Annotated in this window: 97 protein-coding genes, 7 tRNA genes, 2 pseudogenes and 1 riboswitch (1 of these 107 running past the window's edge); of the genes and pseudogenes, 50 read left to right on the forward strand and 56 right to left on the reverse strand. The window is 52.4% G+C overall.

The window, feature by feature from the left end; all coding sequences use genetic code 11:
* Positions 1-129: 129 nt before the first annotated feature.
* Positions 130-202: transfer RNA gene (locus tag IKB43_09035), tRNA-Thr, on the reverse strand.
* A gap of 118 nt (positions 203-320) precedes the next feature.
* On the opposite strand from IKB43_09035, the gene IKB43_09040 reads away from it, so the two are divergent.
* Positions 321-1,007 (forward strand): tetratricopeptide repeat protein, encoded by a 687-nt coding sequence (locus IKB43_09040; GenBank protein ID MBR2470276.1) that lies wholly within the window; start codon positions 321-323, stop codon positions 1,005-1,007.
* Between the two features lie 132 nt (positions 1,008-1,139).
* On the opposite strand, the gene gmk is transcribed toward IKB43_09040, so the two are convergent.
* The 3 genes from gmk to IKB43_09055 form a co-directional block, all read right to left on the reverse strand.
* Entirely contained in the window at positions 1,140-1,697 is a 558-nt protein-coding gene (gene gmk, locus IKB43_09045; protein MBR2470277.1) for a guanylate kinase, read from the reverse strand.
* Positions 1,694-2,605 (reverse strand): glycosyltransferase family 2 protein, encoded by a 912-nt coding sequence (locus IKB43_09050; GenBank protein ID MBR2470278.1) that lies wholly within the window; start codon positions 2,603-2,605, stop codon positions 1,694-1,696. The genes gmk and IKB43_09050 overlap by 4 nt, the downstream gene beginning before the upstream one ends.
* A gap of 108 nt (positions 2,606-2,713) precedes the next feature.
* Positions 2,714-5,362, reverse strand: a complete 2,649-nt coding sequence (locus tag IKB43_09055) for an NPCBM/NEW2 domain-containing protein (GenBank protein MBR2470279.1) — start codon at positions 5,360-5,362, stop codon at positions 2,714-2,716.
* Positions 5,363-5,452: 90 nt separating this feature from the next.
* Between IKB43_09055 and IKB43_09060 the strand changes: the two genes are divergently transcribed.
* On the forward strand, positions 5,453-7,525 hold the full coding sequence (locus IKB43_09060) for a transketolase (protein ID MBR2470280.1): 2,073 nt from the start codon (positions 5,453-5,455) through the stop codon (positions 7,523-7,525).
* Positions 7,526-7,614: 89 nt separating this feature from the next.
* On the opposite strand, the gene IKB43_09065 is transcribed toward IKB43_09060, so the two are convergent.
* On the reverse strand, positions 7,615-8,868 hold the full coding sequence (locus IKB43_09065) for an efflux RND transporter periplasmic adaptor subunit (protein MBR2470281.1): 1,254 nt from the start codon (positions 8,866-8,868) through the stop codon (positions 7,615-7,617).
* A 172-nt stretch (positions 8,869-9,040) separates the two neighbouring features.
* Here IKB43_09065 and IKB43_09070 point away from each other — a divergent pair, with 172 nt between their 5' ends.
* Both IKB43_09070 and IKB43_09075 read left to right on the forward strand, forming a co-directional pair.
* The gene (locus tag IKB43_09070; protein MBR2470282.1) at positions 9,041-9,961 is read left to right on the forward strand and encodes a cation transporter; all 921 of its coding nucleotides are present in this window, start codon (positions 9,041-9,043) and stop codon (positions 9,959-9,961) included.
* 100 nt (positions 9,962-10,061) lie between these two features.
* Positions 10,062-11,036, forward strand: coding sequence for a Gfo/Idh/MocA family oxidoreductase (locus tag IKB43_09075; protein MBR2470283.1), 975 nt, complete (start codon positions 10,062-10,064; stop codon positions 11,034-11,036).
* Between the two features lie 172 nt (positions 11,037-11,208).
* Here the strand turns inward: IKB43_09075 and IKB43_09080 are convergent, their stop codons facing one another.
* The 4 genes from IKB43_09080 to IKB43_09095 all read right to left on the reverse strand — a co-directional run bounded on the left by IKB43_09080 (position 11,209) and on the right by IKB43_09095 (position 14,423).
* Positions 11,209-12,156: a hypothetical protein gene (locus IKB43_09080; GenBank protein ID MBR2470284.1), complete on the reverse strand. Its 948-nt coding sequence runs from the start codon at positions 12,154-12,156 to the stop codon at positions 11,209-11,211.
* A 113-nt stretch (positions 12,157-12,269) separates the two neighbouring features.
* The gene (locus tag IKB43_09085) at positions 12,270-12,629 is read right to left on the reverse strand and encodes a hypothetical protein (GenBank protein ID MBR2470285.1); all 360 of its coding nucleotides are present in this window, start codon (positions 12,627-12,629) and stop codon (positions 12,270-12,272) included.
* Positions 12,630-12,873: 244 nt separating this feature from the next.
* The gene (locus IKB43_09090; GenBank protein ID MBR2470286.1) at positions 12,874-13,371 is read right to left on the reverse strand and encodes a hypothetical protein; all 498 of its coding nucleotides are present in this window, start codon (positions 13,369-13,371) and stop codon (positions 12,874-12,876) included.
* Between the two features lie 2 nt (positions 13,372-13,373).
* Entirely contained in the window at positions 13,374-14,423 is a 1,050-nt protein-coding gene (locus tag IKB43_09095; GenBank protein ID MBR2470287.1) for a serine protease, read from the reverse strand.
* A 597-nt stretch (positions 14,424-15,020) separates the two neighbouring features.
* On the opposite strand from IKB43_09095, the gene IKB43_09100 reads away from it, so the two are divergent.
* Entirely contained in the window at positions 15,021-16,385 is a 1,365-nt protein-coding gene (locus tag IKB43_09100; protein MBR2470288.1) for an ATP-binding protein, read from the forward strand.
* A 103-nt stretch (positions 16,386-16,488) separates the two neighbouring features.
* Here the strand turns inward: IKB43_09100 and IKB43_09105 are convergent, their stop codons facing one another.
* Positions 16,489-18,963 carry a glycogen/starch/alpha-glucan phosphorylase gene (locus IKB43_09105; protein MBR2470289.1) on the reverse strand — a complete coding sequence of 825 codons (2,475 nt, stop codon included), beginning with the start codon at positions 18,961-18,963 and terminating at the stop codon, positions 16,489-16,491.
* Positions 18,964-19,212: 249 nt separating this feature from the next.
* Between IKB43_09105 and IKB43_09110 the strand changes: the two genes are divergently transcribed.
* The 5 genes from IKB43_09110 (at position 19,213) to IKB43_09130 (ending at position 25,584) form a co-directional block, all read left to right on the forward strand.
* The gene (locus tag IKB43_09110; protein MBR2470290.1) at positions 19,213-20,196 is read left to right on the forward strand and encodes a histidine phosphatase family protein; all 984 of its coding nucleotides are present in this window, start codon (positions 19,213-19,215) and stop codon (positions 20,194-20,196) included.
* A gap of 9 nt (positions 20,197-20,205) precedes the next feature.
* A complete protein-coding gene (locus IKB43_09115; GenBank protein ID MBR2470291.1) occupies positions 20,206-20,931 on the forward strand; it encodes an NAD(P)H-binding protein in 726 nt (241 codons plus the stop codon).
* Positions 20,932-20,967: 36 nt separating this feature from the next.
* Positions 20,968-23,790, forward strand: coding sequence for a DNA polymerase I (polA, locus tag IKB43_09120; GenBank protein MBR2470292.1), 2,823 nt, complete (start codon positions 20,968-20,970; stop codon positions 23,788-23,790).
* Positions 23,791-24,030: 240 nt separating this feature from the next.
* Positions 24,031-24,678 (forward strand): hypothetical protein, encoded by a 648-nt coding sequence (locus IKB43_09125; protein MBR2470293.1) that lies wholly within the window; start codon positions 24,031-24,033, stop codon positions 24,676-24,678.
* A 129-nt stretch (positions 24,679-24,807) separates the two neighbouring features.
* Positions 24,808-25,584, forward strand: a complete 777-nt coding sequence (locus tag IKB43_09130; protein MBR2470294.1) for a hypothetical protein — start codon at positions 24,808-24,810, stop codon at positions 25,582-25,584.
* Positions 25,585-25,628: 44 nt separating this feature from the next.
* Here IKB43_09130 and IKB43_09135 read toward each other — a convergent pair whose 3' ends face one another.
* Complete coding sequence (locus IKB43_09135; protein ID MBR2470295.1) at positions 25,629-26,666, reverse strand: acyltransferase; 1,038 nt, start codon at positions 26,664-26,666, stop codon at positions 25,629-25,631.
* Positions 26,667-26,675: 9 nt separating this feature from the next.
* Positions 26,676-27,488: an alpha/beta hydrolase gene (locus tag IKB43_09140; GenBank protein ID MBR2470296.1), complete on the reverse strand. Its 813-nt coding sequence runs from the start codon at positions 27,486-27,488 to the stop codon at positions 26,676-26,678.
* Positions 27,489-27,634: 146 nt separating this feature from the next.
* Here IKB43_09140 and IKB43_09145 point away from each other — a divergent pair, with 146 nt between their 5' ends.
* A complete protein-coding gene (locus IKB43_09145) occupies positions 27,635-28,555 on the forward strand; it encodes an MBL fold metallo-hydrolase (GenBank protein MBR2470297.1) in 921 nt (306 codons plus the stop codon).
* 2 nt (positions 28,556-28,557) lie between these two features.
* Here the strand turns inward: IKB43_09145 and IKB43_09150 are convergent, their stop codons facing one another.
* From IKB43_09150 to IKB43_09175, 6 genes are all read right to left on the reverse strand, one after another.
* The gene (locus tag IKB43_09150) at positions 28,558-29,157 is read right to left on the reverse strand and encodes a hypothetical protein (GenBank protein MBR2470298.1); all 600 of its coding nucleotides are present in this window, start codon (positions 29,155-29,157) and stop codon (positions 28,558-28,560) included.
* Between the two features lie 153 nt (positions 29,158-29,310).
* Entirely contained in the window at positions 29,311-32,496 is a 3,186-nt protein-coding gene (locus IKB43_09155; GenBank protein MBR2470299.1) for an isoleucine--tRNA ligase, read from the reverse strand.
* Positions 32,497-33,076: 580 nt separating this feature from the next.
* Positions 33,077-35,257, reverse strand: coding sequence for a hypothetical protein (locus IKB43_09160; protein MBR2470300.1), 2,181 nt, complete (start codon positions 35,255-35,257; stop codon positions 33,077-33,079).
* Between the two features lie 550 nt (positions 35,258-35,807).
* Complete coding sequence (locus IKB43_09165) at positions 35,808-35,966, reverse strand: hypothetical protein (GenBank protein ID MBR2470301.1); 159 nt, start codon at positions 35,964-35,966, stop codon at positions 35,808-35,810.
* A 73-nt stretch (positions 35,967-36,039) separates the two neighbouring features.
* Positions 36,040-37,401: a LamG domain-containing protein gene (locus tag IKB43_09170; protein MBR2470302.1), complete on the reverse strand. Its 1,362-nt coding sequence runs from the start codon at positions 37,399-37,401 to the stop codon at positions 36,040-36,042.
* The gene (locus tag IKB43_09175) at positions 37,398-38,243 is read right to left on the reverse strand and encodes a TIGR02147 family protein (protein MBR2470303.1); all 846 of its coding nucleotides are present in this window, start codon (positions 38,241-38,243) and stop codon (positions 37,398-37,400) included. The genes IKB43_09170 and IKB43_09175 overlap by 4 nt, the downstream gene beginning before the upstream one ends.
* Before the next feature lie 218 nt (positions 38,244-38,461).
* On the opposite strand from IKB43_09175, the pseudogene IKB43_09180 reads away from it, so the two are divergent.
* Both IKB43_09180 and IKB43_09185 read left to right on the forward strand, forming a co-directional pair.
* Positions 38,462-40,573, forward strand: a pseudogene (locus tag IKB43_09180) (DUF4859 domain-containing protein).
* 568 nt (positions 40,574-41,141) lie between these two features.
* On the forward strand, positions 41,142-42,530 hold the full coding sequence (locus IKB43_09185) for a sugar porter family MFS transporter (GenBank protein MBR2470304.1): 1,389 nt from the start codon (positions 41,142-41,144) through the stop codon (positions 42,528-42,530).
* 11 nt (positions 42,531-42,541) lie between these two features.
* Here the strand turns inward: IKB43_09185 and IKB43_09190 are convergent, their stop codons facing one another.
* The gene (locus tag IKB43_09190; protein ID MBR2470305.1) at positions 42,542-43,786 is read right to left on the reverse strand and encodes a hypothetical protein; all 1,245 of its coding nucleotides are present in this window, start codon (positions 43,784-43,786) and stop codon (positions 42,542-42,544) included.
* Between the two features lie 34 nt (positions 43,787-43,820).
* Here IKB43_09190 and IKB43_09195 point away from each other — a divergent pair, with 34 nt between their 5' ends.
* From IKB43_09195 to IKB43_09235, 9 genes are all read left to right on the forward strand, one after another.
* Positions 43,821-44,609, forward strand: a complete 789-nt coding sequence (locus IKB43_09195) for a hypothetical protein (protein MBR2470306.1) — start codon at positions 43,821-43,823, stop codon at positions 44,607-44,609.
* Positions 44,610-44,615: 6 nt separating this feature from the next.
* Complete coding sequence (locus tag IKB43_09200) at positions 44,616-45,128, forward strand: hypothetical protein (protein ID MBR2470307.1); 513 nt, start codon at positions 44,616-44,618, stop codon at positions 45,126-45,128.
* On the forward strand, positions 45,125-45,874 hold the full coding sequence (locus IKB43_09205; protein ID MBR2470308.1) for a hypothetical protein: 750 nt from the start codon (positions 45,125-45,127) through the stop codon (positions 45,872-45,874). Before IKB43_09200 ends, IKB43_09205 begins: the two co-directional genes overlap by 4 nt.
* Before the next feature lie 53 nt (positions 45,875-45,927).
* Positions 45,928-46,011 (forward strand) — tRNA-Leu (locus IKB43_09210).
* Between the two features lie 182 nt (positions 46,012-46,193).
* Positions 46,194-46,760 (forward strand): GNAT family N-acetyltransferase, encoded by a 567-nt coding sequence (locus IKB43_09215; GenBank protein ID MBR2470309.1) that lies wholly within the window; start codon positions 46,194-46,196, stop codon positions 46,758-46,760.
* Between the two features lie 101 nt (positions 46,761-46,861).
* Positions 46,862-47,710 carry a TIGR02147 family protein gene (locus IKB43_09220; GenBank protein MBR2470310.1) on the forward strand — a complete coding sequence of 283 codons (849 nt, stop codon included), beginning with the start codon at positions 46,862-46,864 and terminating at the stop codon, positions 47,708-47,710.
* 32 nt (positions 47,711-47,742) lie between these two features.
* Positions 47,743-48,981, forward strand: a complete 1,239-nt coding sequence (locus IKB43_09225; protein ID MBR2470311.1) for a carbohydrate binding domain-containing protein — start codon at positions 47,743-47,745, stop codon at positions 48,979-48,981.
* Positions 48,982-49,124: 143 nt separating this feature from the next.
* Entirely contained in the window at positions 49,125-49,832 is a 708-nt protein-coding gene (locus IKB43_09230) for a ComF family protein (GenBank protein MBR2470312.1), read from the forward strand.
* A gap of 149 nt (positions 49,833-49,981) precedes the next feature.
* Positions 49,982-50,692: a hypothetical protein gene (locus IKB43_09235; GenBank protein ID MBR2470313.1), complete on the forward strand. Its 711-nt coding sequence runs from the start codon at positions 49,982-49,984 to the stop codon at positions 50,690-50,692.
* A gap of 114 nt (positions 50,693-50,806) precedes the next feature.
* Here IKB43_09235 and IKB43_09240 read toward each other — a convergent pair.
* Positions 50,807-50,887, reverse strand: a tRNA-Ser gene (locus IKB43_09240).
* Positions 50,888-50,951: 64 nt separating this feature from the next.
* Between IKB43_09240 and IKB43_09245 the strand changes: the two genes are divergently transcribed.
* The gene (locus IKB43_09245) at positions 50,952-52,064 is read left to right on the forward strand and encodes an HD domain-containing protein (GenBank protein MBR2470314.1); all 1,113 of its coding nucleotides are present in this window, start codon (positions 50,952-50,954) and stop codon (positions 52,062-52,064) included.
* A 63-nt stretch (positions 52,065-52,127) separates the two neighbouring features.
* On the opposite strand, the gene IKB43_09250 is transcribed toward IKB43_09245, so the two are convergent.
* A tRNA-Phe gene (locus IKB43_09250) sits at positions 52,128-52,200 on the reverse strand.
* A gap of 162 nt (positions 52,201-52,362) precedes the next feature.
* On the opposite strand from IKB43_09250, the gene IKB43_09255 reads away from it, so the two are divergent.
* From IKB43_09255 to IKB43_09275, 5 genes are all read left to right on the forward strand, one after another.
* On the forward strand, positions 52,363-54,777 hold the full coding sequence (locus tag IKB43_09255) for a CotH kinase family protein (GenBank protein MBR2470315.1): 2,415 nt from the start codon (positions 52,363-52,365) through the stop codon (positions 54,775-54,777).
* A gap of 21 nt (positions 54,778-54,798) precedes the next feature.
* On the forward strand, positions 54,799-55,497 hold the full coding sequence (locus IKB43_09260; GenBank protein ID MBR2470316.1) for a ubiquinone/menaquinone biosynthesis methyltransferase: 699 nt from the start codon (positions 54,799-54,801) through the stop codon (positions 55,495-55,497).
* Complete coding sequence (locus tag IKB43_09265) at positions 55,490-56,074, forward strand: UbiX family flavin prenyltransferase (GenBank protein MBR2470317.1); 585 nt, start codon at positions 55,490-55,492, stop codon at positions 56,072-56,074. The genes IKB43_09260 and IKB43_09265 overlap by 8 nt, the downstream gene beginning before the upstream one ends.
* A 106-nt stretch (positions 56,075-56,180) precedes the next feature.
* Positions 56,181-57,074, forward strand: a complete 894-nt coding sequence (ubiA, locus tag IKB43_09270; protein MBR2470318.1) for a putative 4-hydroxybenzoate polyprenyltransferase — start codon at positions 56,181-56,183, stop codon at positions 57,072-57,074.
* A complete protein-coding gene (locus tag IKB43_09275) occupies positions 57,061-57,288 on the forward strand; it encodes a hypothetical protein (GenBank protein MBR2470319.1) in 228 nt (75 codons plus the stop codon). Before ubiA ends, IKB43_09275 begins: the two co-directional genes overlap by 14 nt.
* Here IKB43_09275 and IKB43_09280 read toward each other — a convergent pair whose 3' ends face one another.
* The 4 genes and pseudogenes from IKB43_09280 to IKB43_09295 all read right to left on the reverse strand — a co-directional run bounded on the left by IKB43_09280 (position 57,289) and on the right by IKB43_09295 (position 59,653).
* Positions 57,289-58,167, reverse strand: coding sequence for a biotin--[acetyl-CoA-carboxylase] ligase (locus tag IKB43_09280; GenBank protein ID MBR2470320.1), 879 nt, complete (start codon positions 58,165-58,167; stop codon positions 57,289-57,291).
* Between the two features lie 40 nt (positions 58,168-58,207).
* A pseudogene (locus tag IKB43_09285) lies at positions 58,208-58,633 on the reverse strand (hypothetical protein).
* Positions 58,634-58,735: 102 nt separating this feature from the next.
* A complete protein-coding gene (locus IKB43_09290; protein MBR2470321.1) occupies positions 58,736-59,398 on the reverse strand; it encodes a DNA alkylation repair protein in 663 nt (220 codons plus the stop codon).
* Positions 59,399-59,580: 182 nt separating this feature from the next.
* A tRNA-Cys gene (locus tag IKB43_09295) sits at positions 59,581-59,653 on the reverse strand.
* Between the two features lie 74 nt (positions 59,654-59,727).
* Here IKB43_09295 and IKB43_09300 point away from each other — a divergent pair.
* Together IKB43_09300 and IKB43_09305 are read left to right on the forward strand one after the other, a co-directional pair.
* A complete protein-coding gene (locus IKB43_09300; protein ID MBR2470322.1) occupies positions 59,728-60,261 on the forward strand; it encodes a DUF374 domain-containing protein in 534 nt (177 codons plus the stop codon).
* Entirely contained in the window at positions 60,258-60,905 is a 648-nt protein-coding gene (locus IKB43_09305) for a 3'-5' exonuclease (protein MBR2470323.1), read from the forward strand. The genes IKB43_09300 and IKB43_09305 overlap by 4 nt, the downstream gene beginning before the upstream one ends.
* A 153-nt stretch (positions 60,906-61,058) precedes the next feature.
* Here the strand turns inward: IKB43_09305 and rpmB are convergent, their stop codons facing one another.
* The 5 genes from rpmB to IKB43_09330 are packed head-to-tail and all read right to left on the reverse strand — an operon-like array spanning position 61,059 to position 65,592.
* Entirely contained in the window at positions 61,059-61,280 is a 222-nt protein-coding gene (gene rpmB / locus IKB43_09310) for a 50S ribosomal protein L28 (protein ID MBR2470324.1), read from the reverse strand.
* Between the two features lie 56 nt (positions 61,281-61,336).
* Entirely contained in the window at positions 61,337-62,281 is a 945-nt protein-coding gene (gene ispH / locus IKB43_09315) for a 4-hydroxy-3-methylbut-2-enyl diphosphate reductase (GenBank protein ID MBR2470325.1), read from the reverse strand.
* Positions 62,282-62,285: 4 nt separating this feature from the next.
* Positions 62,286-63,473, reverse strand: a complete 1,188-nt coding sequence (locus IKB43_09320) for a 3-deoxy-D-manno-octulosonic acid transferase (protein ID MBR2470326.1) — start codon at positions 63,471-63,473, stop codon at positions 62,286-62,288.
* Positions 63,474-64,001, reverse strand: coding sequence for an ABC transporter permease (locus IKB43_09325; protein MBR2470327.1), 528 nt, complete (start codon positions 63,999-64,001; stop codon positions 63,474-63,476).
* Between the two features lie 22 nt (positions 64,002-64,023).
* Positions 64,024-65,592: an ABC transporter ATP-binding protein gene (locus IKB43_09330; protein MBR2470328.1), complete on the reverse strand. Its 1,569-nt coding sequence runs from the start codon at positions 65,590-65,592 to the stop codon at positions 64,024-64,026.
* Between the two features lie 78 nt (positions 65,593-65,670).
* Between IKB43_09330 and IKB43_09335 the strand changes: the two genes are divergently transcribed.
* Both IKB43_09335 and IKB43_09340 read left to right on the forward strand, forming a co-directional pair.
* Positions 65,671-65,743: transfer RNA gene (locus IKB43_09335), tRNA-Glu, on the forward strand.
* A 102-nt stretch (positions 65,744-65,845) separates the two neighbouring features.
* Positions 65,846-67,312, forward strand: coding sequence for an insulinase family protein (locus IKB43_09340; GenBank protein MBR2470329.1), 1,467 nt, complete (start codon positions 65,846-65,848; stop codon positions 67,310-67,312).
* Positions 67,313-67,417: 105 nt separating this feature from the next.
* Here the strand turns inward: IKB43_09340 and IKB43_09345 are convergent, their stop codons facing one another.
* The 3 genes from IKB43_09345 to IKB43_09355 all read right to left on the reverse strand — a co-directional run bounded on the left by IKB43_09345 (position 67,418) and on the right by IKB43_09355 (position 70,817).
* Positions 67,418-68,362, reverse strand: coding sequence for a family 16 glycosylhydrolase (locus tag IKB43_09345; GenBank protein ID MBR2470330.1), 945 nt, complete (start codon positions 68,360-68,362; stop codon positions 67,418-67,420).
* 175 nt (positions 68,363-68,537) lie between these two features.
* Positions 68,538-69,746, reverse strand: coding sequence for a type II secretion system F family protein (locus tag IKB43_09350; protein ID MBR2470331.1), 1,209 nt, complete (start codon positions 69,744-69,746; stop codon positions 68,538-68,540).
* A 3-nt stretch (positions 69,747-69,749) separates the two neighbouring features.
* Positions 69,750-70,817: a type IV pilus twitching motility protein PilT gene (locus tag IKB43_09355; protein MBR2470332.1), complete on the reverse strand. Its 1,068-nt coding sequence runs from the start codon at positions 70,815-70,817 to the stop codon at positions 69,750-69,752.
* Positions 70,818-70,868: 51 nt separating this feature from the next.
* On the opposite strand from IKB43_09355, the gene IKB43_09360 reads away from it, so the two are divergent.
* The gene (locus IKB43_09360; protein MBR2470333.1) at positions 70,869-71,384 is read left to right on the forward strand and encodes a TlpA family protein disulfide reductase; all 516 of its coding nucleotides are present in this window, start codon (positions 70,869-70,871) and stop codon (positions 71,382-71,384) included.
* A 61-nt stretch (positions 71,385-71,445) separates the two neighbouring features.
* On the opposite strand, the gene genX is transcribed toward IKB43_09360, so the two are convergent.
* Together genX and IKB43_09370 are read right to left on the reverse strand one after the other, a co-directional pair.
* Positions 71,446-72,396, reverse strand: a complete 951-nt coding sequence (gene genX / locus IKB43_09365) for an EF-P lysine aminoacylase GenX (GenBank protein ID MBR2470334.1) — start codon at positions 72,394-72,396, stop codon at positions 71,446-71,448.
* A 139-nt stretch (positions 72,397-72,535) separates the two neighbouring features.
* The gene (locus IKB43_09370) at positions 72,536-73,921 is read right to left on the reverse strand and encodes a hypothetical protein (protein ID MBR2470335.1); all 1,386 of its coding nucleotides are present in this window, start codon (positions 73,919-73,921) and stop codon (positions 72,536-72,538) included.
* 123 nt (positions 73,922-74,044) lie between these two features.
* Between IKB43_09370 and IKB43_09375 the strand changes: the two genes are divergently transcribed.
* From IKB43_09375 to dtd, 3 genes are read left to right on the forward strand one after another with little or no spacing between them, the layout of a single operon-like run.
* Positions 74,045-75,268: a cysteine desulfurase gene (locus IKB43_09375; GenBank protein ID MBR2470336.1), complete on the forward strand. Its 1,224-nt coding sequence runs from the start codon at positions 74,045-74,047 to the stop codon at positions 75,266-75,268.
* An 11-nt stretch (positions 75,269-75,279) separates the two neighbouring features.
* Complete coding sequence (locus IKB43_09380; protein MBR2470337.1) at positions 75,280-76,113, forward strand: tRNA threonylcarbamoyladenosine dehydratase; 834 nt, start codon at positions 75,280-75,282, stop codon at positions 76,111-76,113.
* Between the two features lies 1 nt (position 76,114).
* Positions 76,115-76,549: a D-tyrosyl-tRNA(Tyr) deacylase gene (dtd, locus tag IKB43_09385; protein MBR2470338.1), complete on the forward strand. Its 435-nt coding sequence runs from the start codon at positions 76,115-76,117 to the stop codon at positions 76,547-76,549.
* Positions 76,550-76,591: 42 nt separating this feature from the next.
* On the opposite strand, the gene thiC is transcribed toward dtd, so the two are convergent.
* A complete protein-coding gene (gene thiC / locus IKB43_09390) occupies positions 76,592-78,196 on the reverse strand; it encodes a phosphomethylpyrimidine synthase ThiC (protein MBR2470339.1) in 1,605 nt (534 codons plus the stop codon).
* Positions 78,193-78,288, reverse strand: a riboswitch (TPP riboswitch). It overlaps the preceding gene by 4 nt.
* 38 nt (positions 78,289-78,326) lie before the next feature.
* Between thiC and ybaK the strand changes: the two genes are divergently transcribed.
* The 3 genes from ybaK to pheA are packed head-to-tail and all read left to right on the forward strand — an operon-like array spanning position 78,327 to position 80,381.
* Complete coding sequence (ybaK, locus tag IKB43_09395; GenBank protein ID MBR2470340.1) at positions 78,327-78,827, forward strand: Cys-tRNA(Pro) deacylase; 501 nt, start codon at positions 78,327-78,329, stop codon at positions 78,825-78,827.
* A 21-nt stretch (positions 78,828-78,848) separates the two neighbouring features.
* Positions 78,849-79,493: a C40 family peptidase gene (locus IKB43_09400; GenBank protein MBR2470341.1), complete on the forward strand. Its 645-nt coding sequence runs from the start codon at positions 78,849-78,851 to the stop codon at positions 79,491-79,493.
* A 24-nt stretch (positions 79,494-79,517) separates the two neighbouring features.
* Positions 79,518-80,381, forward strand: a complete 864-nt coding sequence (gene pheA, locus IKB43_09405; GenBank protein ID MBR2470342.1) for a prephenate dehydratase — start codon at positions 79,518-79,520, stop codon at positions 80,379-80,381.
* A 155-nt stretch (positions 80,382-80,536) separates the two neighbouring features.
* Here pheA and IKB43_09410 read toward each other — a convergent pair whose 3' ends face one another.
* The 4 genes from IKB43_09410 to IKB43_09425 all read right to left on the reverse strand — a co-directional run bounded on the left by IKB43_09410 (position 80,537) and on the right by IKB43_09425 (position 86,985).
* Positions 80,537-82,861, reverse strand: coding sequence for an NADP-dependent malic enzyme (locus IKB43_09410; GenBank protein ID MBR2470343.1), 2,325 nt, complete (start codon positions 82,859-82,861; stop codon positions 80,537-80,539).
* Positions 82,862-82,987: 126 nt separating this feature from the next.
* Positions 82,988-83,734, reverse strand: a complete 747-nt coding sequence (locus IKB43_09415; GenBank protein ID MBR2470344.1) for a DNA alkylation repair protein — start codon at positions 83,732-83,734, stop codon at positions 82,988-82,990.
* 6 nt (positions 83,735-83,740) lie between these two features.
* Entirely contained in the window at positions 83,741-84,274 is a 534-nt protein-coding gene (locus IKB43_09420; GenBank protein MBR2470345.1) for a hypothetical protein, read from the reverse strand.
* 92 nt (positions 84,275-84,366) lie between these two features.
* Entirely contained in the window at positions 84,367-86,985 is a 2,619-nt protein-coding gene (locus IKB43_09425; GenBank protein ID MBR2470346.1) for a DUF3516 domain-containing protein, read from the reverse strand.
* 29 nt (positions 86,986-87,014) lie between these two features.
* On the opposite strand from IKB43_09425, the gene rfbA reads away from it, so the two are divergent.
* From rfbA to IKB43_09465, 8 genes are all read left to right on the forward strand, one after another.
* Entirely contained in the window at positions 87,015-87,902 is an 888-nt protein-coding gene (rfbA, locus tag IKB43_09430; GenBank protein MBR2470347.1) for a glucose-1-phosphate thymidylyltransferase RfbA, read from the forward strand.
* 2 nt (positions 87,903-87,904) lie between these two features.
* Positions 87,905-89,053 (forward strand): dTDP-glucose 4,6-dehydratase, encoded by a 1,149-nt coding sequence (locus IKB43_09435; protein ID MBR2470348.1) that lies wholly within the window; start codon positions 87,905-87,907, stop codon positions 89,051-89,053.
* A 67-nt stretch (positions 89,054-89,120) separates the two neighbouring features.
* Positions 89,121-89,684 carry a dTDP-4-dehydrorhamnose 3,5-epimerase gene (gene rfbC, locus IKB43_09440; protein MBR2470349.1) on the forward strand — a complete coding sequence of 188 codons (564 nt, stop codon included), beginning with the start codon at positions 89,121-89,123 and terminating at the stop codon, positions 89,682-89,684.
* A gap of 42 nt (positions 89,685-89,726) precedes the next feature.
* The gene (locus tag IKB43_09445; protein MBR2470350.1) at positions 89,727-90,173 is read left to right on the forward strand and encodes a low molecular weight phosphotyrosine protein phosphatase; all 447 of its coding nucleotides are present in this window, start codon (positions 89,727-89,729) and stop codon (positions 90,171-90,173) included.
* A gap of 13 nt (positions 90,174-90,186) precedes the next feature.
* Complete coding sequence (locus IKB43_09450) at positions 90,187-91,326, forward strand: polysaccharide biosynthesis/export family protein (protein MBR2470351.1); 1,140 nt, start codon at positions 90,187-90,189, stop codon at positions 91,324-91,326.
* Positions 91,327-91,338: 12 nt separating this feature from the next.
* Positions 91,339-92,718 carry a mannose-1-phosphate guanylyltransferase/mannose-6-phosphate isomerase gene (locus IKB43_09455; protein ID MBR2470352.1) on the forward strand — a complete coding sequence of 460 codons (1,380 nt, stop codon included), beginning with the start codon at positions 91,339-91,341 and terminating at the stop codon, positions 92,716-92,718.
* A 24-nt stretch (positions 92,719-92,742) separates the two neighbouring features.
* The gene (locus IKB43_09460; protein MBR2470353.1) at positions 92,743-93,330 is read left to right on the forward strand and encodes a porin family protein; all 588 of its coding nucleotides are present in this window, start codon (positions 92,743-92,745) and stop codon (positions 93,328-93,330) included.
* Between the two features lie 473 nt (positions 93,331-93,803).
* The gene (locus tag IKB43_09465) at positions 93,804-95,747 is read left to right on the forward strand and encodes a glycoside hydrolase family 3 C-terminal domain-containing protein (GenBank protein ID MBR2470354.1); all 1,944 of its coding nucleotides are present in this window, start codon (positions 93,804-93,806) and stop codon (positions 95,745-95,747) included.
* A 105-nt stretch (positions 95,748-95,852) separates the two neighbouring features.
* Here the strand turns inward: IKB43_09465 and pheS are convergent, their stop codons facing one another.
* Together pheS and IKB43_09475 are read right to left on the reverse strand one after the other, a co-directional pair.
* Entirely contained in the window at positions 95,853-96,875 is a 1,023-nt protein-coding gene (gene pheS, locus IKB43_09470) for a phenylalanine--tRNA ligase subunit alpha (protein MBR2470355.1), read from the reverse strand.
* 218 nt (positions 96,876-97,093) lie between these two features.
* Positions 97,094-97,633 carry a pyridoxamine 5'-phosphate oxidase family protein gene (locus tag IKB43_09475; GenBank protein MBR2470356.1) on the reverse strand — a complete coding sequence of 180 codons (540 nt, stop codon included), beginning with the start codon at positions 97,631-97,633 and terminating at the stop codon, positions 97,094-97,096.
* A gap of 423 nt (positions 97,634-98,056) precedes the next feature.
* Here IKB43_09475 and IKB43_09480 point away from each other — a divergent pair, with 423 nt between their 5' ends.
* Together IKB43_09480 and IKB43_09485 are read left to right on the forward strand one after the other, a co-directional pair.
* Entirely contained in the window at positions 98,057-98,872 is an 816-nt protein-coding gene (locus IKB43_09480) for a mechanosensitive ion channel family protein (protein ID MBR2470357.1), read from the forward strand.
* 30 nt (positions 98,873-98,902) lie between these two features.
* Positions 98,903-98,975 (forward strand) — tRNA-Arg (locus IKB43_09485).
* Positions 98,976-99,010: 35 nt separating this feature from the next.
* Here IKB43_09485 and IKB43_09490 read toward each other — a convergent pair.
* From IKB43_09490 to ispD, 14 genes are all read right to left on the reverse strand, one after another.
* Positions 99,011-100,447 (reverse strand): NADH-quinone oxidoreductase subunit N, encoded by a 1,437-nt coding sequence (locus IKB43_09490; protein ID MBR2470358.1) that lies wholly within the window; start codon positions 100,445-100,447, stop codon positions 99,011-99,013.
* Positions 100,448-100,564: 117 nt separating this feature from the next.
* Positions 100,565-102,079 (reverse strand): NADH-quinone oxidoreductase subunit M, encoded by a 1,515-nt coding sequence (locus IKB43_09495; protein MBR2470359.1) that lies wholly within the window; start codon positions 102,077-102,079, stop codon positions 100,565-100,567.
* Positions 102,080-102,085: 6 nt separating this feature from the next.
* Complete coding sequence (nuoL, locus tag IKB43_09500) at positions 102,086-104,041, reverse strand: NADH-quinone oxidoreductase subunit L (GenBank protein MBR2470360.1); 1,956 nt, start codon at positions 104,039-104,041, stop codon at positions 102,086-102,088.
* A complete protein-coding gene (gene nuoK, locus IKB43_09505) occupies positions 104,034-104,339 on the reverse strand; it encodes an NADH-quinone oxidoreductase subunit NuoK (GenBank protein MBR2470361.1) in 306 nt (101 codons plus the stop codon). The genes nuoL and nuoK overlap by 8 nt, the downstream gene beginning before the upstream one ends.
* Positions 104,336-104,929 (reverse strand): NADH-quinone oxidoreductase subunit J, encoded by a 594-nt coding sequence (locus IKB43_09510; protein MBR2470362.1) that lies wholly within the window; start codon positions 104,927-104,929, stop codon positions 104,336-104,338. Before IKB43_09510 ends, nuoK begins: the two co-directional genes overlap by 4 nt.
* Positions 104,929-105,402, reverse strand: a complete 474-nt coding sequence (locus IKB43_09515; protein MBR2470363.1) for a 4Fe-4S binding protein — start codon at positions 105,400-105,402, stop codon at positions 104,929-104,931. Before IKB43_09515 ends, IKB43_09510 begins: the two co-directional genes overlap by 1 nt.
* A 9-nt stretch (positions 105,403-105,411) precedes the next feature.
* Positions 105,412-106,533: an NADH-quinone oxidoreductase subunit H gene (locus IKB43_09520; protein MBR2470364.1), complete on the reverse strand. Its 1,122-nt coding sequence runs from the start codon at positions 106,531-106,533 to the stop codon at positions 105,412-105,414.
* A gap of 3 nt (positions 106,534-106,536) precedes the next feature.
* Positions 106,537-107,676, reverse strand: a complete 1,140-nt coding sequence (locus tag IKB43_09525) for an NADH-quinone oxidoreductase subunit D (GenBank protein ID MBR2470365.1) — start codon at positions 107,674-107,676, stop codon at positions 106,537-106,539.
* Positions 107,673-108,932: an NADH-quinone oxidoreductase subunit NuoB gene (gene nuoB / locus IKB43_09530; protein ID MBR2470366.1), complete on the reverse strand. Its 1,260-nt coding sequence runs from the start codon at positions 108,930-108,932 to the stop codon at positions 107,673-107,675. Before nuoB ends, IKB43_09525 begins: the two co-directional genes overlap by 4 nt.
* Positions 108,923-109,303 (reverse strand): NADH-quinone oxidoreductase subunit A, encoded by a 381-nt coding sequence (locus tag IKB43_09535; GenBank protein ID MBR2470367.1) that lies wholly within the window; start codon positions 109,301-109,303, stop codon positions 108,923-108,925. The genes nuoB and IKB43_09535 overlap by 10 nt, the downstream gene beginning before the upstream one ends.
* A 146-nt stretch (positions 109,304-109,449) precedes the next feature.
* Positions 109,450-110,037: a hypothetical protein gene (locus IKB43_09540; protein ID MBR2470368.1), complete on the reverse strand. Its 588-nt coding sequence runs from the start codon at positions 110,035-110,037 to the stop codon at positions 109,450-109,452.
* Complete coding sequence (locus IKB43_09545; protein ID MBR2470369.1) at positions 110,034-112,178, reverse strand: bifunctional (p)ppGpp synthetase/guanosine-3',5'-bis(diphosphate) 3'-pyrophosphohydrolase; 2,145 nt, start codon at positions 112,176-112,178, stop codon at positions 110,034-110,036. The genes IKB43_09540 and IKB43_09545 overlap by 4 nt, the downstream gene beginning before the upstream one ends.
* Before the next feature lie 100 nt (positions 112,179-112,278).
* Positions 112,279-112,938, reverse strand: a complete 660-nt coding sequence (locus tag IKB43_09550) for a PorT family protein (GenBank protein ID MBR2470370.1) — start codon at positions 112,936-112,938, stop codon at positions 112,279-112,281.
* A gap of 70 nt (positions 112,939-113,008) precedes the next feature.
* Positions 113,009-113,740 carry a 2-C-methyl-D-erythritol 4-phosphate cytidylyltransferase gene (ispD, locus tag IKB43_09555; protein ID MBR2470371.1) on the reverse strand — a complete coding sequence of 244 codons (732 nt, stop codon included), beginning with the start codon at positions 113,738-113,740 and terminating at the stop codon, positions 113,009-113,011.
* Positions 113,741-113,779: 39 nt separating this feature from the next.
* Here ispD and IKB43_09560 point away from each other — a divergent pair, with 39 nt between their 5' ends.
* Positions 113,780-115,343 carry the 5' portion of an NADP-dependent isocitrate dehydrogenase gene (locus IKB43_09560; protein ID MBR2470372.1) on the forward strand. 629 nt of this gene lie beyond the right edge of the window, so the window shows 1,564 of its 2,193 coding nt (coding positions 1-1,564); its start codon is at positions 113,780-113,782; its stop codon lies beyond the right edge, outside the window.

Here is a 115,343-nt window from a genome sequence, read left to right on the forward strand (position 1 = left end):
GAGGGGGAGGTATCCCCCTGGCTCGCACGCGCTTGCGCTTGTTGCTCACCACCCCCTCTTGCCGGAATCGCCCCGCAGGCAGCCTCGGGTATAAAAAATCCCGCTTTCTTTCAGAAAGCGGGACTTTCGAGCCACCCAGCAGATTTGAACTGCCGACCTGCTGATTACGAATCAGCTGCTCTACCAGCTGAGCTAGAGTGGCGTTGCGGGCTCAAAGATAGCAACAGGGCCTTTTTTTGTCAATATCGGGGCTGTTTCGGTTGGCAAGATTCCCGAATTTTTCTATGATTGCTCACAAAATTTCAAAATGGATGCATATTATGGCTAACGAAGCAAATGCGAACAACTCTGAAATCAAGGAATTTTTTGTCCATCACGGCACCAAGGTCGTGGTGGCCCTGGTGGTCATCCTCGTCGTAGTGGCGGGCGTGGTCCAGCTGAGGGATTCCCGCAAGGCCGCCTCCGCCGAACAGACGGAACTTTTGGGCGCGGGTATGACCATGCTCTACGCAAACGATAAGGACAACGCCCTGGCCGAATTCGAATCCAAGATTAACAGCCGTTCCCTGGAAGGCCTGGCTCTTGCCAAGGCATGCCTCTATGCGGGCAACATCAAGTACGAAAAGGGTGACCTGGACGGTGCCGCCGCCATGTTCCAGAAGTCTTTGGACAACGCCGGTTCTGTGGTGCTGGTCCGCTCTGCCGCCCTCCACGGTCTTGCCTCCGTGAAGATGGAAAAAGAAGACTACGCCGCTGCCGCCAACCTGCTGGAAAAGTATGTGAGCGAGTTCGGCAAGCGCACCGGCGACAAGGAAGACCGCTTCCAGAAAGAAGAACCTGTGGACGAGGCCCCCATGGTGGCCGACGCCATGTGGAAGCTTACGCTGGTCTATCAGCAGCAGGGTCTTGACGCCAAGGCCAAGAACACCGCCGAACGCCTGCTGGAAGTCTACGGCGACAACCAGAACTACGCCGACAAGGCCCAGAAGTTCCTGGCTTCCCTGTAGTTCCGAAACGGTTCATTCAGTGTAATTGTCATGCCCGCCACCGTGCGGGCATCTCCTTTATGACGCCCCCCAGGCAGAGTTCACTTGTCATCCTGAGCCACGTATGTGGCGAAGGATCCAGGCCCGAAGAATTTATTCCTTCAGTATGGCCCTGAGCTCGTCCGCCGCACGTTCCAGGTCGTCGTTCACGATGGTGTATTCGTACTTGCCCTTGGTCTTCGCGAACTCCATCTCTTTCTTGGCGTTGTGGAGTCGGGTCTGGATGACCTCTTCGGAATCGGTACCGCGACCCCGGAGCCTGCGTTCCAGTTCCTGTTCGCTGGGCGGCAAAATCAAGATGCCCGTGGCGTCGGGATAGACCTTGTCGAAGTTCACCTTGCCGAAAACGTCCAGGTCAAAGAGAACCCGCTTGCCCTGCTTGAGCATGTCTTCTACAAAACTCTTGGGCGTGCCGTAGTAGTTCCCGTGGACCAGGTTGTATTCCACCAGGGCGTCGTCCTTGATCATCTGTTCGAACTCTTCCTTGGTCTTGAAAAAGTAGTGGACCCCGTTCACTTCGCCCTCGCGGGGGGCGCGGGTGGTGGCGGAAATGGAATACACGATGTCGGGGAACTCCCCGATGACCTTGTCCTTCAGGGTGGTCTTGCCTGCGCCGCTGGCGGCGCTCATCACGAACAGCTTGGATTTCATTTTTTATCCTCAATATACAACGGTCTCTGCTTGACTTCGTCATAGATGCGGCCGATGTATTCGCCCAAGATTCCAATGGAAATGAGCTGCACTCCGGCAAAGAACACGATGGCCGTCATGAGGGATGCCCAGCCCGGCACTGTGGTGGCGGGGGAGAGGATTTTTTCCAGGATGGACCAGACGAAAACGCCGAAGGCAACGAGGGTGGCGAACAGTCCGATGTAGAAACTGACTTTCAGCGGGGCGGAACTGAATCCGGTGATGCCGTCCCCAGCTAGGTGGAGCATCTTACGCAGTGGGTATTTGGACGAACCGGCAGTACGTTCGGCCCGGTCGTACTTGACGCCGATCTTCTTGAAACCTACCCAGCACACCAGCCCGCGCAAGAAACGGCTCCGTTCCGGCAGGTTTTTCAGCTGATCGACAACGCAGCGGTCCATCAGGCGGAAATCCCCGGTGTCGGGAGGAATCTCGATGTTGGTGAGCTTGCCGATGAGCCTGTAGAAGCAGTAGGCGGAAAAACGCTTGAATATGGTCTCGCCCTTGCGTTTGTTACGTTGTGCGTAAACCACCTGGTAGCCTTCACGCCATTTCTCGAGCATCTCGTGGATGAGGGCGGGAGGGTCCTGCAGGTCTCCGTCGATAATCACTACCGCATCACCTTGGGCATGGTCCAGCCCGGCGCTGAAAGCGGCTTGGTGCCCGAAATTTCGGCTGAAGTTCACCAACTTGTTGGCGGACCCTGCAGGAATCAGCCCTTCCAGGATTTCCCGGGTGCGGTCCTTGGAACCGTCGTTCACGAAAATCAGTTCGTGCTCGATTTCCTTGAGTTCTTCTTCCAGAACCCGGTAGGTTTCGGCAACGATTTCTTCTTCGTTATAGACGGGGATGATGACGGACAGGAGCATACGAGTAATATAGTAATAAGAGTTACGCCCTGTGGGCTAGTTTCTAGTTACTAGAGATGCTGAAAAAACATTCTAGCGATTAATAACTTGGAACTGCGTCGAGGCCGCTTACGGTATCAGCACCGGATTCACGAAGTCCACGTGGCTGCAGTCGATGCTTCCCTTGGCCATCGTCTTGAGGGTGAGTTTCTGCACCCCTTCGATGTTTGCGGTCAGGGTGTGGAGACTCCCGGCCTTGAACACCGGCGTTTCGGCAAGCACGTTGCCGTCGCCCAGCACCTGTACGGACACGCCTTCGCTGCAGAGGGATTCATCGTCCAGGCCAACTCCCGCGCGGAAGGTCTTGAATGCGGCCGCAAGACCATAGACGGTCTCTGAGGCGGCGTGGGTGGCGATCCCGTTTTCAAAGACCTGTCCGTTGATAGTCAGGGGCTTGCCTTCGATGCTCTTGTTCACGCCTATGTTGCCCCATTCTTGCTTGTGGGATTCGGGCTGTAAATCTGTCAGCTTCTTGACACCGTTCCCTTCGTTGAAGAAGGTCTTGTTCACCTGGGCCAGGACCTTGTTTCCGTCCAGGACGATGTAGCGGAAGGTGTTGTAGCCGGGCTGCAACTTGTCGTAACCCACCAAGATGTTGTATTCTCCGGGAACGAAGACGGTATCCTTCAGTAGCACCCTGTCGTGCACAATCCGGAGAGCCCAGTTTTTGGGAGCGCCCCTCTGTTCCTTCAGCTTGAAATTCAGGAGTAGCGGGGATCCGCTTGGATTTATCGCAGCGCTGTCGCCTGTGGTTAAGGTGGCATTGTCATTTCCCCTTACGACCACACCTCTCGTAGGTTCGGAAACCTGGATGATGTTTGTGGGGTCGTAGTTCTTGCGTCCGTTGAACTTTGCAATCTGCACCCAGTAGTTGTTGGTGATCAATACGTTCTTGACCCCTTCCAGGTCCATTTCCCGTTCAAACACGTCGCAGGTGGTGGCAATACGGTGTTCCACCGCCTTCTTGTGGTAGGTCTGGCTATCCCAGCAGTCCAGGCCGCGGATGTAATAGACCTCGCCGTTGTACTTGTCCAGCAGTTCCTTAATCTTGCCGTCGTTCATCTGGCGGACCTTGTCGTAGTGGTAGGCGGATACGCCGTAGGCGATAAAGTGCCAGGGCCTGCCGTAGATGAACAGCTTGTTCGTGGGCTGCTGTTCGTTCAGCCATTTCCAGATTTCCTGCTCCTCGGTGGTCAGGTGGTTCCGGTTGTACATAACGTTACGGTTGAAGTCCGGCTTGTAATGGAAAGTCCAGCCCGCAAAGAGAAGCGTAAAGAGGAGTCCCAGTACCAGCACCGCCGAGGTCTGTTTTTTGGTCTTGGAATCGGTACCGAAATATTCAATCAGGTGGGCTACCGGCAGGGCCGCCAAAAAAGCCATGCTGGGAATCATCACCAGGCTGTAGCGCTGGTTGATTTCGATGCCGAAGTCGCCGGACACGTTTTCCAAAATCATGTAGGTCTGAATATGGTACAGGGCGAGGAATACGAGAACTTCCAGATAGAACTTGTTGCCCTTGCGGAAATCCATGACGGCGCGGTAAATCAGGTACAAAAGCCCTGCAAGGAACAGCCAGTTGAAATAGGTGAGGAAGGGATTCACCAGTTCGCCCTTGTCGTTCAGGGGTTTGGTCATGACTTTCCAGTTGTTCACCAGGTCCTCGAAAAAATGACCGTGGGCGGAAAATTCACCGCCCTGGAATCCGAATCCCTGGAAATAACTGATGGTGAGCAGTGCCGGTACCGAGAACAGGGAGAGGAGTACGAAAAAGACGGGAGCCTTGAAATCTTTCTTGTCCAGCATTTTTGGTAGGGCAAACAGGATAAAGGGCAGCAGGCAGAAAACCGTCTCTTGGCGGGTCTGGGCAAAGAAGGCGAGGGTGAGGGCGAGGAGCGCCCAGTGCCGGACAGTGTTGCGGTCAAAGGCCCAGCGGAACACCAGCAGGGAAAGGGCCGAAAGGAAAATGTACAGGGGTTCTACCGACATGGCACGGAATTGGAAAAGTACCGTAGGCTGTAGCGCCATGAGTAGGGCTGCAAAGAACGCCAGCAGGGGCTGCCTTGTCCAGGCCACGATGGCGAGGAACATCAAGAGGAAGGTGAGCGGTAGCATCAGCAGTTCGCCCTTGAAAATCCAGTGCAGGTCGTTTCCCAGCAGGGGCATGCCCAACGTGTAGAGGAACGCAAGTCCCTTGGTCTTGAAGCTGTTGCTCTTGTTGGTGCAGTTCAGCATGCCGTTCTCGAATTCGCCCTGGTTGCAAGTGCCGGATTGGTGATTGAGGTACATGTTCTGGGCCACCGACATGAACACGCTTTCGTCGCTCTGGACCCTGTGACGGGCCTCTATCTGGGTGCCGGCGAAGACGGCGATGGCGATGGCCGAAATCAGGGCGGCAAGGGCGATGGGCTTTTCGGGGAGGATTCCCTTCAGCCATTCACGAAAGTCCTTGTTCAGGGAGACAAACAGGGCGATGCCTGCCACCAGCTGCACCATAAAGAGGGGAAGGGGCAGGTTCAGGTCCAAAATGCGGATGGTGTCCTTGTGGCCCACGTTAGGGCCCAGGTAGATAAGGAAGGGAATGGCCAGGGCTATAACGAGCCCGATAATTCCCGCGGGGTGCAGTAAGTTCTTGAGTAGCAACGAAATAAAGTTTTTCATGTTGTTCGAAAAATTTCGGGGTTCTTTTTTTGAATTTACGCAAATATAATTTTTTCTCATATAGGGGCTCTGCGGCCCTAGAATACCTTGAGAAAAAGGCCCAAAAAAACTAGATTTGGGGCGCAAAAATTATACCCAAAGAGGCCCGTCGTGCAAGACTCATTAGTTACCAAAGCCGCAGACAATGTCCGTATCCTTTCCGCCGCCATGGTCCAAAAGGCCAAGTCCGGTCACCCGGGTGGCGCCATGGGAGCTGCCGACGCCATAACGCTTCTCTATTCCGAGTTCTTGCGCTTCGACCCCGACGATCCGAACTGGATGGCCCGCGACCGGTTCTTTATGGACCCCGGCCACATGAGCCCGCTCCTCTATTCCGAACTGGCCCTGGTGGGTCGGCTCACCATGGACGACATCAAGAATTTCCGCCAGCTGGGTTCCCGCACGCCGGGCCACCCCGAGGTAGATGTGGCTCTCGGTATCGAGAATTCTTCGGGCCCTCTCGGCATTGGTCACGGCATCGCCCTGGGTGCAGCCATTGCGGAACGCTTCATGGTGGAACGTTTCGGCTCTATCTTGGAACACAAGACGGTGTGCCTGGTTTCTGACGGTGGCCTCGAAGAGGAAATCGCTTACGGCGTGGGCCGTATCGCCGGCCACCTCAAGCTTTCTAATTTGATTTTCTTCTACGACGCGAACCAGGTGCAGTTGAGCTGCAAGACCGAAGAGGTCATGAGCCACGACTTTGTGGCCCAGTATGAATCCTGGGGATTCCGCGTTATCGAATGCGACGGCAGCAACATCGCCGAACTCCGCAAGGCCTTCACGGCGGCTTGGGCAGAGAAGGAGCGCCCGGTGCTCGTTTACGGCCACACCACTATGGCCAAGGGCGCCGTTGCCGAAGATGGCCGTAGCTACGAGGGCGAGGTCAGCACTCACGGCCAGCCTCTGAATGCTGCCGGAGCATCTACCGAAGCCACCGTTAAGAACCTGGGTGGCAACCCCGAAGATCCGTTCCAGATTTTCGACGACGTGAAGGCCGGCTTCGAAGCTCGTAAGCAGGAACTTCGCGGTATCGCCGCCGAATGGAAAAAGCAGAAGGCCGAATGGGACAAGGCTAACGCTGAAAAGTCCGCCACTCTGAACGAATGGCTCTCGGGCAAGGCTCCCAAGTTGGACCTTTCCAAGCTTCCCATTAAGGAAGGCGTGGCTACCCGCGTTACCAGCGGTACGGTGCTGGGCTACCTGGCCGAAAATTACCACAACATCATTTGCAGTTCCGCAGACCTTTCCAACTCCGACAACACCCAGGCCTTCCTCAACAAGACGGGTATTTTCCGCCCGAACGATTTCAAGGGGGCCTTTGTGCAGGTGGGCGTGGCGGAACTGACCATGGGCGCCATCTGTAACGGTATCGCCCTGCATGGCGGGCTCTACCCGATTTGTGCCACCTTCTTTGTGTTCAGCGACTTCATGAAGCCTGCCATCCGTATGGCGGCTCTCATGGGACTCCCCGTGAAGTACGTGTTTACTCACGACAGTTTCCGCGTGGGCGAAGACGGCCCCACGCACCAGCCTATAGAGCACGAAACTCAAATCCGCCTGCTGGAAGACCTCAAGAAAGAAAATGGCAAGTCCGAGATGCTGGTGCTCCGTCCGGCAGATGCCTTCGAGACTCTGGCGGCTTGGGAAATGGCTTTTGAGAACAACGACAGCCCCACGGCTCTCATTCTGACCCGTCAGGTGGTGAAGAGCCTCCCCGGCGAAAATCGCTACGAAGCCGCCAAGGCCTGCCGTAAGGGTGCCTACATTGTAAGCGACAACACCGCCGCCGGCGAAAAGCCGGATCTGACCCTGGTGGCCAACGGCTCCGACGTGCTGCTGGAACACGAAGCCGCCGAAGTCCTCCGCGGCGAAGGCAAGAAGGTCCGCGTGGTTTCCATGATTAGCCCGGCCCTGTTCCTCTCCCAGCCCAAGGATTTCCGCGACAAGATTTTGGTGCCCTGGACTCCGGTGTTTGCCCTGAGCAGCGGCCTCCCGGTGCTGTTCGACCGTGTGGTGGGCGGCTTCGGCAAGGCTTGCGGTCTGGAACGCTTTGGCGCTTCCGCTCCGGCCGGCGTGCTGGAGAAGGAATTCGGCTACGTGCCCGAGGCCGTGGTCAAGGCCGCCAAGGAATACCTGGCAGAATTCGCCCAGAACGTGGCAGATTTTAAGGCTAAGAACTAAAGGCTACTCTTGTCATGCCCGCCTTGAGCGGGCATCTCCATTACATCGGTTCGGCGATTCCTGGTCAAGCCAGGAATGACAATGAGCGATTACTTTTTCTTTTTGCCCGGCGGGCTTGGCATAAAGGGGCTGCCCCCGCTTTTTTCGGAGGGGCCGACGGCACGGGCTTCTTGACTCACGACTACGGAATCGCCCAGCTCTAGGCCTGCAAGGATTTGCACGTTCACGCCGTCGTTAAGGCCGGTGGTGACGGGGTGGGGAACCAGTTTGCCGTTCAGGTTTATCCAGACTTTGTCGCCGTCCTGTTTGGGCGGGCGGTTTGTCCCTTTCTTTGCGCCTTTTTGCGAGGCTCCTGGGAATCCGCCTGCGGCCGCGTCTGGCGGGGGCGGCAGTCCTTCGGGCTTTGCAAAGGCGGTGCCGCCAGCAGGGTTGAACTTCAGGGCCTTTACCGGAATGGTGAGGGCGTTTTTCACTTCTTTGGTGACGATGGTGCAGGTGGCCGTCATGCCGGGTAGAAGCTTGAGTTTCGGGTTCTTGGCGTTGATGACCACCGTGTAGGTGACCACGTTGCTTGTGGTGGTGGGGCTCAGGCGGACTTCTTGCACCTTGCCCGTAAAGGTTTCGTTCTGGAAGGCATCTACGGTGAAGGTGACCTTCTGGCCTTTTTTCACCGAGCCGATGTCCGCTTCATCTACGTCGGCCATGACCTCCATCTGCTTCAGGTCTTTTGCGATGACGAACAGGGTGGGCGTGCTCATGGAGGCGGCTACGGTCTGGCCTACATCTACGGCCCGCTTCAGCACCACGCCGTCGATGGGACTCTTGATGGTGGCGTAGCTCAGGTTCAGCTTGGCCTGGGCCACGTCGTTTTGGCTGCGCTCCAGGGCGTACTTGGCGGCGTTCATGTTGTATTCGGCCTGCTCCAGGTCAACGGCGCTGGCGCTGTTGGACTGAGACAGTGCCAAAATTCTCTGGTAGGTGTTGGCCTTGTACTGGTAGTCGATTTCGGCGGAATGGAGGGCGATTTCTGCCTGGTTCAAGGTGGACTGCAATTTGGACTTGTCCAGTTCCGCGATGACCTGGCCTTTTTTGACTTTGGAATTGAAGTCCACGAAAATTTCGGCGATGTCGCCTGAAACCTGGGTGCCCACTTCCACCTGGTCCACGGGCTCCAGGGTGCCGGTGGCGGAGATGACTGTGGAAAGGGTCAGCTTGGTCACGGGGGCGCTGACAGGGACGCCTACTTCGCTTGCCGCAGAATTTCTGAAGAAAAAGAACTTCACGCCTACGGCAATGGCCGCAAGCACAAGGAGAACGACGAGTATCTTCAGCAGTTTCTTCATGGGTCGGTTGCAAAAATAAAAAGTATTCTCGTTACTAACACAAACTTTGATGCCCCGGAACCGCAATCCGTTGCATTTTTTATATTACCACCTACCATTGAAGCGTCTTGTCTCCAGCAAACCTAAAGCCTACAACCTACAACTTCTAACCCCTAGATCCTAGCCCCTAACCATGACCCGTATCGTAAAAAAAGATGACAGTGCCGAAGTCCGCCGCGTGACGTGGGTGGGGCTTGGCTGGAACGCTGCTTTGACGGTGCTCAAGTTCCTGGCCGGTTTTTTCGGCGGGTCCCAGGCCCTGGTGGCAGACGCCATCCACAGTGCCTCTGACTTTGTGACGGACATCGCGGTTATCGTGGGGAGCCATTTCTGGAATTTGCCTCCCGATGCGGAACACCCTTACGGACATAGGCGTTTCGAAACTCTCGTGACCCTGGGCATCGGGCTTTCGGTGGCCGCCGTGGGCGTGGGGCTCGGTTACAAGGCGGTCCAGACCCTTTTGCAGGGGGAGGGTTCGCACCCCGAAACCGTGGTGGCGGTGATGGCGCTGGCCTCCATTGTCATCAAGGAAATTCTCTTCCGTTATACCCGTGCCGAAGGTCGCAAGATTCGAAGCCAGGCCCTGGAAGCAAACGCCTGGCACCACCGTAGCGATGCCTTCAGTTCTATCCCGGTGCTTATCGCGGTGGTCATTTTGCTGGTGTTTCCGCAACTCTGGTTTGCCGATGCGGTGGGCGCCTTGATCGTGGCCTTCTTTGTGCTGCGTTCGGCCTACGAGATTGCTTCTCCGGGGGCAAGGCAGCTGGTGGACCAGGGGGCAAGCGAACAGGTGGCCAAGAAACTTCTGGAAATCGCCCTCGGGCATTCGAAGGTGATGAGCGTCCACGGGTTCCGCACCCGCTATGTAGGCAGCGACCTGCATGTGGACCTGCATATCGTGGTGGATGCCCAGATGAGCCTGCTGGAGGCTCACGACGTGGCCGAAGAGGTGGAGCAGCTGCTGATCCAGGCCGACGAGAACGTGGTGGACGCCCTGGTGCACGTGGACCCCTACGACCCCGCCCGCGCAGGCAAATCGGAAGAGATGGAATAGCAAAAGTTTAACAGCACGGGCTTAACGTCAAACGGCATATATCAACGTCATGGGTTCAACGTCATTCCGGGCTTGACCCGGAATCTAGAAGAGAAAGAAATTGAAGAACGAATATAAGGCATTCCTTGTAGGCAACGGAACTATGGGCGGCCGCCATCGTGGCCGTTTCGAGGCTTGCGGTGTCAATTTTGTGGCTGTGGCTGACACTCAAGCCGAATTTGATGGAATTGCAGATAAATTAAATCTTGAAAACGCGGTCGAGGCGGGGGTGGATTTCGCTGTCGTGGCATCCCCGGCCACAACCCACTACCGCTACGCAAAATTCTTTCTGGAGAGGCGAATCCCCGTCTTTGTGGAAAAGCCTCTGGCCACTACCACCGAACAGGCCCAAGAACTGGTGGACATGGCTACGGCGTCGGGGACTACCCTGTTTGTGGCCCAGTCGGAGTGCTTCAACCCCATCTTCCTGAACTTCCGCAAGCACTTTTTGGCGGAACTGAACGAGAGACGTGCTGATGGCGGGGCCGGCTTTGCGGCGGGAGGAATCGCCGCGATGGACGGGCACGGCTGCGATAAGGCTGGTAATGAACCGTGCCGGGGCGTGCATCTGGAATTTAGGCGCGAACACCGGTACTCCAGCCGCTGTCGCGATGTAAGCGTGATGCTGGACTTGCTTGTTCACGACCTGAGCATGTTCCTTACCATGTTTCCCTATGGCGATGTCCGTGTTGAAAGCAGGAATGAATCGCCCGACGGAAACTACGCCCAGGCGAAACTGAAGGTGGTGAGCGGGCCTTTCGCCGGAGCCTCTGCGGATTTTGTCGTTGACCGTGAAAGTGCTACGGATCTTCGAAACATCACGGTGAATTTTGCCCGGAATGGCGAATTGCCGTCATCGAACTATACGGTAAGCCTTGCCCGGTACACGCCGGAAGGCGAAATCGCCCACGTGCCCGATTCCCTGGACAACGAACACCGGTTCTTCTTGAAATTGCTGGCTGGTGCCTGCGGGGAGTGGGGCAGGCGTGCCGCCCAGAACGCCGCGGATTGCGTTAGACTGTGCTGTGGGGTGTGATTTTTTTGATTGAGTGAAAGGGGAAAGGCTTCCCCTCGCTTCAGCCCCGCCCCACCCTTAGTGTCAAGCCCGCGTAGGCGGGCTTCTCCTTTTTACACCCACCCAGGCGGGGCTTCCGCTACCCCTTCTAGCGGGCTTCAGACGCCAGCCCGCAACTCCTGGCTTACATTTTTTATGGTATTAGATCTTTTATTTTAACACTAGTTTTGACTCGTTTGTATGTTCGTTTTTGCTTTCCCTTGTCTGGTCCTTTTTTGATAGTGTCCAAACGGACTGCCTCAAAAACGCCAAGAAAACGAACTTCATCTATTCCAAAATTATTTCGGACATGCATGAACACAATTCTTTTCATGCCTTTTTCGTTCCATGGTCCATCTGGAATGTTTTTGGTATTACATTTTTCCATATCCTTTGGAATTTCTTCTATGATGGTTCTATCTTCGTTTAATATGTTTTTCCAGCCATTTCTTGTTATCACGGCCCCATCATCTAATTGTATTGCCAAATACGGACACCATAACATGTAAGAATTGTTTAGTTTGACGAAGCCTCTGCCAAGATTTTCAACAGAATGACCAACGATGTTGTATATTTCTGTTATTCCCTTATATGTAATGCAGTCATTTAAATCAAATACACCTTTTGAAATAGTTTCCTCTTTTCGTGTTTCTTCGTCCTTCCAGGATAATTTATTTTTCTTTTCGTATTCTTCAATTAGTTTCTTGATTTTTTTGACCTCGTTGTTAATCTGTGCGTCTATATTTTCAATTGTTTTTAAGGTCTTTTCATCTTTACCAATTTTTATTCTGCCTATTTTACAATTAACCGCATCTAGAATATCGTTTGCTCTATTGGCATCTAATTCCTGATTTGATTGTTTTTCATGCACCGGCTCATCAACTTCTATACCATAATTTAATTGAGGAAAATAAAGATCCAATAAATAATATTTCTTATTATCCGAATCAGGATAATTTGGATTTTTTACATATTTTTGCGTTTCTGGAATTAGCTCCAGATTAGCAATCCTAGCATATATTGCGTTGATTACGAAATTCTCGTATTTTTTCCCATTTGTTCGTTGATTGAGCATTAAAGCCAAATATTCAAGTTTGTCCATTTTGAGACTCCTTTACCAAATAGACTGAAGTTCGTTTTGAGGCTAATATCTTAAAAGAATATAGGTTGATTTTTTAGAAAAAGCAGTACTAGAGAATTTTTAACGAAAAAAATTTATTTGTTTTCACATAGTATTTCATAAGCAAACATATTGTAACTGTATGTGGCAATAAATCCATTTTCATAATTACCTGCGTCATCATATTCGTGCGTTGATCGAATGAATAATTTGTCACCCTCTTCAAACATACACTCTGCAATGACGTCAAATGAATTTATGTCAAATTCGTTTTTTCTGATCTGGGTTGTACATCTTTTTTGAACTATGTTCTTGTTTTTCGGATGAACATAATTTCCATTCAAAAATTTTTTGTGTAACTTTCCTGTTGCCGTATTGTAGATATTGACGCCACAATCTTCGGCTGCAAATAGGTTGATACTCAACAGTAAAAATGAAATAATTATTCTTTTCATTATTTTTCCTCGCTGTTCTATTGAATTTTCGTTGTCTAATGAAATAATCGCATATGTGCTGACTTTTGTTGGATCGATTAATTATTTTCGTGGAAACCTTTTTGAGTGTTTTAATCCAATTATTATTGCGATAATGGCTATTATACCTGCTATCATCATTATTAAACTTTCATCACTAAATAATACAGATTCCTGTTTTTCAGTGTTCACTGTGGGTGTATTAGGCGTCTTTGTCGATGATGTGTTATTGTGAGTTTTGCGGAGAATCAATGCTAAAGTTTATGTTATAATATTCGATAATTCTGAGAGAATCAACTCTTTGGAGTTGATTGTTGTTTTTCAAAAACTCTTCGTATTTTTTAAAAGATTCTTCAAATACGGAGTCAATGGCATAAGCATTCCTATGTCTATAGAAAGATTCTTCGTTTAAGAATTCTTCGTAAATAAGTTTCCTGTTGCGTATTCTTGAGTTCTCGTATCGATTATTTTCTAAGGAATCGTCGTTTAATGAATTGTTTCTTTGATAGAGATACCCCACTCTAGCCGTTCCATATGCAGGGTACCAATTATGCGCTCTTGATGCTTTTTCCGCCCCCTTAAAAGTTTTTTCAATCAATTTTGTAGGTATTCTGGCCGCAAAAGCGTCAATAGACATAGAACAAAATAGTGCCGTAGTAATAATAACCATTAATTGTCTATATGTCATATTTTTTCCTTTGTTTGCGAAAACATTCTTCTCCAAAATTACTGTCTTATATATTCTTCCATATCTTTTTCATCTACAGAATGAATAAAGTACGTGCAATCTTTAGGCTCGGCTTTTCCGTTGTTTTCTATTTTCAACACATCAAGAACGGCTCCTAGGAAATTGCTTTTTATGGCGTAATTCACATTTTGAGATGTAACATCTTTAGATGGTCTTAGAGAAGCAACTATAATGCCGATAACTTTATCGCCTCTGATTAAAGGCCCCCCTGAATTGCCCGGTTGGATGGCAGCGTCTATTTGATACGATTTTACATCGTCCCTCAACCCTTTCCTCGAAGAAATTATTCCCTTTGTGGCCTTCAAACTTTGTCCTTGGACGCTTGTTTGTGGATATCCGTACGCAACCACATCTTCTCCGATGTCATAAATTTTTCGGTCAATAGCGCAAGCCGTTAATTTCTTTGTTGACCGAAGAATTGCCAAATCAAGGGCGACATCTTGATAAATGACCTCAAGATCTATAAAGTTTGTATCAAGCTCATCTTTTAAGGCATAAAGAAACTCGTTACCGTTAACTACATGCTGATTAGTGACAATAATGTTTGAATTAATAGCAAACCCACTTCCTGTTCCTGAATTGGATGTTCCGATATAATCAAAGAATAATTGAGAATCGTACATTCTTGTGACGGATGCGTATTCATCTCCAAATTCTACGATAACGGATGCACGAGTAGTGTCGTTTGCATAATACCCCTTATAAACAAGAATTTTTTCGTTGTTTTGGTCCATTCTTTCGGATTTATTCGTAATAATCAAGGAATATGTTCGCGGATTGTTCTTTTTGTTGTACAAAACTTCCATATTCAGGTTTTTATCCGTTACTTGAACGTTTATTTTTCCAGACAAACCCGTGAAACGACCGTCTGTATAACTATAAGCGCGGGCCGAATAATAGAAGACTCCCGCGTCTTTAAAAAACAATGTTTTTACAGATGGATTCGGTGAAGTTGTATTGTTTGATGGAACGGCCCACAGGAATTGTGTGCAAATTAAGCACAACAGCGCAAGAGTTGTTTTCTTCATTCCCTGATCCTTTCTGCCAAAGGCAGTCTGCGAGCAGCGGTCTCGTTCTGAAAGCCGAATGAGATTGCTTCACCCCTATTCAGGGTTCGCAATGACAAGATGCCATATCTTTTCTTGGAAAACAAAAAAAGGTATGGTGTCGCTCGGCTTTTGTTGTGAAGGCTCTGGTAAACCTGCCGCTCAGAAGCACAACGGTAAGCGTAAACTCACCGTGGGCATACGCCCAACGACCCACACCCGATCGGTGTGAGTGTTCGTCTTCACCCTGAACGGCTACGTACTTGTGTACAGACCAAAGTTTACCAGACTTTTCACAACGGGAACAAGAGTACTACTCTAATTCAATATGTCACTAGAAATATATATAAAGAAAATGGAAAGGGGATACCCCGAAAATGGCAAAAAAACAGGATTATGGGAGATTCCGGGTCAAGCCCGCAACGCCTGGCCTGCAAAAAACACGCGAAATTTGCGATTATTCTGCGCTTTTGGTAATATTTGTAATGTTTGTACTTTGCGTTTTTGGGAAAAATCTAAATCTTGATACATTGCGTTTTTGGCAAAATTTTAGTATATTGCATAAATGGAGGCATCCAGATGATTACCTTTGAACGCAAGATTTACCAAAAACTGCTGCAATGGAAAGCGGAATCACAGGGTAACGAAGCGCTTCTCATAGAAGGGGCCCGTCGAGTCGGTAAAAGCACCGTCGTGGAAACTTTCGCACAAAGAGAATACAAATCCTACATTCTCATCGATTTTAACGATTGCGAAGTATCTGTCAAGAAGGCTTTCGACAAGTTGAACGACCTGAACAATTTCTTCGCGGTTCTCTCCTACACATACGGAGTGACGCTTTATCCGCGGAATTCTTTAATCATTTTTGATGAAGTGCAAAAATTCCCAAAGGCTCGCCAAAGCATCAAGAAACTTGTCAAAGACGGTCGGTTTGATTATATAGAAACAGGATCACTCATTTCAATAAACGAAAATGTAAAGGATATAACCATTCCTTCGGAAGAGACGTCCATCCAGATGTTTCCGATGGATTTTGAGGAGTTTTGCACAGCCTTTGGAAAATCAAACATTTGTGAATACATACGGCAATGCTTTTTTGACAGTAAGCCGTTGGAACAGGGTCTGCACGACGACGCCATGCAGTTATTTAAGTTGTATATGCTTATCGGCGGGATGCCACAATCCATTGCGGAATATCTGGAACACTCCTTCAGTTTTGAATATAGTGACCGACGCAAGCGAAGTATAATTAGTCTATACAAGAAGGATATTCAGAAAATCAAAGGGGCCTACCGATCCAAGGTTCTTTCAACCTTTGAACAGATTCCGGCTTTTCTCTCCAAACACGAAAAGCGAGTGACTTTGTCAAAAATCAAGAATGGAATTAATACCAAGAACACATACGAGAATACCTTTATGTGGCTTGGCAATTCCATGATAACAAACAACTGTCTCAGATGTTCCGACCCAAATGTGGGCATGGCTTTGAACAGCGATGATTCTGCAATTAAGTGTTATATGGGCGATACCGGACTCCTTTTTTCGCTCGCTTTTAACGAAAATACAATCACAAACGAGCAACTCTACAAGCAGATTATGAATGACAAGCTTGCGATAAACAAGGAAATGCTTTATGAAAATGCGATTGCACAGATGCTTGTGGCTAACGGGCATAAGCTGTATTTTTACACACGTTATAATCCAATTTTGCATAGGAACGACTTGGAAATAGATTTCCTGCTGAGTGATATGGGATCTGCGGGGGGCAAAGTTGTCCCCGTTGAAGTCAAGTCGTCCAAGAATTACACTACGACTTCATTGACCGATTTCAATCGCCTTTACAAAAAGAGAATTGCCAAGTCGTTCATTATCCACCCGAAAAAATATTCCATAAAAGAAGACGGAACAATTTGCATCCCTCCCTATATGACTATCTGCTTGTAAAAACGGTTTCTCTGGAGAAGTTCTTTATATAAAAAAATCCCGCGAACCATCGCGGGACTTTGTGTAAAGGAGATCCCCGCCTTTGCGGGGATGACAATTAGGATTACAGCTTGATGCTGCAGGGCTTGGCGTTCCAGATTTCTTCGGCGTACTGCTTGATGGTACGGTCGGAACTGAACTTGCCCATGCGAGCCACGTTGAGGATAGCCTTCTCGGCCCAGGCCTTCTTGTTCTGGTATTCCTTTGCCACCTTGGCCTGCATATCTACGTAGCTGCGGAAGTCGGCGCAGAGCATGTAGGGGTCGTGAGTCAGGAGTTTGTCTGCAATGTGCTTGAACAGTTCCGGACGGTCGGGGCTGAAGAAGCCAGAACCGATCAGGTCGATAACGCGGCGCAGGTCGTCGTCCTTCTCGTAGAAGTCGCGGGGGCGGTAACCCTTGGCCAGCAAGTCGGTCACTTCTTCAACGGTGAGGCCGAAGATGAAGATGTTTTCGTCGCCTACTTCTTCCTTCATTTCCACGTTGGCGCCGTCCAGCGTACCGATGGTGAGTGCGCCGTTCAAGGCGAACTTCATGTTTCCGGTACCCGAGGCTTCGGTGCCCGCGGTAGAAATCTGTTCGGAAAGGTCTGCTGCCGGAATGATCTTCTCGGCGAAGGACACGCGGTAGTTTTCCAGGAACACCATCTTCAGCTTGCCCTTGCAGACCGGGTCGGCGTCGATGATGGCGGCCACGGCGTTGGCAAGGCGGATAATCTGCTTGGCCATCCAGTAACCGGGAGCGGACTTACCGCCGATCATGATGGTGCGGGGCATGATTTCCTTGCCGTCCTTCAGCTGGATATACAGGTGGATGGCATGCAAGATGTTCAGGAGCTGGCGCTTGTATTCGTGAATGCGCTTCACCTGTACGTCAAAGAACGTGTTGGTATCCACGTCCACGCCCTGAGTTTCCTTCAGGTACTTGGCCAGGCGTTCCTTATTCTGCTTCTTGACCGCCATGAATTCCTTCTGGAAGGCGGCGTCCTTGGCGAACTTTTCCAGCTTCTTCAGGTCATCCAGGTCCTTCACCCAGCTGTCACCGATCTTCTTGGTGATGAGTTCGGACATGGCGGGGTTGGCCTTGCGGACCCAGCGACGCGGCGTCACGCCGTTGGTCTTGTTGTTGAACTTTTCGGGCCACAGTTCGTAGAAGTCCTTGAAGAGGGTGGTCTTCAGCAGGTCGCTGTGGAGGGCGGCCACGCCGTTCACGGCAAAGGAACCCACGATGGAGAGGTAGGCCATGCGGACCATCTTGCAGCCGCCTTCTTCGATAAGGCTCATGCGGGCAAGGCGGTCGTTGTCGCCGGGCCACTTCATGCTGACCATGCGGAGGAACCGGGCGTTGATTTCGTAGATGATCTGCAGGTGGCGGGGCAGCAGGTTCTCGAACAGGCTGACGGGCCACTTTTCCAGAGCTTCCGGCATCAGGGTGTGGTTCGTGTAGGCGAAGGTGTGGGTCACAATGTCCCAGGCCTCGTCCCATTCCAGACCTTCGATGTCCAGAAGGATACGCATCATTTCGGCAATGGAAATTGCCGGGTGGGTGTCGTTCAGCTGGATCGCCACCTTCTCGGGGAACTTCTTCCAGTCATTCTTGTGGAGCTTCTTGAAACGCTTGATGATATCCTGCAGGGAGGCGGAGCACAGGAAGTACTGCTGCTTCAGGCGCAGTTCCTTGCCGTTCATGGAGGAATCGTTGGGGTACAGCACCTTGGAGATGGTCTCGGAAAGTTCCATGTCCTGCACGGCGGCGATGTAGTCGCCGTTGTTGAAGTAGCTGAGACCGAAGTCGTCCGTCGATTTGGCGCTCCAGAGACGCAGGTTGTTCACGGTGTTGTTCTTGTAGCCCGGAATCGGAGTGTCGTACGGCAGGGCCAGCACGTAGTCCTTGGTTTCCCAGCGGTTGCGGAGCTTGCCGTTTTCGTCGGTCCAGCTCACCACGTAACCGTAGAAGGGCACCTTGATGGCGTTGGCCGGGCGGGCGATTTCCCAGGGGTTCGGCAGGCGCAGCCAGTTGTCGGGCTGTTCTTCCTGTTCGCCGTTCACGATCTTCTGGCTGAACATACCGTATTCGTAGCGGATGCCCATACCGGTGGCGGGCAATTCCAGAGTGGCCATAGAATCCAGGAAGCAGGCGGCCAAGCGGCCGAGACCGCCGTTACCGAGACCCGCGTCCACTTCCTGCTCGCGGAGTTCTTCCAGGGTCATGCCCAGTTCGTCCAGGGCTTCTACTACGGCCTGTTCCACATCCAGGTTCAGCACGGAGTTGCCGAGGGTACGGCCAATCAAGAATTCCAGGGACAGGTAATAGACGCGCTTCACGTCCTTCTCGTAATAAGTCTCCTGGGTCTTGATCCAGCGGTCCACCAGACGGTCGCGCACGGCGTAAGCCACGGCCAGGAACTTCTCATGGTCGGTGACGGTGTCCATGCTGCGGGCCAGCGTGTGGTTGATATGGTCGGTGAACGCCTTGCGGAAGGATTCCGCGTCGGTTCCGAGAACCGGGGCTTCTACAGCCTTCTTAGATGCTTTTGCCATAAAATTAAGCCTATGGTTTTAGGGTTGAAAATTCACGAGGGAAAATTTAGAAATCTTTGCCTGGATATGGGCGGGCCCCGCTTCGCGGGTCGGGCCCTTGCGCTATAAAAAGGCCTGATGTTCGCCCTGCTCACCGGCCTTTTTTGCGTTCAAAAGGGGCACATGCCCCTTTCGAATGGCACAGCCACTTCACGCCCTCCCGCAAATGCAAGAAAAAATTAAATTAAGGAAAATAAACGCGAGGAAATTATGGACTGGAGCAAAAATACAATCAAGTTTTTAAGTGCTGCCTGCATTGCCGTTTTTTTAATTTCGGCCACTGCCTGCGGAGACGATTCTTCAAGCGGATCTCCCGCAGACCCGAATACAGAACAGACTTCTGGATCTTCTTCGGGAACAGAATCGGGTGACGGGGCAGGAACCGAGCAATCTTCCACAAGCGAAGCGTTGATATCTGCCACCATTACCACAGAAAGGTCTCTGCCCGTGGTTGCCGACAGCAATGGGTTTTTCGACGTAGCCGATATCTACAAGGCCGCTCCGTCTAGTTATAAGATAGCCTTCGTGCTGCGCCATGCGGAACGTGAATCGGGCCTTGGGCAAGAATCTCCCTTGACCGAAGTAGGGGTGCAGCAGGCGATTGATCTTGGAAAAAAACTTGCAGGTGGTGATGAGTCGTTCTATTATGCTTCTACAGACTTTATCCGCACTCGCGAAACGTGTAATAATATCGCCAAGGGTCGCGGTGAAACAGGTAGTGTCACGGAAACCCAGGCCGATTTGCTGAACGGAAGCTATTTCTTGACCGTTTCTTCGGACAGTTTGGACGCCTTTGCGTTGAAGAAGGGTGGTGGCTGGAAAATAATTTCAGCATATGCATATGGCGAGGATTATTACGCCGAGCAGATGAAGCCTCTTTTCTATGACTTTTTTGAGCGAGGAAACCAATTCATCATGGAGAATATCGTTGCCAATATGAATCAGTGGAAAAGAGTCAGCGTCCTTGTGACACATGATATCCTGATTGAGCCTCTGGTAGTCTATGCCAGTAACAGAACTGTAGATGTGAATTACTATAAGAGCCGTCGTTGGGTAAACTACATGACTGGAATTGCCGTAGTTCTTAACGGGAATAGTCAGGTGGAACTGTACCCTGTTCGGGGTACGGAAATCGGCTTCATGATGCAGGGCCAGACGACGTCTGTTTCCACCGATTCGACGGACGTAAAATAGAATCAAAATATGAAAGTCGCATTGCTTGGTTCTACCGGTCTTGTGGGGAAAAATGTCTTGAGCCTGCTTGCAAGGCTTCCGCAGGTGGTACATGTCTATTGCCCGGTGCGAACGGTGCCGGACTTACAAGCCCTTGGAATTACTCGGGGGGAATCCAAGATACACTTTGAAATGGTGGATTTTGAACAAGTAAGCGGAACCTACCGCCAGGTCCTTATGGCGGGGTTTCTCGGTTGCGATGCGGTAATATGCTGCCTTGGCACGACTAAAAAGCAGGCGGGCAGCAAAGTTGCACAAGAAAAAGTGGATGTTCGGCTTCCTCTTTCGCTGGCGGCCATTGCAAAAAGTGCAGGAGTCAAGAATTTTCTGTGCGTCAGCGCCCAGGGGGCAGACAGCCATTCGCCTTTTTTTTACAACCGTCTCAAGGGCATGCTGGAAGAAGGCCTTACCATGATGAATTTCGAGACGCTTACCCTGGTGCGGCCCTCCCTGCTTTTAGGCAAGCACAAGGACAGACGCTTCGGTGAAGAACTTCTGCAAAAGACCATCGGTGCCCATCCGGAATGGATCCCGGCCTATGTGCGGCCTGTTCACGCCGAAACCGTAGCTGCCCATCTGGTAGCATCCCTCTTGAAACCGCCTACGGACCATATCTGCGCCACCGACTGCGTCAAGGGCAAGCGAATCATCTACAACCGCATACTCGCCCAGACGAAAGTGGCCGAACTTTTTTAATTTCACATTCCACACTCCACATTTCACATTTTTTTCATGTCCGAAAAAACTTTACTGCTCCTTGATTCTTACGCGCTTGCGTTCCGCATGTTTTACGCCTATAGCCAGAACCCGCTGGTGAACAGCAAGGGCGAAGACGTCTCCATGATGCACGGCTACTGGGGAGCGGTACTCCGTATTCTGGCAAAGCACAAGCCAACCCATTTTGCCATCGCTCGGGACGTGGCCCACACCAAGACATTCAGGCACGATCTTTACCCGGACTACAAGGCCAATCGCGGGCCCATGCCCGAAGAAATGGCCGCCCAGATGCCTCTTTTAGGAGAGAGCATGGAGGCCAGCGGAATCCCGCTGCTTTCGGAGCCCGGCTACGAGGCCGACGACGTGATGGCCAGCGTGGCTACCGCTGCGGTGGAGGCAGGCTTTGACCATGTGGTGATTCTTTCCAAGGACAAGGACATGTCCCAGATCGTGTCCGACAAGATTCACCTGTTCCATTTGACCAAGGGTGCCGACGGCATAGACTTTGGCCCTGACCAGGTGGTGGAAAAATACGGCCTCCCGCCGGAAAAGATTCGGGATTATCTGGCGCTCATGGGGGACGCCAGCGATAACGTCCCGGGAGTTCCGAAGGTTGGCCCCAAGACTGCCATACAGCTGCTGAACGATTTCGGCGATATGGACAACCTGTACGCCAATCTGGACAAGGTGACCAAGAAGGGACTTCACGACAATCTGGAGCAGAATAGGGAAAAGGCGTTTTTGAGCCGAGAACTGGTGACGCTCCAGACCAAGCGGGCCTTTAGCGGGAGCCTTTCTGCCCTGGAATACAACGGAATCCATGTGGACACCCTGGCGGAGATTTTCAAGGAACACGAAATCAACAGCCTGCTTCGCTTGCTGGAAAAAGTTCCCGGCAAGGCGGGGTTCGTGCACGATGGCGACAATCAGCAGGGCGAGTTTCCGGAGGGCGACCGCATCGCTGCTGTCGATGACGTTCTCCCCACCTACATTTGCGTTGATTCCGCCGAAAAGTTCCAACAGATGATGGCTGAATTTGCGGCGGCTACAGAAATCGGCGTGGATACGGAAACCGACGGTCTGGATTCTATGGCCTGCAATCTGGTGGGGCTGTGCCTTGCCGCCGCAAGCGAAGATGGCTCTGTTCCCAAGGGCTACTACGTTCCCCTTGCCCATACCGACGACATCGGGTTCCCCGTAGGCAATTTCGATAGTGCTGCCGTAAAGGAATGGTTCCTGGCCTTTTGGGATGAATCTTGCGAGGTCGTTGACGGCAAGCATCGCCGCACTTTCGTTTTTCATAACGCAAAGTTCGACTTGCATGTGCTTTCCCGAGCTTTTGGACTTTCCATTCCGCAAATTACTGCGGCTAAGATAGTAGATACCCTCATTGCCGCCTGGATGCTTTCGCCGGGTCAGACGGGCCTCGGGCTGGACAACCAGGTGATGCAGCGCCTGAACCACGAGATGATTCCCATAGAAAATCTCATCGGGCGTGGCAAGAGCCAGATTCCTTTCAACCGCGTTCCTGTGAAGGATGCCGCCGAATACGGCGCCGAAGATGCGGTCTATACGCTCCGCCTCTGGAGGCCTCTGCTGCAAGAGCTCCAGAAGATGGACTACGAGAAGTTTTTCTACAGCCAGGAAATGCCCCTGCTGAAGGTGCTGTACCAGATGGAGGGCGTTGGGGCCTACGTGGATACGGCGGTCCTCAAGAATCTGGAAGTGGAACTTGCCGGTCGTATTGAAAAACTGGAAAAAGAAATCTGCGACATGGCGGGGCTGGAATTCAACATCGGTAGCCCAAAACAGCTGGGCGAGGTGCTGTTCGATACCTTGGGACTCCCCGAAATCAAGAAACGCAGCACCGACGCCGCCGTGCTGGAGGAACTTTCCGTCAGTGCACCGCACCCCATCGTTTTTGCCATCATAGAGTACCGCGAACTCAAGAAGATGCAGAGCACCTACGTATCAGTGCTCCCGACGCTGGTGAACCCGAGGACAAAGCGGATTCACACCAGCTTTATCCAGTGGGGGACGGCTACGGGTCGCCTTTCCAGCCGAGATCCCAACTTGCAGAACATTCCGGTCCGTAGCGATTTGGGCAAAAAGATACGTGCCGCATTCGTTCCCGAGAACCCGGACAATGTCATCTTGGCTGTGGACTACTCTCAGATTGAGCTCCGCATGTTGGCCCACCTGAGCGGCGACCCCGCCCTTATCGAAAGCTACAAGGAAGGAATCGACATTCACGCCCGCACGGCCGCCGCCATCTACGGAGTAGAATTGGACGCCGTCACCGCAGACATGCGTCGCGACGCCAAGGTGGTGAACTTCGGCATCCTCTACGGCATGACGGCTTTCCGCCTGTCTCGGGACTTGAAAATCCCCATGGCCCAGGCCAGGGATTTTATCACCGGGTATTTCGGCATGTATCAGGGAGTGCAAAAGTTTATCGACGACACCAAGGCCTACGCCCACAAGAACGGCTATGTGGAAACCCTTTCGGGCCGCCGCCGCTACATCGCGGGCATTGACAGTTCCGACCGCATGGAAAGCCAGATGGCGGAACGCATGGCGGTAAACACCCCGGTGCAGGGTAGTGCCGCAGACCTCATCAAGATTGCAATGATCCGCATTCAGGAGCGTATCAACCGGGAAAATCTCCCCCTGAAGATGATGCTCCAGGTCCACGACGAACTGGTTTTCGAGTGCCCCAAGGACCGTCTGGAAGAACTTTCTGCCATGGTGAAGGCCGAAATGGAAGGGGCCATGGAACTGAGGGTGCCCCTGGTGGCAAGCGTCGGTTCTGGGGAAAATTGGCTTGAGGCTCACTAATGACCGTTCGCGCTAAGGTAGGGTGCTACTTCTCTGGTCGGCGCTCACTCTCGCCTTCGACGACTCGTTGATATGAGTCGCCTGCGGCTCACGGATGCCCGTTCGCGCTAAAGCATGGGGCTACTTCTCTGGTCGGCGCTCACTCTCGCCTTCGACGACTCGTTGATGCGAGTCGCCTGCGGCTCACGGATGCCCGTTCGCGCTAGAATGTTTTATATATTTCTAAAAAAAGGAGCGGTTATGCGACTTGGAAAATTTTTTGCCTTGCTTTTGATGGCACTGCCTGTTCTCGCTATTGTCGCTTGTGGCGAAACGGTTTCCTCTACCGACGCCAGTGCCAATGGCGGCCTTGACGCCGTTCCCGGATACCACCCCGGAAAGGTTTATTCTTCTAAGGCAGACCTAGTTTCCTCGTCGTCTCAAGCGCCTACGTCTGGTGCGGAAAGTTCCGCTACCGAGGGAAGCAGCACTTCTGAGAATTCCAGTTCTTCCGAAGAAACTTCCAGTTCCTCGGTGGACTTTTCCGAGTCCAACATCCAGGTAGACGAAAGTGGTGTTGCGGTCATTACGGAGGAATATTTGGATGACGTTGCCTCCGGCAAGGCGGCGGAACTCGACAACTCGTGGGACCTGTTGGAAAACCAAGGCGAAGACGTAGAAGGGTTCGTAGGGAGCAGAAGCTTGAAATTTACCGTGGACGACCTGGATTTTGCGCGGGGTCATTACTATTGCTTGACGGAATCCCAGGAATGGTTCGAAATCACCAAGGAAAAATTGCAGGAATCCAAGCTCCCGTTCCTGTGGGATGGTCCGGCATACGAGGCCAGGGCGGGCTTTACCCTGGATTTTGCCAATGTTTGCGAATCGATCTATATTGCAACAGAATAGATTGAATAAAAACGCCAAAATTTGTCGAATTTCGCCAAATTGTGTACAAATGTGTGAAATTATTCACATAGCTATTGCTATTTTGTTTATAAAAATATATGTTGTATAGACCCATTGTTCGGAGGTTCTATGCAATTGACAAAAATTCTGTTGCCAACTACAGCTCTGACTATAACCATTGGGCTTTTTGCCTGCTCTAGTTCGGTTTCTCCTTCGGAAGGCTCGGATGATGCAATTGCTTCCGAAGAAGACGGCCTGGAACCGTTTATTCCCGGCTTTGATCCGGGTAAGTATTCATCCAAGGCGGACGAACCCTCCAGTTCTGCTAGCGATGTAACTTCTAGCGAGTCCGAAGGACAGTCTGCTACTTCCGGTGAGGAATCTTCGGAATCCGGCGCAGAATCGGCCTCCTCTGGTGATGACAGCTCTGCGAGCAAGGGCGACGATTCTGCCTCTTCTGGAGATGGTAGTTCTGCAAGCAGGGATGATGAATCTTCGTCTTCTGAAGACGCTTCGTCTGCTTCGGCCGGAGAATCGACCATGGCTGACAATGGCGACATTACTGCTGGTAAGGATCTCATGGATGGCGTGGACGAAGGTACAAGTAACCAGCTGAATGAAAATGTTGCCGCCTGTGCCACGGCAGAAGGTTGTCCCGAAGGTTTTGAAGAATTAAATGGTGGCTTGGTTGTAGATAAGGATGGCTCTGGAAATTTGGATTTCAACTCCTTTGACGAAAACGACTACTATTGCTTCTCTGGAGAGGGGGAGTGGTTGAAGCTGGATCGTGCAAAGTTGGGAGAGTTTATTCCCCATTTTAAGAATGGTGCGGCATGGGGTAACCTGAGTCACTTTGAAATCCGCTTCGAAGACCTCTGCAGTGCGGTCTACATTATGCGGAAATAATAAACTTGTTTGAGAGAAAATGGAGGACCCTTCGGGGTCCTTTTTTATTCCCGCTTAATCACGTCCTTTTGGGCGGTCACATGGGGCATGAACCGCTTCATGAAGGGTATGATTCCCAAGTATAAAAGCATGGTGACCACGAAGACGAAGGCGAGTGAAACGCCTTTGGACCAGTGAATGTGAAATTCCCGCAGAATCTTGATAATGGCCCACTGTACCCAGCCGTGGGTCACGAGAATCATGATGGAATATCGCCCGAAATAAGACACCAGGGGAATCTTCTTGATGGCCTTGGACAAAAGGAGTATGCCCAGCGCTCCGGATAGTCCGCAAAGGTAAGTGCTCCAGAAGGGCAGCTGGAAATGGTTTTGTACATAGCTTACCGTGGAGTCCGACAGGAGGTACACCAGGCCAAAGCCCAGGAGGGCCAAGGGGATGTTCAGCTTGTCCAACTTGTTCGGCTTGAGAAGAGCCGTATAGCGGAAGGCAAAATGCCCGGCGCAGAAATAGGGGATGGCCGTCATGGCGGTGTCCATGAACATGGGCAGATTGATGCCTTTTCGCCCGAGAAAGAATCCCAGGCCGCCAACGGCCAATGACAGGGCCACAAGTCCCAAGTTGGAAAATTTTGGCGGAAGCTTCTTTGCCGCGAGGTAAATTCCGTAAAAAATCAGGTTGGTCCAGAAAAGCCCCAGCAGAAACCAGATGGGAAAATTCGGGAAATATCCCTGCCAAATGAAAGAATACCACACGCTACAGCCGGGGCTTGGCCGCAGGTGGAAGTGGGCGAGGATGAACGGCAAAATGCAGGAAGTGGTAATGAAAAAGAAGGTGAAGGGGATCAGCAGCTTGTTGACTTTCCGCAGGCAAAAATCGAAGAATCCGGCGTAGCTCTTGAAGAACAGCCCCGAAAGAAAAAAGTACAGGGGCATGCGGAAGGTGGAAAGGGGAAGTTTCAGCGGGTAGGTGTCCAGCCCCCAGGTGCTTGCCACATGGTGCCACACCACCAGCATGATGCAGAGGCCTTTGGCAAGGTCCACAAAGGCGTAGCGGGGCTTTTCGGTAGGTAGGGCAGAGGGCATTTGGTGCTTTTAGGGTGCGGACAAGAATTCGAGGATTTTGGTCTTGAATTCGGGCAGCTCGTCGAATACGGCGTGGCCGTAACCTTCGTACATCTGCAATTCGCAGGGGGTGCCGGCAGCCTTTAGCCTGTCGTAGATTTTTTGGGAGGCTTCGGGGGTGACCACCTGGTCCTTGCTTGCGGCAAGAATGAGGGTGGGGCACTTGATGTTTTCCAGTCCGTTACGGGTGTCCACAAAATCGCAGGCGTCGGAGAAAACGGCAAAGCGGTCCATCTCTTCGGCAGAGACATCCTTGTACATGACCTGGAGGGCCCTGCCGTAACGTTTGGCGAAAGGTTCCGAGAAGCAGTCCCGGATAAAGGCTTTCACTAGACCGTCGCCATCGTGGGCCCTGGCAAGCCTTGTCCATTCTCCGATTACCTTGAGTTGTTGGGGCTCAGCCTTGGAGGTGGAACAGCCGAGTACGAGTTTCCAGACCAGTTTCGGGTAATTTGCCGCCAAATGCTGGGCCACCATGCCTCCCTGGGACACTCCGTAAAGGGCTACGTCCTTGAGGCCGAGGGCACGCAGGGCAAGTGCCTGGTCCCGGGCCATGTCTTCTACGGAGTAGCCGGGGTTGGCGTCCTTTCGCCGGTCGAAAAAGTAAAGCGTGTAGCCTTCGGTGAACATCTTGAAGGGCACTTGCAGGGCGTCTGCAGATTTCATGACGCTCCTGATGGCAAGACCCGGAATGACCACCAGCGGGCGAGGGCCAGTTCCGAACTGGGCGTATTCCATTTCAAATCCGTCGGTGCAGACATTGTGTACAAGTTTATCACTCATACCCTAAAAGATAGATACATCTTTCACAAAAGGGGATGCTATTTCTTATTTTTTTGTCATCCCCGCGAACACTTTCGTCGTCATCCTCGCGACCTGTGGTGAGCGTAGTCGAACCAAGGCGAGGATCTTGTAAATAAGGAGTCTATATGAACAAGTTCTTTGCCATCCTCGGAACCATCTCGCTTTCGATGCTTGCCGCCGCCTGCAGCGACACCAAGACCGCCAAGGAAACTGCCGCACCAGCAAATACTGCTGTCGCGGAATCCGAGACGCCCGCTGCCGATGCTTCGGCTGGCTCAGCAACCGCCCCACAGGTCGAGGGCACCAAGACGATTACGCTTTCAACCGGTGCAAGCGTCACCTGGATTCAGGACAACGCGGGCAACAAGCTGAACCCGCGCAGCCTTTTTAGCGACGCCAGCGATTCCCTCTACAACAGCCTGAACATGCCCGACGGAATCCCGGCTAGCGTGAGCACGTTCCTCGTGAAGGTTGACGGCAAGTACATCTTGTTCGACGCAGGCCTCGGGGCTTTCGGCGGACAGCTCATGAACCGCCTTGCCGCTCTCGGCGTGAACCCCGACAGCATCGGGCTTGTCTACCTCACACATTTCCATGTGGACCACATCTCGGGCCTTGTCGCAAAGGATGATGCCGGCAACGACACGAAGGTTTTCAAGAACGCCGCCGTATATGCGGGCAAGGTGGAATATGACGCCTGGATGAACGACATCCCGAAAAACGACTTGCAAAAGAACATCATGGCGCTCTACAAGGATAGCCTTCACTTGTTCGCATTTGGCGACACGCTCCCCCACGGAGTGCTCGCGATGGACGCCATCGGGCATACGCCGGGCCATACCGCATTCCAGCTAGCAAACCTGCTTGTCGTCGGTGATTTGATGCACGGTTACGCCCTGCAGAAGGACCACCCCGAAATCAACTCCAACTACGACATGGACAAGCCGAAATCCGCCGAGAGCCGCAAGCGCATCATGCAATACGCAAGCGACAACAAACTCCTGATGGCCGGCATGCACCTGCCCCCTCCGGGATTTGCGGAATAATCCTAAATAGACATCGCTGCCATAAACAGCCGCGGCGATATACAGAACGAAAGCGTGAAGTAGAACTTCTGAGAATTTACCAAATACCCAAATTCATAATTCGCAAGCCATAGCGAAGGCATGCCGCCGATACGGATTGACGCTCCGTATTCAAAGCCGGTTTCCTTTTCCCAACCAATTTCGGGCCCTACGATAACAGAAAGATAAAGTCCCGTTTTCCATAGGTACCGCAAATTAGGCTGGAAAAAGCCCCCTTGTTGATGACCGTCGTAGTCGTAGATGAACCTAATCCGATTCATCCATATCAGCACGTGCGGAGGGCCCCATGTCCCATACACGGATTTCGGTCTTGCGGGTTCGTACAAGACGCTGGACCTGCCCAATACCACATCCACTCCAGCAGAAAAAATCCCCGGGCCAGTACCAACCGCGACGCCCCAAAGACTGGGAACAAATCCTTCCGGGAACATAAAGAAGTTCGGCTTCTTTTGGGAGTCGTACTCCACATAATCCGGGTCCTTTTCTTGCTCCAAATCTATTGCCAGGGAATACCCCGGCAAGGATAAGGCCAAAACGAGAATCAGATTCCAAACAAACTTCATGGTGTTATGAATATAAAAAAAGATCCCCGCCTGCGCGGGGATGACATTAGGGCGTCGAGAATGACATTCCTGTCAATTTAGCCTTGATGTTTCGCATCCAAGCCTCTGCGGTTCGGTCATGGGCAAGCAAGCTTGCCCGCGACTCTCGCCTTGCTAGGCCTTAACAGTCGTGAAGGCGAATGCCTCTCCATCAGCGTCGTTGGCTTCGAGGCCATCGGCTGCGGCAGCCCAGGCAATCTTCACAGTCTGAGTTTCGCCGGCGATATAAGCTTCATTCTCAGCCACGGCCTGCTTGAAGACTTCGCTTGCAGAGAACAGCGTCACTTCGATCTTGTCGGTGATGGCGTAGTTCTGGTCCTTACGGCGGTTCTGGATGCGGTTCACGAGTTCGCGGGCCACGCAGGCGCGGCGGAGTTCGTCCGTGATCTTGAGGTCCAGAGCCACGGTGAAGTGCTGGTTGGCTTCCACGGCCATGCCGTCGGCCACGATGCGGTTGAGCATGAGGCAGTCGGCACCGACTTCACCGAAGTCGAACTTGATGGTTTCGCCATTCTGCAGAGCCTTGATTTCATCGACGGTCAGCGAATTCAGCTTGGCAGAAATCACCTTCATATTCTTCGCGTAATCCGGGCCCTTCGCCTTGATGGCAAGGAAGTTCGGCTTTGCGGAGAGCTTCACGAGCTTCGTCTCATCTTCGAGGAACTTCATTTCGCGAACGTTGAGTTCTTCGAGGATCAAATCCTTCATGGTCTCGGCGACGTTCTTTTCTTCGGTGCCGTGAGCAACGACCGTCATGCTGGCAATCGGCATACGGTTCTTTACGTTATTCGTAGCGCGAATCACGCGGCCCATTTCGACCATACCACGCACCATGGCGATGCGTTCCACGAGCTTTTCGTCCATCAGGGACTTGTCGGCGCTGGGGAATTCGCAGAGGTGCACGCTCACCGGAGCATTGGCATCCACTTCGCGAACGAGAATCTGGTAGATTTCTTCGGCGAGGAGCGGGAGGAACGGAGCGAGAATCTTGGAGAAGTCCACCAAGACCTTGTACATGGTGGCGTAGGCGGCGTTCTTGTCGCCATCGTTTTCGCTCTTCCAGAAACGGCGACGGCTGCGGCGCACGTACCAGTTCGTGAGGTCATCTACCGCGGCAATCACGGCGGGCACCACGTTGTACAGGCGGTAAGCCTTCATTTCCACTTCGACCTTGGCAGCCAAATCCTGCAATGTTGCAAGCATCCAGCGGTCAAGTTCATTCTCGCTCTTGACTTCCTGACCCGGCTTCCAGTTCAACTGGCCCTTGGCGGCGTCGGCGTTGTGGTTAGACACAAAGAATGCCACGGCGTTCCAAAGCGGGAGCATCACCTGCTTCACGATGCCCTTCACGCCTTCTTCGCTAAAGCGCAGGTCTTCGGCCTTCAAGGCGGCAGAGTTGATCATGAACAAGCGAATGGCGTCGGCACCCGTGCGTTCGATGAGGTCGTTCGGGTCCGGATAGTTGCGCTTGGACTTACTCATCTTGGAGCCGTCCTCAGCCAAGATAATACCGTTCACAATCACGTTCTTGAATGCGGGCTTCTGGAACAGGGCGTTAGAAAGCACGGTCAGCGTGTAGAACCAACCACGAGTCTGGTCAAGGCCTTCGGCAATGAAGTCCGCCGGGAAGCTGCGTTCTACCAGTTCCTTGTTTTCGAACGGGTAATGGCGGCTGGCATACGGCATGGAGCCGGATTCAAACCAGCAGTCAAACACTTCGGGCGTGCGGCGGTAAACCTTGCCGTCCTTTTCAATCGTGAGCTTGTCAACAAAGTGCTTGTGCAAGTCGTCCAGCTTCACGCCGGTGAGCTGCTGCAGTTCTTCGATGGAGCCGACAGCAATCGTGTCGCCGTCGTCGCTGAGCCACACCGGAATCGGCGTACCCCAGAAACGGTTACGGGAAAGGTTCCAGTCGCGGGCGCCTTCGAGCCACTTGCCAAAGCGTCCGTTCTTGATGTGGTCCGGCACCCAGTTCACGGTCTGGTTGTTTTCGACCATCCATTCCTTCAGGGTCTTGGTGATACCGTCCTTGCTTGTGACAGGGGCGTCAATCTTCAGGAACCATGTCTTGAGGGCGCGGTAAATCAGAGGAACGCCGGTACGCCAGCAGTGCGGGTAGCTATGGACAATCACGTCCTGCTTGAACACGCGGCCCTGTTCCTTGAAGTAGCGGATAATTTCCTTGTCGGCTTCCTTCGCACCGAGGCCCTTCCACATCGGGACCTTGTCGGTGAACTTGCCTTCGGTATCCAGCGGGTCGAAAAGGCCGAGGTCGAGTTCAGCGCCCTTCTGGAAGTCTTCTTCACCGAAGGAAGGAGCGGTATGCACGGCGCCGGTACCGTCTTCGGTACTCACGTAGTCGGCGGGGTAAATCTTGTAGTGGCGGGACAGCTGGTCTGGCGTCACGAATGCATCGGAAATGCGGGAAAGCGGCTCGTAGTCCTTGCCCACGAGTTCGGAGCCCTTGCAGGTATCCACGATGTTCGGGTTCTTGAAGTAGGCGGCGGTGCGGCTTGCGGCAATCCAGTACTTCTTGCCGTCCTGCTCCACCAGGTTGTAGTCCATGTCCGGGCCCACAACGATGCAGAAGTTGGAGTACAGCGTCCACGGGGTCGTCGTCCACACGAGGATGCTCGTATCCTTGAACTTGGGCTCGCTCGAGTTGATCGGGAAAATCAGCGTGAGGGACGGGTCCTGACGGTCCTTATAGCCCTGGTTGGTTTCGAAGTTCGAAAGCGGAGTCGCGAGAGCCGGGCTGTACGGCTGGATGCGGTAGCCCTGGTAGATGAGGCCCTTGTCAAAGCACTGCTTGAACACCCACCACACAGATTCCATGAAGTTCTTATCCATGGTCTTGTAGCCCTTGTCGAAGTCCACCCAGCGGCCCATGCGGCGAACAGTCTTCTTCCATTCGCTGGTGTACTTGAGCACCTTGCCGCGGCAGGTTTCGTTGAACTTGTCGACACCGAGCTTCTGGATTTCGGCAACGCCCGCGAGACCGAGTTCGTTCTGGACGAGAGATTCAATCGGAAGGCCGTGGCAGTCCCAACCGAAACCGCGCGGAACCTTCTTGCCCTTCATAGTCCAGTAACGCGGAACGATATCCTTGATGGTACCGGCAAGCAAGTGACCGTAGTGCGGAAGACCCGTTGCAAACGGAGGGCCATCGTAGAAAGTGTACGGTTCAGTTTCCGGACGGGAGTCCAGCGACTTCTTGAACGATTCATCCTTATCCCACAGGGCGAGCACACGCTCTTCGATCTGCGGGAAGGTCTCTTCTTTCTTTACTTCACGAAACATAGTTTCCTCGGAACAGTGGAATGCAAGGTGTCATCCTGAGCGAAGCCCGTCAGGGCGTAGTCGAAGGATCCAGGCTAGCATTAACCACATGGACATTAAATTTTCGGCGGTAAATTTAGAAAATAGAGGAGGCTATGGCAAACTAGCCTATCTTAAACTGCAGGATTTCTTCGGCAGTCTGTTTATCGACAGTTTTTTCCGACATGCTCGGCATACTGCCCCTATTCCAGCAAGTTTTACTTGCCTTTCGGTGGATTTTTGTAAGGATTTGGAGGAGCCATGTACTGTTCCCTCACAACCCCATTGTAAGGACTTATCTACGGCAATCGCAAATAGATGACCGCCTACGCCACTATATTTAGGCTTTTCCACAAGATTCTTGTTATTCTATCTAAATACCAGTGAATTTTTTTGCGATTGTGGATGTATCACTTGGAACATATATCCATTGCAAGAAAGATTTTGATGATTCCAATAACGCCTGTTACACAATTGACACAGAATACATCTACAAAAAAATGTCTACTTGTGGCACCAATTTACGTCCTCAAAGAAAGTCTTCTTTCAACCACACGGTCCTCTAATCCTTTATGCAACGTATATTCAGAAATATATCAGGCAGGTTATACAGACGTTCTTTCGAAATGTATAGAGTACGATTAATCATGATGTAAACAAATTGGTTGTATTCATCTATTGTAGACGTCCAAAATCTGTTTCCAAATGGATAGACGGAGAATCCAAATTTATCGTTTCCACCGCCATCTCTCCAAAGTAATTTTGAACTAAGTGAGCGTCCGGCATGATTTCCTCCTGCATTCCATTGTCTTCCACCGGCCACAGATATCAATTTATTCCATTCCGATTCCGTTGGCAAATGCCATCCTTCCGGGCATATTCCTCGCAAAGGATGTTTCAAAAAGAGTTCTTGTTGTTTGCGGTTCTGATTCTGAAAATCCGCTTCTGATATATTCAATGCTGCAAAGCCGTTATAGAGCCTACCAAAAAGATTGCATACATTTTCATTGTTGTCAGTACATTTGCTGTTTTTTAATGCAGGCTCACTTCCGTAATAATTGAGATTTTCGGCCATCCAAACTTGGTCTCCAATTTGTACAGAACGATACACATGGTCATCTCTAAAATCTTTAAAGTAAGTGTAGTGGGGAATTATTTCCCCAGCTATGATTTTCCCAGGAGCAAATTGCAAATTTTTAGTATTTACTTCTGTTGTATTTTGCCATTCTTCATCAAAACAGACTGTAAGAGCATATTCAGTCAATTCATTTTCTTTAGTACATATTCCAACTTCTTTTTCTACAAGATAGGGTTTTCTCAGTAATTTCTTTTTTCGTTCACATACAAGTGTGGTAGAATCTGTTCCATTGAAATAGGATATCATCCAATTTGATTCTGCATCATTACAGAGGTCCTGACCGATGGAATCAAGCAACGCTGGTTCAGGATTTATTAATTTGCCTCTATGTTTATCACAAATAAACAAATCGGAATTAATTTTTTTCACCCAACTAAATTTAGGATTTTCACAAGATTTATGACTAGCCAATTCAAATTGGTCTAGACGACGATATTTACCTGTTTGTGCATTACACAGAAATGGAGTAGTCGCTGTTTCGCTGTATTTCAATCCAGTAGGTAGTTCCTTGATTTGAGCTGAGTCGCCTGTTGTACAGGTTAAATCCAAATAATGAGGATAATCGTTTAAAATCTGAGAACAAGAAAAAATATTGACCCCAAAATTTTCTTCAACATATTTATCTATAGCAGGAAACAATATGCAAGCTCCCTTCACATTTGAGAGCGGTATGTCACCATAGCTCGCATAATAATCCGTTATTTTTTTTGCAAGTTCTTTTTCTTCAATTTTTTCATATTTTTGAACAAATTTAACTTTTTCAATCCATACATCATCCATTTCAAACCATGGAGTCTTTTCTAGTTCGAGGCTGAATTTTCTTATTATATTTTCAAAAGGCTTTTGTGTTCTTTTCACCTTCATTTTCTTAGTAACATCTACTTCGATTTTTCCGGAAATACATTCTTTTTTCATATTCTTTGAGAATTCATCTAAATAAGAAAGACATTTCTTTTTTTTCTTGGCTGATCCGTCAAAAGAACAAATTATTGACTCACGAAAATAGCCCTTACTATGATGATACTGAGCGTCATTTTCTATAGAAGCCTTGATAACCGAGTATATTCCTTCCCACTTTTCGAGACACTCTTTCTTGGGCAACTTTTCCTTGACAACCGTATCAATTTCTGCAGTGATAGGGAATTCGACAAGACCCTTTTGGTCCAATTCTTTCAAATAGTTCAACTGGCTTTCCATATCTAACTTGCTTACGTATAAACTACACACGCTTATATTTTCTTTCGAGTTGCAGAAATTACCTTTGTAATGATCTATATCTTCCATAGAAGTTGATTTCATCCAATCAATACATGCGCTCACATCAAATTCCGATTTTCCAGAACAAATTTGAGCGATGTATTTATCTACAAATTCAGGAGAGCATTCAGAAGATTCATCCTTGCTACAATTATTGTATTTGTCTAGACCTAGTATCCATTTATACCCTGTTAACGGGCCACCATAAATAAATTCAGCATCTTTAATAGATAAGGATGCCGGCAAGTAAACTCCACGAACATTCATTTTTTGTTTTAAATTCTGCGCAGTCTTATAGTCGCCTTTATCAATGGCGTTTTTCAGGCCGGGATGAACTTCTGCTAGCACGTATGGCACTGATATGAACGCAAAGACAATTGCGAGCAGATGTCTGCATATTGCTATGGGCATATAAACTCCTTGGTTAATTTCGTTGGAGTTCCGCCCCTGCTAGACAAGGAACTTCGCCAAATTTTGTATGAATACAAAAAAGGCGCAGATCGTTGCGTTTACCTAGATGAGGCTGTGCATGCCTAATAGACGATAAACACAAACGACCCACGCCCCAAACGGGCTGTTGCCCTTGGTCTATACGACCAAAAACCGACCGAAAAGTCGGCACGACAAACTGAAGCATACCGTAAAAACGGCATACCTGCGTGAGCGTTCGTCCTGTTCCCGTCTATTTGAAATTTGCACATTTCATCTAGAGAACAAGAGCAAAAACTCTTTCACTCTCTAAAAATAACTTAAATATGGGCAAAACGCTCAGCAAATTTACAAAAATAGACGATTTTGTGAAGAAAACGGCTATTTTGAGCCAAATTGTAAAGCCTAAGGAGGATTTTGGGCGGGTGGGGGTAAGCGGGGCGTTGCGGGTGCGGCGTCTGAGCGCCCGCTAGAAGGGGTAGCGGAAAACGCTGCCAGGCGGTTGCAGCGAGGGGGAGCCTTCCCCCTTCCACATCGGGACCTTGTCGGTGAACTTGCCTTCGGTATCGAGCGGGTCGACAGGCTCACCGACATTGTAAGATCCCTGAGCTTGCCGAAGGGATTGCACAATCCATCGCCAACGCAACCTAACGTTAAATTTTCGGGCGTAAAGATAGAAAAAGGAGCGAAAAGCGTTCTTTCTAGGGCTTGCTTTTTTCGTATTTTGCCCTTATCCACTCGGGGCTGCGGGCGCGGGTTTCAATACTTACGCCGTCGATTACGCCATTCCAGGTCTCGGTCCTTATTTCGTTGCCGCCCACGCGGAATGGAACGCTCCGGTTCAGGTCATTTGGAACAAATTCCTGTGCATTGCCTACGGGCTTGCCGTTTACGAACATGCTCACCATGTGGTCCTTCGAAACGAGTACGAGGAACGCCCATTCTCCCACAGGGACGCTGCTTGAATCGCCGAAGAAAATGGCTTCGGGATAGTTGGGCATACTTTTCATTACGGTGAATGAACCGGTGTTCGACTCAAAATGCCACTGGAACCGCGACGTGGAATCGCTCCAGTAGGCGCGCTGGCAGAACAGGGCCTGGTGCTCTCCGTTTGGACCGTTCCATTTTGTCCACAGCGAAAGGGTGAAGTCTCCGCCAGTGGGGTTGAGGGTGTCCAGGTCTATATACTGCCCCGGTTCAAGCAGTACGCCATTGCCGCTTACGCCCTCTACATAATTTACACTGTCTGCAATTTTTCCGTTGTGGTCAAACACGTATTCGTCGCCGTTCATTTCGATGTCTATCGTGGTCCATCCGGTATTGGCCCCGCTTACGTCGTCGGCGTGGGAAGATGTGAATCCGTAGGTTTCCCCAAGCAGGTCAAGGTCTGGATTCCAAAGGTGTCCTCCGTAGTTCTCCAGTTGCGGAAGTACCAGCGTGTCGCCGGCGTCCTGTATCGAGAACGGGATGTAACCCGTCACCGAAACACTTTCTGAATAAATTAACGTTTCTTGTATGCCGGGTGGAATCGAATCGAAACGGAAGGATCCGTCTGCCTGCACTTCGGCCATGAGGCGTGTTCCGCCGATACGGACCAATCCAGACGTTGCACCAGAAATGCTTCCCCGGACAGCCTTGTTTGTGCCGATGCGGATTTCCTCTGTCTTTTGAGTTGGCGGGAGAGAAAGGCCCGAAAGTGCACCCGATTCGGCGTACAGGTAGAGCTCCGGCGTGGCCTGCTTGCCGATATGTTCATCGTCGGCGGGCATCTTGAATTCAAACTGGGCGTTGGAATCGGCAAAGGTTTCCAGGGAATCGACAATTTCAATGCCGTTGTCCCAATACAGCGCAAGCCGTGCGGCGGGCATTTTTTTGCCCTGCATGTTGACTACGGTTCCGCAGAATACTACCGAGTCTGGTTCCTGTGCAACAGAATTTCCGATATCGGTAACGCCGCCAGCCACATCGTTGCTGTTTGAACAAGCGAGGAGGACAAGGGGTGCAGCAAGGGTGGGCATCCACCCACGGCAAGGTTGTCTAAGCCAAACTATCAAACGATTCATCCTTCGTCCTCCTTCGTGAGCATCTTGCTCATCGGGAACGCCACAAGCATCATTTCGTAAATACGCTCCACGTTGGTGTCGTTGGACGCGCGGGCTATAATTTTTTTGCGGGCTTCCTCAAGAATTTCTACGGCGTAGTCATAGGAACTTTTGCTCATGGCAAGGGTCGTGAATGTAGCAAAGCGTTCGTCCTTGGGCATGGATTCCACTGCACCTATGGCGTGCTGTATGTACTCGTGTCGGATTTGCCGGAGTGCAATGGGTGGAATTTCTGCGGCGTCCAGCATTTGCGAAGTCAGTTCGTAGCGGTCGCCCTCTTTTTTCAAGAGTCCCCATTCCAGCAGGTTTTTCACCGCCTTGCGGGCTTCTTCTGTCGTTATTTGCGGCGTGAGCGACCGTGCCAGCACGCGGTAGTCTTCGTGCCAGTCCAGGTCAACGGCGAGTTCGCGTATGATAGGGTAGTACCACTTGCTAAAGTAAGCCTGCTCGCGGGTGGTGACATGGGTGAACTCGATCTGCTTGCGGATTTGCAGAATCTGTTTCCACGCCTGCTCCCGGATGTCCACCTGCTCTGCCTGGTTGTATTGCACCAGCGCCTCGAAGTATTCTTTTTGCAGGGGCTCGAAGTCCATGGCCTTCGAAATTTTCTCGATGGACTTGTGCGTAAGGTTGAATCGCCCGCGAATTACATTCAGGCAGTAAGAGGAACTGCTGAATCCGGCTTTTGCCGCAAAGAAACGGTGGGAAAACACGGAGCGCATTTTTTTCTGCTCTTCGAAATAATCCTGCATGAACTTGCGGAAATCGTCGTAGTCGAATAGATGTTCCAGTGCGATACTCACGCTCCAAAAGATATAAAATTTTTACACATAAATCAATAAATTTTGTAAATATTTAGTGTTTTTGATTTTAGTGTGTAATAAAAATTACACAAATGGAGGCGAAAATAGGTTTTTTACACGCTTTTAACACGGAATCTTTTTCTACAGGTGACAAAAAACTGGGATTTGGGGCAAAGGGATTCTATTTATTGCGCAGGACAATGTCAGGAGTGTTATTTATGCAGAAAAAAATGACAGGATGGATTATGCTGGCGGCACTTGTCGCCGGAATGGGAGCGGATGTATTTGCCGCCAATGGCGATGCTTACACATGGCCCGGCTACCGCAGCGACTTGGATTACGACACAAAATCGAATCTGGGCGACATTCAGCCGCCGACCAAGTTCAATAACAATTGTTCGGGCGTTACCGGAAAGAAGGCCGGTAAATGGTGGGCGTTTTATTGGGGCAAGGACCGCGACAGCCGCATTACTGACGTGACAATTGATTCAATTCTCAAGAAGTACGATACTGACTTTGAGTATTTGTACAATGGGATGGGCTGGGCGCCGGATGCCCAGGCGCAAGAAGGCCAATACAGTGCCGTTTACTACTATGGCTCGGGTACATGTGCCGGTGGAGCAAAGGAAGACACGACGGGCGGTTGGCAGACATGGGTTGCGGGCTACACGGCCGTGGCAGCCTCGTTCTATCCGCTGTACAGTTTCAATACGAGTTGCCCTTACCACGATCGTGTGGCGCAGATGGATGCGATGATTCACGAGGGAATACACTCGATGACGAACGGCTACCCCGGTGCAAAGGATGCGCACTGGTTTCAGGAAGCGGGTAACACATGGATTCAGCAGGATATGTTCAGTCACCGTGATGGCGTTTACAGCGGCATGGGGTTCCTGAATGCGGCGACGGTCATCGCTCCCTTCATGCCGATTGAAACATATTCGGGCTGGCTGATTGACGGCACGTTCGGTGGTCCGGGCGGTGGTGCCGATAATGGCGGTGTTACGGGCAAGAATCAGAGGTACCTCTTGGGTGGCTCGCAGTACAGCAACATTTTCCCCACCTTCATGGGAACTTGGCTGGGTACGGGATCTGTCCGCTGGATTTACGGGAATGCTTACGGCAAAACAAAGTACTTGCTCGAAACGTACGCCCTCGACAAGGGGCTCGGCGAAGCGGGCGTTCGTCGCCTGATTACAGAATTCCGCGCAAGGCTTGCACTCCTGGACATGAAGAAATGGTCAAACGAGATCAAGTCCCTGCTGAATAATAATTTTGGTAGCAATACCTACTGGGAACAGGATTATTGGGACAACAAGAACTACAGCTACACCTGGAAAATGACACCGTACCAGAGCGTGACCGCGAACGGCGATTACCTCGTCCCGAACCAGGACATTACTCCGGGCTGGTCGGGCGCGAACTATATCCCGCTCAAGGTGCAGAGCGGAGCCAAGCAGGTGAGTGTGAGCTTTTACCCGAACGGCAGCAATTCCAACAATACCAACATGAATTTTTTGATTTGCTATCGCGCCACCGATGGGACCCCCGTTTACAGCGAACCTATTACCGGTGAAGGCACGGCGACGCTTCGGCTTGACAAGGCTCCTTCTTCGACAGGCGGGACGCAGATGGTCTTTGCCGTGGTTGTGAATACCGACTTCCAATATACGGGCAATACGGAAATACGAAAAAAACACTATGACTACAAGTTGAAACTTGAAAGTGGCATCAGCGGTGCAGGTGATGCGTACACCAAGTATTACAACGACTTTAAGTTGGATTATGACTGGCCTGAAATTGGCGATAGCCCCACTCCCACGTCGAGCAGTTCTTCGGGAACGCCGGTATCCAGCAGTTCTTCCAGTGTGGTAACACCGGGCGGTTCCTCCAGCTCTGCGCAGCCCGCAAGTTCCAGTAGCGTCGTTATCGGCAGAGTCGATACATACAACGTGAAGGTGTCGCTCCCCATAGATGACAACTACACTCCCGTCACTGTAAACTTTGACGTGGCCGAGGTGGCCGCAAAGTTGGGGCTTTCCGCTTTGACTATTTCCCAGGCTACTTTCTTTGCCCAGGAATCCGACGGCACGGTTGTCACGAAATCCACGGCCAAGGAACCTGGACATTGGTTTGGCAAGGACGGTTCTGTGGTGGCATGGGGCGAAAAAGCCTATGTGTTTTCGGAGGCGGATGTTTCCAAGGGAACGCTTTCTATTGGGCATTACCCCAACCGCGTGAACAATGGCGAGACCTACAGTTTTACGCAGGGGCTTTCCTATAACGGGAAACAGGTGCTGTTTAGGGTTTCGGTGACGCTCACTAACGGCAAGGATGGTGCCGAGATTGTTGTGGAAGAGTCCAGCAGTTCTACTGCTTCGTCTTCAGCCGGGCTAGCGGCTTCGAGTTCGTCGAGCGGTGCAAATGTAAGTTCGTCAAGTGCCGTCACCAGCGGGATGGCGGTCCTTATGGATGGCTTGAACGGCCCGGCGAGGAACATGGGGGTTTCTTACCGGCACGGGATGATTATGGTGCAGTACTCGCTCCCCCAGAGGGACAACGTGAAAATCAGCCTGTTTACGGGTTATGGCGCCCTTGTGGCGCAAGAAATCACGGGCCGGTTGAATGCCGGAGTGCACACGTATTCCTTTGACTTGGCGGGGCTACCTGCGGGCATGTACATCGTAAAGGTTTCCTCCGGCAGTTACCGTGAGGCAAGACCGATTAGCATTACACGCTAAAGACTTTGCTATCGGGTCCCGAAATTATCCATGGGACACGGGGACCCGTATTATTCCAATTTGGAATATCATTTTTTGTAAAAATAATACTATCGTGTGACATTTCTGGCGCAAAGCGGGTATATTAGAGAAGATGGTTCAATTCAAGGGAGGCCTGATGTCCAACGCAAATCCGCAAATGAAACACATAGTGCTCATAACCCTGTCCGCCGCCATTGGCGGGTTTCTGTTCGGGTTTGACTCGTCCGTCATCAACGGGGCAAACGGGGCGTTAAAGGCACACTTTAACGCGACGGACTATGAACTGGCCTGGTCTGTCTCCCTGGCCCTTATTGGGGCTGCTATCGGTGCGTTTTTTGCCGGGCGGATTGCCGACGCCTTCGGCCGCGTGCGTTGTATGCTTTTTGCTTCAGACCTGTTCCTGTTGAGCGCAATCGGGTCGGGCATTCCTTTTGGCATCCCGGACTTTATTATGTGGCGTATCATCGGGGGGCTCGGTATTGGAATGGCAAGCATTATCGCACCGATCTACATTGCAGAAACTGCGCCAGCCCACTTGCGTGGACGCTTGGGCTCATTGCAACAGTTCGCTATCGTGATAGGAATTTTTGTAGCGCTCCTTTCGAACTACCTCATCGTACGCATTGCGGGTTCGGCAAACAATCCGATGTTCGGCCACATCAAGGCATGGCAGGTGATGTTCTGGGTCGAAATTATCCCGTCGGTAATTTACGGCTATGCCGCCTGGAAGCTCCCTGAATCGCCCCGTTACCTGATTCACAAAGGGCTTCTGGACGAAGCCAAGAAAGTCATTGCCAAGATCAATCCCGAAGGGGTTGACGAAGAGGTTGAAAAGATTCAGGGTTCCTTCAGCAATAAAAAGCCCGCCAAGTTCACCGATTTGTTGGAGGTCATTAACAAGAAGGAGCGGATCACTCCGGTTTTGTGGGCTGGCTTGGGCCTTGCTATTTTGCAGCAGCTGGTTGGCATCAACGTTATCTTCTACTACGGCACCATGCTCTGGCAGAGTGTGGGCTTTGGTGAAAGCGACGCGTTCCTCACCAGCGTGATTTCTAGCGCCATCAACTTGGTGATGACCGTTGCCGCCATTTTGCTTGTGGACAAGCTAGGCCGTAAACCCCTTCTGCTTATCGGTAGCGTTGGCATGGCGGTGACCTTGAGTACCCTTACGATTTGCTTTATGAGTAGCGGTGGCGCAGCCCTGTCTGATTCGGCTGCCTTTGTGGCCCTGATAGCGGCAAACCTCTACATCGCCTTCTTTGCGGCGACCTGGGGCCCTGTGATGTGGGTGATGCTGGGCGAAATGTTCAACAATCGTATCCGCACTATCGCCATCGCCATTTGCGGGTTGGCCCAGTGGTTTGCAAACTTCGTGGTCACCTGGACATTCCCCGTGCTCACGGGCGAAGACGGCTTTGGCGTTGGTCCCACCTACGGTATCTATTCGTTCTTTGCCATATTCAGCATCTTCTTCGTGGCAAAATTTATCAAGGAAACCAAGGGTAAACAGCTAGAAGATATGTAATTGCGAATTGATTAATGCAAGTGCATAATCACGGGCCGGTTCTTGCCGGCCTCTGTCTTATGGATGGTAAGCTTGCCCGTGCTGTCGTAGCTGAACTGTTCGCCGACGCGTTCGCCGTTTACGAAGGAGAGGCTATCTCGTAGGACGCCGCTTTTGTACCAGTTGCGTAAAATTCCGTTCCGCTTGCCCTCTTTCCAGAAGGCTTCGCTTGCAAGTTTCCCGCCTAGGCTGTCGGGGTAGAAACTCCGGCTTATGGCAATCTCGCCGTTTTCCCAGATTTCTTCGTAACGCAGGTCGTGCCCTTTCTTGTAGTACCACAGGGTGGCGCCCTTGACGGCGCGATCCAAGACGGCGCTACTGTCCAGGGTCCCGCCTGGAACGCCCGCCACAAAGGATGTCTCGGCGCAAATCATCCCGTAGTTGTATTCGCACTGGCCGTATCCGATTCCCGTCCCGTTCACGAACTCGCTTTCGATTACAAGGTGCAGGTGGCCGTCGTCCAGCCGCCAGACGGAATCCCTTGCTCCCATTTTCCAACGCTCCCGTCTGTAGGGGAGTAACCCGTCTTCGGAAGGAAGGTAGAATTCACGAGGGCCATCCAGCACGCCGTCCGTGTAGCCTTCTGTAACAAGCCAGGAATTCTTTTCGTCTGCGGCGTAGGTGATTTGCGGCCCGTTAAATACTCCGTATCGGCAGCTCGTGGAATGTCTTCGCTTTCCGTTCTCGTAATACTCCATGATGATTCCCGCACTGTCGCCACCATGGCAGCTGTTTTCTTCTTGGATCTTTCCGTTCTTGGACCATTTTTTCCACACGCCTACGGTGTCGCCCTTGTCGTTGTAATGTTCCTCGAAGGCCTTGTTGCCGTTGTAATGAAACCCTTCCCAGTCCCCTACGGGGTGGTCGTCTTTGTAATAACGGACCGCTTCCACTTTCTTGTCGCCGTAATAACTGGTCCATTTGCCTTCGCGTTTGCCCTTTTTGTACTGGCCAACCATCACAACGTTTCCAAGCCCGGTCCAGCGTTTGATTTCACCGTGGGGAACGTTGTCCTTGTAAGGGATCTCGAATTCCTTGATTCCGTTGTTGTACCACTCGTTCCGCTTCAGGATTTCGCCGTCGGGATACACCCATACGGAGGTTTTCTTGACCCCGTTGGCGTGTCGTTCCACCACCTGTTCTTCGGCTCTTTCTACGGTACAGCCGCAAAAGAAGGCGAAAACACAAAAAAAAGTGGCAAAATGGAGGAATCTCATGGCATTCAAGGTAGAAAAAAGGTAATTTCTTTTTGTGGAAGAATTGAAAAACAAGTCTATCAAGGAAACTTTCCGCTCCAAGCTGAAAACTCCCTGGGTATGGATGGTGGTGGCCCTGACGGTAGGGCTCACTATATTGTTTTCCCTTTCCCAGAAACCCCAGATGGTCCTTTATTCCCAGTACATCAAGTCCCTTTCGGACTTTCAGCTGCTGGACGCCAGGCTTTCAAAGGATATGGAACGAGCCCGTAGCGGTTACGGTCTGGACACCATGAGAATCTTGTCCGAGACCATGACCCTCAGGGAAATGGCGGTATCCTTCGCCCGCCAGATGGACGAGCTGCAGGGGTTCGGTTTTGAGCGACCGAGTTCTGCTTTGGTAAGCCGTTTCGAGCGGGAGGTCTTGGGCAAGGTTTCTACGGCCAGGCGTTATTTGACGGTCAGGACCCAGTGGCTGAGTTCCTGGCAGCAACTGTCTTATGTGGTAAACAGCCTGCCCGACAACCAGGAATACGTGGTCCGGGAACTTCTGGATTCTGCCAGAGCGGGGTTCCCGGTGGTGCGGCCCGAAGGTCTTGGACTTCCGGATAGTATTACGCCCCAGTTGGATATGCTTCTGAACATCAACGTGGATCTTTCTCATGCCTGGGCCCGCATCGACAACGATGCCGCCATGCTGAACAGCGAGGAACTCATACAATTTTTCCAGATGGAACGGCTAAACGAAATCGCCCTGAACGCAAAGATTCCCCTGGTCTTCTACTTCTTGACCTTGGTGCTTCTTTTAGCTACATTTTTCTTTATGTTCCGTTCCAAGCAATAGTTTTCGATGCCCAGATTTCGTTCAAGACGCTCTATCTATTTCAATTTTGCCTTGCTGTTCTTGTTGGCGGTGGTCTGGTGCGTGTCCTACGCGGGGCCTGTGTTGCAGAGCTTTTTCAAGGAAGAACACCTTTTTTATGGACAGGTCTCCTATGCCGCTATCCCGAGCGTCTTTGGAGGCAGCAACGTTCCGTTTTTGGACAAGACTTTCTTTAGGATAAACGGTGACGACAGCGCTACCTTTGTCCTGTACGCGTCAGAAGAAATGCTGGACGAAATGTCGGATTGGTTCAGCTTTGCCGCCATCAACGTGGGGGATGTTCCTCTGGAAATCAGTGCCGTTAGGCTGTCTGACAACCGCTATATCGTCAAGTCCTTGGCCTCGACCTACGGTGAACTGGACTGGGAAACGGTGTCGGAATACCAGCTGGTCAACTCCCTGATAGCCCTTGGAATCATTGGGGTCTGTTCTGTCGGTTTCCTGATATTCTTTATCCTCGCCATAAGAAACAAAAGATGAAACCTCTTTGGGTGCTGTTGCTTGCCGTATCCCTGGCCCTCGGGGCTAGTCGGGATCCCTTGACGGTTTCGGTTCTGCCGACAAAGGCTACCGGCACTGTGTTGCGGGTACCTGTTGGAATCTGGTGGCCTGAATACGATTCAAAGGCCAAGGCGTCGTTTCCTGGACATGCAGCGAAAAAGGATGTGGTGGTCTGGTTCCACGGCGGCATGACCAGCGGCAACTGTCAAAAGGGCTTGGTGGCGGGGGAGGCCTTTTCAGATATTTTCCTGGATGTGGTGGTGTTGAGCGCTTCGGCCTGCAAGGAAAACCATTGGGCGACGGAGGTTATGGTTTCTGCGGTGGATGCGGCCCTGGATTCCATTGCCAGGAGGCGGAGGGGATTTGTAGAAGAGGTCTCCCTTGTGGGCGTCTCTGACGGCTCTCTTGGGGTTCTGGTTTATTCTATGTACGGGAAACGCCGGGTGAAGAACCGGCTTTTGGTAAGTTCCTATGGCAAACTGTTGGGGGAGGCCCCCGCTGTTGCGGCATTTCCTAAGATGAACTCTGGAAGGTGGCGCTTTTTGCAGGGCGGTGCCGACAGGCTCTATCCTCCGTCGGAGACAATCCCCTGGATTCAGGATTTTTGCAGGAATGTGGGGGCGGACTGCGACCTGAGGTATGACCCCTCTGGGGAGCATGACTGGAGCTATTGGCAAGGCCACCACCTGGATTGGATTCGGGAAGCGTTCCCTTTCAAGAAATAATCGGGCTACCCCCTTGACAAAACGGGCTTTTTTTTCAAAATTTGGTGCACCACGCGGATGTGGTGGAACTGGTAGACACGCTAGATTCAGGTTCTAGTGCTCGCGAGGGCATGAAGGTTCAAGTCCTTTCATCCGCACTGAAGGCCCGCCGACTCGTTCGGCGGGTTTTTCTGTTTTCTTCATTCTGTTGATAACACCAGCATTGTCATGCCCGCGAAGGCGGGCATCTACTGGCGAGATCTGTGTATGGATCCTCGCCTACGCGAGGATGACGTTCCTTGAACTTCGAACCTCGAACCTGTTTCCTACATTTCAGCCCATGATTCTAGACGAAATTCCCGAAACGGAACTGCCTGGCGAGCGGGTTGTTCTTCGGGTGCTACACGAACCTGATGCGGCAGGTCTTTACCGCCTGATTGATGCTTCCCGCGAGCATCTCTCGCGGTTCCTGCCCTGGCCTCCTGATTGTAATTCCGTCGAAGACGTTATGGACCGTCTGGAAACCTGGGAGATGCAGGCCCAGATGGGTAACGGAGCCTGCTGGGGCGTTTTTGAGAAAACCGCCGGCGGGGATAGTCTTGCGGGCTGCATCTTTATCGGCTGGGTTCATCCAGAGCACCGCTCGGCCACTGTCAGTTACTGGCTTGGGCAGAACTTTACAGGTCGCGGCCTCGCGACGGAATCCCTGAACCTCCTGAGCAAGTTCTGCTTCGAAGCCTTGAAATTGAACCGCCTGGAAATTACGGCTTCTGTAGAAAATAAGGCAAGCATCGCTCTTGCCAAGCGGTGCGGCTTCAAGGAAGAAGGCGTTTCTAGGGACTTTGAATGCCTGCGTGGACAATTCCACGACCACCTGCGCCTGTCGAAACTTGCTTGTGATAACTAGCCCCTAGATCCTAGTCTCTAATTCCTAATCTGGTTACTTAGGTAAACGATATTTAACCATCGGATAGTGCCTTTGCCCCCCTAGACTTCTATTTTTAGGGTATGGAAAATGGAGAAAGTGTAAAATTGACAGAGCCCGATGTGCTGCAATACACGAATTTTCGCGTGTATCTTCGGGACTACTACGAATACAAGAAGAAGACCCAGCCGGCCTTCAGTTTGCGTTTTTTTGCCGAAAAAGCGGGACTTTCCAGTCACGCCCACCTGAAACTGACTATCGACGGCAAGAGAAACATTACCAAGAGTACGGTCACAAAGCTTATCCACGGTCTCGGACTTATTAAGCAGCGGGCCACTTACTTCGAGAACCTGGTGTTCTTTAACCAGGCCACCGACGACGAAGAAAAGAAGGTCTATTACGAGCAACTGGTCAAGGCTAGCCCCCATTCTAAGCTCCACAAGATGGACCAGGCCCAGCTCCGTATCTTTAGGGAATGGCACCATTCCGTCATTCTGGAAATGGTGTCCCTGAAGGGGTTCCGCCCTATTCCCGACTGGGTTTCCAAGCGTCTCGATGGCAAGGTGACTCCTGCCCAGGTGCAGGAATCCTTCAACCTCCTTCTGGAACTTGGCCTCCTGGTCAAGACGGCCAACGGATTTCGCCAGCGGGACCCTATGATCACTACCGATGACGAGGTCCAGGACCTGATGGTAAAGCAGTACCACCAGCAGATGTTGGAGATGTCTAGGGATAAGTTGTCCGAACTGGCAAGCCAGGACAGGGACTTTTCGGCCCTCACTTTCAGCATAAGGCGCAAAGATTTCCCCAATTTGAAAAAACAAATCCAACTAATGCGCAAAGAACTACTAGATTTTTCAGCCGATGCTGGAGAAGGAGACGACGTAGTTCAGGTTAATATCCAGCTGTTCCCCCTAACACGAGGAATGTAATGCGCTTTGCGGGGTTTAAATTTGGGGTTTTGATGGCTATGGCGGGTGTTGCCATGGCTTTTGTGGCTTGTTCTAGTGATGATAAGTCTGTGGCGGGTATCGAAATCGGGAACCCGTCCTTGGCCTTTACGGCAGATTTCTCTGTTGATTATTCCGAAATTTCCTCTAATTCTCTTGCTAAGGCGGCTGCCAAGGATGAACCTCTGCTGCTGGATTCCTTCGCCTTGGATTTCTTTGAGGTCCGCTCTTACTCCAGTTACTATGTGGCAGTAGACATCGATGTGGCAAAGGGCGTGCAGCTTTGGCCCGGTGAAGATCTTGCGGATTCTTCCTTGAAGGTTTCCTTTACTGACGCCGACCAGGTGGCAGAGCCTTTCAAGAATATACAATTGGAAGACAAGGGTTACTTGAAAGAGATGGGTGTTTCCTTTAGGCCGGCTAAAGGAATGTCCGACATCCGCGGAAGGTTGTTGATAAACGGCAACTATGTTCCCGTCCAGTATTCCCTCTCTTGGTTCGAACAGTTTGAATTACGGTATCACCACTCTCAGATAGAAAAGGTTTCGGACAGTGCTGCGAATTTGTCCGTAGTGTTCTATCCCCGCTATTTTGTAGATGGAATAGATTTCTCTACGGTCGAGGTTGCAGAGGATGGTGTTGTCTATCTTGATGAGGCGCGTAATGCTTCAATATGGGCGAAGCTGAACCAACAGTTCATCTCCAGCTTCAGACCGCTTCGATACGGATACACCGCTGTCGATGGTAATACTTCTGAGGATTATGTCCTGGACATTTGGGAAGGAATAATTGGTTCCTTGAGTGATAATACCATTACGAATGGGGATTTTTCCAAGGATTTTTATGGTTGGATTGTCTTTGACCAGTTCGACGGAAAATCCATTGCCTCTGTAAAAAAGGAAGGTAATGGAGAGCAGATTGCAAAAATCCAGGTGACTGAAGGTGGCAAGTATTCTTATAGTGTTCAACTCATTCAAGAAAATGTGGCTCTCCTTGCCGGCAAAAAGTACAAGTGCGTGTTTACCATCTGGTCCGATGTAGAGGGGCAAATTACCGCCAGAATCGGTGCCTACGATGATTACGAGACCATCGGCTTCCAGAAACATGTAGATGTGGGAACTTCGGGCAAGTCTGTAGAAATCGAATTTGTCCCGAAGGAGAGCACCCCCTTCGCCCGCTTTGAACTGAACCTTGGCGGTGAAGAACGGACCTTCTACATCAAGGCCGTAAAGATTTACCGCCTGCAAGAATAAAGCGTTTTTCTTTCGTCATGGCGGACTTGATCCGCCATCTTGCATTCGTTAGATTGTAAAATTTCAAAAATCTGAAGATTTTTAGGCATGTTTTCGGTGAAAAAAGCGTCTATACAAGTAGATGCTCTTTTTTGTGAGGAAATATGCTTGAATCCTGGTCCAATCTTGTTTTTGGAATGGAATGCCTTGGCTGTGGTTCTGCTTCGGAGAATCTTGACCCGTGGCTGTGCCCTGAATGCCGGAAGGCCCTTGTCGGGCTTTCAAAGGAGACTCGACATCCTTCGGACGATGTGGTCTGCCTGTTCCCTATGGAAGAATTGACCCGACGGTTAATACACCTGTTGAAATACCGGGGCATTCCCGGAATGGCGACATACCTGGTAAAGCACTCCTGCGTTATGCAGGGACGCTCTGAAAACTTGTTTCCGGAATTTGTGCGGCCGCTTTACTTTGTGCCGGTGCCACTCCATAGGGCCCGTTTTCGTGAACGGGGCTATAATCAGGCAGAAATGATAGCTCGTGCTTTGGCTACGTTGACGGGTGGTCAGGTATGTCGCTGGTTAAAGCGCAAGACATTTAGGGTGTCCCAGACAAAACTCTCCCAACAGGGACGGCAGCAAAATGTGGCAGGTGCCTTTGAACCGGCGCTTCCAAGAAAACTCCCTTCTTGTGGGACGGTAATCATTGTAGATGATGTTTATACCACTGGGGCGACTACGGGTGCGTGCCTTGATGCCTTAGGTAAGGATTTTCCCTTGAATACGAAGGTATGCACCCTGCTTTACGATATGCCCCTTAGCGCTACGATGGATTATGTGGCTGACCGAAGGGCCTTTTGGAAGGTGGATTAGTGATGAGTCTTGAGTTGTGAGTAATGAGTTGTGAGAACTGATAATATAAATGTATTGTTTTGATGAAAATAATGCATTTGACTTGATGAATTTTTGTGGGTATATTACAGGTGTAAACAAACAAGAATCTAATTCAAAGGAGGTTCATCATGAAAAAGACATTCTTTACTGCTGCTATTCTCGCTGCCGCTACCGCTTTTGCCGCCGATAACGTCCAGACTACAACACCCCAGCCTGTCGCCCAGCCGAAAGACAAGAGTTGGACACATTTCGTGGGTGCTGGTGTTACGGTTCCCGCCTCTAAGTACAATGTAGAGGGATCGGATTTCTCCCTGGTGAGCGCTGGGCTAAACCTCAGTTATATGGGAATCAGTAAGAGCGGCTTTGCGGTTCGTGCGGACTTGAGTTCTGGCGCTACGTTTACGGACGATGTCAAGTACAACGAAAAGGAAGATGCCGATGTTGGCACCTACGTTGCGGGCGAAGTCGGGCTTGGCTACGGGTTCGTGAATACACCGGACTGGACCGTTGCCGTTTTCGCAACAGTCGGTGTTGAAGGCTCCGTGTTTACGAGGGACACGGAAACCTACAAGCATCCGGACCTTGGAAAGGTGGACTGGACAAGATCTGTGACGCTTGGTGCCCTGACCCTTGGTGGCGACTTGGTTGTCCGTAAGGCTCTCGGCAATCATGTGGGCGTGTTCGCTTCTGTGGGCGGCCGTTGGGCACCTGTTGCAGTGTGGCTGCTTACTGACGAATATGACAACGACGATGTCAATCGCAAGGATACCTTCAAGTCCGACAAGAGCGATGGCGGATTCACGGTAGTGCCTACTGTAGGAGCCATGTGGAATTTTTAGGGATCGTGAGGTTCTCGTTTACGACCTACTATGAAAAGGAGGTTGAAAAAGAAAAGTGCCCTTATGTAAAATTAGCGAACAAAAGAAAAAACGCCCTCATGGGGCGTTTTTTTACGGAGGAAGAGGGACTCGAACCCCCAAGCCTGACGGCGGCGGTTTTCAAGACCGCTGACTTACCAATTAGCCTATTCCTCCAAAGGGCGGGTAAAGAATAAAAAACTACAGGGTCACTGTCAACACTTTTTCTATCTTTGGCGCCATGAAGGGAGAATGTGACGACAACTCTATGGAATCAGGTCGGATTCTAGATTTGCTGTTTTCGTACATGCCGAAGATTGCGGCAGAACGAAAAATGGACAATCTGTTGATTCTCATGGCCGATTTAGGCCGTTCCATGGTGTCTGCCGATCGCTGTTCCCTTTGGCTTATTGATAAAGATACCCGAGAACTCTGGACCAAGGTGGCTCACGGGGTGGACCAGCTCCGGATTCCTCTGGATGCAGGCTTCGTTGGATATTCCGTACGGACTGGGGAGCCTCTGCTGATAGAGGACGCTTACCAAGACCCCAGGTTTGACCGTCGCAGTGATGAAAAAACTCATTACCACACCACGTCCGTGCTGACCGTCCCTCTTTTTGATACGGAAGGAACTGTGATGGGGGCATTTCAGGCCATCAACAAGCAAGGAAACATGCCGGTGTTTTCTCGCCAAGATCTAGAACGCCTCATTCTTACCGCCGTCTATTCCGCAAAAACCGTAGAATCCGCCCGCCTGATTGCCGAGCAGGAGGCTACCCAGCGTGAAATTATCCATATCCTGGGTGAGGCGTCCGAGTACCGCAGTCAGGAGACGGGGGACCATATCCAGCGGGTGGCGGAAATATCTTACATTCTGGCCAAACACTATGGTCTTTCCGAAGAAGAGGCCGAACGCATCAGGCTTGCCGCTCCTATGCATGACTTGGGGAAAATTGGTATTCCCGATTCTGTGCTGAACAAGCCCGGCAAGCTTTCCGAGGTGGAATACGGGGTGATGAAGTCCCATTCCATCATTGGCGAAGAAATGCTCAAGACTTCAAAGAGGGAGCTTTTGCGGTTTGCCTCCGCCATTGCCGGTTCCCATCATGAACGCTGGGACGGCACGGGCTACCCCCGCGGGTTAAAGGGGGAAATGATTCCCCTGGCTGGTCGGATTTGTGCAGTGGCAGATGTGCTGGATGCCCTGTCCAGCCCCCGTTGTTACAAGGAACCCTGGCCCGAAGAACGGATTCGTGAGGAATTTAGGGCTCAGCGTGGAACGCAATTTCAGCCAGAGTTGGTGGATTTGCTTTTGGCCCATTGGGACGAATTTTACGGGCCTTACCGTCACTGATTGGCGGGTAATCATGAAATGTAAGAAAAAGAAAAGCTTCGGTCGTTAAACCGAAGCTTTTCGTGGTTCCGATTGGAATTGAACCAACGACACGCGGATTTTCAGTCCACTGCTCTACCAACTGAGCTACAGAACCAATTTGGTAGCCCAAAAATAGATGATAGTGTGCGTTTTGTCAAGGGTAAATAGAATATTACTAGCATTTTTTGGAAAAAACATATAAATTTAGGTAGTATATAGAGGACTTGCAATGCATATCTATAGTTGTATTTTCAAATTGTACCTAGCCGTACTTTGTATGGCGTGTTTCTTTGCTTGTTCCAATGGTGGAGGTGCGACCAAACCGATTGAAGAGGGCTCCGAAAATGGGGATACGGTGAATTCCGGTTCCTCGACTGCTCCAGGAGACAGTGCCGGTTATACTCGAGTGATTACAGAAACTGGGGATACCATTTACGTGAAGGATACGGTGACCGTGTATCCGGATACGTCCTTGCGCTGGATTGGCAATTCTGCAGTGGTTATTACCGAAATTGCGTCCCTCAACCTGGATTGGCTTGACATGGATGGAGACGATCCGTCTTGGGTAGAAGTTTATAATGCCGGTACAGTTTCTGCGAACCTCAAGGGCTGGGCTTTGGTAGAAAATCTGAAGGAGCCCAAGAAGTGGGTGATGGGTGACGAAGTGATTGCCGCCAAGTCATTCCGCACGATATTCTGTGACAAGAAGAATATTTCGTCTGTAGCTGGAATTGCTGACGGTAAGAATGCTGATGGTAAGATTTTGCGCAGTCGTCCCCACACCAATTGGAAGATGGACAAAAAGGGCGGAACGATTTACCTAGTTGATCCTAGTAATGGGATTCGTGATTCAGTCGCTTATCCTGAACTAGCCGGTGGCGTTAGCTGGGGAATTGTAGATGGAGGCGATTGGAAGTATTTTGGTACGCCGACTCCAGAACAACCGAATACAGAGGCTACGGCGTATGATGGTATGGCTCCGTCGGTAGATTTTAGTTCTATCAAGTCCGGTTTCTACAATGGCCCGGAAGTGACGATTAACCCGCCTAGTGTAGAAGCTGGCGTGACCCTTCGCTGTACCACGGACGGATCTGCGCCTACGGCATCTTCGGAAGAATTTAATTCCCCCAAAACGTTCTCCAAGAATACGCCGCTCCGTTGTTCTGCTTTCAAGAACGGAACCCTTACAAAGGAGGTTATTACCAAGACAATCTTTGTAGGTGAGACGGTAAAGATGCCTGTGGTGGCAGTCAGTGTAGATCCTGTATTCTTCCAGAAACATTATGTGCATGCTAGTACCGATGGTTGTGGCCCTAAGTGCGCTCCGACCGGATTGTTCGAAGATGTGGAACTGCCGGTGCATGTGGAATATTTCCCAAATGGCAGTAGCTCAGATGGCCCTGCATTTGGCGTGAATGCTGGCATTTCCTTAATGGGTAACTGGAGCCGCTTGGAGAATAAGAAATCTGTAGCCATCGTGATGCGTGAAGAATATGAGGATGGAAAAATCCACTACCCGTTATTTGAAACTCGCAAGGAGACCGCAAATACCTTTAGGGGCTTTAACTTGCGCAACAATGGTAACCGCTATGTGAGTGACTATTTGGAAGACGCCATGGCGGGAGCTTTGCTTGAAGGAACAAACGTAGATTATCAAAGAAGTCGCCAGGTGGTTGTGTATTACAATGGCAAGTACTATGGAATCCATGATATGCGCGAACGTGAAAACAAGCACTTTGTGGAAACTAACTACGGTATAGATGCCAACTCAGTAGAAATTATTAAACATTTGGGACATGATATTTCCAGCAACATGGGCTCTACAAGTAATTGGACGGACTTGTTGGATTTGGTAAACAAGAACGATGCTGTTTCGGATGCCGATTATGCTACCGTAAAGACCATGATGGATGTGGGCAGCTTTGCAGAATACATGGCTTTTGAAATTTATATGCACAATGGAGACTGGCCGGGAAACAACGTGCGCGCTTGGCGTAGCCCTGACCAACCATACAAGTTTATGGTATATGATTTGGATCATGGAATGGATTGGAGCTGGACTGCTTGTGGAGAGTTCTCTACAAATGAGCAAGCGACTGGAACCAATATGTTCAATTGGATTGCTTCTGGCGGATGCAAACATGAGACTGATAATAGAAGTTTTGCTAGTATTTTCAATCACCTAATCAAGAATGCTAACTTTAAGCGTCTGTTCATTAATCGCTCTGCAATCTTGTTCCAGAACTATGTGAATTCGAACAGGGTCAAGGCAACTTTGGAGGCTATGGCACAAACATTGAATAGTGACGAGACTACGAGAGACCTTGACGAAATGGAACGTAGGGATTACTATAACGCCTGTGGGGACAAGTTCAGTATTTCTGGGTCTTGTATGAAAACTTGGGCGACAAATCGCGATGGTACGGTGATTAGTGATTACAAGCAAAAGTTCGGCTTGGGCGACATGATTACCGTGAACATCAATGCTTCGGGCGGATCGGTGCTAGTGGACGGAATGAAACTGCCTTCCTCATCTTATGCGGGACAGTTCTTTTCTGGCAATGCAATTGAATTGACTGCAGTACCTGCTGCAGGAGGCATGTTTACGGGTTGGAGTGACGGCGTCACGGACAATCCGCGTATTGTGACGCCTGCGGCGGGTGCCACCTACACCGCCAACTTTAGTAAGTAGTAGTTTTTCTACATTTGCCGTGTGATTAGCCCCGTTCGTAAAATGTTCGACGGCATTGCCGGTCGTTATGATTTCTTGAACCACTTCCTGAGTTGTGGCCAAGATATCCTGTGGCGTCGCTATTGCTGTCGTCAGTTGAAAAAATACGGAGCTGGTCGTCGGTTGCTTGATCTCTGCGGTGGCACGGGCGACTTTGCGGTAACATTTGAAAAGTTCAATGGCCGGCCAGATGTGGCCGTACTTGGAGACTTTTCCTTTGGCATGTTGAAAGGAGTGTCGGGTAAAAAGACTGTGGCGATTCCTGTGCAACTGGACGCTATGCGGATTCCTTTTGCGGATGAATCCTTTGATGTGGTTTTGAATGGCTTTGGAATGCGCAATGTCCCCGACGCCCGTGGGGCATTGCAAGAGAGCTTTCGTGTTCTTGCGCCTGGGGGCTACCTGTGCGTACTGGAATTCTTTGCACCACAAAATCCGTTCAATCGGTTCTTTTATGGGGTTCTGGCTCCGATTTTTATCCCGCTGTTTGGAGCCTTCTTTAGTGGTAAGAAAGAGGCATACGAGTACCTGGTAAATTCTATCAAGCGTTTCTTGCCTGTGAAGGACTTTTGCCGTATGGCTGAAGAATGCGGATTCCAGGTGGCGAAGGTGAAGAGTTTCAACGGAGGAATCTCTTACGGGGTTTTCTTGAAAAAACCTCTGGAGGCTTTCCGTGGCTAGATTTATCCTTGGGGTAACTGGGGCCAGCGGGGCAATTTATGCGACCCGCACGGCCATGTATTTGAAAAAGTTTGGTCACGAAGTATCACTTATTGTGACAAAACCTGGACGCGACGTGGTGGAATACGAAGGACTGGGCGCCCTTTTTGACTATGCCGACCGGGTGTTCAATGTGGACGATTTTTTTGCGGAATGTGCCAGCGGAAGTGCCGATTACTCTGGTATGGCGGTGGTGCCTTGCTCCATGGGTACCTTGGGCCGTATTGCGGCAGGAACTTCCGACAACCTGCTGGTGCGCAGTGCTGATGTCTGTCTCAAGGAGCGCAGGGCGCTGGTGATTGTTCCTCGGGAAATGCCCTACAACTTGATACACCTGGAGAATATGGAACGGGTGACCCGTGCAGGAGCCGTTGTAATTCCGGCTTCGCCGCAGTTTTACAGCAGGCCGACCTCCATTGAGGAACTTGTGGACACTGTGGTGGCAAAAATCCTGAAGCATTTGGGGGCGGGTTCGGCTGTGGACTGTGCCGGGATTGTGAAACCATGGGAATCTCCGCACACCCACTTGTCATCCTGAGCCCCGTAGGGGCGATATACAAGACTTGGGGCTTTAGCCCCATAGTCGCGTTAGGTTCGAAGGAGCAGGATCCAGTCCCAAGTCTTGAATAAGCGATAAATGATTTATGTTAAAGAAAATTCTAGAGTTCGGTCACTTGGTGCGCTTTAGCCATTCGCTATTTGCGATGCCCTTTGCCATAGGTTCCATGTGGGTCGCGGCTCGGGGTTTCCGCGGCATGGATGCCGCAGAGGCGGTCAAGATTGTAGCGTTGATTGTGGGCTGTATGGTGACCGCCCGCAACAGCGCCATGAGCTTTAACCGCATAGCCGACGCCGATATCGATGCCAAGAACCCGCGTACCGCAGGGCGCCACTTGCCTGCAGGGCGTCTCAGCAAGGCGTCGGTTATTGCCTTTCTGGCCGTAAACGGCGTACTGTTCGTTTTATTTGCGGCACTCTTGCAACCTCTCGCCGGCCTGCTGGCTTTGCCCGTTTGGTTGTTGTTGTTGTCCTATTCTTACTGGAAACGTTTTAGCTGGCTTTGCCACTGGTTTTTGGGCTTTGCTATCGGAATGAGCCCCTTGGGAGCCTGGATAGCCATCCGGGGCGAGTTTGCCGTGTTCCCGATTTTTCTCCTGGTGATTCTGATGTTGTGGATGGGCGGTTTCGACATTATCTACGCTACCCAGGACGAAGAAATTGACCGAGAGATGGGCCTCCATTCGGTGCCGGCCCGGTTCGGCCGCAAGCGTGCCCTGCAGATAGCTTTCTGGAGTCATGTGGCCATGCTCGCCCTATGCGTTTTCTTTGGCGTGTTTTGGAGTATGGGAGCCCCTTGGTGGGTGGTGACGGGCCTAATGACCGCGGCAATCCTCTATATCCATTTGTTCCGAAAGTCCGATGACCTGGATGCCATGAATAGGGATTTCTTTTTGGCCAACGTGGCTATCAGCGTGTTGGTGATGGTCGGACTTATTGTGTGGATTTGCATGGGAGGTAACGTCGATGCCCTTTATTAAACGCCCCGACGGAAAGTTTAGCACCGAAGATAAAATCAAGATGTTTCAGCAGATGGGTTCTGTAAGTGCCGTTATTGCCTTGGTGTTGATAGTCCTGATTGAAACGGGTATTGCCGGCGAACAGAAGCCCCTGGCCGAAATGGGCCTTACCGCCATGATTGTGGTGCTGGCAGTTTCCCTCGGCGGAAGCCTTTACTTTAAGCGGAAACTGTAGTTATATTTCCAGATCTGCACTGTACACCGTTTCGACGGTTCCGTCGTCGCATTGAAACCGTAGGCTGCCGTCATCGTTCATGTCGATGATGCGGCCTTTTTTTCTTTGCGCACCCGCGCCGTTTTCACGATTCTGGTCGGTGCAGCGGTTATTTACGACGATAGTGCCTTGAGTTCCAATGAACTGGTCCATCTTGCGCCAGGCGGCGACCCAGGGGCGGATGCCGAATGCCTTGAATTGTCCGATGGCCCGTTCCAGATTTGCTACGAGCATTTGTAAGAGCTTTTCGCGGTTGATGTTTTGCCCGCATATATTCTTGAGCGTCGTAACAGCTCGACCCAGATGGGCGTAATCAGCGGGATCGCTGTTCACGTTGATGCCGACTCCCATGCTGACGGCTGGGATTGACGCGCTACTCGACTCCGCGGACTTGATATAAACTAATTCGGTGAGTATCCCGCAGAACTTGTGCTTGCCGCAGAGAACGTCGTTTGGCCACTTGACGGACACCTTGCCGATGTCCAGATTGCCACGTCCCTGTACGTTAGAATCGTCCTGCAGGTTTTTGAAAACTTCGGCAAAGGTAAGGGCCGCCACCTGGGTGATTTGAGGCGCTGAAGAAAGAGAAATCCCTTCTAGCGGAATCAGGATGTTGAAATAGAGGTTCCTGCCGGCGGGGGAGTCCCAGGTGCGTTCGTGCCTGCCTCGACCTGCGGTCTGCGTGTCGGCTACAATCAGAGTGCCGGGGGCGATTTCTCCTGCAGAGGCCATTGCCTTCATTAGGGAATGGGTGCTTTCAAGAGTTTCAAAAAGCAGGGCGGGCGCATTGCCAAAACCTGTGAGTTGCCAATCCGTGAATTTGCGTTCAGATATATACATGTTAGGCGTCAATTCCGAATTCTGAAATCCGAATTCCGAATCACTCCTCGTCCTCTTGCTGCTCCTGCAGTTCCTTCAGGGCTTCTTCGGGGAAGATGGCGAAGAATTCCCGCTTGCGGTCTTCGAACAGCTGCAGTATGCGTTCCTATTCGAACTGCTCGCGGTCGATGTTCTGCATAAAGAATTCGTCACGGGCGAAATCCCTGGTGGTCATCAGCTTCTTGATGTCTTCGGAAAGGTCTACCATGTCCCACAAGATATAGTAAGACCCTACATCTAGACTACCGAAAATGTCCACGTTGAGAAGTACCGTGTTGGCCTTGCTGGAATCCACCAGCTGGATGTTGGATTCACGCTTTTCCGGGCGGAAAATTTGCACGTCACTTACGGGCTTGGACAAGTCCTGAGCCCAGAGAGCCGACGCCACAAATAAAACGGCAAAAATGTGTGGAACCTTGAATTCCATACCTACAATATAAAATGAATTTTCCGAAAAAAGAACCGGATTTGGCGAAAAAAGGCGTTTGACGGAAATTTGTGCTTCCCGTCAACGCATTTTTGGCAGTTTTTAAATCATCCGCAAGATTTCTTGGGTGGTCTGTTCGGCGAAACTGTTGTCTTGTACAAAGCGGCGCACTTCGGTGGGGTTTATCCTGGCGTATTCGGACAGGGCCTTGCCGATGCCGTTACGGATGTAGTATTCGTCATCCTTGGCGCAGGTAAGGCAGAACTGCCGGAGCAGGGGCCAGTCGGTGCGGTCCTTGTACTGGATCTGGAAGATAATGGCGCTACGGCGAACCCAGATGTTCGGGTCCCGAATCCAGGAGGCGATCTTGGCGTGGAGCGCAGGCAAGCGCAGGGCCAGGTCTCCTAGGATGCAGGCGGCGATAGTGTCCACCGTGTCTTTCCAGGCGCGGGTCTTAATCAGTTTCTTTAAAAAGTTGAGGTGCTGCCCTCCTAGCATGCCCTTGTGCCTGAACAGGTAGTCGCAGGCGGCGTACTGGATTTCCCGATAGGGCTGAGCCCACATGTCCTCTATCCGGCTCACCAGCTCCGCATCGTTCTTGGGAGGGTTCTTGTCGAATATGGGGTATGTCACTTCCCGACGGGGGACCAGTTTCACTCCGAGGAAGTCGAATTGCTCACGGGCCTTTTTGGACATTTCGTGAGATTCTTCTTCGTTGGCGATGGAACGCAGTGCCAGAAGGATATCTTGAGTGAATCGTAACATTTGAACTCAAAAATAGTCCTAAAAAAATTTTTTTTCTAGGTCTTGACAAGCATTTTTTTTAACTTTTTTTTGGAATTTTGAAAAATTTTGCGAAAAAAAGACAAAAAACACCCTTGACAACGGAAAAAAGGGAACGCTTTTGCACGGCCCACAAAAAAAGACCCCCTTGCGGAGGTCTCGAGAGGCAACGATCAGACTCGAACTGATGAATAAGGCTTTTGCAGAGCCGCCCCTTACCAACTTGGGTACGTCGCCAATGTGAGGCCTAATATAGGTAATGAAACCCCTTTTTCCAAGGGCAAAGGGCTAAAAAAACTAATTTTTAGGCCATGTTTGACGGATTCAAGGCGAAAATGGGCTCTTTTTTGGTGAGCCTCTGGCTAAGGAGTCTCAGGGTTCGCCTGGAGACCCCCGAGGAGTTCGGTCCGGGCATTCTTGGAACTTGGCACAGGGATCTGCTTGCCAGCTGCGCCGCTTTCAAGGACATGGGGGTCCACGCTTTTGTTTCCCAGTCCAAGGATGGGGATTTCTTTAGCGCTACCGCCAAACGACTAGGGTATGTTGTCACAAGGGGGTCTGACAGCCACGGGGCCCTCAACGTGCGTCACCTGCTGGAATCTTTAAAGTCGGGACAGTTTGCAGGCATGGCTCTGGACGGCCCGCACGGCCCAGCAGGGATTGTAAAGCCTGGATCCCTTTGGCTGTCAAGGAAATCGGGACGGCCGTTGTGGGAAATCCAGGTGCAGTACGGCCGGCATTTCACCTTGCATACTTGGGACAGGTTTATAATTCCCTTGCCTATGTCAACAATTGTCGTGAGAATTAAGTATTTTTGTCATAAACAAGAGGAAAATGTACCGTGATTGCTTTAGCTCCAAAATTCGTGGCTTTTGACTTGGAAACGACGGGCCTTGATAACAAGAAAGACGAAATCATTGAAATCGGTGCCGTAAAATTCACTGTAGAAACCAAGAACGGCAAGGTGGTGCCCAAGCTGCTTTCCGAGTTTGAAACCTTCGTAAAGCCCAACATGCTGATCCCTGCCGAGGCTTCCAACGTGAACCACATCTATGACAAGGATGTGGAGAACGCGCCTCCTGTAGGCGAGTGCCTCAAGGGCTTTACGGCATTCTGTGGTCAGGGTTCTATCTTGATTGCCCACAATGCAAACTTCGATGCCAGTTTTTTGCGGGTGGCATACGCCAAGAATCCCCAGTTGGTACCGGGGAATCCGGTGATTGACAGTCTTGTTGTTTCAAGAACAATCCTGCCGGAGCTGGAAAACCATAAGCTGGGGTACATGGCGAACTTGTTCAAGCGACGTAACGAGATTGCCATGAGCATTGATTCCGAAAAGATGCACCGCGCCGTCTACGACTGCGAGATGCTTATGGAAGTTTTCGTGGCCATCCTCCGCCGCCGGTTCAAGGAAAAGGACTGGGAACTGGGGAATATCATGGCCAACATGGCCAAGTACAAGGGCACTCCGCAGTTTATTAATAAGTGATTAGGACTATGAGGTTTGAGGTCGGCTATCCTAACCCCGAGCCTCGCACCTCGTGCCTCCCAAACCCCTAAATCCTAGCCCCTAGTCTCTAAACAATACACAAAATACCGCCAAAGAGGACTTTGGCGGCTTTTCAGTTTTGTTTGGCGAGAATTAGATGCCGAGTTCCTGGGCAACAGCCTGGATACCGCACTTGCTGATAGTGCGGAGACCGGCAGCGCTCACGCGGAGGGTAACCCAACGATCTTCTTCGGGGATATAGAAGCGCTTCTTCTGGAGGTTGGGAAGCTGCTTCATCAACTTCTTACGGTTGGAGTGGGAAACCATGTTGCCCACGAGGCCGGCTTTTCCGGTGACTTCACAAATACGGCTCATAATAAAACTCCGTTGTTTTTTACGGACACCAATTTTAGTTAAATGTGGATGAATTGTCAAGACTGGGGTGCGTCTTGAAGTTCCTTTGGCAGGTTAAATTTGGTAGATTCCACCAATTTGACGAAATTTTCCACCTCTACGGGGGTGAATTTCGCCTTTATCCAGTCCACGACCTCCTGGACAAGGATTTCGGGGGCACTGGCACCACTGGAAAGCCCTACGGTCTCCACCCCCTGGAACCATTCCGGGTCCAGGTCGTGGACGGACTCGATCAGGTGGCTCTTGATGCCCTGTTCCAGCCCCAGTTCCATGAGTCGGGAAGAATTGGAGGAGTTCTTTGCCCCTACCACCAGGAGCAGTTCCACCTGGGAACACAGGTCCAAAACGGCGGCCTGACGGTTTCCGGTGGCGTAGCACAGGTCTCCGGCTTCGGGCCCGATGATGTTCGGAAATTTTTCTTTCAGCTTGGCGATAATCTTGCGGGTCTCGGCTACGGAGAGGGTGGTCTGGGTGATGTAGGCGATTTCCTTGCCGTCGTGGAAAGAGAGCTTTTCGATGTCTTCTTCGTTCCGGATGAGGGTGATGGCGCCTTCAGGGAGCTGCCCCAGGGTGCCTTCCACCTCGGCGTGTCCGGCATGCCCGATCAGGATAATGTGGCGCCCGGCGTTAAAATGGCGCTTGGCGCTGAAATGGACCTTGCGGACCAGGGGGCAGGTGGCGTCCACCACCTTCAGATGTCTGTTTTCGGCGTCCTGGTAGATGTGGTCCGCCACTCCGTGGGCCGAAAAGATGACTACGGAACCTTCGGGAACTTCGTCTACCTCATCAACGAAGATGACCCCCTTGGATTTTAGGGTTTCAACAACGTAGCGGTTGTGGACTATCTCGTGTCGCACGTAGATTGGGGAGCCGAATTTTTCCAGGGCCTTTTCCACCACGTGGATGGCCCGGTCAACACCGGCGCAGAATCCGCGAGGGGTGGCAAGAATCAGTTTCTTCATGTTTTTAGCCTTGTGCCTTGAGCAGGTCTTTCAAAAAATCTACAAGTTTCTGGTATGATTCCGTAATTTTCAGCCGTTCCCGTTCCAAGAAGGACTGGACCATCCGGATGTCGGCTTTGTTCCGGTCGGCAAAGCCTGCGGTGGTCTGGAGCTGAGTCAGCACTCCTTCGCGGACCAGGGTGCAGACGGTTTCCCTTTGCCCTCTGGAGTAAGGACCGACGCAGGTGGCCACGCCGTTCTGGAGAGGTTCCCAGAAGTCGTGGACCCCGAGGGTCAGGCTGAAGGAGCCTCCCACTACGGCAGACTTTGACATCTTCAAGATTTCCGGGACAAGCCCGAACTTGGTGACCAGGGCGACGGCGCCCTTTTGAACCAGGGGCCACTCCGTTACAATCAGTTCCTGTTCCAGAAGAGCCTTGCGGAAGGTTTCCACCTCTTCGAGCCTGCGGGGAACAAGCACTACGGATTCCTGGTGCTTGATGGAAGAAAGGATCATGCGGCTGAGGCTTGCCCATTCGGCAAAGTGCATGGACAGGAATGCCGTATCTACGGTGGGGTTCTCGGGGGCGGTGATTTCTTTGCCGGACTTGGCCCAAGAGAGCAGTTTCCAGTCCCCGCCGATAAAGGCCTTTGCAGGACAGGTTCCGTCGAAGGCAGACTGGATTCGGTTTGAATCGGCTCCGGTCTGCATGGCGGCGAACCCTACGGAACTGTAATCCAGGAAGGGCAGCGCCCTGTGGAACCTGCCGGAAACGATGGCTACGGAAGGCTTCAGCGAAAGCCGCCGCATGGCGGAGAGGTAGCCCGGCCAGAGTTCGTTTTCTCCCAGGATAAGACCGATAGGCTTTACCTTGGAGATGAACTTCGCCAGGGAGGAGGGCGTGTCGGCGGGGGCCAGGGCGGCTTCGATGTCCTTGCCCGAATTCTTTAGGAAATGGACAACTTCTGGCTTCTGCGTCGTGATGAGAATCTTTGGGCAGTTGGGCAGGTCCTGCTGCAGGAATCCGGCGAGGGAGAGGAGCATCCGGCATTCGCCGAGGCTTGCACCATGTAGCCAGAGGAACGGACCTTCGGGCCAGTCGCCGTCCAGCCTTTCTGAAATATGGAACCGGTTTTCGATGGCGGGGACCTTTGCGGTGGCGCCAGCCACAATTCCTGCCACTTCGCGGACTATGCTGAATGCGTTGAACATCTACGCTCCAAAGAAAACTTTTCTACTGTACAACAGGAAAATTAACAAAATGACCCATAGCCAGGTAGAAAAATCCGCCCGTAGGGTTTGGAAAAAAGTTCTAGGTTGCGCGGTTGCCACAAAATTTCGTGGATTTGGAAAAAACGCCCAGGTTTTTGCACTCCATTCTATCCATTTTTCTTGAAAGGTGGTTTTCAGGAACTGGTCTTCTGCCTTCGATAGGGCGAATTCTAGGGCGAAAAGGGTGGCAAAAAAAGGAATGGTCCAAAGGTCAAAACCAAGGTGAAAAATGATGGCTGCGCTGGCGATGAAACTGTTGGAAACGTAGAGCGGGTGCCGCATCAGGGAGTAAGCTCCGGTGGTGACTAGGGTGGGGGCAGCGTGGGTGTTTCCGCGGGTGTGTTCGCCGATGGTGCGCCTTGCAAAAATCCGGAGCAGGATGCCTACGGCAAGGAGGATTGCCGCTACTATGGTGGGCCCATATTTTAGAGGGGATGGGGGCACGACGATAAGTCCGAGACCTAGCACGCCCAGAATATAACCTCTCCACCTATAGAGACTTTTCATGGTCCAGGTCCACCAGCAGGAACTTACTTTCTAATGTTTCGGGAAGGCGGTCGTGGCTAGAAATCAGGAGCCACTTGCCCAGTTTTTCGCAGGCTTCCAGAAGCCTTTCCAGGATAGGAGCGCGGTCGTTCAGGGCGATGCCCGCCAGAGGTTCGTCCAGCAGTAAAATCTTGGAAGGGGAGGCTAACGCCCACAGCAGGGCCACCTTGGCCCGCTCTCCTCCGGAGAGGGACTCCTTGGAAAGCAACTTCTGGATTCGGGAGGCCTCTATGAAGTCGTGCAAAAGGGAAGAAGGGTCTCGTTCCAGCCTCTTTTTCAGGAGGTGTTTCGGCGGGAGCTCCAAATCCTGGGACATGAGGAAAATTCCGTCGGGACTTGCGCTTTCGGGGAGGCTCATTTCGCCTTGACTCCATTCTTCCAGATGGGCGATGAGCCGTAGTAGCGTAGTCTTGCCGGAACCGTTTTGCCCTTTCAGGAGCACAGGCTGTTTTGTGTTCCAACTGAGATTGAGGTTTCGATAGACCTGGGTTTCGGAACTTTCGCCGTCAAGACCTTTGTACGAAAAATCTCCCTGACAAACGGTAAGATTGTCTCCTCTGGCAGAGGGTGCGGGTGCTTTTTCGGGGATGGTCTCGAACTTGAAAAGGTAGGCGCAGGCGCTTGCCAGAGCGCGAAATTCCGGCAGGGCACGGGAACATTCCTTGACCGGCTTGTAGCTCAGGAGTACGGCGGAACAGAACAGGATGAGCCCTTTGCTGTCCATCCATCCCTGTGCAATAAGGATGGCGCAGAAAGCGAGGACGAGCACCATGGACAGAACCGAGACGGATTCCATTACCAGGGAAAGGCCGTTCTTGCGTATAGAAAAGCGCCTTGTATGTTCGCTGAGGTTTCGGGAGTCGCCCTGGAGTGTAGCCGAAAGAGCAGCCCTTTCTTGAGGGGCGCTCCAGGAGCGGAACAGTCGCCTGGTCATGTCGAAGTTGTTCCGGAATTTAGACTTTTCAAACAACAGGGATTCTTCTTCGGGACCCATGCGGTGGATTTTGCGCTGGAGGAGAGCTACCAGGGGCACGATAATCAAGAAAAGGAATAGGGTCAGGGGCCAGGAAATATAGAGCAGTACGGGAATGAAAACGAGGAGCTGCAAAATGGCCTGGGTCGCCTGGAAAAAGACGTTTCCGTTACTTTGGACGGTATGGATGGCGTCAAAGGCCATTTCTGTCTGGGTGTTGCCGTCTCGATTGTGGAAAAATCGGGGGGAGAGGTTTCGGAGTTTTCGGATAAACCAGCTCCGCAAGGTGGAACTGATGGAGAATATCCAGGTCTCGTTCTGCCGGACCTTGGCGAAGAGAAAAACAAGACGGAGTGCCGTCAATAGGACCATCAGGGTCACCCATTCGGTCAAGGTAAAGGTGGATTCCTGGGAAAGTAAATCCATGAAGGAGCGGATGCCCCACAGCAGGGCGCCATCGGCGGCACTGGAGGCAATGGCCAGCGGCAGGAACCGCAAAATGCCTTTCAAAAGGGATTTTTTGAGCCACTTTTTCAACATCTTCGTCGAAAATGTAAAAAATTTAGCCCCCCACCCTTTACAAAGAAATAAAGTTTCCTATATTTGGCCTTACTTGATGCCCCTATCGTCTAGTGGCCCAGGACTCGGGATTTTCATTCCCGCAACAGCGGTTCGAAACCGCTTGGGGGTATAAAAAAGATCAGCCGTTAGGTTGGTCTTTTTTTTATACCTAGTGGGTTGGTTCCTTTTTTTGTTCAATGATGGTTTTGATAAAAATTCTATAATTCCCATCATGATTTTCTCCCACAAGATTTTTTTACGCAGCTTGCTCGCCTTGGCCTTTGTGGCAGGGGCAGCTCATGCCGCAGTGAATATGCCGGTCCACAAGGAAGTGTTGGATAACGGCCTTACGGTCCTGTTGCACCCGAACTCTCAAGCTCCTACGGTGAGCTGCAGGCTCTTTTATGTGACGGGGTCCGTCCACGAAGTTCCGGGCAAGTCCGGACTTGCCCACATGTTGGAGCACGAGCTTTTCAAGGGCACGAACAAGGTGGGCATTACCGACAGCGTTGCCGATGCCCGGTTCATGGCGGTACAGGATTCTCTGCAGGCCTTGATTCGCTCGGCGAAAATGACGGCCGACACTGCTGCGGTCAAGAAGCTCACGGCGGAACACGATTCCGTGGTGAACGAACACCGCAAGATTTTCGTGAAGGATGAACTGTGGAGCGCCTACCAGGCTGCAGGCGGCACAGGACTCAACGCCTTCACCTCTGACCTGATGACGGCTTACATCGTGACGCTCCCCAAGGACAAAATCGAACTGTTCATGTGGCTGGAAGCGGACCGTATGCAGAACGCCGTACTGCGGGAGTTCTATTCGGAGCGTTCCGTGGTTCGCGAAGAACGTCGTATGCGTTACGACGACAAGCCTGCGGGTCGCTACATCGAGACGTTGAACTCTATGATTTACGAGGCGTTTCCTTACCGAGTGCCCACCATCGGCTGGCCTAGTGACATTGACAACTTGACTCGGGAAATGGCGGCGGAACACTACCGCAAGTATTACAAGCCCCGTAACGCCATTCTCGTGCTGGCGGGGGATTTGGACACGACGGCTACCATGGAAATGGTGAAGAAGTATTTCTCGAATATCCCTGCAGGGGAGGCGTTCCCGCCTCTCACCATCCGTGATCCGGAACAGGCCGGAGAAAAGCGTTTGGTGGTCAAGCGCCCCGACGCTCCCAACATGTACGACCTGGTTTTCAAGACGGCAGAAGTGGGCGACAAGAGCCTTTATGCTCTCGACATTATCGAAGGTGTACTGAACGGTCGTTCCGGCAGGCTTTACAGACGCCTGGTGGAGCAGGAAAAGCTGGCTGTCGGTATCCGCTCCAGTAACAGCCCCAACAAGTACGTTTCCGAATTCGGGGTTCATGTGAACCTGCGCCCCGATGCAGACGAAGCCAAGGTGGAGCAGATTGTCTGGGAAGAACTGGAAAAACTGAAGACCGAGCCTCTGAGTGCCCGCGACTTTGAAAAGGTCAAGAACCATTCCTATGCGGCCCTGGTCCGTAGTCTGACGGACATGGAGAACGTGGCCACAATGCTCGCCTGGTACGAAATGTACGGGGACTACAATATTTTCTTGAACTGGGCCGATGAACTTTCGAAGGTTACCGCCGCCGACGTTCAGGAAATTGCCCAGAAGACCTTTGTTCGGGAAAAATCCGTTTCGGGATTCTTGCTGAAAAAGTAACGCATCCTTTTTGCAGGAACGACAGGTCCCTGCCGCATTTCTGAAAAGCAAAACCCCGAGCACTTGCGTGCTCGGGGAACTTTTGGAGGAGCAAAATTTTGTGCGTTATTCTTTTTTGACTCGTGAAATCAGCAGTTTGCACTTGCCGTCTTCAACTACGATGTTGTTGGCCGAGAGCATGACATTTTCCATTTCCCAGTTGCCCTTGCTCCAGTGCTTTGTATCAAGTGCGTCACCGTCGAAATCGTCTTGCCAGGACTTGGTGAAAGTCTTTGTTTCTGTGTCGTAACTGTATACGCGGACATAGTCAATCTCTTGCGCTACGGGACCATCGGCCAGTTCAGCGCCTGTGAATTTTCCTGTCCAGGCGGCGCTTTTAGAAGCCCACAGGTTGAAACGGAGGGATTGCTGGAGGGTCATGAATTCCACTTGGCCTTTATCCATGCCAATGACATCACGACGGATTTCTACGCTGTCTATTTCCCAGGAAATATATTCGGGAGTCCACACGAAGGCGAACAGGTGGAAGTCTTCGGTAGAATTGAATCCGAAACCGGTCTTGTATTCCGAGGTGATTTTGGGGTTCTTCTTGTCTTCGTCCGGCAGACGGGTAATCAAGTTGGACTGCCACATTCCCGGGTTGGTTCCGAGGACTTCGATGTCGATTTCGTTCCACGGTTCGCTACCAAGCAGATAAGACGGATCGTAGTAGAGGAACATGGAACTTACGGAACCGGAGATGGAAACCATCTTCATGCGGGCCTCGAAGCGCCCGTAGGTGAACTGATCTTTGCCGGTGAGTTCTGCACCGTAATACTTGTAGTCGGCGAAGTCTTCGACTTCGGTGGCGGTGTTGTTTGGAATTGTATTTTCCACTTCTTTGCGGAAGGGTTCGAGTGGAGTGGAATCGGAACTGGGTGTTTCTTCCGATGCGGAGGATTCCACGGTCGGATCGGCACCTGGTTCTGTGGGATTACCACTGCTGCTATCGTCGGAGCATGCGGCAAACAGGCCTAGCGCAATAATTGGAAGAATGAATTTCGTTTTCATGGGATTACCTCTCTTTTTCCATAATATACAATCGTTTCAAGACCCTGGTTAGCACTCTGAATGTTGTTTTTACGAAACTGTATCGATTGTTTTTTTTTGAAAGGACAACATCCCAGACGATTTTATTGAAATAAAATCGTCTGGGAAATGAGATGCAGAGTTGTTTTTGGATCGATTAAGATGCGTTACTAACGGCATCGCCCATGCTGAACATCGGCATATACATGGCAACCAGCAGGCCACCGACGGCACCACCTAAGAATACGATGATCAATGGTTCCATCATGCCCACCACGGCATCCACGGCGGCATCCACTTCTTCGTCATAGAAGTCGGCAAGTTTCAAAAGCATGCCTCCCAGGTTACCGGTCTTTTCACCCACGCCAGTCATTTGTATAACCATAGGCGGGAAAATACCAACTTCAGTCATTGGCTCTGCAATGGATTTACCGCCTGCAATACCGATGGAAATCTTGTTGATAGACTTTTCCACTACCTTGTTGCTTACGGTGGAGGCCACCACCTTCAAGGAATCCATAATGGACACACCGGCGTTCAAAAGGGTTCCCAGGGTGCGGGCAAAGCTTGCCGTTGTGGATTTGATTTGGAGGTCTCCCAGTTTAGGTACCTTCAACATAAAGCCGTCCCAAGCAAACTTGATACTTGGAACCCTCATGGCCAATTTGAATCCGACAATAAAGATGATCAAGCCGATAATCATAAATGCAATGTTGTTCCGTATGAAATCGGATATGCCCATTACCACCAGGGTTGGCCCAGGCAGTTCTGCTCCCAATGATTCAAATTGCTCGGCAAAAGTCGGCACCACGAATGTCATAAGGGCTATCACCACTAAAATGCCGACGATGATGAGCATCACCGGGTAAGTCAAAGCTTTTTTCACCTTGCGCTTCAGGCGTTCCTGGTTTTCAAGAGTTTCGGCTAGACGGGCGAGAATGCCGTCCAAGATACCGCCGGCTTCGCCCGCAGCCACCATGTTGGTGTACAAGGGACCGAACACCTTTGGGTGCTGGGCTAAAGCGTCTGCCAAAGAGGAACCGCCGTTGATAGACTGGGTGACCTTGTGTATCACGTTTTTTAATTCAGGATTGTCGCATTGCTCTTCTAGTATAGTTAAGCACTGCAGCATAGGAAGGCCTGCCGAACTCATGGATGAGAACATTCGAGTGAACCTAGCGATGTCGGCGTGCTTGATTCCAGATCCGATTTTGATTTTAATTTCGGCGGGCTTCTTTTTTAGACTGGTAATCACCAGTCTGCGACGCATGAGCATGGACTCGGCTTCGGCTTTGTCCTTAGCCTCAAGAGTCCCTTGGAAAACATTGCCCTGGGTATTTTGGGCTTTGTATAGGAATTCTGCCATAGGTTACACACCTTCCTTCACGAACAGCTGTTCCAGCTGGTCGGGGCTTGGGGAACGGGAAAGGGCTTCGAAACGGTCCACCTTGCGGTTCTTTACCAGTTCGCAGAGACACATGTTCATGGTGTTCATGCCGAACTTCTGGCCGATTTCAATCATGGATTCAATCTGGTGTACCTTGTCTTCGCGAATTAGGGAACGGATACCGGGGGTCACGTTCATTATTTCGTAGGCCATGACGCGTCCGCCACCGATGCGGGGAACCAATGTCTGGCATATCACGCCCTGGAGCACAAAAGACAGCTGGGTGCGCACCGTTTGCTGCTCGCCTTTGGGAAAAGCGTCCACGATACGGTTGATGGTTTGCACGCAGGAGTTGGTGTGGAGTGTTGCGAAGGCCAAGTGGCCCGTTTCGGCAATGGTAAGGGCGGCACGGATGGTTTCAAGATCACGCATTTCGCCGATGAGCACCACGTCGGGGTCCTGACGGAGGGCCATCTTCAGTGCCTGGGAGAAACTGTTGGTGTCGCTGCCCACTTCGCGCTGGTTCACCATGCAACCCTGGTGCTTGTGCAAGAATTCGATAGGGTCTTCTACGGTGAGAATGTGGTCGTGACGTTCCTTGTTGATCTTGTCAATCATGGCAGCAAGGGTGGTGGACTTACCGGAACCAGTAGCACCGGTCACCAGTACCAGACCCGAAGGACGGGTGGTGAATTCGGCCAGGATTTTCGGGAGACCCAGTTCCTTGAATGTGCGGATATCAAGGGGGATAATACGGAGGGCGATGGCCACGCAGCCGCGCTGCAGGTAAGCATTGGCACGGAAACGGGCGAGGTTTGCAATACCGAAAGAGAAGTCACATTCCTTCTGCTGTTCGAAGGTCTTCTTCTGCATCTCGTTCATGAGACTGTAGGTCATGCGCATGGTCTCGTCCGGTTTCAGCTTGTCGGCCCCGATAGGGGTGAGTTTGCCGGAGATACGGAGTAGGGGAGGGGAACCTGCCGTGATATGCAAGTCGGAGGCTCCGCGTTTGACCATTTCAGAAAGAAGTTCTTGAATATTGTATGCCATATTCAAGAATATAACTAAAAAGGAGCGAAATTTCATAAATTCTACAGCATAATGCGTATTTCTACACTAAAATGGGCTTTGATTCCCCTTGTTTTGCTTGGGGGAATCTACTTGTACCGTACTGTTGCCCTGGAACGGTCTTTTCGGGAAATCCCCAAGACGGTAGTGAACTTTGAGGCTTTGAAGGCCGATGGTAGCCGGACGGATTACGCAAGGGAGAAAGGAGAGATGACCCTTATCGTTTTGAGTGCCAGCTGGTGTCCTGGTTGCCTCATGGAAATTCCCATGCTTCAGAAATTCCATCGGGAATATGGCCCTAGGGGACTAAAAATCCTGATGATAGACGAAGACGATAACCTCAAGACCATGGCTCGGTTCAAGAAGGCTAAGGAAATGCCCTGGACCGTGGTCCACTGGAACTACGACGCCATGAACGCTCTCGGGAATCCGGGAGTCATTCCCGTAAGCTACCTGGTAGATAAAGAGGACAATATTGACAAGGTGTTCGTGGGTGACGCAAGCGAGTCGGAGCTACGACGGCGGATCGAGAAGTTATTAGGGGTGTGAGGTGCGAGGCTCGAGGAGTGATGATCACAAGAGGTGTTGTCCTCATTCCGGAATAATCGTCTTACGCAATCGGGCTGGGGAAAAGAATCACGTCTTTGATTTCTGCCTTGTTCAGGGCCAGCATAAAGAGCCGGTCCAGGCCCAGCGCCACGCCGGAGCAGGCGGGCATCCCCGATTCCAGCGCCTGCAAGAAGTTTTCGTCTATGGTTGGCAAAGGTTTGTTCATCCTACGACGGATTTCAAGGTCGGCCTCGAAACGCCTGCGCTGTTCCTTGGCATCGGTCAGTTCCGTATAGCCGTTGCAAAGTTCCACCTGATCCACAAACAGTTCAAACCGGCGAGCCCAGGTGTGGCCGTCTTCGCCAACGTAGGTCTGGGCGAGAGCCGCCTGGGACTGGGGGTAATCCAGAATGAACTCCGGACCGTTCTTTGCTAACGCCGGTTCTACGGCAAAGACCATCAGGTAGTCCCACCAGTCTTCCCGGGACATGTCTGTAGAGGCGGCTGGGAGGGGAATGTCTTTGGACCTGCAGGCTGCGACGAAGTCTCCGTCGGTGGCGGTAAGGGGGTCCACGCCGGCGTAATTCCTGAAGGCATCAATCCAGCGGGTGCGGCGGGCGTTGAGGGGTTTCCCGAGAATCTCCGAGACCAGGGCTTCCACCTCGTCCATCAGCTGCTCCTGGGGCATGCCCACACGGTACCATTCCACCATGCTGAATTCGTTGTTGTGGTGTGCGCCGAATTCGTCCTTACGAAAGGACTTGGTAATCTGGAAGATGTCGCCGAACCCTGCCGAGAGTAGGCGTTTCATGTGGAATTCTGGACTGGTCATCATGAAACGGTGGGGCGATTCAATCTCGAAGTAATCCAGCTGCGGGTCGGTGCCGCAAGCGTTGGACAGCACCGGCGTTTCCACTTCCAAAACCCCGCGAGCTTCGAAGAAAGCACGAACCTTACGCATCAGGTCTTGACGCTTTATCCAGGTTTCACGGTTGCAGGTGGGAGAGAACATGGTGGGAAGGGGTTAGGATCTAGGGGATAGGTGTTAGGGCTGATAGAAACAGGAAGTTTTATGTAAAGTGTGTAATGTGAAATTAGTTGTCGATTAGGCGCCGAAGGCGCGATTATAAGAACTCACTACTCACAACTCATTACTCATTATTCACCACGCAGCGGACCGACAGGGAGAATTTCTTATCTACAGAAATGTTTGAAACTTCTTTATCTGTGCTGAACATGGAGCGTGCTACGCCTCGGCCGTCGCCGCCATCCTGGTTTGTCCAGAAATAGGCGCCTTCGCCGACGATGACCGAGATGTTGTTCTTGTTGGCGTAGCCTCCGAACAGGGCGGTAAAGGCGTAGTTGTCGCTTCCGTTACTGCGGAGGCGTTCTGCGGCGGTGTTGGCACCACCGGCGTAAATCTCTAGCATTTTCCAGTCTTCGTCCGTAGAAAGTCTAGTTCCTTCGGGGCAGGCCTTTTGGGCGGCTTCTTGGGTGTAGAGGCGTCCATAGACCTTGCAGTTGTCGTCTTCGCGGTCATAGCACATGGAACCTTCTTCCATGGCAAAGTTCAGGTTCTGCACGAACCACTTTGTGCCGTTGATTTCCTTGACCTTGTAGGTCTGTCCGTCGCGGTTGTCTGTAAAGTACTCGAATACGGGGCAGCGGGTTTCAAATTCTTTCGAAGCCAAGATGGAATCTACCGCCGGTTGCCAAGCGGTGCAGAACCGGAACAGTTCGCCACCGGGCAGTTCCGTAGAATCGGCCTTGTGCTTGTCGGCCCAACGATTCACGTAGGCAATGTTTGGGATAGTCGAGTCTGCAATAGAAAGGGCCTTTGCGTTTGCCTGAATCAATTTGGAAAAATTTTCCGCTACGGTCATGGGGGATTTCCAGTAACCTTCCGTAAGGCCCGTGCGGATTTTTTCGTAGAGGGGAGAGGGCTTGGTGACGGTAATGGTGGTTTCGATGAAATGTTCGGGCTTGGTGGCGCAGGTCTGCTTGCGGGCTTCGTCATTCAGGGAATCAGCCTGGGTCTCGCATTGCAACTTGCAGAATTCCTTGTCCTTGCCTTTCTTGGGGCAGGCCACCCATGTGGTGGTGTCCACCTGTTCCTTGACGGGCTTGGCAAAGGCTTTGGTCTTGAGGGCTGCCTTGACCACCTTGTCCAAAGCCTCCAGGGCGTTAGCGTTTCCGGCGGTTCCGTCCATGAGCAGGTAGCTTACCACTTCGCTACAGGCATTTATCGTCTTGGCGTTGGCGCAGACTTTTGCTCCGTAGCCGTAGGCAAACTGCGACGGGCACTGGGCAAAGGATTCGTCGGGCATGGACTTGAAAATTTTCTCGAAGACGGCTACGGCGTCATTGGCATTCAACTTGCCGCAATAGATTTCTTCTATTTCGTTGTTCTTTACCATTTTTTTAGCGGTGGCGATATCCTGGTTGTCTATCGCTTCGCGAAATGCCTCTTGGGCAAAAGCAGTTGTAACGCCCAGGGCAAGAACTCCTACACTTAACAAGCCTCTAAGAATTTTCATTGTAACCCTCTTTTTTTGCGGTGTAAATATATAAAAGTTCCACCCTGATGATGCTAGTAACTAGTAACTAGTAACTCAGAACTATTAATTATACCAGCTCTGTTTTCTATATTTGGGCCCATGATTGATGCCGAAAAAATCCGTAGCGAATTTCCGATGCTTGTCGCAGGCGATAAGGATGCAAAGCCCCTCGCCTTCTTGGACAGCACGGCCACCACGCAAAAGCCCGCATGCGTCATCGACGCGATGGACGACTTTTACCGCAAGCACTACAGTTCCGTAAAGCGCGGCGTATACCGCCTGAGCGCCCGCACCACCGAAGCATTCGAAGCCACCCGCAAGAATGTCGCAAAATTTATTAACGCCAAGACCGAAGACGAAATCGTGTTCACCCGCGGCACCACCGAAAGCATCAATCTGGTGGCGTGGAGTTACGGTCGCAAGTTCTTCGAGGCGGGCGACGAGATTCTGATTAGCGGTCTGGAGCACCACGCCAACATCGTGAGCTGGCAGCTGGTTGCCGAAATGAAGGGCGCCAAGATCAAGGTGATTCCCGTTTTGGACAACGGCGATTTGGATTTGGCGGCACTTCCCGGACTTTTGAATGTGCGCACCAAGATGGTGGCAGTAGCGCACGTGAGCAATTCCGTCGGCACAGTGAACCCCATTGCAGAAATTATCGCGACCGTTCGGGGCCTCGCCCCGCAGGCAAAGATTCTGATTGATGCCGCCCAGAGTTCCAGCCACATCAAGATTGACGTGCAAAAGCTGGACTGCGACTTTCTCGCCTTCAGTGGACACAAGATGTATGGTCCCACCGGCGTGGGTGTGCTCTACGGCAAGTACGAAGTTTTGGATAGCATGCCTCCCTGGCACGGCGGTGGCGAGATGATCAAGAACGTGACTTTTGAAAAAACGACTTACGCCGATGTTCCCGCACGTTTCGAGGCAGGCACGCCTATGATCGCCGAAGTCATCGGGCTCGGCAAGGCCATTGAATGGATTAATGAAGTCGGCATCGAGAACATCCGCAAGCACGAAGAAGAAATTACGCAGTATGCGCTGGAACAGCTTGCGCAAATTCCGCAGGTGAAAATTTTCGGGAACCCGAAGGAACGGGGTGCCCTCATCAGCATCACGCTGGATGGCATCGCCGTCAGCGACGCCGCCATGATTCTCGACGAAGAAAACGTGGCAGTTCGCAGCGGGCACCACTGCGCCCAACCTGTGATGGACCGCTTCGGCGTCGACGCCACGCTTCGTTTGAGCTTCGGCGCGTACACCCTGAAGCGCGACATCGACCGCTTTGTCGCAGGCATCAAGCGAGTTCTCCGACTCTTCGGTTAACCGGGACTCGTATGGGAATCGAGAAAGGCATCTTTAACCGCACATCGCTCCTGCTCGGGGACGACGTGATGGGCGACATCTACCAGAAGCGCGTCATCATCTTCGGTCTCGGCGGTGTGGGCAGCTGGTGCGCCGAAAGCCTGGTGCGTTCCGGCATCAAGGAACTCGTGCTTGTCGATTCCGACCGCGTGTGCGTCACCAACGTGAACCGTCAACTGATGGCCACCACAAAGACCGTAGGCCAAGTCAAGGTCGAAGTCCTCAAGAACCGCCTGCTCGAAATCAACCCGCACGCCAACATTGTCGCGTTGCAGGACATCTATGAAGAAGCGAATACGGACAAATTCCAGCTGGACACCTTCGACTACATCATCGATGCCATCGATAGCCTCGAAAACAAGATGCAGCTGTTGTGGCACGCCACACGCACCAAGGCCACAGTCTTCTCTTCGATGGGCGCAGCCCTCAAGATGGACCCCACGCGAATCAAGGTCGCCGAATTTTGGAAGGTTGCCGGTTGCCCGCTCGCCCGCGCCCTGCGCGACAAGTTCAAGAAAAAGAAAATGGCGCTCAAGAAAAAAGTGCTGTGCGTCTACAGCGACGAACTCCTGAAAAACCGCGGCAAGAATTCTTCTTGCGGAACGGACGCCTGCATGTGCCCCAAGGTGCGCCACGAAAGGAGCGAAGCCGAACTCCAGAACGCAAGCCTGGTCGATCACGAATGGTGCAGCAGTAAGGCGCAAATCAACGGCACCATGGCACACTCCACCGCTATTTTTGGATTCATGATTGCGGGCCTCGTGATGCAGGACATCTACAAGAAGGCATTGGCTAGCGCGGAGTAATATGAAATTCCTAATTCAGCGTGTATTGAACGCCCAGGTGGATATCGAAGGGCTGACTGTCGGCAAGATCGGCAAGGGCTACATGATCCTCATCGGCGTGGGCGAAGACGATACCCGCGAAATCGCCAACAGGCTCATCCACAAGATGCTTGCGCTGCGCATCTTCGCCGACGAAAACGGCAAGACGAATCTTTCCATCAAGGACGTAGGCGGCGAACTCCTGCTTGTTTCGCAGTTCACGCTTTACGCCAACTGCAACAAGGGAAACCGTCCGACTTTCAACGGTGCAGGCAACCCCACACTCGCAAACGAACTCTACGAATACATCATTGCCGAGTGCAAAAAAGAAATCCCCGTCGTACAGACAGGGAAATTCGGCGCCGATATGCAGGTGAGCCTCGTAAACGACGGCCCCTTCACAATTATGCTAGAGTAGGAGCGCATCGACTTGGTGCGCAACTCTGCAGTATGTGCGTCCCTAGACGTCTCCCACTTCGCCTTTTTCGACGAAATTTCTTATAGCCTTGGAAATCCTCATACTGCAGAAGTTCGGGCCGCACATGCTGCAGAAATGACTGCTCTTGGCTCTGCTTTCGGGAAGGGTCTTGTCATGGAATTCCATGGCCTTTTCTGGGTCAAGAGAAAGGGCGAACTGGTCGTTCCAGCGGAAGTCGAAACGGGCGCGGGAAAGGGCGTCGTCCCTGAACTGGGCTCCGAAATGACCCTTGGCGAGGTCCGCCGCATGGGCCGCCAGTTTGTAGGTTACCACACCGGCGCGCACGTCATCTCGGTCCGGAAGTCCCAAGTGTTCCTTGGGCGTCACGTAGCACAGCATGGCAGTGCCGTACCAGCCAATCTGCGCCGCCCCGATGGCCGAGGTAATGTGGTCATATCCGGGAGCGATGTCGGTGGTGAGGGGGCCTAAGGTGTAGAAGGGGGCGTTGAAGCACTTTTCCGTCTGCTTGGCCATGTTGTCCTGAATCTTGTGCATGGGCACATGGCCCGGGCCTTCGATAATCACTTGCACGCCGTATTCCCAGGCGATTTTGGTCAGTTCGCCCAAGGTTTCCAGTTCTCCGAACTGGGCGGCGTCATTGGCGTCGGCAATGGATCCCGGACGCAACCCGTCACCAAGGGAAACGGCCACGTCGTATTTGGCGAGGATCTCGCAGATTTCCCGGAAGTGGGTGTAAAGGAAGTTTTCTTTTTTGTGGACCATGCTCCAAAGCGCAAGGATAGAGCCTCCGCGGCTCACGATTCCCGTAGTGCGTTTCAGGGTCAGCGGGATGTGTTTTAGCAAGAGCCCTGCGTGAATGGTAAAGTAGTCCACGCCCTGTTCGGCCTGCTCAATCAGGGTGTCGCGATAGGCTTCCCAAGTCAGGTCTTCGGCCTTGCCCTTGACTTTTTCAAGAGCTTGGTAGATAGGCACGGTGCCGATAGGTACGGGGCTGTTCCGCAGAATCCATTCCCTAGTCTCGTGGATGTTCTTGCCGGTAGAAAGGTCCATGACGGTGTCGGCCCCCCACTTGACGGACCACACCAACTTTTCCACCTCTTCTTCGATACCGCTACTGAGGGCGGAGTTCCCGATGTTGGAATTGATCTTGGTGAGGAAGGCGTTGCCGATAATCATGGGTTCGCATTCCGGGTGGTTCATATTGGAAGGGATGATGGCCCTGCCTGCAGCCACTTCGGAGCAGACGAATTCCGGCGTGATAGGCTTGATGCCCGAGTCCTTGGGCAGAATCTGGTCCAGACGCTGGTTTTCGCGGATGGCCACGTATTCCATTTCGGGAGTGATGATTCCCTTGCGGGCGAAGTCCAGCTGGGTCTTGCAGCCTTCTGCACCGGGAACATCCTTGAGCCATTCTCTCCAGCCTTCGCGAATCTTGGGGAGTCCCTTCTTTATGTCAATTTCTGCAGAGGCGTCGCCGTAAAGTCCGCTGGTATCATAAACGGGGACCACCGGTGTTTTGGGGTCGTCAATCTTTACCTCTCGCATGCCCACGCGAATTTCGGAAAACAATTTTCCCTGCACATAAATCTTGCTGGATTGCGGAAAGGTCGCACCCTTTATATCCATAAATTCCTCACTTTTCCTACGGCCAAATTACTGGCACAGGTTCAAGGGGTTTGTTCTCAGCCATAGTTCCTACAGCACCCCCAAGTTTTTTCCACAATATAAAATTTTATCTTTCGTATCGAGGACATTTATGGATATCAAGAAGACAAACGCCGCACGAATCTTGGACCGCCAGAAGATCCAGTACGAGCTAATCCCTTACAAGGTGGATGAAAACGACTTGGGCGCCCAACATGTGGCGGACAGCCTGGGCGAAGACATCAACCAGGTTTTCAAGACAATCCTGGTCCATGGTGATAAAATCGGCTACCTGGTATGCGTCGTTCCAGGTAATTTGGAAGTGGATTTGAAAGGAGCCGCCAAGGTCAGCGGCAACAAGAAAATCGATACCGTCCCCTTGAAGGACTTGACCCCGTTGACAGGCTACATCCGGGGTGGTTGCAGCCCTCTTGGACTCAAGAAGAATTTTCCCATCTTTATTCACGAAACCGCCCTGCAGTTTCCGTTTATTTATGTGAGTGCCGGTGAACGAGGCTTGCAGTTGAAGATTGCCCCGGCAGATTTGGTTAAGGCAACCCGCGGAACAGTGGGAGTGATTGCTCGCGTGCCTCCCACTGCGCCCGAAGACTGATTGTTTGTTAATTTTAGAACGATGGTCCTGTTTGCCAAATACATTGCCGGCTTTGCAATAGCCCTTGTTTGTATGGGCTTGTGCTGTTGCACTTTCCCAGTTCGCACCGGTTACGACAGGAGTATCGGCGGTTACAAGTCTGCACCGAGTGAACACGCATCTACGGAGAAAACCGGGGCGAAGTCCAGCACGGGAGCCTCCCCGAGCAGGGATCCATCGCACAAGAAAACCACCGCAGGGGCTACCAAACAGGCCGCCACCCAAAAGATGGCTCACGAAAATGCTCCCAAGCAAGCCTCCAACTCCTCCTTAGAAAAGCTAGCACAGTCCTGGATAGGTACCCGCTATCTCTATGGCGGCAGTTCCAGGTCCGGTACGGACTGCTCCGGCTATGTGATGCAACTTTACAAGGAACACTATGGAATAAGCTTGCCCCATAACGCAGGCCAGATGTACGATGATAGCCGTGGCAGTTCCGTGAGCCGGGGCAGCCTGCAGGAAGGGGACCTTGTATTTTTTGGCAGCTTCTGGAAAATTGACCACGTGGGAATTTATCTGAAAGGGGACCGCTTTACCCACGCCAGCACCAGTAAGGGCGTGATGATATCCCCCATGAGCGACAACTACTGGCGACCCAAGTACCAGGGGGCGAGACGGTTTAGGTGACAACCAATTACTATCTTTTGCACCATGAAAAAGATTGCATTCCAGGGTCGTCGCGGAGCCTATAGCGAAAGTGCCGCTTATCATTTGTTCGGAACAGACATCGAAGTGGTGCCTATGGACACCTTCGGTGAGATTTTCCAGAGCATCGAGACCGGCGCCGTGGACGGCGGTGCAATTCCTATCGAAAATTCTACGGCAGGTTCCATCTACGAAAATTACGACCTGCTTTACAAGTGGCGCCTGCCCATCGTGGCAGAGGTAAAGCTCCAAATTTCGCATACCCTGTGCGCCCTGCCCGGAGTGAAACTTGCTGACCTGAAGAAGGTGCTGAGCCACCCCCAGGGACTTGCCCAGTGCAGCCGATTCTTCGGTCGCAATCCCGGTATCGAAAGTGTGGCCTTCTACGACACCGCTGGTAGTGCCGAAGAGGTAGCCAAGCGCGGAGACAAGACTTTAGGTGCCATCGCCAGCGCCTATGCCGCCAAGTTCTACGGCCTGGACATTCTGGCCGAAGGAATCGAGAACCTGAAGGGCGTGAACTTCACCCGCTTTTACGCCATCCAGAAGGTGGCCGTCGATTTGCCCGAAGTCGGGTCCGGCGACACCCCCATCAAGACCACCCTACTCTTTATGCTGAACGATTCCGGAAAGTCCGGAGCGCTCCATGCGGCGCTTGGCTGTTTTGCCAAGCGGGACTTGAACCTGACCCGCATCGAAAGCAGGCCCCATCCGGACAGGCCCTGGGAATACATCTTCCACCTGTCCTTCGAAGGGAACCCCAAGGACCCGCTGGTGGTAGAAGCCCTGAAGGAACTGCAGTCCTACTGCGATTTCGTATATCGCCTAGGCAGTTTCAAAGAAGGCTCCACCGAAAAGCTGAGCTACTAGAGGTGTGAGTTCGCCCGCCATGGCGGGCTTTGAGCAATGAGGTGTGAGTTTTTTGGGGAAAGTCTTCCCCTCGCCTCGGCCCTAGCCTCGGCTACCCCTTCTAGCGGGGCCTCAATCACCGGCCCCGCAACGCCCCGCTTACAGCATTCTGGTCATTACCAGATCCTGTCGTATTTTCTCTTGTCTTTCTCTTCGTCCTTCTTCTCTTGAACGATGGCGTCGATGACGGCGGCCACCGTCAGGTTGAAGATGTCGTGGACCGAAGCGTCGGAGTCGGTAAAGTGCACCGGCTTGTTCAGGCCCATCTGCACAGGACCGATGGATTCGCCTACGCCCATTTCCAGGAGCATCTTGCAAGTCGTATTGGCCGAAGAAAGGCACGGGAAAATCAAGGTGTTCACCGTCTGACCCTTCAACTTGTTGAAGGGGTACTTGGAGTCCCGCAGTTCCTTGTCCAGGGCCACGTTCACCTGCATTTCACCGTCGAGCATATAGTCCGGGAACTGTTCGTGAATCATCTTCACCGCATCGCGGGCCTTGTTTGCCGTTCCGCGGGCGGCTTCCTTGTCAGATCCGAAGTTCGCGTAGCTGAGCATAGCCATCACGGGATCGTGGGCAAAGAACTTCACCGCGTCGTGGGTGAGCTTTGCGATATCCACCAGGGTTTCGGTATCGGGGTCGCGGTTCACCAGGGTGTCCGCCAGGAAGAAGGTCCCCTTGCGGGTGCTCAAGATGTGCATGGCGCCGAAGTGCTTGTAGTCTTCGCGGATGCCGATAATTTCCTTGGCCAGTTCGATAGTTTCGCTGTACTTGGAATAACCACCGGTAATAAAGGCATCGGCGTCGCCCACCTTCACCATCATCATGCCAAAGTGGTTGGGCTCGAACATGTCGTCGCGGGCTTCTTCGAAGGTCACGCCGTTGCGACCGTTCTCGTCGGCATAGATTTCGGCATACTTGCGACGGCATTCGAATTCCTCGGGAGAGCGGGGGTTCACAATCTTGATGCCCGTGAGGTCGAGCTGTTCCTTATTCGCCATCATTTGGATGCGTTCGGCGTTACCCAGCAGAATCGGGTGAGCGACACCTTCGAGCTTCGCCTGCACGGCGGCCTTGAGCATGTTGAGGTTGTCGCCTTCGGCGAACACCACGCGCTTCGGGTTACTGCGGGCCGTATCGCTGAACTGACGGATGAGCTTGTTGTCGTAGCCCATCATGTCGCGGAGCCTGTCGTAGTAGGCGTCCCAGTCGGTTATAGGCTTGCGGGCCACACCGCTTTCGATGGCGGCCTTGGCCACGGCAATAGAAACTTCGGTGAGCAGGCGGGGGTCAAGGGGCTTCGGAATCAGGTATTCCTTGCCGAAGGTAAAGCGCTGGGCGTTGTAGGCGATGTTCACCACGTCGGGCACGGGCTCGTGGGCAAGCTTTGCAATGGCACGCACCGCTGCATGCTTCATGTGTTCGTTGATGCAAGTGGCACGCACGTCCAGGGCCCCGCGGAAAATGTAGGGGAAACCGATAACGTTGTTCACCTGGTTCGGGTAGTCGCTACGGCCCGTGGCAAAAATCAGGTCGCCACGGCTGGCCATAGCCTCTTCGTAGCTGATTTCGGGAGTGGGGTTCGCCAGCGCAAAGACGATGGGCTGGTCGGCCATACTGCGGACCATCTCCCGGGTCAAAATGTTCCCCTTCGAAAGCCCCACGAACACGTCGGCGCCCTTCATGGCGTCGGCGAGAGTCTCGATGTCGGTGCGGTCGGTGGCAAAGAAGGCCTTCGCCTCGGTGAGGCCCTTGCGGTCCTTGCGGATGACGCCCTTGCTGTCGCACATCACCAGGTTCTCTTTCTTGAGACCCAGGGAAAGATACAGGCGAGTGCAGGCGCAGGCGGCAGCGCCGGCACCGTTCACCACCATCTTCACGTCGCGGATGCTCTTGCCCGCCACCTCGATAGCGTTCAGCAGGCCCGCCGAAGAAATGATGGCCGTGCCGTGCTGGTCGTCGTGCATCACGGGAATGTCCAGCTCCGCCTTGAGGGTGTCCTCGATCTCGAAGCATTCCGGAGCCTTGATATCTTCCAGGTTGATGCCGCCAAACGTTGGGGCGATTCCCTTCACGATCTCGATGAACTTCTTCGGGTCCTTCTCGTTGATTTCGATGTCAAAGACGTCGATGCCCGCGTAAATCTTGAAGAGAAGGGCCTTGCCTTCCATCACGGGCTTGCCTGCCAGGGCTCCGATATCGCCGAGGCCGAGAACCGCTGTGCCGTTAGAAATCACGGCGACGAGGTTGCCCTTGCCCGTGTATTCGTAAGCGAGGTTGTTGTCCTTCTCGATTTCGAGGCAGGGCACAGCCACGCCCGGAGTGTAAGCGAGGCCCAGATCCGTCTGGGTACTGTGGGGCTTGGTGGGCACAATTTCGATCTTGCCGGGTTTGCCCATGGAATGGTATTCCAGCGCCTGTTCCTTCAAATCTTTGCTCATCTTGACTCCTTTCCGCCGGATAAGCCTCGCGGAACTTCAATTTTCGGCGCCAAAGATAGAAAAATTGTCCTTAATTGTAAAGATTTAGGCACAATAGGGGCGTGCCTAAAATTCCATACAGGCCACCTACACTTTCAGCGTTTTCAGGTACGCCTTTTGCTCGGGGGTAATCCTGTAGCTTTCGATGGCCTTCTGGATAGCCTTGTTGTGGGTCCAGGGTTCCAATTTATGCTCCTGGATATAAGGTATCGTAGCATCATATTGCTTGGCCAGGGCAGTGGCAAAATACCAAGCTACCATCATCTTCACGTAGTAATCTTCGCGGCGGACTGCCGCAACCCACCGCAAGAACATAGGCTCAAAGTCCTCATCCAAAAACCAGGTCATCAGCATCTCGATTCCAAAACGCACAACATAAGTGTCGTCTTCTACCTGTTCGCCAGAAGCCAGCCGCCCGCGAATCCAGAGCTTTATGAATTCCAGCAGCTTCTTGCGGTTTTCCAAGCTTTTCCCTAACACTTTTGGCCGTAGCTGGTCACAGGTAGCCCAGTTGTCTACATAGGGCAAAAAGTTTTCTACCTGCGCAATGCATTTGTCAAAGTCATTGATGCCCGACAGGATAAAGGAATGGACCTGGTTCTCGTCGTAATACCTGTGCGGGAGCCTATTCAGAAATTTGTCAATGTTCGGGTCTGCCGAAAAATTCTTGGCAATGAGTTTCAAGTCCGGAGTCCGCACGCCGATAACGGTGTCCGCAGGAATCGTAGGAATGAGCCTGCTGTGAAAGGCCTTGAACTTCAGGTCCCGTGCGTTGAACAGGGCGTCTTGAATCCGGCTTTCTACCGAAAACCCCTTGGCAGGCGTTCGCTTCATAAGGGCCTACTTGGACTTTTTCTTTTTCAGGGTCCCGAGAGTGCCCTTGCTGTATTGACCTATGCAGGTGACGGCCTCGCGGGTGCAGGGCGACTTGGGGTCGTAAAAGACCTTGCGGTCATTCTTGAAAACTTCTTCGACAAGTTCTTTGCCGGGAGCGTTTGTGCCCTTCTGGTACTGGATGTCATAAAAAACGTCGGTGTCACGGGTGACCACCTTGATTTTCACGTCTACGACATAGGCTCCGTGCCGTCCCTTGAACTGGAATCCGTAAGGGATTTCGGTCAGCTTGAAATGTTCCAGCTCAGGACCCACATATTCCAGATCGTCCCAATCTTCGCATTCCCCGTTGTCGCGGGCCTTGAACCAGCCTTCAGGATCCCCTTCGTTGGCATCGTCCATGGCCACGTTCAAGGCGCTCAAGTAGCCGTCCCTGACTAGGGCCAATTCCTCTTTGGCTTCGTGGTAGGTATCCATGTCGCCATCGTAGGCAAAAGGCATAACGACGGCAAAGGCAATCAAAAAGGCAAACAAGCGCATTTATTCTCTCCTAAACATTAACAGTTCTAAACGCAAATTGTATAATTCAAAATTACAAATTTCACATTACACATCACACATTCCACATTAATTTACGCTTCCCCGATTCGGGTCATCTTCAAGAGAGGCACGCCCGCTTCGCGGCTTTCGGCGAGGTTTATCTCGAAGTCGATACTCCAGTCGTTGAATTCCTCTTCGTCCTGGAGCATCTGCTGGATATGCATCACGTCGCCTTCGTAGGTCACTATGGTGTGGGCGAGAGCGCGGCCTTCTACGTCCAGGCGGAACTTATGGTGTTCTGCCGTGTAGGCGGCCATGATTTCGGTAAGTGTATTCTCTGTCCAGGGCTTGCCTTCGCCGTCCACGAGCATCTGGCCCTCTTCCAGGTCGTCGGCAAGGCTGTCGAGAACTGCTGCAAAGTCCTGCTTGGAGAGGTTTCCCATAATCTGGAAGATGCGCTGGCGCACCATACCCAAGAAACGTTTCTTGTCGTAGGTGATGTCGGCGGCGGCCTTGTCGGCACCGAAGGCTTTTTCCGCTTCGTCTTCGGCGGCTCCCTCTTCCAGGCGTTTCTGGTAGTCTTCGGGGTGTGCCATTTTTTCCCACTCTTCCAAAAGGCTCGAGTCGGTGCGGCGGATCATGTCGCCCAGGTAGTCTTCCATTTCCCGGAGTTCGTCGTTCTTGTAGCCGTCGGGAACCGTCTGGCTCAAAACCTTATAGACGTAGTTCAGGTGGCGCAGCAGAATGGCTTCCATACGTTGCAGGCCATACTGCTTCACGTAGCCGCTAAAGGTGCTGAAGCTTTCGAACATCTCGCGGACAATGCTCTTGGGCTCCACGTTCACGTCCACCCACGGGTGGACTTCGGCAAAGGCGTTGTAGGTGTCGTAGATAAAGTCCCGCAGGGGCTTGGGGTATTCCACCTTCTCGATTTCTTCCATGCGCTGGTTGAATTCCATGCCCTGGGCCTTGAGTTCGTCAAGCCGTGCGTTCCGGGCCTTGTTCTGCTGGATGCGGAGTATGGCGTCGGGATTTTCTACGATGGATTCGCAAAGGGTGATTACATCCAGTGCGTATTCGGGACTTTCCCTGTCCAGTTTCGGCAAGGTATCCACCAGGTAAAGGGATAGGGGCTGGTTCATGGCAAAGTCGTCTTGCAAATCCAAATTGACCCGCAAGTGGCTGTAGCCCTCGGCCACGGGCTTTATAAACTCTACGATTTTCTTTTCCACAAGGCTTCGGAACAGTTGGAAAGACCTGTGCTGCAGCTGCTTCTTGCTTGCGGCACTCTCGTGGCAGTCCTTGATCAGGTTTCGCATGGCCTTGCAGCCGTCGGTTTCCCGGCTCAAGATGTTCAGGAGCATGCCGTGATCCACATGGAAACTGGAGGTCAGCGGTTCGGGCTGGGCATCGATCAGGCGCTTGTAGGTGCTTTCGTCGAAGGGAACGTAGCCGTGCTCGGGCGGTTTTCTCTTCTGGAACTTCTTGCCGGTCTGGCGGCTCTTGGCTTCCAGTTTCAGGTTCTCGATGACATGTTCCGGTGCCTGAGCCACCACGTATCCGATGTTGTCAAAACCCTTTCGACCGGCCCGGCCTGCAATCTGGTGAAAGTCCCGAGCAGTGAGAATCGCCGTCTTGTCGCCGCTGTATTTGCAAAGCTGAGTAAAAAGAACGGTGCGAATGGGAACGTTCACGCCTACGCCAAGAGTATCGGTGCCGCAGATGACTTTCAGTAAACCCTGCTGGGCCAGCTTTTCGCAAAGAATGCGATACTTGGGCAAGAGCCCCGCATGATGCAGGCCAATTCCCTGCTTGAGCCAGCGTTTGACATCGGGGCCGTAGGGGCTAGAAAACCGCACTTCCTTGATGGCTTCGTTTATCTTGACTTTCTCTTCTTTGGTGCAGAGGTCAAGACTCATGAAATTCTGGGCGTTGCTTGCGGCAGCGGCCTGGGTGAAATGCACCACGTAGACGGGAGCCTTGCCCTCGTTCACCAGCTTTTGCACTTCGGTGGAAAGTTCCGTGGTGCTGTAGCTGAAGTCAAGCGGGACAGGTCTTTGCGAGGAACGAACCGTCACGGACTCCCTGCCGGTGTGTTTCGTCATTTCCCGCTCAAAAAATTCCGTCGCACCGACGGTGGCGCTCATCAGGAGAAACCTGCTCTGGGGTAGCGTCAGGAGCGGAATCTGCCAGGCCACCCCGCGTTCCCTGTCGGAATAGTAATGGAATTCGTCCATCACCACATCGGTGATGGTGAGCTTTTCGCCCTCGCTGAGGGCCATGTTGCTTAAAATTTCTGCCGTGCAGCAGAGTATAGGAGCGTCGTGATTGACGGTGGCATCTCCTGTAGAGAGCCCCACGTTCTCGGGTCCGAATTCCTTGCAGAGGGCCATCCATTTTTCGTTGACCAGGGCCTTGATGGGGCAGGTATAGACGCTTTTGCGCCCGTGAACGATGCTGTCAAAATGGAGCGCCAGGGCCACCATGGATTTTCCGGAACCCGTGGGCGTATTCAGGATAACGTTCTTGCCGTCTAAAAGTTCGAGGATGGCCTCTTCTTGGGCGGGGTACAGCGTGGTTCCGCGGGACTCCGACCATTCCATAAAAGCTTCCAAAATGTCTTCGGAAACAATCTTTGAACGGTCCCCGCCGCCTTTCTCGGCGAGTTTTGCAATGAAATCCTTGAGTGTAACCCTATTCTGCTCGGTCATGGAGCCAAAAGATAACTATTTTAGTCCTTATGAAAGGAATCGTACTTGCCGGAGGCTCCGGCACAAGACTCTACCCGCTGACCATGGTCACGAGTAAGCAGCTGTTGCCTGTTTACGACAAGCCCATGATTTATTACCCGCTTTCCACCTTGATGCTTGCGGGTATTCGGGAAATTCTCATCATTTCTACTCCCACGGACTTGCCGAATTTTGAGCGGCTGCTTGGCGATGGATCGGCAATGGGACTCAAGCTTTCTTACAAGGTGCAGCCCAGCCCCGATGGTCTCGCTCAAGCGTTCATTCTCGGAGAAGAATTCATCGGCAATGATTGCTGTGCCATGGTGCTGGGCGACAACATTTTTTATGGGAACGGATTTAGCCCTCTTTTGAGAGCGGCGGTGAAAAACGCCGAACAAAATGGCCGTGCCAGCGTGTTCGGCTACTATGTGGAAGACCCGGAACGTTTTGGCGTGGTGGAATTCGACGACGCAGGCAAGGTAATTTCTGTCGAAGAAAAACCCAAAGAACCCAAGAGCAACTATGCCATCACGGGTCTCTACTTCTACGATAACCGTGTTTCGGGATTTGCAAAGGCCCAAAAGCCCAGTGCCCGTGGGGAACTGGAAATTACGGACCTGAACAAGACCTACCTGGACAAGGGCGAACTGGACGTGAAGCTGCTGGGCCGCGGGTTTGCCTGGCTGGACACCGGGACCATGGACAGCCTTATCGAAGCGGGCGAGTTCGTGAAGATGGTGGAAAACCGCCAAGGCATCCAGATTAGCGCCGTCGAAGAAATCGCCTACAGGAACGGTTGGATTACCAAGGAAAAGCTCCTGGAATCAGCCGCCAAGTATGGCAAGTCGCCTTACGGACAACATCTGCGCAAAGTTGCAGAAGGAAAGATTAAATACTAGCTATGAAACGATCCATTGTCATTACCGGCGGTGCGGGCTTTATCGGGAGCCATGTAGTTCGCCTGTTCGTGAACAAATACCCGGAATACAAGATTATCAATCTTGACAAGCTTACCTATGCGGGCAACCTCGCAAATCTGAAAGACATCGAGAACAAGCCGAACTACAAGTTTGTGAAGATGGACATCTGCGACTTTGACGCTTTCTACAAGCTCATGCTGGATGAAAAAGTCGACGGCATCATCCATCTTGCTGCCGAAAGCCATGTAGACCGCTCCATCAAGGACCCGTTCACCTTCGCGAAGACCAACGTGATGGGCACTTTGAGCCTGTTGCAGGCCGCGAAGCTCTACTGGGAAGCCCTGCCGGAAAAGTACGAAGGCAAACGCTTCTACCACATTTCGACGGATGAAGTTTACGGCGCCCTCAAGATGAATCACCCGGAAGGCATCACGCCGCCGTTCACCACGACGGCAAGCTCCAGCGAACATCACCTGGCCTACGGTGACGACTTCTTCTACGAGACGACCAAGTACACGCCGCACAGCCCGTATTCTGCATCCAAGGCGGGCTCCGACCACTTCGTGCGTGCATTCCACGACACTTACGGCATGCCGACGATTGTCACGAACTGCAGCAACAACTACGGGCCCTACCAGTTCCCCGAAAAGCTGATTCCGCTCTTCATCAACAACATCCGCCACAAGAAGCCGCTGCCGGTTTACGGCAAGGGCGAGAACGTTCGCGACTGGCTCTTCGTGGAAGACCACGCCCGCGCTATCGACGTGATTTTCCATAACGGGAAGATTGCCGAAACCTACAACATCGGCGGGTTCAACGAATGGAAGAACATTGACATCATCAAGGTCGTCATCAAGACCGTTGACAGGCTCCTTGGCCGCGCGGAAGGCGAGGATATGAACCTCATCACCTATGTGACGGACCGCCTGGGCCACGACGCCCGCTATGCCATCGATTCCACCAAGCTCCAGAAGGAACTGGGCTGGGAACCCTCCCTCCAGTTCGAGGAAGGCATCGAGAAGACCGTGCGCTGGTACCTCGACAACCAGGAATGGCTGGACAACATCACCAGTGGCGACTACGAGAAGTATTACGAAAAAATGTACGGAGAAAAAGTTACTAGTTACTAGTTCTTAGTTACTAGCACCTTTAGTTGAATTTTCTAGTAACTAGTAACTCTTAACTAGGAACTCAAAAATGTCCAAATTCAATTTCATCAAAACCTCTATCGAGGGCGTAACCATCATCGAGCCGACGGTCTTTGGCGACCAACGCGGCTACTTCATGGAAACCTACAACAAGGGCGAGTTCGATGCCGCAGGCCTCGACATGGTCTTTGTGCAGGACAATGAATCCCGCAGCAAGAAAGGTGTGCTCCGCGGGCTCCACTTCCAGAAGAAGAACCCGCAAGGCAAGCTCGTCCGCGTCATCGAAGGTGAAGTATTCGACGTGGCGGTAGACTTGCGCAAGGGAAGTCCCACCTTCGGCAAGTGGGAAGGCGTTACCCTTTCTGCCGAAAACAAGAAGCAGTTCTACATTCCCGAAGGCTTTGCACACGGTTTTGTGGTGCTCAGCGAGACTGCGACTTTCGTGTACAAGTGCACCCGCCTCTACGACCCGAAGGACGAAGGCGGCCTCATGTGGAACGATCCCGAAATCGGCATCAAGTGGCCGGTGGGCAACGGTTTCGAACCGCTTCTTAGCGAAAAGGACACCAAGAACCCAGCCTTGAAGGACTTGGGCTTTGCTTTTGAGTTTTAATCCGAAATCCGAGTCAACTCTTTTTTTCTATCATTATATGCGATGAAGAACATTCTAGTCGTTTGTACAGGCAACATCTGTCGCAGCCCTACGGGAGAGTACCTCCTGAAAAAGGAGCTGGGCGAAGGTTTTAACGTGATGAGTGCCGGGCTCGGTGCCCTGGTGGACCATCCGGCTCACGAACTCAGCCAAAAGATTGCCCTTGAGCATGGTGTGGATATGAGTGCCCACCACGCAAGGCAAATCAACATGGATATCCTCAAGTGGGCGGACCTGGTTTTGGTCATGGAAAACGGCCACAAGCAGGAGATTATCCGTAAGTACCCCTGGGCCGAGGGCAAGGTCTTCCGCTATGGCGAAAGCGTTCAAGTGGATATTCCGGACCCCTACCGTAGGCCCGAAAGTGCCTTTGTGCTGGCTTGGAATTTTATTTCAAAGTTGACCCCCTACTGGGTCAAGAAAATCAAGGAAAGTGAAGGGCAGGCGTAAGCCTGGAAAGAATATGAAGAAAATGAAGTGTTTGTTGTTGGCTTCTGCAGCTCTTATGCTGAACGGTTGCTTCTTTGCACCGCAGATGAGAATGTCTGAACCCAGTGATTCTTCGGAATACAACGGTATTTCCGTGTATTTTCACTCCATCGACGAAGGGGATTTCGGTACCGACGTCAAGGCAGCCCCGAATGGGGACACCACAGCAAACTATGGCGATTTGGCCGACCTAATCGTGGACTCCTTGCCCAAGTTGGAATACCGCATCGGTCCTCTGGACATGGTCCAGGTAGTGGTGTGGGAACACCCGGAACTGACCTCTCCTATGGGCCAGTATCAGCCCGCTGGTCAAAAGGTGACCACCGATGGTAAACTGTTCTACCCCTATGCTGGTGAACTCCAGGCGGCAGGCCTTACGGCGCAGGAGCTCCGTCAGGAAATCACTAAACGCCTGTCCGACAAGATTCTGAACGACCCTCAGGTGGATGTTCGCGTTTCAGAATACAATAGCCTTAAGGCAGTTGTATCTGGTGAAGTGAAAAATCCGGGATACGCCTTTTTCTCTGAAGCACCCATGACTATCCCCATGGCCATAGCTGAGGTCGGAGGCTTCAACCAGTACGCCGACCCTGCCGGCATGCAGCTCCGTCGCGGCGACAAAGTCTACAAAATCAATTATTTGGAAGCGTTTAAGAAACAGCTCCCCTTAGACAAGATGCTGCTGAAACCGGATGACCAGTTGTATGTTCCTGCCCTGAGCCAGACCCAGCGCGAAAACCGCGCCTACGTCATGGGCGAAGTCCAGAAGGTGGGCCTTGTTGATTTGGTGAACGGCAAGGTGAACCTTGTAGAAGCGTTGTCTGCAGCAGGCGGTCTCCAGGCATTGAATGCGTCTTCTCGCTCCATTTACGTCATCCGCAACACCTCTGACAAGCGCATTGATGTTTTCAACTTGAACGCCAAGAACGCCATGGCCTTGGCTATGGCGGAACGCTTTGATCTGGATGCCCATGATATCGTATATGTCGATGCTTCTGGCCTTGCCACATGGAACCGTTTCATCAGTTTGATTCTTCCGTCGGTTCAGACAGTCTACTATGGTCTGTTAGCTACGCATAACGCCTACGTTGTCAAGAACGACATTACCAAATAGGTTTGACTTGATATGATTAACTTGATTCTTTGCGGTGGAAGCGGAACTAGGCTTTGGCCTGTAAGCCGCTCGCTGATGCCCAAACAATTCGCTCCGCTTTTTGATGGGCAATCCCTGTTCCGTAAGACGGTCAAGACCAATTCTGCCGTCTGCAGTTCGCAGTTCATTGTTTCCAATGCCGACCAGTTCTTCTTAGCCAAGGACCAGTTGGAAGCCGAAGGCAAAAAGGGTTGCATGTTCCTGTTGGAGCCGGTAGGCCGCAATACGGCACCTGCTATTGCTCTAGCGTGTCTAACCCTCGACGCCAACGAAATCGTCCTGGTTTCTCCGTCGGATCACGTCATTCGTAAGAAGGACGAATACAAGAAGGTGCTACTCCGGGCCGAAGAACTGGCTCAGGCCGGCAACCTAGTGACTTTCGGCATTACGCCTACCAGCCCCGAGACCGGCTACGGCTATATCGAAGCCGATGGCGAAGACGTAAAGCGCTTTGTGGAAAAACCAGACCTGGCCACTGCCGAAAAATACCTGCTGGCCGGGAACTTCTATTGGAACAGCGGTATCTTCTGCTTCAAGGTCAAGACTTTCTTGGACGAACTGAAGAAGTATTCTCCCGACATTTTGAATGCGGCAAAGATCGCGCTGACCCGCGCCAAAAAAGAAGATGGCGAACCTATCCGCATCGCGTTGGAAGACATGAAGGCCATTCCCAGCAACTCCATCGACTATGCCGTGATGGAAAAGTCCTCCAAGGTGAAGGTGGTTCCCAGCGACATCGGTTGGAGCGATCTGGGCAGTTTCGACAGCCTTTATGGCGAATATCCTCACGACGAGAACGGCAACAACGTGAACCCCCGTCACATTGCCGTTGGAACAAAGGATTCCCTGGTGATGGGAAGCCAGCGGACCATCGCCACCATCGACCTGAACGACATGCTTATCGTGGATACTCCCGATGCCTTGCTGGTGGCGCCTCGTGCAAGCAGCCAAAAGGTGAAACAGGTTGTAGAAAAGCTGAAAGAAAAAGGCAGCGATTTGATAAGCGTCCCCCAGACGGTAAACCGTCCCTGGGGAACCTACTCCGTGCTGGAATCTTCTGAAAGCTACAAGATGAAGCGTATTGTGGTAAAGCCCGGCAAGCGCCTTTCTCTGCAAAAGCATTTACATCGTTCGGAACACTGGGTTGTGGTGAGCGGAACAGCCACCTGTACCGTAGGCGACAAGGTGTTCTTGGTGCGCCCGAACGAATCCACCTATATTCCGGCAGGAACGGTACACCGCCTGCAAAACGAGGGCAAGCTCCCGCTGGTCATCGTGGAAGTCCAGGTGGGCGAATACACCGGCGAAGACGATATCATCCGTATGGAAGACGACTTCCACCGTTGTAGCTAGATTTTCACACAAAAAGGAGAAAAAATGAAAAAATTCACTCTGCTTGCTGCTGTCGCCTTGTTTGCCTCTAGTGCTCTCGCTCAGGGCCTTGGCCTCGGCGCCCGTATTTCTTACCAGTCCGAAGCCATGATGGGCGACGACGCTGAGTTTTTTGCTGACGAAACCGTTTCTAGCGGTTTTGGTGGCGGTATCGACGTGTTGTACCATTTTAGCCCGATGGTTGGGCTACATTCGGGGGCACTTTTCCAGCTCAATGCTTATTCCTGGACCGTAAGTTCTGTTGATTATAGTTACCTGTTCTTGAACTTGCAGGTTCCTGTATTGGCGAGAATTAACTTTACTCCTGGATTCTTTGCTGAAGCGGGTTTAGACATGTCCATCAACATGATGGCCTCTGCTTATGACGAAATTTCAGATGAATGGAATGACATAGACAAGTGGAACACCTTCCAGCTGGGTCTCACTGCCGGTGCGGGTTACACTCTGTGGTTTGGTCTGGAATTCAGCGGACGCTTCAGCTACGGCTTGCTTGATCCCATTGATACAGACCCCACGCCCGATATCAAGCCTTTCCGCTTCCAGTTTGATGTTTCTTACTGGTTCAAGAAGTAGGGAAATTCCATCTCTTAAGCTTAGGCCACCTGTAAAACAGGTGGTTTTTTGTTTGATGTTTCCCATAAATTCGTAAAAAAAGTTAATTTAAGTGTAATTCTCTGGAGGCAAATATGAAAAACAGGCGCTTTGCTTTTCTTGTGTTGGGCTTTGTGGCTGCTGGATTGTCCTATGTCCATGCGGACATTACGGGCAAGGTGGTGGACGAGTCCAAAACCCCCATTCACAATGCCGTTGTTAGCATAAAAGGTGCTTCGGCGGTTTTGCCTGCAGAACGGACTCTGTCCGGCACGGATGGAAAGTTCCTGTTCTCTGGAAAATACGGCTCGGGAGAGCCTTCGAACGTACACCCAATTGCACAATCCTTGACAGGGAGGTCTGTCAAAGTTGAAATTTCAGATTTAAACGGTCGGATTCTGAAAAGGGGCACCGTAGAAAACGCCGTCAACTCAAGTCAAGAGGTAAAGGCGCTTATGTCTGGGTTGCCCCGCGGGATGTACCTGGTATTGGCCAATAACGATGGCAAGAGAAGCTTGCTTGGTAAAGTTAATGCAGAGACTGGTGATTCCCGATACACTCAAGTAAATATTTCCTCTTTGTCCAAGGCTTCTGCGGCAAGCCAGATTCTGGTTATCCGCAAGGCGGGTTTTTTGCCCGAGACATTGCAGGTGAGCGGTGACAAGGATTACGGCTCCATCACCTTGAAGAGGGATCCTATCGAGGAGCAGATTGACGCGATTATAGAATCCATGACAATGGATGAAATGATTGCCCAGATGACCCAGCCAGAAGTAGGCATGGGTTGTGGAACCTATGCCTGTGGTTCTGCTCTTGAAGGCGGTGGCGGTTATACATCTACATTCTATAAGTCGGCCTGGGCTGAAAATATTCCAGTGCTGTATGGCAAGGACAATGTTCATGGCATGGGCGATGTCTCTGGCGCGACGATTTTCCCCCATAACATCGGCCTTGGCGCCACCCGCGATTCCGCGTTGGTCCGTAAGATAGGCAAGGCGGTGGCTATAGAAATGTGGGCGGCCCACATTGACTATAACTTTGCGCCGGCGGTGACGGTTCCCAGGAATGAAAAGTGGGGTAGAACTTACGAAGGTTTTGGCGAAAATCCGGAGTTGGTGGCAAGTATGGGAGCTGCCTATATCCGTGGCTTGCAGGGTGACCATTTTGATGCGGAGTGGCGTATTCCGGCAACGGCCAAGCACTTTATTGGTGACGGTGCTACAAATGGTGGTGTAGACCGCGGTAATGCCACTTTGACGGACGAAGAAGTTAGAACTATCCTATTGCCTCCCTATATTGCGGCCGTTGAACAGGGTGTCCAAACGGTTATGGCCAGTTTTAACCAGATTAATGGGGTGCACCAGCACGTGGATTCCCTACGGCTTACGGGAATCCTCAAGGTGGAACTTGGTTTTGACGGGTTTGTGATTGCGGACTGGGAAGGTATTGAAAATTCAAGAACGCCGGGTGCCACGGACGCCACTAGTTATTCTGGCGGATCGTTAGGCTCTTCAAAAGATGCCGTCAAAAAGGCGATTAATGCGGGCATCGATATGGCTATGGTTCCGAATTCTTCGGACGGATTTATAAGTAATATGAAATCCCTAGTTTCGTCCGGTGATATTTCTTTGGATAGGGTCAAGGATGCGGTGCGCCGCATATTGCGTGTGAAGATTCGAGGTGGACGTATCGCTAACCCTAATGGCCCATCAGCTTATGTGGGCAAATCGGAAAACATCGGTAGTGCAGAACATAGGGCCATTGCCCGCGAGGCGGTGCAGAAGAGTCTGGTGGTTTTGAAGAATGAAAAGGTTTTGCCCTTGTCTAAGACATCCAAGATTTACTTGACAGGCTCTGCTGCGACAAGTACAGGCATTCAGTGTGGTGGCTGGACACAGGGCTGGCAGGGATCCTCCTATTCTGTTTCTGGAGCAACTTCTATTCAGGGCGGCTTTGATCAGGTGGCAGATGGAGCGAGGGTTTCATCTGTCGCTGATGCAGAGACAATCGTGTATGCCATAGGTGAATCTCCCTATGCAGAATGGTACGGAGACTTTAGTACTCTTTATTACAGTGGTAATATCTCCTTGAGCGGTTATAACATAAGTTATCATGCTAACCAAATCAACACATGGAAGGAATCGGGCAAAAAGGTGGTTGTAGTGTTCATTACGGGCCGCCCGCTTCCGGTTACCGAAATTATCGAGGCGGCAGATGCCTTTGTGGTGGCCTGGCTGCCTGGTAGTGAGGGTGCTGGCGTGGCAGATGTGCTGTTTGGCGACGTAAAACCCTCGGGCAAGTTGCCCCACACATGGCCCAAGTCCTTGGACCAGATTCCCATTAACGAGGGTGATGGCAAAGAAGGCCTGTTCCCCTACGGATTTGGATTGACTTATTAATCCAGCCTGGCAAAAAGTATAAAAAAACGGGCCGCAAGGTCCGTTTCCTTTTTGCGCCATCGGCGCCATTACTTTCTCTAGCCCCTAGATTCTAAATCCTAGCCCCTAGAACTGACTCAGGAATCTCTGATCGTTGCTGGTCAGCAAGCCAATCTCCGGAATCGCGTGGCGGAGCATCGCGATACGGTCGAGGCCGAAGCCGAATGCAAAGCCCGTGTACTTCTCGGAATCGATGCCGCAGTTCTTGAACACGTTCGGGTCCACGGAACCGCAACCGCCGATTTCCATCCAGCCGGTTCCCTTGCAGCGACGGCAGCCCTTGCCACCGCAGAACACGCAGCTCACGTCCATTTCGGCAGACGGCTCCGTGAACGGGAAGAAGCTCGGGCGGAAACGCGTCTTGACGCCTTCGCCGAACAGCTTGTTCATGAACACCTGCAGCACGCCCTTAAGGTCTGCAAAGCTGATGTTCTCGTCCACCACCAGGCCTTCGCACTGCTGGAACATCGGGGCGTGGGTTGCATCGTTGTCCACACGGAACACGTGACCCGGAGCAATCATGCGGAACGGCGGCTTGTGCGTTTCCATGTAGTGGATCTGCGTGCCGGAGGTATGCGTACGGAGCATCACCTTGTCGTCCACGTAGAACGTGTCCTGCATGTCGCGGCTCGGGTGGTCAGGAGGCGTATTGAGCGCCTCGAAGTTGTACCAGTCCGTCTCGATGTCGCGACCGAAGTCCACTTCGAAACCCATCTGGCTAAAGAAGTCGATAATCTCTTCGCGCACGTCGTAGAGCGGGTGCGTCGAGCCCGCCGGGATGCCTGCACCCGGGAGCGTGGTATCTACAAAGCCGCTTTCCAGTTTCTTCTGGAGGGCAGCCTGGTTCGCGGTCTCGATAGCCTTGTCGATTGCCTCGGAGACGGCGACCTTAAGTTCGTTCACGAGCTTGCCGTAAGCCGGACGTTCCTCGGCGCTCAAGCTCCCCATCTGCTTCATGAGGTCGGTGACGGCACCCTTCTTGCCCAGGTACTTCACGCGGAGGTTGTTGACGGCTTCTTGGTTCGTAAGGTCGGTCTGCGCAAGTTCTGCGTCAAACGCCTGCTTCACATTGTTAATAGCTTCACTCATAGTGCGAGTAAAGATAGAAATAGACGAGAGACGAGAGACGAGAGGCGAGAGAAATTTTTATGGTTTTTGCGCGTAGCGCCATTTTTCTCTTTTATCTTTCGTCTGTAGGACCGAAGGTCCGTTCTTTCGTCTAAAAAAAGGGGGAGGTCTCCCCCTCGCTTCTGCCCCATGTCATCCCCGCGAAGGCGGGGATCTCCTTGTGGCATCCGCTACCCCCTCTACGGGCGCTCAGGCGCCGCGCCCGTAACGCCTGGCTTTGACTTCCCAGTGAAATTCGTGCTCGTTATCTTGAACACGGTCACGGCGGCGGCCTGCGCGGGCGTGAATTCGAACTTGTGCGGGGCCGCGTGCATTTGCTGCGTGGACCCTGCGGCCTGCCGTTCCATCAGGAGCGAGAGCCCGCGGCATTTCTCGGCGCTATCCTCGACGATTTCGGCCTTGCCCTGCCCGACGACGCTTGCATAGAAGCGCCCGCTCTTGCAATAAACATCTTCGTGAATCTCGATGCGGTTCTCGACACACATGCTGAACGCCACATTCGGATTCTTGCGGATACAGTCAAGCTTCTTGCCGACATGCGCGCAGTGGAAATACAATTCCAGGACGCCGCCCTCCAGGCTATATCCGAACGACAGCGGAATCACGTAGGGCATACCCGCATTGGCATCGTCCTCCATCGCGACATGGCAAGTCGTGCATTGCTCTATAATCTTCGCGATATTTTCGTCGCCTAAAACTTCTCTATCCTTGCGCCGCATTATTCCCCTAGCAAAAGCAGAGATTATGTTCCCTTGAATATTGTATAATTAATATAACTTATTCAAACTACATTCTCTCTTTCTCTTTTATAAAAGTTTGAAAATCTGAAGTTTTTGACCGCGTAAAGTACGCTTTATCCCCGTTTGGGGTGCTTTTAACTACACTCTTTTCCTTAAGGATGCCTTTCTCGGCTACACGATGTTTCCATCGCCTAAATAATTTTCATTTCTTTTGCCCTGTTACTTTCTCAATGATGTTGCTGTTGGATTTAAAATGTAGTTGTCGTAGAATCATTTTCCTTTACAAAAAAAAGGCGTTTTTTGCCCTATCCGTTATAGGGAAGGGTAACAGATTTTTGATGAAGGAGCTTTTTTTCTAAATTGCCTTGTATGGAAAAAAGCACAGAATTCTTCAATAATTGGATGAATATGCTAATGCAGCATTCCTTGCTGCAAAGGCTGATTTTGGCCTTGTTGATTCTTGGACTCGCCAAGTTGCTTCTGTTTGTTTTCAAGCGTATTATCGCCCATGCAGAGATTCGGGGCATGGATCCTGCGGCACGCCCCCTGGTCTATTCATTGGTGTCTTATACGATTTACGTGGTGACCCTCTTGCTGGTGCTCCATATTGCAGGGGTCAATACGGCGGGTCTTGTGGCTATGGTGGGTGCGGCAAGCCTTGCTATCGGTCTTGCCTTGAAGGACACCCTTTCAAACATTGCGGCAGGGCTTTTGCTCATGTTCATTCGGCCCTTTAAGGCGGGCCATTACATCGAGTGCGGCTCCATCAAGGGGAAAATCAAGGGTATCGGACTATTCAATACGACTCTTGAAACGGTGGACGGTCTGTATGTCTCTGCTCCCAACAGCTCCCTCTGGGGGCAGCCCATCGTGAACTACAGCAAGAACGTGAGCCGCCGTCTGGAACTGAAGGTGGGTATAGGCTACGGAGACTCTACGGACAAGGCCCTCGGAATTATGCGGGAACTGGTGGAAAACGAACCTCTGTTCCTGAGAAATCCCGTCCCGCAGTTCTTTGTGTCAGCCCTGGCGGACAGTTCCGTGGAGGTGGCTTTCCGGGCCTGGGTCAAGAATGCGGACTATTTCAACCTGCTTTGGAAATACACGGACGAAATCAAACGCCGCTTCGACGAAGAGGGGATAACCATTCCTTTCCCGCAGAGGACTTGCCATATTCAGGGAATTAATGGCGGAAATGTGACCAGCGTCGAAAAGTAACGGAAATTTTTATATATTTGTCCCGCTATTGCCTGGATAGTTCAGCTGGATAGAACGGGTCCCTCCTAAGGATCAAACTCGCGTTCGAATCGCGATCCGGGTATAGAAAAGGCTCCGAGGAAACTCGGAGCCTTTTGCTTATAAACCGCTGAATCCCATGAAGATGTTGTCGCTGAGGAAGGGGAGGAACCCGAGAACCACCACCGCGCAAGACAGCAAGATGATGACGCCACGTTGCCTGCGGGTAAGGCGCAGGGGGTTCAGGTGTCCGTCGGGTTCATCGACCCAGGCGCTCTTGACCAGCTGCAGGTAGTAGAACAGGGCGAGTACGTTGTTCAGCACTGCAAAGGCGATAAGCATGTAGTGCCCCGTGGTCGCCCCGCTGAAGAACAGGTGGAACTTGCCGAAGAACCCGGCAAGAGGCGGAATGCCCGCCAGGCTGAACATGGAAATGGCAAGTGCAATGGCAAGGCTTGGGTTCTGCTTAGAAAGACCCCGCAGGGAGTCGAAAATCTCTTCTCGATGGTGACTGATGATGCCGAACACGAAAAAGGCCAGGTAGTTGGACACCGCATACACGAACAGGTAGTAGATGATGGCGGTTTTCGCCATGGCGGCAGTACCGAGGAGGGCCACCATGATGTAGCCCGCCTGGGCAATGGAGCTATAGGCCATGAACCGGCGGAGCCTGTACTGCTTTAGCGCACCCAGGTTACCTACAAAGAGGGTGACGCCTGCAAGCAGGGCGATGAGGGGGGCGATTTGCTCCTGAACAGGGGCGAGAGGCCCATAGACCAGCACCACCAGGAACGCGATGGCGGTAGCCTTGGAAGTCACGGAAAGCACCGCCGTCACCGGCGTGGGTGCGCCTTCGTAAACGTCGGGAGCCCAGGTGTAGAAGGGGAACAGGGTGAGCTTGAATCCGATACCGCAGAACAGGAACAGCACCGCAATCCACAAGAGCGGGGAAGTCCCGGCGGCCACGGCACTCTGGATGGCGTCGAAATGCAGGCTCCCGGCAAAACCGTAGAGGTAGCTGAAGCCGAACAGCTCGAAGGCGGTGGCCACGGACCCCATCAAGATGTACTTGGTGGCGGCCTCGGAACCTAGCTGGTCCCGCTTGTTCCAGGCGGTGAGGGCGTACATGGGGATGGTGGCGATTTCAAGACCCAAGAAGAAGGTGATGGTGTCGCAGGCGCTCACTACCGTCACGCCGCCGAAGGTGGCAAAGGCGATAGCCCCGATGAATTCCGCAATCTGGTGCATCTGGGGCTTGCCGGCGGCGGCATGCATAAAGTAGTCCTTGGAAAACCACATGCCTAGAATGGCGGAAACCACCAGTACTTCGCGCATGAACACGCCAAAGTCGTCTACACGCCAGTTGCAGATAAAGAAACGGCCCTCGCCTCCAGCTAGCGGGATAAAGTTCAGCAGCAGGAAGATGAGCAGGAACCCGATGTTGGCGATACGCCAGGGAACGTTGGATTTGGCATCGCAGAAAAGCCTGCTCCCGATGACAATGAAGGGGAACAGCAGCAATAGCAAGTCGGGGATGATAAAGTTAGGTATGGACATTTGAATTCTGAGTTAATAGTTATTAGTTACTAGTTACTAGAAACTACGTCTGTTTGTGAAAGCTTATTCATAAGTAAATAAAAAATCATCTGGGGTCCCTTGACTAATAACTTAGAACTAGTAACTAGTAACTTTTAGTTTTTCAAATATAGGCGCGATGCTCAGGTCAAGCATGTCGGCAAAAGGCCCGGGGAAAATACCGATTAACAGCAGGCAGAAAACCAGCACCACGATGACCAGCTTTTCCCGGAAGCAACCGTCGGTAAGCGTCTGGAACTTGGCGGGCATGGGGCCGTGGAGCATGCGGTTGGCCGTCTGCAGGATATACACCGCCGTGGTGGTGATGGAAAGGATGGCAAGGACGGTGACGATACGGGTGAGGGTAGAATCCTGCTGGAATGCCCCGATAAAGATGGTGCTTTCGGCAATGAACCCGCTGAAACCGGGCAGGCCAAGGCCCGCAAAGCCCGCAATCACAAAACCGACACCCAGGAAAGGCATCTTTTTCATGATGCCGCCCAATTCCGTGATGTCGCGGGTATGGGTGCGCTCATAAATCATGCCAATGGTGGCGAAGAAGAGCCCCGTCAAGAACCCGTGGGAAATCATCTGGAGGCTAGCGCCCCGGAGTCCCACCGGCGTGAAAGCCGCAAGACCCAAGAAGATAAGGCCCAGGTGGCTGATGGAACTGTAGGCGGTAATGTATTTGAGGTCCTTGTGGCGTATGGCGATAAAGGGGCCAAGCACCACGTTGAAGATGAGCAGGGCCACCACGTAGGGGAGCCAAATCTTGGCGGCCTCAGGCATCAAGAACATGGCAAAGCGAAGACATCCGTAGGCGCCCATCTTCATCATGACGCCTGCCGCCAGCATAGAAACGGCAGTAGGGGCTGCGGAGTGGCCGTCGGGGCTCCAGAAGTGGAAGGGGAACAGGGAAGAACTGACCGCAAAGCCCATGAACATCAGTGGGAATGCCCACATCTGGAAATCCATGGGGAGAGTCACCTTTGAAATTTCCATGAGGCTCCAGCTGCCCGTGCCGCTTTCGAAGTAGAGCCCGAACAGGGTGGCAAGAATCATGGAAGAACCGAAGGCGAGGGTCAAGGTCAGTTTTTTGCCGCCGTAATCCCTGCGGCCGCTTCCGTAGCAGGCGATCATCAGGTACATGCACAGGGCTTCCATTTCGTAGAACACGAAGAACAGCACCAAATCGAAACTCATGTACACGCCATAGACGCTTGTGGCCAAAAGCTGGATCAGGGCGAAGAACACCTTCTGGTTACCCTTGATCTTGTAGCTTACCAGCACGCCTGCCCATACGATAAAGGCGGTAAGGGCAAGGAGCAGCATGTTGAGGCCGTCGGCCCCTACAATATAGTGGGCGTTGAAGGCGCTGAGCCAGGGAATGTCGGTAAAGAACCGTAGCGCAAAGGGTGCAGAGGCTGGGTCGGCGGGGGCTGCACCCAGGGCGAAAACGCGGTAGGTAAGCACGCATACAATAAGGAGCACAAAACTGACGGAAACCGTATGGACCGTCCGGAGCGCACGTTCGCAGGTGGAGGGAATCGGGATGCAGGCGAGCACCGTCAAAAGGGGAATGACCCAAATCAGATTGAATAGTAACGTTTCCATAAGCACCTACAGAGGTAGCCCTCCGATGAAGCGCCAGAGCAGAAGTCCGACGATAAGGGTTCCGAGGTAAAAGGGAAGGTAGCCCGCCTGGGCGGTGCGTACCAGGTCGCCCAGCTTGTGGGTGAACCAGACCGTAAAGGCGAGGATTCCTTCGATAATGTAGTCCTGGATAAAGCGGGCCGTGGCGGCCACACCTCCGAAAATGAACTGCCGCACCACGGCGTAGTAGATTTCGTCGAAGTAGAACTTGTGGTAGATGACCTTGTAAATGCGACTGCGGTTGGTATCGTCTAGCGCTTGGGCAATGTTGGATTTGGGCCGCCCGTAGAAGAACCAGGCGATGGCAAGGGCCACCACCGCAACGGCCACGGCTACCACGGGAATCCAGCTTGCGTGAGAAAGTTTTACCAAGGTGGGAACGTGAAGCTTGCCCACTACGAAGAATTTTTCGAAGATGCCCTTGCCCAAGAGACCGCTCAAGAGTGCCGGTACGGCAAGGACCACGATGGGAAGCGTCATGGCAAAGTCTTCGTGGACATGTCCCGCCTTGACGCCCTCGTGACGGGGCGCCCCGTGGAAGGCCAAGAAGAACAGCCTGAACATGTAGAAGGTGGTAAGCCCGCTGGTCAGGAGGGCTAGGCCGAACACCACGTAATGGTGACTCTGGAACGCCGCCAGAATGATTTCGTCCTTGGAGAAGAATCCGGAGAAGGGCGGAATGCCGGAAATGGCGAGAACGGAAATAAGGCAGCACCAGTAGGTCCAGGGCATTTTCTTGCGGAGGCCGCCCATGGCGTCCAAATCGTTGGTATGGACCTGATGGATGAGAGAGCCCGCAATCAGGAACAGGCTGCACTTGAAGAAGGCGTGGGTAAAGATGTGGAAGGTGGAGGCTGTCCAGCCCGTTGCTACCACCACCTGGCCAATCTTGCAGACGCCCAGGGCAAACATCATGTAGCCCAGCTGCGAAAGAGTGGAGTAGGCTAGAATCCGCTTGATGTCTTTCTGGGTGCAGGCGATGACCGCCGCAAAGACCATAGTGAAGGCTCCTACCACCATAATCAGCTTCAAGGTGTTGTCGCAGATGGCGAAGAAGGGGAAAAGCCTTGCCACCAGATAGACACCCGCCACCACCATGGTGGCGCTGTGGATGATGGAACTGACCGGGGTCGGGCCTTCCATGGCGTTAGGCAACCAGATATGCATGGGGAACATGGCGGATTTTCCCCAGCCGCCGGTGAAAATCATCACGGAGCCCAGCACCAGGGCCTCTGCCTTGGTAACGGTGCAAATCCCGAGATTGATGGTCTCGCCCTTGAAGGCGTGGAGGCTCAAGTCGTTCAGGGTAGAAAAGTCGAAGCTCCCTACCACGTAGCTTACCAGCACAATACCGAACAAGAAGAAACTGTCGGCAAAGCGGGTGAGGATAAAGGCCTGCTTGGAGGCGCTTACCGCCGAGGGCTTGTGGTACCAGAATCCGATGAGCAGGTAGCTGGACACGCCCACCAGTTCCCAGAAGATGAACATCTGGAAAAGGTTGGTGGCGGCCACCAGGCCAAGCATGCTGAAGCTGAACAGGGAAAGCAGGCTGAAGAACCGCCCTGCGGAGGGATCTTCCCGCATGTAGCCCACGCTGTAGATGTTCACCATGAAACTGATGAAGGTCACTACCACAAGCATCATCAGCGAAAGCGGGTCGATGAGCATGCCGATGGTGGCGGCGAGGTTTCCTGCAAAGGTGAGGAAGTCGTGCTGGAAAAGGACGGTCTTGTTCGGGGCAAAGTCCGAGGTGAAGTAATGCAGGGCCAAGGTGGCAGCACACACGAAGGCAATGCCGTTACAGGCGATGGCGAGAGCCGCTGCCGCCTTGTGGCACTTGTTGCCCAGGAATAGTCCGTTCACCACGAAGGTGAGCAGGGGCAATGCCAGAATCAAATAACCGAGGGTCATATCGTTAATCATGCAAGTCCCTCAACTGGTCGGCGTCAAGGCTGTGGTGCCTGCGGTACATGGTGACGATAATGGCAAGGGCGATTGCCATTTCGCAAGCGGTAACGGCGATGACGAAAATACTGAACAGGGCGCCCGCGGTAGAGTCCTGGGCGGTAAAGTAGGCAAAAGAGATAAAGTTGATGTTGGCGGCGTTCAGCATGAGCTCGATGGAAATGAGCATGCCGATTAGGTGGCGGCGACGCATCAGGCCCCAAACGCCAATGCCAAAGAGCAAGAAGGCGAGAATTAGGCAATTCATCAGGTTCATTGCTTCACCTCCTTTTCCTTTTCCACCTCGTCCTTTGTCTTGCGGGCGATGGTGATGGCGCAGATAAGGGTCATCAGGAGCAAGACACTAACCACCTCGAAGGGGATGATAAAGCTATCCTGGGTGTAACCCAGAAGGCGCATGGCGAAATTCTGCAGGCTGGAATAGTCCGGAGCCGAAGCCACCGCACCGCTGGAAAGTTCCGGCATGGGCAGCAGGCACTTGACCATCACGAACACGAAGGCGATGGACAGGGCGAAGGCGGCAAAGACTCTCGGAATCTTGGTGGCAAAGGCGTCTTCGCCCAGGTGGCTGGTAAGCAAGATGGTAAACACCACGAAAATCACCACGCCGCCGATATAGACCATCACCTGGGCGAGAGCGATAAATTCCGCATGCAACAGCAGGTAGAGGATGGCGGTAGTCACGAAGGAGAAAATCAGGAACACGGCGCTCTGCAAGATGTTCTTGACCGCAACGGTAAAGACCGCCGTCACGAGCATGACGATGGCCACGGCGTAAAAGGCGATGTCCATTCCCCCGTGGGGGAACGACAGCGCTAGTTCTGGAAGTTGAAGGCCTGGAAACATTATCCCTGTCCCTCCTTCTTGTTGAGAATCATTTCAAGGGTATTGGGGTCGGTAGTGGCCACCTCGAAATCCTGGTTCATGCGGATAGCCCCGAAGGGGCAGGCCTCTACGCAGAGCCCGCACTGGGTGCAGCTGGCAAAGTGATACACGTAACGGCCCAGCACCTTTTTACCGGCGATGTTCTTGGTGGAAAGTACGTTGATGCTCCCGTTGGGGCAGGCGCGCTCGCACATGCCGCAAGAGGTGCAGTGGTTGTTGCCGTCGGCGTCTTCGATCATTTCCAGACGGCCGCGGTAGCGGGGGTGCATCTTGAGGGTTTTCCGGTTTTCGGGATACTGCTCGGTAACGATGCGTCTTGGGTCTATAAAATACTTGAAGGTCACGGACAGCCCGCACAACAGGCTCCAGGGGCCCGTGATGCAGCGCTTCAGGTAACGCTTGATATACGGAATGAATGAACTACTCTCTTGCATAAAACAATCCTAACCACTAATCGCTATCCACGCCGCCCCTGCCGTGAGCAGCACCAGGTTCACCGGCAACAGGAACTTCCATTCGAAATCCATGAGCTGGTCCACGCGGGGGCGCACAAAAGTCCAGCGTACCATCATGTAGCACCAGATCATGAAGAACACCTTCCCGAAGAACCACACCAGGCCAGGCACCATGTTCAGCACGTTATCTACGGGGGCAAAGCCGATGCAGGGTGCATGGAAGCCGCCCAAGAAACAGGTGGTGGCCAGAGCCGAGTTGGTGACCAGGGCGATGTATTCGGCTAGGTAGAACATGGCAAAGGGTGTGCCGTTGTATTCCGTGTGGTAGCCGCCGGTGAGTTCCTGCTCCGCTTCGGCGATATCGAAGGGGGCGCGGTTCATTTCGGCGGTGCTGGAAATGAAGAACAGAATGAAGGCGATAAAGCCCAGTACGGGAATCTTGAAAATCCACCAGTCAAAAACCGTTCCCTGCTGGCTCATGGTAATGTCCATCAGGTTGGTAGATCCGGAAATCATCACCACGAACAGAAGGATCATGGCAAAGGAGATTTCGTAACTGATAATCTGGGCGCCGCTACGCAAGGCTCCAAGCAGGGAGTACTTGTTGTTGCTGCTCCAGCCGCCAAGCAAAATGCCCAGCACGCCGAAACCGTTCACCGCGATAATCAGGGGAATGCCCATGGAAACGTCGGCCACCACTAGGTCCTTGCTGAAGGGAATCAGGGCGCAGACCATGAAGGGGGCAATCAGCACGATCATGGGTGCCGTGTAGAACATCAGCTTGTCTGCACCACTGGGGGCATAGACTTCCTTGAAGAGCATCTTGAGCACGTCGGCGATGGTCTGCATAGTGCCGTGCCAGCCCAGGCGCATAGGGCCAAGACGGCACTGCACGTGGGCGCAGACCTTGCGTTCCATGTAGATGAGAATAGGGGCAGAACCGATGTTCACGGCGCAGACCGCGATGATGCAGATGACGGCGTTAATCAAGAAGGCGACGACGCTGTCCAAAGTCTCGGACTGGAAGGCTACAGGCAGGTAGGCAGTCACCTGGGGAACCAGGTTCCTTACAAAATCGCCGATAGGATTGGTAACGGAAGGGACAAACATAAACTACCTGTCAATTTCGGGAATCACGGGGTCCAAGGTGGCTAGGATGGTCACCAGGTCCGAAATCTTGTGGCCCTGGACCATCTTGTTGAGGGCCGCGATGTGGGGGAAACTTGGACCGCGTGTGTGTATGCGGTAGGGCTTCTCGCCGGTAGTGGCGGCTACTACGTAGGTGGCGTAGAGCCCCTTGGCGGTCTCGATTTCGCTGTAGTAGCGGCCCACCGGCAAACGCACCGGCTTTTCTTTGGAGCGCCAAGGCCCTTCGGTGGGGAACCGATCAATGCACTGCCGGAGGATTTTCATGGACTCGTGGATTTCGGCGATACGCACCGTGTAACGGTCGTAGCAGTCCCCGTTGTGGGTCACGGGAACTTCGAAATCGAAGGAGTCGTAGATGCTGTAGGGGTTCGCCCGGCGCACGTCAAAGTTCACGCCGCTGGCCCTGAGCACGGGACCGGAGCATCCGTAGGCGATGGCGTCTTCCTTGGAGAGGATGCCTATACCCTTGCTGCGTTCCAGAACAATGATGTTCTTGGAAAGGAACCGCTCGTAATCCTTCATGGTGTCATCCATGTGGTCGAGGAAAGCCTTGACCCGCGGGATAAACGTGTCGGGCACGTCGTAACGACTTCCACCCGGCCTGAAGAAGTTGGTGGTGAGTCTGGAGCCCGTCACCTCTTCCAAGATGTCGTGGATCATCTCGCGTTCCTTGAAACCGTACAGCAGGCAGGTCTGTCCGCCCAGGTCGCCGCCAAAGCAGGCGAAGAACACCAGGTGGCTCGCAATACGGCCCAGTTCCTGCAGCATCACGCGGATATATTCCGCCTTCTCGGGAACGCCGATGTTCATGCCTTTCTCGAGGGCGATGACCACACCCAGGTTGTTCTGGATGGCGGTAAGGTAGTCCTGACGGTCGGAAAGGGCGATGTACTGCAGGTAACTCATGGATTCGGCCTGCTTTTCCATACCGCGATGGATATAGCCGAAATGGGGCACCAGCTCTACGATGGTCTCGCCGTCCATGCGGAGGGCGAGGCGCAGGGCCCCGTGGGTACTGGGGTGCTGGGGACCCATGTTGATGAAAAATTCTTCGGTGTTGGTTTCACGCTGAATGCGGAATCCCGGAGGAAGCATTCCTGTCATACGGGCCTCCTGATCATTTCCGGGTGGGTAAAGTCCTTGCGCAGGGGGTAGCCTACGAAGTCGTCGTCCAAGAAGATTCGGCGCTGGTCGGGGTGGCCCACGAAGTCGATGCCGAACATGTCGTAAACTTCACGTTCCTTGAATTCCGCCGCCGGATACAGGTGGCTGATGCTGGGGGCGTGGGCAAGGAGCGCCGTGGCCCGCTGCTCTTCGGGAATGGAAAAGTCCTTTTTCAGTTGCAGGCAGAGGAACAGCTTGTGTCCGTGTTCCATGCTGCGGAACTGGGACACTACGTCAAAATGGTCGTCGTAGTCGATACCTACGATGTCGATGAGGTAGTCCATCTTGAGGCTGGCCTCATCCTTGATGAATTCCACCATGGGCAGGTAGTCTTCGGGGGTGACCATCACTTCTAGCGGTCGGTCCGCCGGCATGGCGGCCACCACGTCTTCCACAGGGTCTTCGCTGTGGGTATGCACCGTTACCGCCGGGAATTTTTCCTTCAGCTTTGCGTAGATGTCGGACTGGGTAAGCCCCATGCGCTTGAAGGGGACCCGCTCCACTTCGGGAAAGTCCTCTTTCTTGATGCGGATGGGCTTGAAACTGGACTTGTAGTCGGGATTTTCTTCCTTGAACTTGGCCCTGGCTTCTGCCATCTCCTCGTCTTTCATCTCTTCCAGGGCGGCCCAGGTCTTGGCGGCTTCGCGGTAGCGGTCCATGGTGGACACGTCTTTGGGGGAACCCTCGTGCCAGGGGTTACGGCAGGTCTCCTTCAGGATTTTTTCACGAAGGGTCAAAAGCCCGTGGAAAAGGGCCTCGGGCCTGGGTGGGCATCCGGGGACGAACACGTCTACGGGAATCAGGTTCTGGGCGCCACGGACTACGGAGTAGTTGTCGTAGATGAAGGGCCCGCCGCTGATGGTGCAGGCGCCCATGGCGATGGCGTACTTGGGGCCAGGAATCTGCTCCCACAGCATCTGGATGGCAGGCGCCATGCGGCGGGTGATGGTTCCCGCCAAAATAAACAGGTCCGCCTGTCTTGGAGAGCTGCGGAACACTTCACTTCCAAAGCGGGCGATGTCGTAGCGGGCCATGGAACTGCTCATCATCTCGATGGCGCAGCAGCTGGTGCCGTAGGTCAAGGGCCAAATGGAATTTGCACGGGCCCAGTTCACCACGTAGTCGATGGCGTTTACCACGTACTTACCGCCCGGAATAGGGTCCAGGATTTTTGGAGCGTAATTAATTATTCCCATTTCAGGATTCCTTTTTTCCAGGCGTAGGCGAGGCCGGAAACGAGAATGGCCATAAATATCACAAGGTCAATGATAACGACCGCAGGGGCGAGGGGCGTGTTCCCGGCCATGATTTCCTTGAAGTTCATGAGCACGGGATACAGGAACAAAGCTTCGATGTCGAATACCAGGAACAAGAGTGCGAACAGGTAGTAACCCACCTTGAACTGGATGCGGGCGTTTCCGATGGTCTGCATGCCGCATTCGTAGGGGGCCATCTTGTTCTTGGTGTTCTTGGTACGGTAGCCCAGCAGAAGCCCGGTGACGGTAGCCGCCGCCGCGATGAAGGCACCCAAGAAGAGGAAAAATGATAATATGATGTATTCGGACATTTTTAGGTTCGGGGTTCGAGGTTCGAGGTGTGGGGTTCAAGGTAGGAGTAGAGAGTCTTTGAAATAAGAGGCTTCAGACAAATCTTTTGGACCGAAAACCTCAAAGCGAGTTTACGAGCGACCTCATGCCTCATACCTCATACCTCTTAGTAGAAGTTCTGTAATTCCTGTATCGTTCCAAAAAGGGTGTTGCCTATCTGGAACCGTTCAACGATATGCTTTACCAGCTCTCGGAATTCCTTGATGGTGGCAAGGGACATGGCCGAAAGCTTTTCCTGGATAGAACTGACGAATCCCTTGTCCACCGGTTGCGCTTTCATACCCTGCATGTTCATGCCCCAGTCGTGGAGCATCTTGTCGGTGTCGATTCGTGCGATGATATAGTGGGTGGTAGAAAGCAGTTCCCGCAGAAAGTGCACCAGGAAGATTTCTTCTTGCAGAATGCCCCAGCGCTTGTCCTTGGAATATAGCGTGGCCTCTTCGGCCTTGCCGTAAAAGATGGCGGCCTGGGCGTATTCCAGACAGGTGGTAATTAGGCGCTCGTAGTGCTTGATTTCTTGTTGCAGGTGGGCGAACCATTCTTCGTCAAACTTGCCTCCGGTGGTGCCGTTATAGTCGTTGGGCAACAGCGCCCTGAAGGCGTAATAGACCTCTTCGTAGTAACGGTTCCGCATGCGGCAGTTGAAGGCCCTGTTCTTCAGGGTGTAGTCGCTATGGTGCAGGGGTGTCATCATGATTTTTTAACCTCCCGCACGCCGCTAATCTGCTGGATCTTGTAGGTGACGGAATCCACCTGCTCCTTGCGGAAGGCCTTGAATTCCATACGGATCCTGCCAGAGGACTGCTTGCTGACCACGCTCATCTGGTCCAGGAACAGGTTTTCGTCCTTGATGACCTTCAGCACGTCGAAGGTAATGTTCTTGCGGTTGTCCGTTTCCACGATCAGGTGGGTGGTGAAGGGCTCCGAAAGGTCCGGGCTCCATTGCACCGGAATCTGCTGCTCTACGGGGAAATCCTTGAGACAGGGGCACTTGAGGGAGTGCACCTCGATACCCACCTGTGGCCGCATGATTCCCACGATCTTGTCGCCGGGCACGGGCCCGCAGCAGCTGGCGAAATGCACCACCAGGTTGGTCTCCTGGCCGATTTCCAGGGGCATGTCGTCTTGGACGGGGCTCTTCTTGTCCTTGTTGAAGGTGGGGAAAAACCGGAGGGCCGAAACTTCCTTGGAAATGTTCTCGCCGCCGTTCAAGAAACGGTGGATGTCCTGCAGGGGGAGTTCTCCCTGGCCCAGCCGTTCGTAGAAGGTCTCGATGTTCGGTGTGCCGAAATGCTTTGCGGTACTTTCGTCCGAAGGATACTGGTCCTTTTCCATCTTGGAGACCCGCAGTTCACGGGTCCAGATTTCACGGCCCAGGTCCCGGGCTTGCTGCAGCATGCTGGTCTTCATCCACTTGCGCAGTTCCTGCTTGGCCTTGGTGGTGGTCACCATCTCCAGCCATTCCGGGCTGGGTTCCTGGGTGGGACTTTTCAGCACCTGGATGGTGGCCCCGTGGGGCACGGGCTTGTCCAGACTTACCACCTCGTCGTTGATGCGGGCCCCTATGCAGTGGAGTCCGAGCTCCGTATGCACAGCAAAGGCAAAGTCCAGCACGATAGCCCCGTCGGGCAGTTCGATGGAGTTCCCCTTGGGGGTGAACACCACGATTCCCTCGGGCTTCAGGTCCACCTTCAAAAAGTCCAGGTATTCGCGACTGTCCGAAATTTCGGACTGGAGCTTGACCATGTGGTCCAGCCAGGCCAGTTCTTCGCCTTCGTGCTGGGTTTCCAGCTTGTAGGCCCAGTGGGCGGCAAAGCCCTTCTCTGCCGTCAGGTCCATGTCCTTGGTGCGGATCTGGACCTCCACCATCTTGTTTTCGGGCCCGATGACCGTGGTATGGATACTCTGGTAAAGGTTCGGCTTCGGGGTGGCGATGTAGTCCTTGAAGCGGCTCTGGAGGGGCGGCCACAGGTTGTGGACATAGCCTAGGGCCAGGTAGCATTCAGGAATGGTATCCACGATAATGCGGATGGCGAAAATGTCGAAGATGTCCTCGAATTCGCAACCCCGTGCAATCATCTTGTTGTAGATGCTGTAAATGTTCTTGGTGCGGCCCTGGATGGTGCAGTCGAAATCTTCTAGGGCGAGCTTGATCTGCAAGGGCCCGATGACGGACTGGATGTACTTTTCCCGGGCTTCCTTGTTCTCGATAAGGGCGTCCACCAGTTTCTGGTATTCTACCGGGTTCACGTACTTGAAGCTCAGGTCTTCAAGCTCCGTCTTGAGCTTGTACAGGCCGAACCGGTGGGTGAGGGGCACGTAGATGTCCAGGGTCTCCTGGGCGATAATCTTGCGTTTCTCGGGTTTCATGTACTGCATGGTCCGCATGTTGTGGATGCGGTCCGCAATCTTGATCATGATGACCCGGGGGTCTTTCGCCATGGCGGTAATGAGCTTGCGGTAGGTTTCCGCCTTGCGGGCGGTCTTGCTCTCTTGCTGGGCTGCGGTAATCTTGGTGACGGCGTCCACCATGAAGGCGGTATCGTCGCCGAATTTTTCAGAAATTTCGCTTAGGGTGTGGGGCGTGTCCTCTACTACGTCGTGGAGTAGCCCGGCAAGCACCGTGGCCTGGTCCTGTTTCAGGTCCGCAAGGATCTTGGCCACCTCGTAGGGGTGCTCGGTATAGGGCATGCCGCTCTTGCGGTACTGGCCGCTGTGGGCCTCTGCAATAAAGACAATGGCATTCTCCAGAATCTCGCGGTTCAGGGCGGGATTCTTCTTGATGAGCACGTCCACGATGTGCTTCTGGTTGGATGTCAACTCTTGCACTGCCATTATCTACAATTTATTATAAAATCAGGTAGAAAAACGGCAATTTTGGGAATATAAGCCAAAAATAAGGTTTTCTAAATAGAATAGCGGCCGGGATGCTAAATTAGAATATCCAGTAGTTGGCGCCCAGCTTGAAAGACAGGTCTTTTGCACCGCTTAGGTCTATAAACTTGCCCTTGGAATCGGGATAGAGTTCGGTTAGCCCAAAGCCAATTCGCAGGTCTACACCAAGCTTGTCCATGACATAATAGCCGCCGCCTACGGCAATGCCAAAACCAAAGGATGTCTGTTCCACCTTTTCGGGAATGGAGTGGGTTGTTGTCCCACCAGATACCTTGTCCGCCACTTTGGCCTTGAGAGATACGTCACTGCTTAGGTTGAGTCCCAGCTGGGGGCCGATATAGGCATAAAATTTCGGGGTGGCATTGGCCCTGACAAGCAATGGTATTTCCAAGTCCATCTGGCTAAATTCACGTTCGCCCAAATCGTCATCTTGGGAGTAGCTTGCATAGCGGAACAAAAGTTCCGGGGTGAAATGGATGGTGGGCGTAAGGACAATACGGCCAACGGCGCCACCTTCCAAGTTTATGCCGCCCGGATTTTCGTCGCTCTCGCCACCGGACCAGTCGTCTTCTAGGCCCCAGATCATGCCGTAACCGACCGCCAAACGGGCGCCTAGCCCAATTGCAGGGGCACTAGTTTTGGAACCGGCCTCTTCAGATTCTTGTGCCAAGGCGAGCACCCCTGCACATAGGACTGCCATTACGGATGTTAGAATTTTATTCATCATTTTCTCCTCGCTTAAATTTTTGCTATTGAACGACAGGACGCGTCTATCTGTTGGCAAGACGTGCCGAAAAAATCTCGAAGTCCTCCGGCGTGGTAAGCTTGTCGTTCATGGCGTTCCCCTGCACAATGAAGACGCTTATTCCAAAGAATTCCAGAATGCTGGCCTCGTCGGTGGGCGTAAAATCCAACGGTTCCCGGTCAATTCGACCATACAAGCTTTTCAAGAGCGAAACGGATGCGGCCTGTGGTGTCTGGGCGAGCCAGACCTTCTTACGGTCGATGGTCTTTTCCACCTTGCCGTTTTCGGCCACCTTGATGGTGTCAACAGCGGGTTTTGCCACCAGACAGGAGCCTTTTTCTACCAGGGTCTTGCAAACGTTTTCGATAATATCTTTAGAAACGAAAGGCCTTGCCACATCGTGAACCAGCACGAATTCCGCCTGGTCAGAAAGGGCGTTCACACCGTTCCGTACCGATTGCCAGCGTTCCGCTCCACCGACGACGAGGGTTAATTTACTCAGTGTCTCGGCTGGCAAAGTTTCGGAAAGGCCCGATTCTCCATAAATCTGCTTTTCGAAATAATCCTTCCAGTCGGCGGGTACGGCCATCACCACCTGGCCGATTTCGTCCATGCTAAGGAAGGTTTCCAGGCAGTAGAAATAGACCGGCTTGCCGTTTAGTTGCATCAGCTGTTTGGGGATGGTTCCGCCCATCCGTTTTCCGATACCACCTGCCGGGAGCACGGCGGCAAATCTACCCTTGAAAGAATCACTCATAACGTGAGAAAGTTAGTAAATATCTATCTTTGGGCTCGTATGAATACCAAGATTTACTATACCCTTACAGACGAATCGCCCTTCTTGGCGACTCAATCCCTGCTCCCCATCGTGCGCGGTTTTGCAAAGGCCGCCGATATCGATGTGGAAACCAAGAACATCTCGCTGCCGGGCCGCATTCTGGCTGCTTTTGGCAAGGCGAGCGACGACCTGGATTTCTTGGGTAAGCTTACGCTTGAACCGGACGCGAACATCATCAAGCTCCCGAACATTTCGGCTTCGGTGCCGCAGCTCAAGGCCGCCATCGCCGAACTCCAGAAGAACGGTTTCGACGTGCCCGACTATCCGGACGCTCCGGCTACTGAAGAAGAAAAGGCAATCCGTGCCAAGTACGACAAGGTGAAGGGCTCCGCCGTGAACCCGGTGCTTCGCCAGGGCAACTCTGACCGTCGCGCACCCAAGGCCGTGAAGAACTTCGCCCGCAACAACCCGCACAGCAACGGCAACTGGAACACTTCTGTAAAGACGCATGTGGCAAGTATGCAGGCCGACGACTTTTACGGCAACGAAAAGTCCATCACCATGGCCGACGCCGACACGTTCAAGATTGAATTTGTCAACGAAGCAGGCGAAGTCACGGAACTCCGCGCTGCAAAGCCGCTCCTGAAGGGCGAAATCATCGACGCTACCGTCATGCGCATGGCGTCTCTCGAAAAGTTTATCGCGAAGACGATGGCCGAGGCCAAGGCGCAGGGCCTGCTGTTCTCGGTGCACCTGAAGGCGACCATGATGAAGGTCTCCGACCCGGTGCTGTTCGGTGCGTTCGTGCGCGTGTTCTTCAAGGACGTGTTCACGAAGTACGCCGACCTGTTCAAGGAACTCGGGATTGACGCGAACAACGGTCTGGGCGATTTGTACAAGCGCCTAGAAGGTAATGCGAAGGAAGCTGAAGTCAAGGCCGCCATTGACGCAGCACTCGCTGCCGGCCCGGACCTCGCTATGGTCGATTCCGCGAAGGGCATTACGAATTTGCATGTGCCGAGCGACGTGATTATCGACGCCTCGATGCCTGCGATGATCCGCAATTCCGGCTGCATGTGGAACAAGGAAGGCAAGCTGCAAGAGACGATCGCCTGCATTCCGGACCGCTGCTACGCCGGCATTTACGACGAGACGATTGAATTCTGCAAGCAGAACGGCGCATTCGACCCGAAGACGATGGGTACCGTGCCGAACGTGGGCCTCATGGCTCAGGGCGCCGAAGAATACGGCAGCCACGACAAGACTTTCGTTGCAAAGGGCAAGGGCGTCATCCGCGCCGTGAACAGCAAGGGCGAAGTGCTTTTGCAGCAGAATGTAGAAGCAGGTGACATTTTCCGCATGTGCCAGGCGAAGGACGCTCCGGTGCGCGACTGGGTGAAGCTCGCTGTGACGCGCGCCCGCCTCAGCAACACGCCGGCGATTTTCTGGCTGGACCCGGAACGTGCACACGACCGCGAAATCCAGAAGAAGGTGGAAGCCTACTTGCCGGAACACGATTTGAACGGCCTCGACATCAAGATTATGAGTCCGCGCAAGGCGATTGTGGAAACCATGAAGCGCG

The organism is Fibrobacter sp. (assembly GCA_017503015.1).
Lineage (GTDB): Bacteria > Fibrobacterota > Fibrobacteria > Fibrobacterales > Fibrobacteraceae > Fibrobacter.

What these genes read in the sequence shown, in the direction of transcription:
- IKB43_09525 (MBR2470365.1), bottom strand. Translation starts at nt 107,676, where the DNA reads ATGACAGGAATGCTTCCTCCGGGATTCCGCATTCAGCGTGAAACCAAC.
- IKB43_09115 (MBR2470291.1), top strand. Translation starts at nt 20,206, where the DNA reads ATGAAAGTCGCATTGCTTGGTTCTACCGGTCTTGTGGGGAAAAATGTC.
- polA (MBR2470292.1), top strand. Translation starts at nt 20,968, where the DNA reads ATGTCCGAAAAAACTTTACTGCTCCTTGATTCTTACGCGCTTGCGTTC.
- IKB43_09380 (MBR2470337.1), top strand. Translation starts at nt 75,280, where the DNA reads ATGGGAATCGAGAAAGGCATCTTTAACCGCACATCGCTCCTGCTCGGG.
- nuoB (MBR2470366.1), bottom strand. Translation starts at nt 108,932, where the DNA reads ATGGGAATAATTAATTACGCTCCAAAAATCCTGGACCCTATTCCGGGC.
- IKB43_09370 (MBR2470335.1), bottom strand. Translation starts at nt 73,921, where the DNA reads ATGAAAATTCTTAGAGGCTTGTTAAGTGTAGGAGTTCTTGCCCTGGGC.
- IKB43_09415 (MBR2470344.1), bottom strand. Translation starts at nt 83,734, where the DNA reads ATGAAGCGAACGCCTGCCAAGGGGTTTTCGGTAGAAAGCCGGATTCAA.
- pheS (MBR2470355.1), bottom strand. Translation starts at nt 96,875, where the DNA reads ATGAGTGAAGCTATTAACAATGTGAAGCAGGCGTTTGACGCAGAACTT.
- IKB43_09280 (MBR2470320.1), bottom strand. Translation starts at nt 58,167, where the DNA reads ATGTATATATCTGAACGCAAATTCACGGATTGGCAACTCACAGGTTTT.
- IKB43_09520 (MBR2470364.1), bottom strand. Translation starts at nt 106,533, where the DNA reads ATGTTTGTCCCTTCCGTTACCAATCCTATCGGCGATTTTGTAAGGAAC.
- IKB43_09475 (MBR2470356.1), bottom strand. Translation starts at nt 97,633, where the DNA reads ATGCGGCGCAAGGATAGAGAAGTTTTAGGCGACGAAAATATCGCGAAG.
- IKB43_09360 (MBR2470333.1), top strand. Translation starts at nt 70,869, where the DNA reads ATGCGTATTTCTACACTAAAATGGGCTTTGATTCCCCTTGTTTTGCTT.
- IKB43_09275 (MBR2470319.1), top strand. Translation starts at nt 57,061, where the DNA reads ATGCCCTTTATTAAACGCCCCGACGGAAAGTTTAGCACCGAAGATAAA.
- ispD (MBR2470371.1), bottom strand. Translation starts at nt 113,740, where the DNA reads ATGAGTGATTCTTTCAAGGGTAGATTTGCCGCCGTGCTCCCGGCAGGT.
- IKB43_09545 (MBR2470369.1), bottom strand. Translation starts at nt 112,178, where the DNA reads ATGGCAGTGCAAGAGTTGACATCCAACCAGAAGCACATCGTGGACGTG.
- IKB43_09170 (MBR2470302.1), bottom strand. Translation starts at nt 37,401, where the DNA reads ATGAATCGTTTGATAGTTTGGCTTAGACAACCTTGCCGTGGGTGGATG.
- pheA (MBR2470342.1), top strand. Translation starts at nt 79,518, where the DNA reads ATGAAAAAGATTGCATTCCAGGGTCGTCGCGGAGCCTATAGCGAAAGT.
- IKB43_09455 (MBR2470352.1), top strand. Translation starts at nt 91,339, where the DNA reads ATGATTAACTTGATTCTTTGCGGTGGAAGCGGAACTAGGCTTTGGCCT.
- IKB43_09550 (MBR2470370.1), bottom strand. Translation starts at nt 112,938, where the DNA reads ATGGCAGTCCTATGTGCAGGGGTGCTCGCCTTGGCACAAGAATCTGAA.
- IKB43_09435 (MBR2470348.1), top strand. Translation starts at nt 87,905, where the DNA reads ATGAAACGATCCATTGTCATTACCGGCGGTGCGGGCTTTATCGGGAGC.
- IKB43_09100 (MBR2470288.1), top strand. Translation starts at nt 15,021, where the DNA reads ATGATTACCTTTGAACGCAAGATTTACCAAAAACTGCTGCAATGGAAA.
- IKB43_09065 (MBR2470281.1), bottom strand. Translation starts at nt 8,868, where the DNA reads ATGAAGAAACTGCTGAAGATACTCGTCGTTCTCCTTGTGCTTGCGGCC.
- IKB43_09200 (MBR2470307.1), top strand. Translation starts at nt 44,616, where the DNA reads ATGCCCAGATTTCGTTCAAGACGCTCTATCTATTTCAATTTTGCCTTG.
- IKB43_09095 (MBR2470287.1), bottom strand. Translation starts at nt 14,423, where the DNA reads ATGAAGAAAACAACTCTTGCGCTGTTGTGCTTAATTTGCACACAATTC.
- IKB43_09105 (MBR2470289.1), bottom strand. Translation starts at nt 18,963, where the DNA reads ATGGCAAAAGCATCTAAGAAGGCTGTAGAAGCCCCGGTTCTCGGAACC.
- IKB43_09235 (MBR2470313.1), top strand. Translation starts at nt 49,982, where the DNA reads ATGAAAAAGACATTCTTTACTGCTGCTATTCTCGCTGCCGCTACCGCT.
- IKB43_09460 (MBR2470353.1), top strand. Translation starts at nt 92,743, where the DNA reads ATGAAAAAATTCACTCTGCTTGCTGCTGTCGCCTTGTTTGCCTCTAGT.
- IKB43_09330 (MBR2470328.1), bottom strand. Translation starts at nt 65,592, where the DNA reads ATGTTGAAAAAGTGGCTCAAAAAATCCCTTTTGAAAGGCATTTTGCGG.
- IKB43_09425 (MBR2470346.1), bottom strand. Translation starts at nt 86,985, where the DNA reads ATGACCGAGCAGAATAGGGTTACACTCAAGGATTTCATTGCAAAACTC.
- IKB43_09290 (MBR2470321.1), bottom strand. Translation starts at nt 59,398, where the DNA reads ATGTTACGATTCACTCAAGATATCCTTCTGGCACTGCGTTCCATCGCC.
- IKB43_09465 (MBR2470354.1), top strand. Translation starts at nt 93,804, where the DNA reads ATGTCTGGGTTGCCCCGCGGGATGTACCTGGTATTGGCCAATAACGAT.
- IKB43_09110 (MBR2470290.1), top strand. Translation starts at nt 19,213, where the DNA reads ATGGACTGGAGCAAAAATACAATCAAGTTTTTAAGTGCTGCCTGCATT.
- IKB43_09220 (MBR2470310.1), top strand. Translation starts at nt 46,862, where the DNA reads ATGGAAAATGGAGAAAGTGTAAAATTGACAGAGCCCGATGTGCTGCAA.
- IKB43_09340 (MBR2470329.1), top strand. Translation starts at nt 65,846, where the DNA reads ATGATTTTCTCCCACAAGATTTTTTTACGCAGCTTGCTCGCCTTGGCC.
- IKB43_09480 (MBR2470357.1), top strand. Translation starts at nt 98,057, where the DNA reads ATGAATATGCTAATGCAGCATTCCTTGCTGCAAAGGCTGATTTTGGCC.
- IKB43_09080 (MBR2470284.1), bottom strand. Translation starts at nt 12,156, where the DNA reads ATGGACAAACTTGAATATTTGGCTTTAATGCTCAATCAACGAACAAAT.
- dtd (MBR2470338.1), top strand. Translation starts at nt 76,115, where the DNA reads ATGAAATTCCTAATTCAGCGTGTATTGAACGCCCAGGTGGATATCGAA.
- IKB43_09535 (MBR2470367.1), bottom strand. Translation starts at nt 109,303, where the DNA reads ATGTCCGAATACATCATATTATCATTTTTCCTCTTCTTGGGTGCCTTC.
- IKB43_09400 (MBR2470341.1), top strand. Translation starts at nt 78,849, where the DNA reads ATGGTCCTGTTTGCCAAATACATTGCCGGCTTTGCAATAGCCCTTGTT.
- IKB43_09140 (MBR2470296.1), bottom strand. Translation starts at nt 27,488, where the DNA reads ATGAGTGATAAACTTGTACACAATGTCTGCACCGACGGATTTGAAATG.
- IKB43_09345 (MBR2470330.1), bottom strand. Translation starts at nt 68,362, where the DNA reads ATGAAAACGAAATTCATTCTTCCAATTATTGCGCTAGGCCTGTTTGCC.
- IKB43_09150 (MBR2470298.1), bottom strand. Translation starts at nt 29,157, where the DNA reads ATGAAGTTTGTTTGGAATCTGATTCTCGTTTTGGCCTTATCCTTGCCG.
- IKB43_09495 (MBR2470359.1), bottom strand. Translation starts at nt 102,079, where the DNA reads ATGGAAACGTTACTATTCAATCTGATTTGGGTCATTCCCCTTTTGACG.
- thiC (MBR2470339.1), bottom strand. Translation starts at nt 78,196, where the DNA reads ATGGATATAAAGGGTGCGACCTTTCCGCAATCCAGCAAGATTTATGTG.
- IKB43_09230 (MBR2470312.1), top strand. Translation starts at nt 49,125, where the DNA reads ATGCTTGAATCCTGGTCCAATCTTGTTTTTGGAATGGAATGCCTTGGC.
- ispH (MBR2470325.1), bottom strand. Translation starts at nt 62,281, where the DNA reads ATGAAGAAACTGATTCTTGCCACCCCTCGCGGATTCTGCGCCGGTGTT.
- rfbC (MBR2470349.1), top strand. Translation starts at nt 89,121, where the DNA reads ATGTCCAAATTCAATTTCATCAAAACCTCTATCGAGGGCGTAACCATC.
- IKB43_09205 (MBR2470308.1), top strand. Translation starts at nt 45,125, where the DNA reads ATGAAACCTCTTTGGGTGCTGTTGCTTGCCGTATCCCTGGCCCTCGGG.
- IKB43_09190 (MBR2470305.1), bottom strand. Translation starts at nt 43,786, where the DNA reads ATGAGATTCCTCCATTTTGCCACTTTTTTTTGTGTTTTCGCCTTCTTT.
- IKB43_09145 (MBR2470297.1), top strand. Translation starts at nt 27,635, where the DNA reads ATGAACAAGTTCTTTGCCATCCTCGGAACCATCTCGCTTTCGATGCTT.
- IKB43_09245 (MBR2470314.1), top strand. Translation starts at nt 50,952, where the DNA reads ATGAAGGGAGAATGTGACGACAACTCTATGGAATCAGGTCGGATTCTA.
- gmk (MBR2470277.1), bottom strand. Translation starts at nt 1,697, where the DNA reads ATGAAATCCAAGCTGTTCGTGATGAGCGCCGCCAGCGGCGCAGGCAAG.
- nuoK (MBR2470361.1), bottom strand. Translation starts at nt 104,339, where the DNA reads ATGAACCTGATGAATTGCCTAATTCTCGCCTTCTTGCTCTTTGGCATT.
- IKB43_09125 (MBR2470293.1), top strand. Translation starts at nt 24,031, where the DNA reads ATGCGACTTGGAAAATTTTTTGCCTTGCTTTTGATGGCACTGCCTGTT.
- IKB43_09490 (MBR2470358.1), bottom strand. Translation starts at nt 100,447, where the DNA reads ATGTCCATACCTAACTTTATCATCCCCGACTTGCTATTGCTGCTGTTC.
- nuoL (MBR2470360.1), bottom strand. Translation starts at nt 104,041, where the DNA reads ATGATTAACGATATGACCCTCGGTTATTTGATTCTGGCATTGCCCCTG.
- IKB43_09515 (MBR2470363.1), bottom strand. Translation starts at nt 105,402, where the DNA reads ATGCAAGAGAGTAGTTCATTCATTCCGTATATCAAGCGTTACCTGAAG.
- IKB43_09410 (MBR2470343.1), bottom strand. Translation starts at nt 82,861, where the DNA reads ATGAGCAAAGATTTGAAGGAACAGGCGCTGGAATACCATTCCATGGGC.
- IKB43_09350 (MBR2470331.1), bottom strand. Translation starts at nt 69,746, where the DNA reads ATGGCAGAATTCCTATACAAAGCCCAAAATACCCAGGGCAATGTTTTC.
- IKB43_09185 (MBR2470304.1), top strand. Translation starts at nt 41,142, where the DNA reads ATGTCCAACGCAAATCCGCAAATGAAACACATAGTGCTCATAACCCTG.
- IKB43_09055 (MBR2470279.1), bottom strand. Translation starts at nt 5,362, where the DNA reads ATGAGAAAAAATTATATTTGCGTAAATTCAAAAAAAGAACCCCGAAAT.
- genX (MBR2470334.1), bottom strand. Translation starts at nt 72,396, where the DNA reads ATGTTCTCTCCCACCTGCAACCGTGAAACCTGGATAAAGCGTCAAGAC.
- IKB43_09450 (MBR2470351.1), top strand. Translation starts at nt 90,187, where the DNA reads ATGAAGAAAATGAAGTGTTTGTTGTTGGCTTCTGCAGCTCTTATGCTG.
- IKB43_09070 (MBR2470282.1), top strand. Translation starts at nt 9,041, where the DNA reads ATGACCCGTATCGTAAAAAAAGATGACAGTGCCGAAGTCCGCCGCGTG.
- IKB43_09255 (MBR2470315.1), top strand. Translation starts at nt 52,363, where the DNA reads ATGGCGTGTTTCTTTGCTTGTTCCAATGGTGGAGGTGCGACCAAACCG.
- rpmB (MBR2470324.1), bottom strand. Translation starts at nt 61,280, where the DNA reads ATGAGCCGTATTTGTGAAGTCACCGGAAAAGCCGGCCTCGTGGGCAAC.
- IKB43_09130 (MBR2470294.1), top strand. Translation starts at nt 24,808, where the DNA reads ATGCAATTGACAAAAATTCTGTTGCCAACTACAGCTCTGACTATAACC.
- IKB43_09420 (MBR2470345.1), bottom strand. Translation starts at nt 84,274, where the DNA reads ATGCGCTTGTTTGCCTTTTTGATTGCCTTTGCCGTCGTTATGCCTTTT.
- IKB43_09510 (MBR2470362.1), bottom strand. Translation starts at nt 104,929, where the DNA reads ATGTTTCCAGGCCTTCAACTTCCAGAACTAGCGCTGTCGTTCCCCCAC.
- IKB43_09445 (MBR2470350.1), top strand. Translation starts at nt 89,727, where the DNA reads ATGAAGAACATTCTAGTCGTTTGTACAGGCAACATCTGTCGCAGCCCT.
- IKB43_09040 (MBR2470276.1), top strand. Translation starts at nt 321, where the DNA reads ATGGCTAACGAAGCAAATGCGAACAACTCTGAAATCAAGGAATTTTTT.
- IKB43_09540 (MBR2470368.1), bottom strand. Translation starts at nt 110,037, where the DNA reads ATGATGACACCCCTGCACCATAGCGACTACACCCTGAAGAACAGGGCC.
- IKB43_09085 (MBR2470285.1), bottom strand. Translation starts at nt 12,629, where the DNA reads ATGAAAAGAATAATTATTTCATTTTTACTGTTGAGTATCAACCTATTT.
- rfbA (MBR2470347.1), top strand. Translation starts at nt 87,015, where the DNA reads ATGAAAGGAATCGTACTTGCCGGAGGCTCCGGCACAAGACTCTACCCG.
- IKB43_09355 (MBR2470332.1), bottom strand. Translation starts at nt 70,817, where the DNA reads ATGGCATACAATATTCAAGAACTTCTTTCTGAAATGGTCAAACGCGGA.
- IKB43_09225 (MBR2470311.1), top strand. Translation starts at nt 47,743, where the DNA reads ATGGCTATGGCGGGTGTTGCCATGGCTTTTGTGGCTTGTTCTAGTGAT.
- IKB43_09155 (MBR2470299.1), bottom strand. Translation starts at nt 32,496, where the DNA reads ATGTTTCGTGAAGTAAAGAAAGAAGAGACCTTCCCGCAGATCGAAGAG.
- IKB43_09300 (MBR2470322.1), top strand. Translation starts at nt 59,728, where the DNA reads ATGTTTGACGGATTCAAGGCGAAAATGGGCTCTTTTTTGGTGAGCCTC.
- ybaK (MBR2470340.1), top strand. Translation starts at nt 78,327, where the DNA reads ATGGATATCAAGAAGACAAACGCCGCACGAATCTTGGACCGCCAGAAG.
- IKB43_09215 (MBR2470309.1), top strand. Translation starts at nt 46,194, where the DNA reads ATGATTCTAGACGAAATTCCCGAAACGGAACTGCCTGGCGAGCGGGTT.
- ubiA (MBR2470318.1), top strand. Translation starts at nt 56,181, where the DNA reads ATGTTAAAGAAAATTCTAGAGTTCGGTCACTTGGTGCGCTTTAGCCAT.
- IKB43_09135 (MBR2470295.1), bottom strand. Translation starts at nt 26,666, where the DNA reads ATGCCCTCTGCCCTACCTACCGAAAAGCCCCGCTACGCCTTTGTGGAC.
- IKB43_09050 (MBR2470278.1), bottom strand. Translation starts at nt 2,605, where the DNA reads ATGCTCCTGTCCGTCATCATCCCCGTCTATAACGAAGAAGAAATCGTT.
- IKB43_09320 (MBR2470326.1), bottom strand. Translation starts at nt 63,473, where the DNA reads ATGTTCAACGCATTCAGCATAGTCCGCGAAGTGGCAGGAATTGTGGCT.